The following is a 115,343-nucleotide window of genomic DNA, read 5'->3' as shown; positions in this document are numbered from 1 at the left end:
GTGCATCGGCGAAGATCGCCTGAAGCAGCTGACCAACACCGCCCGCTTCGTCAGCGAAATCGCCAACGTCAACATGCCGGTGAACCAGCCGTATGTCGGTAACGCAGCATTCGCACACAAAGGCGGAATCCACGTCTCCGCTATCCTTCGCGACTCCCGCACGTACGAGCATATCGTGCCGGAGCTCGTCGGCAATAAGCAGCGCGTGCTGGTGTCGGAGCTGGCCGGCCAGAGCAATATCGTGTCCAAGGCGCAGGATATGGGCCTGGACTTCGACTCCACGAGCGAACATTCTCGCAAAGTGATCGAGAAGATCAAAGATCTCGAGCACCAGGGCTATCAGTTCGAAGCGGCCGACGCTTCCCTGGAGCTGCTCCTGCGCGAAGCCGGCGGCGAAATGAAGGAGCTGTTCACCTTTGAATCCTTCAAAATGCTGGTAGAGAAAACCGCCGGCAGAGCCGTCGTTTCCGAGGCGTTCGTCAAGCTGAACGTCGCCGGCAATAACGTCTATACTGCGGCCGAGGGCAACGGTCCGGTCAATGCGCTTGACAATGCGCTGCGGAAGGCGCTTGTGCAGTACTTCCCGGCAATCAAGGAAATGCACCTGTCCGACTATAAGGTCCGCGTGCTCGATGAGAAGGATGCGACCGCGGCCAAGGTTCGCGTACTGATCGAATCCCGCAACATCAACCAGTCCTGGAACACCGTCGGTGTGTCCGAGAACGTCATCGAGGCGAGCTGGGAGGCGCTGGTCGACAGTATGCGCTACGCCCTGCTGGGACAGATCCTTCAGGCATCGGAACCTGAAGCGGCTTCACCGTCGCAAGGGCTGGTCAATCACTAAACTATTCATATCAGCTTAACTGAAGCAGACCGTCCGGGAGCTATCCTGGACGGTCTTTTATGTTCTAAATCAACACAAAAAAAGAAGACCTCCGGCAGTCTACCCGGAGGGTCTTCCATTCACCCTAAACTAGGACTCGATCAGATGCTTGATCTTCTTCTCCAGATCCTTGGATGGCAGAATGCCCAGGATCACATCCTGCACGACGCCGTTTTTGTCGATCAGCACGTTTGTCGGGAACACGGCTCCTTTGTACTGGTCGTAGATCGTTCCTTTCAGGTCCAGCATGACCGGAAAGTTTACGTCGTATTTCTCGACGAAGCTTTTGGCGTTTTTCTTGTTGTCGTATTTGGTGACATTGATGCCGTAAATATTCAGGTTATCCTTGTATTTTTCCGCCAAGGCATGCAGCTCGGGCGCTTCCTGCTGGCACGGATCGCACCAGGAAGCCCAGAAATTTACCAGAATCGCCTTGTCCTGCGCCCCGCCGACACGGTATTCCTTCCCGTCGAGCCCCGTGGCCGTGAAAGCCGGTGCCAGATATCCCGCTTGCGGCTTCGTTTCGGTCGGCATCGGCTTCTCCTGCTGAAAGGCAGCCTGGATTTTGTCGCCTGCACTTTGGTAAACTACAACACCCGCCAGCACCAAAAAGGCGAGCAGAATGTACAAATTACGTTTCATAGATGTCGTCCCTTTTTTTCTTAAAGTGGTATCCCTTATATTTTACCCTCTTTTCACGGGAACTTACAAATGAACTGCAAAATTTTTCCCATCGCCCTATTTGGCTTGTCCCACAGTGCGATCTGATGAACACGTCCCTTGCGATTGTACAGGCATCCCGCTACACTTGACATGATATGAATGCACAAAAAAAGAGCCCCTGCCAAATGCAGAGGCCAAAGTGAGAGGGGAGAATACGGTTGACAGAGCTTCACGTACACGACGAAGAAATATGGCTGGATGCTGCTTGCGCCCACGGATTGGCGGAGCAGCTATTTCTTCATCGGCCTTATGAAGCCTGCGGTGTACTGCGGGGTAATGCTGCAGCGGGCGGCATGCGAATCGAGACGTTGATCCCGATCCGCAACGTAGCGCCTGACCCGCTGCACCGCTTCGCCCTGGATCCCCAGGCGTGGGTCCAGCAGTGTCTGAACCCTTCGGGACTGCTCGGAATCTTTCACACGCATCCACACACCGTTCCCGCTCCGTCCGAGGAGGATTTGCGCCAGCTCCCGCTTTTCGGAGATATGCTCCGTATCTATTTGATCAGCTCCCCCGACCAATCGGGATCTTCCATCCTGACCCAGGCTTACTTCATTGAACGATCAACGGCAGGCGATTTTCATCTCCGCCCGGCCCGGTTACGCATGGCTTAAATAGGCGTACAGGTCGCCCAGCGTCTCAACCTGTCTCCTGCGCGATATGTCCCGCAGGTACATAACCCACAGCTTTGCGGTCATCTTGGCATCCTCCAAAGCGTGATGCCTTCCCTCGATCGGAATATTTTTCGCCATCAGCAGGTCGTCCAGCGCAAAGCTCGCGCGCTGCGGCTCCAGCCAGCGGGCAACCATCATCGTATCGATCACCCGGTGGCTGAGGTTCACCTTCGAGGTTTTCCACAGTGCCGCATTCAAAAAGGATTTGTCATGGGCGCTCGCATGGGCCACCAGCACCCTTCCCCCAACAAAATTCATAAAACCGTGCAGACCGTCCATCAGCGGCGGCGCTTCGTTGATCATCGCCTGCGTAATCCCCGTCAATCCGGTAATGTGGGACGGCACCGGGCGTTTGCATTGAACGAGGCTGTAGAACGACTCATCCTCTTTGATTTCGCCGCCTTTGACCCGAAGCGCCCCGATCGACAAAATTTCATCGCCCTGCTGAACGTTAAATCCCGTCGTCTCCAGATCAAACACGACGGTTTCCAGCTCGCTGAGCGGAGTATGCAGAACCTCCGGCCGCCGTTGTTCTCTCATCAGCGAGCGGATAAACGCCATCTGCTGTGCGGAGGATCCACCCATCACTGAAGCAATCGCCGAGGGCATGCCTCCCTGCCGAAGCAGGCTCCAGAACCCGCTGTTCCCCCGTTCCGGCGTCTTCATGGTCTTCTCCTCTCCGCGAAACGGAGCTGACGCTGCAGCGCCCGGTGAGTCCGCCTGACGACAGTCAGGCTTTCGCGAAGCTCATACATCAGCGGCCTTTTCTTGAGCTCCTTCTGCGGAATGTAGCCGCTGCTCATGAAGATGCCCCTTTCTTCGCGGTGGGGGGCGGTCGACCTCAGCATCAAGGCGGTAAGAAAAGCGCGCTGCACGTTCTCCAGCAGCATGTTGCCCCCGTCCAGCACCATCAGCCTCTCCAGCCGTTTCAGCGTGGATGATTCCTTGACTCCCTGCTGGAGGGCCATATATCGGACGCTGTTGACGATCGGGATGTACACCCCGTATTTCACGTCAAAATCTCCGGCATGTTCCCCAAACCGTTCAGTAACGACCTGGCCGAGCAGATTTAGCGTTGCTTTATGTCTGACCGTATTCCGCAGAATCGCGATCGCCAGCTCCGGTGTTTCATCGAGACATTTTCCGAAAAAAGCCTTCCACGACTCAGAAAGTGTGCGATCACCAGAAATATAGCGCATATCTGTAGCAATAATCAGGTAGCGAACCGGTTCCCAGCTGAAGTCATTGCGCCAGCGGGAGAGCTGCTTTTTCCAACCCTCCAGCGTTTTGCGCCACAGCGGCTCGGAGCACATGACTTTCCCCTTGCATTTTTCATAGCCCAAATATTCAAACAGGTCCGACAGCCGTTGACCGAAGATTTGAAAATAAGCTTCCTTATAAGCATCCGGCTCGTCGCTGATAATAAGGCCGTTATCCTGATCGCTCCACAGAGTCGACTCCCTACGGCCTGCACTGCCGAATACGACGAAGGCGTAGGAGACGGGAGGCAGGCCGTAACCGGCCTCCTCCAGTTCCCGCTCGCAGATATCGACGGCTCTGGCCGCGATCAAATCATGCATTTCATTGACGAGTGCAGACCAGGCCCCGATCGGCATGTCAGCGAACATTTCCTGAAGCTGTTCCTGGCAGTCCAGTCGCCGGCTCCGAAGCTCTTCACGCGAGTTCGCATAAGCGATCGTACCGAGGTCCAGATCACATGATTCCGACTTCAGCGGTTCCATACGGTTCACCCCCTCCATGGTGAATTATATTCATTCATATTTCTTTAGACTTAGGTAAAGGACTCGTTGGTTCCCGCAGACGGCTTAGGAGCCGATGCGGAAGACGCCGATGGTCTGATCTCGGAATCAACGAGCAGCCTCATTTGCTCCGGATAGCCGTAAGTGCCGTGTTCGCTGATGTCCAGACCCATCATTTCTTCCTCTTCGGTAACGCGAATTCCCATCGTTGCTTTCATAATAGCGATGACGATAAAGGAGATCACGAGAACGAATACGAACGCCCCGAGGACACCCAGCACTTGAACGCCCAGCTGCGAGAATCCACCGCCATAGAACAGTCCGGGTTTTCCGACGCCAGTAATCTCAACAAGCTTCGGCGTTGCGAACAACCCTGTGGAAACGGCACCCCAAATCCCGGCAATACCGTGTACGGAAAAAGCGTAAATCGGATCGTCAAGTCCCGCTCTCTCAAACCATTGAGCCGTGAAGAAGGTAATGATACCGGCAACCGCACCGATCACGATCGCTGCCCACGCATCTACGAATGCACAAGAACCTGTGATAGCAACGAGAGCGGCCAAAACGCCGTTCAGCATGCTAGGGATATCGGCTTTGCCGAATATTGCCCAGGAAATCAGCAGAGCGGCAACAGCACCGGCAGCTACAGCCAGGTTGGTGGTCAAGGCCACATATCCGAAAAATCCGTCCATCAGTGGTGTCAGCGCACTGCCGGGGTTAAAACCGAACCAACCGATCCACAGAATAAACACGCCTAGTACCGACAATACCTGATTATGACCCGGAATGCTGTTAGGCTTGCCGTCCTTGTTGTATTTGCCAAGGCGCGGCTTCAGCATGTAAGTGATGACCAGGGCTGCGGTCGCACCTGTCAGATGCACGACGGTCGATCCGGCGTAGTCCTGCATACCCAATTGGCCCAACCAGCCTCCGCCCCATACCCAGTGGGCAACAACCGGATAAATCACGATCATAAAAATGGTTCCAAATACGATATATACGCTTAATTTTGCGCGTTCCGCCATACCGCCGCAGGCAATGGCCAGCGATACGGCCGCAAAGGACAGCTGGAACAAAAACTTAACCGTCAACGACGCATCCGATGCGGATAAGGAATCAAAGGACGCTGCCATGGAATCGCCGGTCAGGAAAAATCCCGTCGTTCCGAATAAACTGTTCCCATTGCCGAACCCAAGACCAAAACCGACTGCCCAGAAAACGACGATGGCAATTCCGAGTGTCAGTACGGTCTTCCCTGCGATATGACCCGCGTTCTTCATCCGTACCGTACCGGCTTCCAAAAGCGCGAAACCCGCCTGCATAAAAAACACGAGCATAGCAGCCATAAATACGAAGAAGGTGTTCAACCCAGCCTGTAGTTGAACGTTGGTCGCCCCGTCATCGGCTGCAAAAACCGTTACGGGAAACGTCAACAATGTAAGCATTAATAACATGATTCCTAACCATTTTCTTTTCATGTACCCCATTCCCCCAATGTCAATATTTCTAACACAAAGTGAAATTCTTAATGACATTATAAGCCGATAGTCCTGAAATTGACAAGATATTTTTTGAAAATACTGAAAAAATGTTTCTGATGTAATATTAACTTACAATGTCAGCTTTATAGGAAAAGCATGACGTTTGACTGTACGGTTCGGATTCATGTATCATAATTTAAGTAATATAATATGGAAACGAGCATTCGTTTAATTTCCTGCGAGGTGATATAGGATGGGGATATGATACTGTATCGGATCGGTGAATTAGCTAAGGCTGGTGGTGTCAGCGAGCGTACAATTGATTATTACACCAAGCTGGGATTGATTTTTCCAGAGAAGCGCACGCTTAAGAATTACCGTTTGTACAGCCATGAAACCTTGGTCCGGCTTAAACGTATTAATGAATTGAAACAAGAGAAATATAGTTTGGATGAGATTAAAGAGATGCTTGAGAAGTGGGATTCGGTTCCGGAAGAGAAGCAGGTGTCCGACAAGCTGTCTCACCTCGAGCTTCATATGCAGCAGCTGCAGCGCGAAGTGAAGGAGCTCGAACCGCTGATTAAGCAAATGAAGCCAAGCCATGCGCGGCTGGTGCTGCTGAATCTCCTCCCGCAAGGTGCGGCGTGCATCGAGGCCATTCGCCTCTTCCTTGAACAGCACGGCCCAACCCTCTAGTTTCCCGCAAAATAAAGCAGGAGGTATGGAAATGTATTTCGACGGAATGTATATACTTATCATTATTGCATTTCTGTTTTCGCTCTGGGCACAGTTTCGAGTTCAGGGTACCTTCAAGAAGTGGTCCACGGTTCAGGCGAACAGCGGCATGACCGGATATGACGCGGCCCGGCACATGCTGGATACCCACGGGCTGCACGACGTGCCGATCGAACCGGTACGCGGAGCCCTCTCCGACCACTACGACCCGATTAACCGCGTCGTCCGCCTGTCGGAACCGGTGTATTACGAGAGCTCCATCTCGGCGATTTCCGTTGCTTGTCACGAAATCGGCCACGCCATTCAGCACAAGGAGCACTACCCGATGCTGGTTCTGCGCCATCGGATTTTCCCGATCGTCAACTTTGCATCCGGGCTTGCTCCGATCCTTCTGATTGCCGGTTTCCTTTTCCAATGGCTTGGACTGATCGGGCTCGGCATTATCTTCTTCTCCGTTGCGGTTGCTTTCCAGCTGATCACGCTGCCGGTCGAATTTAACGCAAGTAACCGGGCCCGCGAGATTATGGTTTCGGAAGGATACATCACGAACGAAGAAGAACGCGGCGTGGCCAAGGTGCTGAATTCCGCAGCCCTGACCTATGTTGCAGCAGCGCTGGTTTCCCTGCTCGAACTGCTCCGGTACATTTTGATCTTTACGAACAGCAACAACCGTGACTAATACAAACAGGTATGTAGATATCCGACTTCAATATAAAAATACCCCGTGTCGTTAACCGACCGGGGTATTTTTATTGTTCTGGTGTAAGCCGAAATATTTAAGCAGAAAGGTGCGGAAAGACTGGGCCACCAGAGGAAGCTTATCGTCCGAACGATGAATCAGCCCGATCGTACGGGTGACTTTCGGCTCCGAAATTTTAACGCGTGCCGGCTGCAGCGGATTGGTCTGGAACAAGGCCAGCTCCGGCAGGATGCTGACACCCATGCCAGCCGCCACCAGTCCGCGGATCGTGTCGGTCTCCTCACCTTCGAAGGCGATCTTCGGCGTAAAGCCCGCTTCGAGGCAAGCATGCCAGACAATCGGCCGTAAAGAATAGCCTTTGCTGAAGAGAACGAACTTCTCATCCTTCAGTTCGACGAGCTTGATGCTCTCCTTCTCGGCCAACGGATGGTTCGGCGGCAGAATCGCATATAGCTCTTCGGTCAGGATCACTTCGCCTTCCACATGTTCATGCTTTTCCGGGAAAGGTGAAATGAAGGCCAAATCGACTTCCGCCGAGATCACATCACGGATCAAGGACGGGAACATCCCCTGCTTGAAACGGAATTTTACGTTCGGATACCGGCGTTTAAATTCGGCCACCACGGAAGGGATCAAATGAATCCCCAGGCTGTGCGGAAATCCGATACGAATTTCTCCCTGCTCCGGATCCAGAAATTCATGAACCTCCATGACCGCCTTATCCAAATCCTTCAGGATGCCCTCCACCCGTTTGCAGAACAGCTGCCCTACGGGGGTTAACTGCAGGTTTCTTCCTTTCTGCATAAATAAGTGGACTCCGAGTTCCTCCTCCAGCTGATGAATCTGCCGGCTCACCGCTGACTGGGCGACATGCAGCTCCTCTGCAGCCTGCGTGACATGCTCCTTCTGTGCTACCTTCAAAAAGTATTGCAACTGTCTTAATTCCACTACTTTCGCTCCATTCTGCTTATACGATACCTGTTCATCCGAGCTTGGCTAGCGGCGCCTTCTCAGCACCCTGGCCATCAGTCCATAAATAAAGAAACCGCCGATCAATCCGCCCATATGGGCCACCCAGTTAATGTTGGATTGTGAAACCCAGGTTACAACGACTCCCACGATCAAAATGCCGTACACGGTTTTCCGGGAAGCGTCGTCCATCCACTGCCGCTGAAGCAAGGCGATATACAGATAGGCGCCGTAAATGCCGTAAATCGCTCCTGAAGCGCCTATGGAGATCAGAATCTCTCCGGTACGGTTGTAATGAGCCACTGTCATCAAATTGCCCAGAATACCGCTTAACAAGTACAGCAGCGCGTATCGCCATGGACCAAGCAGCCTCTCCAGAGGCGGGGCAAACACGAGCAGCGCGAAGCTGTTAAACAGCAAATGGGAAAAACCCGCATGCAAAAACATGGAGCTGACATATCTCCACCACTCATTATATTGATCGATGTTCGTCAGTGCTCCAAACCGGATCAGCGTTTCATTGTTGGTGGAGCCCCCGTTAAAGGCCATAATGAGAAACATCACCAGGTTGATGACAAAGAGCAGCGTCGTGATCGGGTAGTACTTCAAATAACTTTTCAGATTCTCATAACGTACAAATAACATGTTATCCTTCCTTCTATAACCGAGTAAACCGCCGACGAAATTGGACAATGCCTTTTTAAAAAGATTATAATGGACTTTGTCACGAATCACCAATTTTTGATAACCAGGAAGGAGATTTCATATGGCACAAGAACGTACCAATGCAGCTACATTCAAAGGCAATCCGATTACCCTCATTGGCCCGGAACTTCATGTGGGCGACGCCGCTCCGGATTTCAAGGTCAGCAAAAATCTGCTTGAAGAGGCTACTCTTAAGGATTATGCCGGCAAAATCAAATTAATTAGTGTCGTTCCTTCTCTTGATACGGGAGTATGTGACGCCCAAACGCGCCGTTTCAACGAAGAAGCCGCCGGCCTTGGCGACGACGTGATCGTGCTGACCATCAGCGCTGACCTTCCATTCGCCCAGGAACGCTGGTGTGCCGCTGCCGGAATCGACCGTGTCGTGACCCTTTCCGATCACAAGGAGATGTCGTTCGGCGACGCATACGGTGTTCATATCAAGGAATTCCGTCTGGACATGCGCTCCATTTTCGTCGTGGACAAAAACGACAAGATTACATATGTCGAGTACCTGAAGGAAATGGCCGAGCATCCGAACTACGAAAATGCCGTAGCAGCCGTTAAAGAACTGCTGTAATTCGGCTTAAGCCGCCATGTTCCCATAAAAAGCGGGAGAAAGAGCTGATCTTTCTCCCGCTTTTTCCTTACTCATTGTGTTATTTTGTATTTAGCCAGTTTCTTATCCAATATGCCGAACAAGTTTAAAATAATCCGGTAATTATACCCCAGATCCCCCAGCGAGCCCCGGGAGGCGGAATACATATCAACAGCGGTGCGGACTGGACCAACCGATAGCACCGAAATGGTAATATCCACGGTACGGCCAAGCGAGGTTCTCTTCTCCAGCGTGATTTCCCCGACGGAAGACACCTCGTGCAGCACTTTGTAGCCAGGAATTTTTTTAAGTGTCGAGGAGATTTCCTCCCATGCCTTGTCTTTCGATAAATTGTAATAGCGCGTTTTCATTTTAGGATCCTTCGCGCGGTCGCTTGTTCCTTCTTGACTGCGAATGACCCCCACTAGAACTCTCTTTAGCGACAAGACCTTTCCTCCTTTATAGTAAACATCATCAATACTTAACAGTTTATCATTGTTACGGTCAGAACAAAAGAGTAAGTACGGAATGATGCCGGAGATTCAACAAAAAAACACCCCAACCCGGAAATAGAACCGGTTAGGATGTTCTCTATTCTGCACCATAATGGTCGCAATGGGTTCATCGACAAAATAAAAACCCGCCTATGCCGTCCGGTTAAATTGTCTTCTGAACCTGCTCTAGCAGGTGGGTGATCGCATAAGCGGTTTTGAAGTCCCCATGTCATATAGACAGGGCGTTTCAGCTGCGCTTCATATAGATCTCCCTCAGACATTATCATTGGTTCAAAACAACGATTAACCGTGGCGAACATCGCAGGATGTAGTCTTATTATAGACCGAAATCGTCAGCATGTAAACGAAATGGTAAAAATTTAGAAGAAAATATCGCTTGCTGGCTTAGTTTCTTTTACCCGGCCCATCGCCATTTGAAACGCTTTCCTCGTACCATTCATCTCTCTTGTCCGGATCGCCCTGCAAACTTACGGAATCATCCGCGTCGGCGGCTTCCTGCTGCGCCTCTTCTTCCTTCTGTTTGAGCCGCTCCGCTTGCTCCTGCATCTTCATGTAGGTGCCGTAGAAGTTGAAAAACGCCCACAATGCGATGACGCTTCCCCCAAAGAAGAAGATCAGCGCTGGATACTTGGACCCGATAAACAGGACGACCGCACTCCCGAGCACGGTAGCAAGCACCCGGAAAGGCCGGATGATCGTAATCAGAACCGCGTTCTTCAAAATCTGTCCGATGGACATATGGTAATGAACGATCATCGAAAAAAAGTTGAACATCGACAGGAACAGAACGATCAGCAGGATCAGCATCACAATCCCGATCAGCTGCATATTGCGGAACTGGGTCATATAGACCGTATAATCCACCATCATAATAACCAGCAGCAGCACGTAGAAAATACCGCCGACCATACTTTGTTTGTAGTTTTCCTTATACGCTCTGAAATAGGTGCTGAAAATTTTAATATCGGTATCGCCCATCACCCATTTGCGCACCACTGCAAACAGCGCCGCTGTTGCAGGGAACAATGTAAACGGTGCCACGATTCCCATGGCCCAGTTCATCTGCAGCGACTCGTTAGCCCCCGTTACCAGCAGCTTCGTCACCAGAAAAAAGAAGAATGGGATCGAACACAGCATCCACAAGATATTGCTGTAAGCTATCCGGGTAATCCACTCTGTAATTTTGTAAATTCCACCCATTGCACCTTTGAATTCCAAGTAAAAGTCTCCTCCTCCACTAACATGCCTGTACCTTAATAATACCGCATTAGGGACATACATTGCCAGAGCCTAATTTCCGGCATCTGGGTGTTGGTCTATACATGCGGGCGAAAACCGTCATAAGATACACCGTAATCCAAAAGAGTTCAACTTTTTGAAGGAGGTTATGTTCAATGTCTCACGCTGTAGGCGGAGTTGGTTATGGTTACGGTCATGGCCTTTGGGGTTCCACAGGCGCCATTCTGGTGCTGTTCATCCTGCTCGTTATCATCACTCGCGCATTTATCTGGTAATTTGATGATATGAAAAAAGAGGCGAAGTGCATGCGGCACTTCGCCTCTTTGTTATGTTCTTACTTCTCGAATGAGTCTTCGCGTTTCGTAGTACGGCGTCCCTCGCTGCTGCTGGTCCGCGGTTTGCGGTCGCCGCGGTACGAATCACCGCGTCCGCTGTAGCTCTTGCTGTAGCCGCCGCGTCCGTCGCCGCCGCGGTCACGGTTGTACCCTCCGCCGCTTCGGCTGCCGCTGCTGCCGCCGCGGTAGCCGCCGGACGGTTTGCGTCCGCTGCGCAGGTCCGGCTTGCCGCTGTGACGGCGCTTGACGCGGATCGGGTCTTCCGGCGTCAGCTGGATATCCGAATCCTTTTTCTCGCCTGTCAGCATCTTCAATGCCGCAGACAGCAGCTGCACGGAGTCGTACTGCTCCAGCAGTTGGATGGCTAGTCCTTTGTATTCGTTCAATTCACCCTTCTCCACGGTTTCAAGCAATCTTTCCGCCGTCACGCGCTGTTTGCCTTCGATGGCTTCAGCCAGCGTAGGAAGAGGCTTACGCGGAATCCGGTGACGGGTTACGCGTTCGATCAGGTGCAGGTGATCCATTTCGCGCGGAGTAACGAAGGTCCACGCGGTACCTTCTTTGCCGGCACGGCCGGTACGTCCGATCCGGTGCACGTAGCTTTCCGGATCCTGCGGAAGGTCAAAGTTCACGACATGGGTAACGCCGGATACGTCCAGGCCGCGGGCCGCAACGTCTGTAGCTACAAGGACGTCGATGCTTCCGTCACGGAATTTGCGCATTACGGTGTCGCGCTGGTTCTGGGACAGGTCCCCGTGCAGGCCGTCCGCGGAATATCCGCGCTTCTGCAGGGCTTCGGCCAGCTCGTCGACACGGCGCTTCGTGCGTCCGAAAACGATGGCAAGCTCCGGAGATTCCATATCGATCAAGCGGCTGAGCGCTTCAAACTTCTGGCGTTCCGGCACTTCGATATAAGCCTGGTCAATCAGAGGTGCGCTGACTTGTTTCGGAATAACGGAAACATGCTCCGGATTTTTCAAAAATTGCTGAGCCAGCTTCTGAATGTTCGGCGGCATCGTCGCGGAGAACAGCATCGTTTGGCGTTCTTCCGGTACCAGCTTCAGGATCGTTTGGATGTCTTCCATGAAGCCCATATCCAGCATTTCGTCAGCTTCGTCCAAAATGACGGTTTCGACGTCGTCCAGGCGGATCGTTTTGCGGTTAATGTGGTCAAGCAAACGGCCTGGCGTACCGATAATAATTTGAGGCTTCTTCTTCAGCGCACGGATCTGGCGTCCGATGTCTTGACCGCCGTAAATCGGCAGCGAGCCAATTCCTTTGAAACGGGTCAATTTTCCGATTTCCTCTGCGACCTGAATCGCAAGCTCCCGGGTAGGTGTCATAATGAGGGCGACGATTTTATCCGTATCTTTGGAAATTTTATTAATCAGCGGAATACCAAAGGCAGCGGTTTTGCCTGTACCCGTCTGTGCTTGGCCAATCATGTCCCGTCCGCTCATTGCGATCGGAATGGATTGTGCCTGAATCGGTGTCGCTTCCTCAAATCCAAGCTCTGTAATGGCCTGCAATACCTTTGGTTCGAGGCCTAATTCTGCGAAATTTTTCAAATTTTTCATACTCCTTCTATAAAGTGGACATACCACAATCTTGTCTGTATTCTTAAGTAGCGGTAAACATTATATAGGGTAGCCAAACTTCGATCAAATGTTTCATGGCTTCGATTCTCTATAGCGTTTATCCGGGCAAACAAAACAGCCTACAGAATTTAGTAAACGGTAATTATTCTCCTGAAACAATGCAAAATAATACTATTGTACAACCGTACTCAAGAACATCTAATACATTATATCACAAACCAAATTACAAACACCAGTCAAGCTGAAACAACTTTCACTCGTCTTGCAGAAAATTACATAATGAGGTGATGAGCTTGGAGCTCAAAAATATTTGGAAGTATGTGGTTGTGGTCCTTGGTGCGGCTTTTATTGCCTGCGGATTCAATTTATTTCTCGTTCCGCTTCATTTGCTGAGCGGGGGCGTGTCGGGCCTGTCCATGCTCGTGAATTATTTTACACCAATCAGTCTCAGCGTTCTTTATTTCGTGTTTAACATACCGATGCTTGTCGCCGGCTGGTTCCAGCTCGGCAAACGTTTCATTGTCCTGAGCATTCTATCGGTCGTCGCCACAACGTGGCTGATCGCGATAGTTCCCGAAACGTCCCTCGTGTCCGATACGCTGCTCGCTGCGGTATTCGGCGGCGTCCTCGTCGGGATCGGGGCAGGCATCTCTTTCCGCGCCGGCGGCTCCTCCGGCGGGTTCGATATTATCGGGTCCATCGTTACGCGTTACCGCGACTTCCCGATCGGAAACATACTGGTGGCCATGAACGGGGTCGTCATCCTCGCAGCCGGTTACTTACAGAACAATTGGAACCTGGCGCTCGCCTCCATCGTTTCCATCTTCGTCACGGGCAAGGTCGTGGACATGATCCACGTCAGCCATTTCAAGGTCACCGTGTACATCATCACGAACGAGACGGATGCCCTTCTTCAGCAGCTGCTGGAGCGTCCGCGCGGCGTAACCAAGATCAAGACGCAGGGCGCTTTTTCCAATGTGGAAAAGGATATGCTGATGACCGTCACCACCCGGTACGAATTGGCCGAGCTGAAGCGCATCATCAAGCAAACCGACCCCAAGGCGTTCGTCAACATCGTCGAGACCGTCGGGGTCATGGGTTCCTTCCGCAGAAGCTGATTTTTGTATGCGCTGTGTAAAAAAAACACCAAATGTGGTATATTAATAGTGCGCGCTTCCTACAATAGTTCCATGAGATTAGGATAGACCCGAATTTCCCAAAGCACCAAAACGCTTTTCCGATTCGCCTTGCGTTGGATCATCTGACTGTGAAGATTCGAAGGAGGAAAGGGTGATTTTTGTGGAAATGGAAATGGAAACGGTAAAGTTGTCCCAAATCGTCATGAAATGGTTCCCGGATATGATGCCATTCTTGAAGCAAAATGAACTGAATTCCCTCATTGTGCTGCGGGACGGACTTAGCATTCTGGAACAAGAAGATGCCATGGAGATCATCCAGTACAGCATCTGTGAACATCAGAGCTCCGCGCTGCTTCACTGATTTATAGCAAGTAGCAAGTGCTTGAATAACATGCCATTCGCGAATGGCCGCTTTCAGCGGCAGCGCGGGTGGCATTTTTATTTGGCCTGAAGCGGCCACCGGGCACGGGAACTGCAATTTTGTCAAAATGTTGGAAGTCGCTTTTCCCGCAAGTATTTAAGCATCCCGGTGGCAACCCTACGGAAGAGGGAAGCCGTTTGATTCCAAGCTGATTCGTTTAAAAAAAGAGAAGGCGCCCAGATTCCAGCCGCGCAGCCTTCGCCAAATGATTACAAAGCTGTTGCACCAAACAGGAGGTCGTTCCGATATAATTGACATGTAAAGCCATTCAAGGGGAGAGAGTATTATGAATATTATTTGGGCGCTGCTGCTGTTGCTCGGCAGCAGCGCCGGCCATCCACAACAGCAGGACAGCAATCATCCGTTAAGCCAATTGTTTCAGGCAACCGTTCATTCCGCAATGATCGCATCCCAACAAGACGTTCCGGTCAGCGCAGATCACCCGCCCGTCAAGGTAGATCCGCAGGTCACCGCCCCCAAAGTCAAAGGGATTTACGTTACCGCATACAGCGCCGGCGGTTCACGAATGAATCAGCTGCTGGATCTCATCGACAAAACCGATTTGAACGCCATGGTGGTCGACATCAAAGACGATGCAGGATACATAACCTATAAGACGGACAATGCCACGTTGAAGCGGATGGGCAAACCGCAGCCGTTCATTCCGGACATCAACCAGCTGATGCAGCGCCTGAACAAGCATAAGGTGTACCCTATCGCCCGGGTGGTCGTATTCAAAGATACGGTCCTTGCCAAGAAGCGGCCGGATCTGTCGTTCAAAAATCCGGACGGAACCCTCTGGGAGAACGGCAAAGGCGACAGCTTCGTCAACCCGTACAGCAAGGAAGTATGGGATTACAACATCGCGATTGCCAAGGAAGCAGCCAAGCTTGGCTTTAAAGAAATTCAGTTCGATTATGTACGGTTCCCGGAAGGATTCGAGAAGCGGGCAGATACGCTGAAATACGTTAAAAACGATAAATCCCGCGTGGATACGGTCGCAGAGTTCGTCCAGTATGCCCGCAAGCAGCTGGCCCCTCTCGGCATTCGCGTGTCGGTAGACATCTTCGGCTATGCGGCATCCGTTCCGGCGGCAGAAGGGATCGGTCAGGATTTCGGTAAAATCTCCGAAAACGTGGACGTCATCAGTCCGATGGTATATCCGAGCCATTACACGACGGGCTGGTTCGGCGCCCAGGATCCGGACAAGGAGCCTTACAAGACGATCAAGGGCTCTATGGCCGATACGCACAAAAAGCTGGATCCGCTCAAAGACCGCAAGCCGATCATCAGACCCTGGATTCAGGATTTTACCGCAAGCTGGCTCGGCAGCGGCCATTACGAGAAGTACGGCAAGCAGCAGGTACAGGATCAGATTCGCGCCTTAAAAGACGCCGGCGTGGACGAATACTTGCTGTGGAACGCTTCAAACCGTTATTCCCAAGGCGTGGCCTACAAATAAGAGGTACCGTCTAGATCAAACGGCATGATTATATACGCCCTTCCTTATCCCGGCGGCTTTCGCCGGGTTTTATTTATTTGGAAATGCCCCTGTTCAAACCGGTGTGCCATGGTTTACAATAATAGTCTTGTCACCTTTATGTCAGAATTTAAGATATCTGTGAGGCTCATTTTATTATGAAAACAACAATGTCGCTCAAGCAAAAAACGATGCAGTTTCTCGTCATCCTGCTGCCGATTCTGGTCACGCAAATCGCGCTGTCCGCGATTACGTTTTTCGATACCAACATGTCCGGCCGGGCCAGCTCGACCGATCTCGCCGGTGTAGCGATCGGCACAAGCCTGTGGATCCCCCTCCAGACCGGTCTGAGCGGTATCCTGATGGGCATGACTCCGATCGTGTCCCATCTGGTCGGCGGTGGAAGCCGCAATAAAGTAGCTTATCACGTCATACAAGGCCTGTATCTCGCCATATTGCTGGCCCTTGTGATCCTTGGAATCGGCTCGCTGCTGCTTCCCGTTATTTTGGACGGGATGAACCTGGAAGGGGATGTCCAGGACATCGCTTTCCGCTTTTTGAGCTACCTGTCCATCGGCATCGTTCCAATGTTCGGTTATACCGTGCTGCGAAGCTATATCGATGCCCTGGGACAGACCCGGATTTCCATGCTGATCACGCTGATCTCGCTGCCGATTAATGTCGGCTGCAATTACCTGCTGATCTTCGGCAATTGGGGGTTCCCCCGCTTGGGAGGCGCAGGCGCGGGAATCTCATCCGCCATCACTTATTGGTGCGTGTTCCTGATTGCGATTCTGTTCATCCACCGGCTCCATCCGTTCACCGATTACGGCATCTTCCGGAAGCTGTACGGAGTATCGATTTCCGTGTGGAAGGAGCTGCTGAAAATCGGGGTGCCGATCGGCTTCTCCATCTTTTTTGAAACCGGAGTATTCTCCGGCGTTACCCTGCTGATGAGCCGCTTCGATACGGTGACGATCGCGGCCCATCAGGCGGCGATGAATTTTGCGTCCACGCTCTATATGATTCCGCTCAGCATCAGCATGGCGCTCACCATTCTGGTCGGCTACGAAAACGGGGCGGGCCGGCTGCGGGACGCCAGACAATACAGCAGGCTCGGGATTTCCACTGCGGTGGGCCTTTCGCTGATTACCGCCGTGGTTCTGCTCGTAGCCGGACGTTATGTCGCCGGATTTTATTCAGAGGAGAGCCATGTGATCGAACTCATTCAGCATTTTCTGATCTATGCGATTTTCTTCCAAATCTCCGATGCCGTAGCCACCCCCGTTCAGGGCGTACTGCGCGGATATAAAGACGTCAATCCGGCATTCATCATTACGTTTATTTCGTATTGGGTCATCGGACTGCCCGTGGGCTACCTTCTGGCCGAGTTCACCCCGCTTCAGGCCTATGGCTATTGGGTCGGCCTGATTACGGGACTCGCAGTCGGCGCGGCACTTCTGCTCGGACGGCTCGTTAAGGTCCAGCGGCGGTTCGCTGCCCTAAAACGAGCGTAACCGCCCGGGTTCTCCCGAGCAGTTACTGAGACTTGGCTGCGTAAGCGAAAACGGCATACCGCTCCCCCACTTTCGGCTCACTACAAAAAGGCGCTGCAGGGTTAAAACCCCGCTGCGCCTTGTCTGTGTTACCGTTATGTTTATTGTGAAAGCCGTGAAGCGAGCTCATACAGCTCCCGGTTAAATTCCTTCTTCGTGTTGACGACCTTATCGATGTCCGTCAGCACGAGCTCGCCTTTAATGATGCCGCAGGCCTTGTCGGATTCACCCGCGATCAGCATACGCACCGCAAAATCGCCCAGTCGGCTCGCCAGATTCCGGTCCGCCGGAGTCGGCGTTCCGCCCCGCTGGATATGTCCAAGCACCGTTACCCGCGGTTCCAGAGTAGGGCAGCGGTCGGTCAGGGCTTTGGCAACCTCTTCCCCGCTTCCCACACCTTCAGCCACGAGCACGATACTGTGCCGTTTGCCATGAGCAAAGTTCTGCTTCATCCGCTCCGTAATTTCATCCATGTCATGAGGCATTTCCGGCACGAGGATCGTCTCCGCACCCGAAGCGAGGCCCGCATGCAAAGCGATATCTCCGCAGTGTCTTCCCATGACTTCCACAATCGAGGACCGCTCGTGCGAGGACATGGTGTCGCGCAGCTTGTTCACCGCATCAACGACGATGCTGACGGCGGTATCGAATCCAATGGTGTAATCTGTAAACGCGATATCGTTATCGATCGTTCCGGGCAGCGCCATCGTATTGATGCCGAGCTTGCTGAGCTTATTGGCACCCTGGTATGAGCCATCGCCGCCGATGACGACAAGGCCGTCGATTCCGTGCTTGCGGAGGATTTCCGCACCCTTCTGCTGGCCTTCCGGTGTCATAAATTCCTTACAGCGTGCCGATTGGAGAATGGTGCCGCCGCGCTGGATAATATCGCCCACACTGCGCAGATCCATCGAAAAGATGTCGTCGTTCAGCAGGCCGTGATACCCGCGCTGAATGCCGTAAACCTCAAGTCCGTGATACAAGCCGCTGCGTACGACGGCGCGCACGGCTGCGTTCATCCCTTGCGAATCTCCGCCACTGGTTAGTATTGCGATTTTTTTGACTGCCATGTTATTTCCTCCTCTTATCACTCGTACAAATGCTTGCGGATCCACCGGCTGTTGAAGAAGAAGAATAAGCGGGTAAGCGGGCTTCCCTTCATCAAACGTTTGGATACGGAGCGAACTTCCTGCTGCTCGCTGACTTTGGGATCGGATAAATAGATTGCCAGCAGTCCCTCAATGATCATCCGATGGAACGGGGGCACCGGGATGGCTGCAACATCCTTCCGGGCCGATTCCACAATAAAGGCAATCCGGTCCAGCATGACTTCGGGGCTCTCATAGTAATTGCAAAAATTGAGGTCTCCGCCAAGCCGATCCTCTTCCTGATCAATCAGGTAATCCAGCATAATATGCAGACAGCAAACATGTGGAAAATATGACGCATGAATGGAGGCGGCGGCAGTGCTGCTCAAATGGCGGTCGCTTGCGGCCAGAAAGAGCATGAACACACCCAAGGTCGAACCGGTTGCCGCGGCGAACTCGTTCCATTGGAGCTGGGGAGTCCGTTCGCGATGAAGCTCCCACCACGCAAGCAGCGCCGGTTCTCTTAACTCCGGTTTGATGTGCTTGTAAACCTGCAGGTCGGTATACAGGCCCGCTAAATCCCGGATAAAGGGCATCGCGGCAGCGTAGCCGGGCAGCTGGCGTATGCAGCTTTGGCAGGTTGTCACCAACCCATGCAAATAACCTCCGTCATTTTGCTCCTGACGAAGTGCATAGTAATTGACAGGTTCAGCCGCCGGGTCGATCGCATCCAGCATCGATTGGTGAAGCAGGCGGAAATCTTCGGCTTCCATGGATGTGCTGCGGTCACACAGGTTATCCAGATAGTCGCTGATCGTCTGATAGGCCACGATGAGCTTGGTAAGTATAAGCCGCTCCGGCAGCGGAACGGCGGCGTAGACGCCTCCGCCCTCACAGTGAAACTGCTTCGTCTCTATACTCGCCAAGGCTTGCTTTCTCAGCTCGGGATCAGGGATGTTCCCTGCCTTCCTCCGCCATCCGTCCAGTTCTTTTCGCACTTCCGGCAATATATGCTTGTACACCCGGCTCATTAAACTGACAGGATTCCGGGGAACTTGATATCGAGTTTGCCTATTTTCATTCAAGACGGTGCCTCCACATTGTTGTCTACTTGTATCGATCCTAATGTCCTTTATTATAATATGGTCCTGGAATTTGCACAAATAAACCGTGCATGAATCCTCCCTTTTTTTACAACAATATGTGTCCAATTAAAGGAGTGTGCCCGGATCTCCTCGAAAAGGTAAGCTGAAAGATTCCACCGCAGCAGCATATGCTCATCTATAGTATAGCGGGCGGCATCGTGCTGCAGGGTGACTTTTTGCACAAAAATCATAAAAACATCGGGGTATTGATCATGAAATTAGAACAATCGACGCCAGACGTCAATTGGCAAAGGGCATTCACCTTTACCATCTATGGGACCAGCGTCCTGGTCGCCTCCTACTTCCAGCTTTACTTCAGCCACCTGGGCTTCAGCAGCTCGCAGGTCGGCTATCTGTACGCCGTCGGGCCCTTCATCTCCATCTTCTCCAACATGTTTTGGAGCATGGCCAGCGACCGCTACCGGACGACCAAAAAGATGATGCTCCTGCTGTTCGCCGGACAGCTCGGTATGGGGCTACTCCTGTCGGCCACTTCTTCCTTCTATGCGGTATTCGCGTTGATTACGGTCTTCTACTTTTTCTACTACCCGGTATTTCCGCTGTCGGATACGATGTCGATCCAAACCGCCCAGAGGCACGGGAAAAACTTTATCGTCATCCGGGTCTTCGGTTCGATCGGCTATGCCTTCTTCGCCCTGTCCATCGGCTATGTTCTTGGCAACGTCGGTATTTCCCGAACGCTGCTTCTGGCCATCATCATTGCTGGAGCCTGCCTCCTGCTCGCCACAAGGCTCAGGGACGGCGTCAAAACGAACGGTCAGAAGATGGAATGGAGGGGCCTGTGGAACGTGCTTCGGCAAAAAGAAGTGCTATGGTTTTTCGCAGGCGTATTCTGTCTCGCCCTCCCCTACCGGATGAATGAAGCGTTCCTGACCCTGACGCTCAAAAGCATGGGCGCTAGCGAGGGGCTGATCGGCTGGTCTCTGCTCGCGGCAGCCCTCAGCGAAATTCCGGTCTTCTTCCTGCTCAGCCGCTTCGGAGAGCGTTTCAAGGAGCTGCCGCTCCTCGCCCTGGCCGCCCTGATGTTCGCACTGCGCTTCTTCTTGATGTCGATCGCCGATCACCCCGGAACGGTCATCGCGGTCCAGACTTTACACAGCGTAACCTTCGGCATCTACTATGTGACGGCGGTCCGCTACATCACCCGGATCATTCCGGATGAATTCCGGGCGACGGGACTTGCGCTGTTTACGATCGTATGGTCGAGCGCAGCCGGGCTCGTCAGCGGAACGTTTGGTGGCGTGCTGTATGAGCAGACCGGGCGCACAACCTTCTATTTCATCGCCGCAGGGCTGGCTTTGGTCGCCTGCGCCGGTTTTTTGGCGAGACACCTGCTCGGAAATACCAAGGTTCCGGGCGTTTCAATGGACAGCCGCAAGATGTAAACCTTCAAAAAAAGCCCATTTTCTAACCGCGGAGAACGGAAGAAAACGGGCTCTTCTTATTTCAGAAAAATATATGGTAACAAAAAGGCACAGTCCCCGCATGAGAACTGTGCGTAATAAGCAATTGTTAACCAAAACTTATAAGAAATCCGTTACCGGAGTCAATCTTATAATTTGATTACGTTAGCAGCTTGAGGGCCACGGTTGCCTTCAGTAATTTCGAATTCAACTTCTTGACCTTCGTCCAAAGTTTTGAAGCCGTCTCCTTGGATTGCGGAGAAATGTACGAATACGTCCTCGCCGCCTTCAACTTGGATAAAGCCATAGCCTTTTTCTGCGTTAAACCATTTAACTGTACCTTTCAAATGAACAACCTCCTAAAAATACCGCCATCTGTGGCGAATAAATACATTATACTTCATGAACTTTGACAATGCAATCGCTCTTTTTCGTCCGAAGCTTCTTTTTAAGGAATGGCATTTGTAAATCTCATCCAGGCTGAACCATTCCGTTATCGCAAGAAAAACTAGCGCTAATTGCGGCCTGTCTTTAATGAATTATGCGTGGATGACGTTTTTCTTATTTGCTTTTACACAAGCCTCTGCGGTATCATTTTACCAAAAGACCAAACGGAGAATGCGACATGATCAAAAAACATGAAATATACAAAAAAGACAAATGGAACATGATGACTGTCGAGGTCCAGGGCCGCTACATCGTCCTGCGGGAAATTTCCGATCAATGGGGCGAAGAGACCCACACCTTTATGAGCCGTCCGGCCATGATGCAGTGGGTGAACAACCGCTTTCCGAAGGAAGATTACCAGGGCAACGAGGATGAATGGCGTCAAATTATGAATGCGTTTAAAGAGGTATAATTCAGGATGGAATACGGCAGCGTCCTGGTCTTTGTTATTTTGGCCTTCTGTTTAGGCGCAGTCTTGATCATGAAGAAGGATACGATCCCGCCGAAGCTGAAGCGCGGTATGGCCATCTTCGCCCTCATCATGATCCTGGTTGCCTTTTTCCTTATTGTATACAATTTGCTTACCATGGGTTCCAGCCCTAATGGAGGATAAATAATCTTTTTCGGGTAAGGTCATACTAAGGGGTATATTTCTTCAAGACAGACCGTCAGAGGAGGCCCCCTTTCGTGAAATACTCGAAGACCCTGAAGCTTGCCGTCGCCATCAGCATGCTCTCGGTCCTATTTGTTCCTCCTGCGGCTTCTTCACACGGAGCCCGATTCATATTAACCCAACAGTCAAGGAGGATTCCGATGGAACAATTACCGAAACGTTCAGAAGTACCCGCCGAGCACAAATGGAAGATTGAGGACCTGTTCGCCAGCCAGCAGGCTTGGGACGAAACGTATGCCGAGCTTCAGCAGGAAGTGAAAAAGGCCGCCGATTTCCAAGGCAAGCTGGATAATGCGGCAGCGGTGAAGGACTGCTTCGCCCTGGAGGATGAAATCTCGCTGAAGACGGAACGTTTATACGTGTACGCTCACCTGCATCACGACGAAGATACAGCCAACCCTACATACCAGGCCCTTTCGGCCAAAGCCAAAAAAATGAGCGTACAGGTGGGCGAAGCCCTCTCCTTCATCACGCCGGAAATTTTGTCGCTGCCGGACAGCAAGCTCGACGAATTTATTGCCGATCCACAGCTTGCCGAATACAAATTTACGCTGACCGAAATGAAGCGCGAGAAAGCGCATGTCCTGTCAAAAGCGGAAGAAGCGCTGCTGGCCCAGGTCGGCAACCTGTCCCAGGCACCGCAGACGATCTACGGCATGCTAAACAACGCCGATCTGAAATTTCCGAAGATCAAGGACGAGAACGGCAAGGAAGTTGAGCTGACCCACGGCAGCTACATTCAGTTCCTGGAGAACCCGAACCGCGAAGTCCGCGAGCGGGCGTTCAAAGCGGTGTACGAAACGTACGCCAAACAAAAGAACACGATCGCGTCCACGCTGAGCGCCAACGTCAACAAGAACATGTTCTACGCCAATGTGCGCAAATACCCTTCCGTGCTGGAAATGTCCCTCTACGGCGACAATATTCCGAAGGACGTGTATACGAACCTGATCGACACCATCCATGAAAGCCTGCCTCTGCTGCACCGCTACATGAACCTGCGCAAGAAGCTGCTGGGCGTGGATGAACTGCATATGTACGATCTGTTTGCCCCTCTCGTCGACGAGTACAAAATGGACATTACGTATGAAGAGGCGAAAAAGACCGTATCCGAAGGCTTGAAGCCGCTCGGCAAGGACTATCTGGCTTCCCTGCAGGAAGGCTTTGACAACGGATGGATCGACGTTTATGAAAATGAGAACAAGCGCACTGGCGCTTACAGCTGGGGCGCCTACGGCACGCACCCTTATGTGCTGCTGAACCACAAGGAAAACCTGAACAGCATGTTTACCTTGGCGCACGAGATGGGTCATGCGCTGCATTCCTATTATTCGGACAACGCGCTCAAATACCGTGACGCGCAGTATACGATCTTCCTGGCGGAAGTGGCCTCCACCACTAACGAAGCGCTGCTGATGGATTACCTGCTCAAGAAATCGACCGATCCGAAGGAAAAAATGTACCTGCTGACTTATTATGCAGACCAGTTCCGGACAACGGTATTCCGTCAAACGATGTTCGCCGAGTTCGAGAAACTTGTCCACGAACGTGCGGAGCAGGGTGAAGCATTGACGCCTCAGGCGCTGTCGGAGATCTACTACGATCTGAACGTGAAATACCACGGCAAGGACATGGTCGTCGACAAGGATATCGAGATGGAATGGGCTCGCATTCCCCATTTCTACACCAGCTTCTATGTGTACAAATACGCTACGGGCTTCTCCGCGGCGACCAGCTTCTCGAAGCAGATTCTGGAAGAAGGCCAGCCGGCCGTCGATCGTTACCTCGGCTTCCTTAAGAGCGGAGGCAGCGACTTCTCGATCAACATTCTGAAGAAGGCCGGGGTCGACATGTCTTCGCCACAGCCGGTCCGCGAAGCGATGAGCGTTTTCGAGAGCGTCATCGAGCAAATGGAACAGCTGACAAAATAAGTTGAACGGCCAGGCTTATGAAAATCCCTTGCCCGCGGGGGCGGGGGATTTTTCTACTGTCTGCCGGAGAGGGTGTTTTCAAAAGTGAAAATGCAGTGGTCACTCATATTCGGGCTTCTGTTTGCGCTGCTCACCGCGATTTTTGCCGTGATCAACGTCGATCCCGTAAAGGTCAACTTTATGTTTGCCGAGGTGAACATTCCGCTGATTCTGCTCATTCTCGGATGTACGCTGATTGGCGGGATCATCGTCGGATCCTACGGAATTTTCAGGCAGTACAAACTTCAGAAAACAGTCAAACATCTGTCGGCCCAACTGGCTCAGGTCCAGGCCGAAACGGGGTATACCTTCCCGGATCCTGCCGCTAACAAGGCGGGCTCTGACGAAGACGCCGGCGGCTTGAAGCCGTCGTAAATGAGGAATGCAATTCTAACGGAGGAGAACCGTGAACATGTCGATACAACCCAATGAACAATACGTTTTAACCTTTTTGAAAAAACTGCTCGACACGCCGAGCCCCACAGGATTTACGGGACACATTATGAAATTCATCGAGGAGGAAGCTGCTAGCCTGGGCATTCCGCTGACCCGGAATCATAAAGGCGGGGCGATTCTGGAGGTCCAGGGCGAGAATACTTCCCGCACGGTCGCACTGAGCGCCCACGTGGATACCCTCGGGGCGATGGTCAGAGCGGTCAAGCCTTCAGGCACGCTGCGGCTGACGTCCGTCGGCGGCTTCATGATGCACAGCATCGAGAACGAATACTGCGTCATCCATACCCGCAGCGGCAAAACCTATACCGGCACGATCCTCAGCACCCATCCGTCGGTGCACGTCTACAGCGACGCACGCGATTTCAAACGCCAGGAGGACCACATGGAAGTCCGCATCGACGAGCTGGTGGAATCCAAGGAAGACGTCCTGAAGCTGGGCATCGGGGTCGGCGACTTCGTCTCCTTCGATGCGAGAGCGACGATTACGGACAGCGGTTATATCAAGTCCCGTCATATCGACGACAAAGCCAGCGTCGCGGCGCTGTTCGGCCTGCTGGAGTCGATGAAACGGGAAAACTGGAAACCGTCCACCAATGTCAAGCTGCTGATCTCCAATTACGAGGAAGTTGGACACGGCACCGCCTATATTCCTTCGGATATTGATGAGATGATCGCCGTGGACATGGGCTGCATCGGCGACGACCTCAGCTGCAAGGAGACCGACGTCTCAATCTGTGCGAAGGATTCTTCCGGTCCGTACGACTATGAGATGACAAGCCGGCTGATCGAGCTGGCCAAAGCCGAAGGCATCCCTTACGCCGTGGACGTGTATCCACACTACGGCTCGGACGCTTCCGCCGCCCTGTCCGGCGGGAATAACATTCGCGCCGCGCTGATCGGGCCGGGCGTTCACGCTTCCCACGCGATGGAGCGCACCCATAAGCAGGCGGTGCTGAATACGGTCAAGCTGCTTGCAGCTTATATCCGCGGGTAACGCTCCTGCTATTTTCATCAGTCATATGCCGGGCTCTCGCCCGTCAAAGCCAAACCGGCTGTCCATTCGGACAGCCGGTTTGTTCTGTATGGTGCTGAATCACGATATCAGCAGCGTTTATACATTGATTTGCTCACTAATGCGAAATCTCGATCTGCACGCCAGGCTCACGCCTGTATCAGCGTCCTCCGCCGGAAGGTACGGCTGCCTGCACGGGGCCGGATTCCGCGACCGGGCTATTGCCTGATGCTGCCTGCCCGGAGGGCGCCGAAGCGTTTCCTGCTCTCTCAGCCGGGACAGCATCAGCTTGAACACTGGCCCGCGCTTGCGTGGAGATTGGTGCCGTCTCACGAGGGGCCTGCGCCCCGGCCCGTACCGAAGCGGCGTTCTCGCTTGCTCCGGATTGCGCAGTCGCATCGCCGCCCATAGTGGAGCGGGCCGCTTTCGGCGAATAGACCGAAATGTGATCCAGGCGCTTGGTGGCATGCGGCCCGACGAATTTCAGCTCGTAATCGCCCTCTTTATAGGTAAGTACATCATCCGATCCGCTTGTCTTGACGGAGCTTGGTTTGCCTAAGGTTTTCTCGATTTCCTGGAAGCTGATTTTGCTTAGATCGGTGCTCTTATCCGTACCCGATCCGAAATAACGGATGTCGTACACCACTTCGCCCTGCCCGATGCCAAAAGCATAGCTGCCCCGGCCCACTCCCGGCGAGTAAGAATCATAGGCGTAACGGTCGGTCGGCTGCCATGGCCGGTCCGGCTCACCCCAGGCGGCATGCACGTCCTCAATCGTTGTTTTGCCGGATACAAAATCAGCGCCCTTTACTCTGCCTTTCTTGGCTAAAGTGGCGATATCCTTGATTTGCTGCTGGTGTCCGCTTGTTGCACTGCCGGTCCCGGATGTGGCGCCTGGTCCGCCACCCGCAGAACCGGTGCTGTCACCTGTAGTGGAGCCTGTGCCTGCGCCATTGCCTGCATTGTCAGATCCGGAATCGGATTGGCCGCCGGACTCGTTCTGTCCATCCCTATTTTGGGTCTGCCCATTCGATCCGTTACCGTCATCCGAGGGGGTCGTGCCCGAATCCGTATTGGTGCTTTCGGCCGGCGGAGACGCCTGATCCTGTGTGGATTTTCCGTCGGTCAAGGCACATCCGCCCAAGGCGAGCACAAGCACCAGACCGATCACCGTCCAGCGGATAGAAGCCGGTTTAAACGTTTTAATCATGAGTATCCTCCTTCTCAGCTGCCTGCGTGAAGCAGATAGTCTTGCGGTTCCCGGAACATAGGCATCCGTCCGGTATTGTTCCAAAAGCGTCAGAATCGTATGCCCATACTGGGCGATTTGGTTCGGATCCATCCGTCTCAATGCCAGCGCATCGGCGGACAGCTCCTGATCCTCCCGCATCCGGTAGAACCCGTACCACAGCAGCGGATTATACCAATGAAAGGCGAGGAGGATCTGCGCAACCCAGTTCAGCAAAATATCCCATCTTTTCGCATGCGCCAATTCGTGCAAAAAAATATGCTTTTGCTGCGCCTCTTCAAGCTCCGCAATGCCCGGCGGCATGATCATCCGCGGACGCAGCACCCCAAACAGCGTGGGCGAGGAAACGGCGGGCGATATCTTCAGCCCGATGCTTCGCCTCACGCCCATGCTGGCTTTAACCTCTTCAAGCATTTGAACCATTCCCGGGTCTGCCGCTTGGGCATGTCTGCCGAGCAGCCGTGCGTAACGGGTATTCGCGATGGCGAGCCGGATCAGCAGGAGCGCCGCCCCGGTCAGCCAGACCGCCATCAGGATCGAACGGACGGATAACCCGCTATCCTTTTGCACCGGAGCTGAAGTTCCGGATTCATGGCCCCCCGCAAGTTCTCCAGGGAATAAATCGGCCTCGTCCCCCACCTTCACCGGTGGCAGTGCTTGGCCGGAAGAAGGGGGTTCCGGCGGCTGCTGCCCAAACAAAGCGTTTCCCTGCCCTGCCATGGAAAAAAGGTTCCCCATGCTGAATGAACTTTCAGGCCCGGCCGGGATGATCAATCGGAGAATTAACAGCAGCCACAAGGCGTAATGCCACTCGGGTTTCAGCCATCTGCCGAACACCCGCTTCATCAGCAAAATGAGGACCACCATCATACCGGCCAGCAGCGTCGTATGGATCATCCAGTCAAACAAATCGTTCAGCAGGGGGTTCAGGTTTCCCGGCATGCTTATCCCCTCCCTTCCGGTCTGCCCGTCTCATCCAGCAGCTTGCGCAGCTCGGCGATCTCCTCCTGCGACAGCTTCTCCTCTTTGAGAAAATTCACGAGCAGCGGCTTGAAGGATCCGCTGTAAATGCGCTGTAAAAAGCTCTTCGTCTCCGCCCGCTGACATTCTTCCTCCGAGACTAGCGGGAAGTACCGGTATGGACGGCTGTCCGGATCGAATGAAGCGGCTTCCTTCGCGACGAGACGGTTCAGCAGCGTTCTGACCGTCTTTGGGCTCCAGTCCATGCGGCCGGCCAGAACGTCAATGACCTCACCAGCCGTCAGCGGGGAGCTGGCCCACAGCACTTTCATGACCTCCCATTCGGCCTCGGAAATAACGGGAAGTGGTTTCACGGTTTACTCTCCTTTCTAATGATCACATTTGTAGTCATCGTATGCATCCAATATTACACATGTAATCCAGGATGTCAATCCGTTCTTTGCCCGGAAAATGCCGCTTACTGAAACTACGCAGAAAAAGGCGTTCCCATCAACTTTTATGGGAACGCCTAATATACTAACCTTCAGCTCCTTGAGCCGCATCAATCTAAGCCTTGCTCTGTTCAATTTTCTCCGCCAGCTCGTTCAGATACGTCCAGCGGTCCATCAAATGCTCCAGCTCCTGCTCGGCTTCCTGCTGTGCCTGCAGCAGCTCCTGCAATCTCGCTGAATCGCTGAACGCGGCTTCCATCTCTTTCTGTATGCCCTCCAACTTCTGCTCGCAGGCTTCGATCAGGCCGTCGATCTGCTCGTATTCGCGCTGCTCTTTATAGCTGAATTTCAGCTTTTCCCGCGGTGCTTCTTTCGCCTGAGCTGAAGATTGGGCCGCCTCCTGGGAGGCGCCGGCCTTCTTCAGACCGTCCGCGGAGGAGCCGCCTGCGGCAGACGGCGCATTCTTGCTCATCCATTCCGCATATTCCGTGTAAGCCCCCACATGGACGCGAATTGCCCCTTCGCCTTCGAAAGCCATAATCTTCTCTACGGTGCGGTCAAGAAAGAAGCGGTCATGGGACACCACGAAGACTACGCCCGGAAAATCGTCCAAATAATCTTCCAGTACGGACAGCGTTTGAATGTCGAGATCGTTCGTCGGCTCGTCGAGCAGAAGGACGTTCGGGGCTGACATCAGCACCCGGAGCAAATACAGGCGGCGCTTCTCTCCACCGGACAGCTTGGAGATCGGCGTCCACTGCATAGCCGGCGGGAATAAAAAGCGTTCGAGCATCTGGGAAGCGGTGATCTGGCTGCCGTCATCGGTCCGGATCACTTCCGCTCCTTCCTTGATGTACTCGATCACCCGCATATTGCCGTCCATTTCCTGATGCTCCTGGGTAAAGTATCCCAGCTTGACCGTCGGTCCGACCACGATTTCGCCCTCATCGGGCTCCAGCCGGCCGGCAATCAGGTTCAGCAGCGTCGATTTGCCGCTTCCGTTCGGGCCGACGATGCCAACGCGGTCGCCGGGAACGGCAATATAGCTCAGATCGCGGATCAGCGTCCGGTCACCGGCCTTTTTGGCCAAATGCTCGATTTCGAGGATTTTCCGGCCAAGCCGGGTCGATAGCGCGGCCATGTCCACATTCCCGGCACGCTGCGGCCCCTTCTGATCCTTCAGCGCCTCAAAGCGTTCGATGCGCGCCTTCTGCTTTGTCGATCTCGCTTTGGCCCCGCGCCGGATCCAGGCGAGCTCCGTCCGCAGCAGGTTCTGGCGCTTCTGTTCGGAAGCCGCCTCCCGCTCTTCCCGCTGGGCCTTCAGCTCCAGAAAGTCCGAGTAATTGGCCTCATATCGGTACAGCCTGCCCTGGTCCAGCTCCAGCATGACATTCGCAACACGGTCAAGGAAATACCGGTCGTGCGTAATCATCAGCAGCGCGCCGCGGCGCTTCTGGAGGTACTGCTCCAGCCAGGCGACCGAGTCGTTGTCGATATGGTTGGTCGGCTCGTCCAGAATGAGCAGTTCGCACGGCTGGATCAAGGCGGACGCCAGCGCGACACGCTTCCGCTGGCCGCCGGACAGCGTTCCCATCAGGGCATCGAAGCTTGAAATGCCCAGCTTGGACAGGATGGTCTTGGCTTCGCTCTCAAGCTGCCACGCCTGAAGGGCGTCCATTTCCTGATTCAGCTTAAGAAGCTTCTGCTGCAGCGATTCGTCCGAAGGATTCAGCTCGACCCGTTCCATCGTCTCCGTATAGTCACGGACGATCTTCATCTGCGGGTCCTGGCCCTGGAACACCTGCTGAAGCACTGTCATGCCCGGGTCAAAATCGGGATTTTGCGCCAGATAACGGACCCGGACGCTGTTGCCGATGGAAATCTGGCCTTCGTCCGGAGGCTCAAGTCCGGCGATGACCCGCAAGAAGGTGGATTTGCCGGTGCCGTTGACGCCGATGATCCCGATTTTATCCTGATCCGCCATCCCGAAGGACGCGTCCTCAAACAATACTTTCTCTCCGTAGCTTTTGGAGATATGTTCAACTGTCATTATGTTCATAGCTATTTCCCCTACTCATCCAGCGATTTTCTGCTTCCTTATATATTAACACAAATACCGCCCAAAGGCTGGGCGGCATGTATGCTGTGCTTCTGTCAGATGTTGAGAACGGGTTGTCCAGGATGAACTGCGCTTACCCCAGACGCGGGGTAAACGGAGAGCGGGGCTGCTTTAAACGCGTTGTGTGTTTTGCGCTCCCGATGGATCATGGAAAAAGCAGCAGCGCGGCCGCGAGGGCTGCCCCCCCTCCGATGAAGGAGGAGACGATATTGACGGCGTCGTTGTTCATGAACCGCCATCCGCCCATACGGCGGGTCGGGCTTCCGCAGTGCGTCATGACCTCGACCTCTTTGCCGCACACCGGGCACTGGTACATGATCTGCACGGATGCGCCGAGGATGGAATCGGCGAAAGCCCCGGCCAATCCGCCGACTATGCCCAGCACCAAGTCCAATGCCAGCGAATGGGTGGCCGGCCCGGACAGCCGTTCAAACAGCCAGGCGAAGAGGCCGATCAGCGCCCCTCCTCCCGCGGCGGCGGTGCTGCCGAGCAGCGACACCCCTCCCGACGTACCGGGAGGGAGCACGCGCCCGTTCAGGACCGAACGGGGCGGCTTGCGGCTGAGGCTGCCGAGCTCCGTAGCCCAGGTATCGGCCGTTACTGCCGCCATGACGCCGATGAAGGCAAACACCCAGCCCTCATGCGGCCAGAAGGCATTCATCACGCACAGCAGCATGCCGGCGCCCCCGTTGGCCAGCACTTGTCCGGCGTCCCGGTTGCCCGTTTTAGCGTATGATTTTTCCAGCTCAGCCTTCCGGCTTGCCTTCACCTTCGACAGCGCCGAGGAGCTGATAAAAAAGACGAGCAGGGTGCCGAACCACAGCAGATTCCCCGCTCCGAAATAAATCGTCCCCATAACGAAGGCGCAGATCGCTCCCGATATGGTGAGCGACCGCTTCCAGTACGCAGCCCCGGCAACAATGAGCGCGCACAGCGCCCCGATGATCCACATCATGACGGTTTAGCCGATGCGGCAGCTTCCAAGCTGCTCTTCGCCCCAGCCTAGAGCGAACGTATCGCCTTCGGATGCCGGGCCGACGCCAGCCGGCGTACCGGTAAAAATCACGTCGCCTTCGCCCAGTCCGTAACGCGCGCCGATATAATCCACGATTTCCTGGAGGGAGAAAATCATATCCCGCGCATTGCCGCGCTGCACTTCCTCATTATTTTTCAAGACGGTAAAATCCTTCTCCGTCACGCTGCCGGTTCCCGGAAAAGGAATGAAGCCCGTAATGGGAGCGGAATTTTTAAACCCTTTGGCCGCTGTCCACGGGTGGCCCTTCTTCTTGATGACCGACTGCACGTCCCTCAGCGTAAAATCGATGCCAAGCGCCATTTGGTCCACCAGATCATCCACCACGGCTCCAGGCTCATAATCACGCGCAATGCGGATGACGATTTCGCCTTCGTAATGAACCTCCCCCTGATCCTTCGGAAGGGCGAGAACGGCGTCCTCAAGCGGAACGACCGCATGGGACGGCTTCATAAAGATCATCGGCTCGGTCGGAACCTCGTTGCCGAGCTCGGCGGCATGCAGTTTGTAATTTCGGCCAACACAGTATACGTTACGAATCATCTCGATCATCCTTTGCTAAGATGGATTGGGTGTTGCATCGAGCAAGGCGACAATGGTTGCCGAGTTCGAACATTGCCGTTTCCGGCAGGGTTCAGCCGGGAAAGGTTTTCCGCCAAACGTCCGGCCGGTTGGTACAGATCAATATTTCGGGCGACATTGCCGCGATCCTTTTCATGCCTCTGGCGTCATCGATCGTCCAGGCCATGACCGTAATGCCTTCAGAGATCAGCAGCGACGCGAGTCCCGCATCGAGATTAGGGTGACCGATCGACAGGAACGAGCACTGCAGTGCTTTGAGGCGCGATGGCAGATCCTTCGGCCTGCCGTCGAGGATCAGCCCCGTCCTGAACGCCGGGTTGATCTCCTTGACCCGCTGCAGCGCACCGGTATCAAACGAAGTGATCACCACGTCCTGCTCCATATGATAGCGCGATACGCGTTCGAGCACCGCCTGCTCCAGTCCCGGATACATATTGCCGGATGTTTTCAGCTCGATGTTCAAACGGACCCTGCCGCAGCTTAGGCGCAGCACTTCGTCCAGCGAGGGAATGCGTTCTCCTTGAAAATCGCGCCCTTTCCAGCTTCCCGCGTCCAGCCGCTGCAGCTGCTGCCACGTATGGGCCTTGACCTTGCCGCTGCCGCTGGTCGTCCGGTCCAGGCTGAAATCGTGAATGACGACGGGAATGCCGTCGGCGGTCAGCTGCGTGTCGATTTCCATCCACTGGACGTAAGGCTCCGCCATCGCCATCCGAAAAGCCGCCATCGTGTTTTCCGGCGCCTTGCCGGAAAATCCCCGATGGGCCACACACAGGTTGTTCATTCCCTCTCCCCCGCTCTCCTAAGTTATAGTCAACGTGCCGAGCCGGCCCTTACGGTCCCGTCGGCGGATACCCGAACACCCCCGATGGACAGCTGCTGCATTTCCTGCAGCAGCTTCTCCCCTTCTTCAGCGTTCATCGGAACCGGCCGTCCCAGCTCCGTCTTGTACGGGATCAGCTTCATGCCGCATCCGCCCTTCGGACCGCACGACGCCTCAAATACCGCGGTTTTCCAGGTCGCCGGAACGGTCGATTTGGTGAAAATGAAGTTGCCCGTACTGTAAGCAATCCATTTGCCCTTGTACTGCTCCAGCCCCTGCAGCACATGCGGATGCGCTCCGATGATCAGATCGGCTCCCGCATCAATAAAGGCGTGGGCCAGCGCCTTCTGGTTGGCATCCGGCGTGCTCTGCCGCTCGATGCCCCAGTGCGCCATGACGATGACCAGATCGGCGTTGTTGCGGGCTTCGGCAATGGATTTCAGCACCTCGGGAGCCTGCCCGTAAGCACTGGCCACACCGGGTTTATTGGTACCCGCGGCCCAGCTTGATTCCGGGTACACGCGGCTGGCACCGACCAGCGCCACCTTCATGCCTTTGATAGAGAAGTATTCCGGCGCGTAGGCACGGGCTGCGTTCTTCCCTGCACCGACATACTTAATGCCGCTGACACCCAGGTGAGTGATCGTATCCAGCAGCCCTTCCTCCCCCTGGTCGAGGATGTGGTTGTTAGCGAGCGTGACGGCGTCCATGCCTGCGGCTCGCAGCGCATCGAGCGCCTTAGGGGATGATTTAAATACAAACGTTTTGTTTTTGGCCCCGACGCCGCGGGTGGTGACCGGTGTCTCCAGATTTCCCAGCGTCAGGTCGTCCTTCTTGAACAGATCCCCCAAATATGTAAAGGGGTATGAATAGCCCTTGCTTTCAAGCAGCGTTTCCACTTTGCCCGAAAAAATCATGTCGCCCACAAAATGAATGCGAATCGTTTGGCCGGATGGAGCATCCGACGTCCCCCCGGAAGCTGTTTTCTCCGGGATTTGATCCTGCTGCGGTTTGGCTTTGCCGGAATCGGGATCCTTTCCCGTCTCCTGCTTTCCTTCTTGCGCGGCCTGCTCCTTCCCGCTTCCAGCAGGCTGGTCCTGCTGCACGCCGGCAGCCTCCTGATCCGGCGGAGTTCCTGCTTGATCCTGCGGAGTTCCCGCTTGATCCGGCGGAGACGGGTCCCCAGCTTCCTCAGCCGCTTGTTCCGAAGATGTCTCCTGGCCGGAATCTCCCGCCACTTCTCCGCTTCCCGGCACCGTTCCTTTCGGGTCAGCAGGCGGCTGCTCTGCGGTCTGCTGTGCAGACTTGTGGGACTCCTGCGCAGAGCCGCCCGTTTGGGCCTTTTGCGTCAACAAATAATATCCAATAAGTAGTGCAATGACGGCAAGCAGACAGAGATTCACGTATCCCCACTTCCGCCCCTGCCTTTTTCGCCTGGCTTTTTTTCCAGCCTGGTGTTTCTGTGATCTTGGCGGGTACATGATTCACCCCTCATTACGATTTTTCTAAAATGATGCGGCCCTCCCCTGAAAGCCCACTCCATTATATCAGGTTCCCGGGAACAAATAGAACCCCCGGTCCGTGACACGGGGGTTCATCATCATATATAGAGACGCAGTCGTATTCGAGAGTTTTACTCCGCCTGGGCCATTTCCCACTGCCCGATCACCGCGTCGGACAGCGTCTGCATATAGAGCGGATCGCTGTTCAGAGAATCGATGCGCATCAGACGCAGATCCAGCTCCTTCGCTACCTGCTGGGCTTCGATGTCCAGATCGTACAGCACTTCGAGATGGTCGGACACGAAACCGATCGGAGCGACCAGCACGTCCTCGACTTCCTCTTTGCTCAAGTTGCGGAGCGTGTCCAGAATGTCCGGTCCGAGCCATGGCTCGGCGGTACGGCCCGCACTCTGCCAGGCAAACTGCCAGGAAGTGATATCGGCCTTTTCCGCCACCGCGCGGGATGTTTCCAGAAGCTGCTCCGGATACGGATCACCCAGCTCCAAAATTTTCTCAGGCAGGCTGTGCGCACTGAAGAGGACGCGCACTTTGCTGCGGTCCGCACCGGCTTCCTCGAACAAAGCCAGCTTTTCGTTCACACGGCGGGTAAAAGCCTCGATCAGCTGCGGATGCATATGGTAGCTCTGCACAAAGGTCATCTCAACCCCGACCTCGTCAGCTTTCGCTTTGGCCCGCTTCATATAGCTTCCGACGCTCATAGTCGAGTAGTGCGGCGCCAGTACGATCCCGACCGCTTTGCTGATGCCGTCTTTGGCCATCGCCTCCACGCCGTCCTCAATGAACGGGGAAGCATGCTTCAAGCCTTGATAGCAGACGAATTCTACCTCGGGGTGGCGGCTGTCCCGGTTCAGGGTCTCCTGCAGGCTCGCCACCTGCCGGTTCGTGTTCTCACGAAGCGGGAATACGCCGCCCACGATCGCCTCATAGCGGTCGGCCAGCTCTTTGAGCTGCTCCGGCGAAGGGGCATGCCCCCTGCGGATATGCGTGTAATACGCCTCAATGCCTTCCATGCTCTCCGGTGTGCCATAGGACATCACCAGTACGCCTACTTTATTTTTCACGAAACGCTCACCTCTTCTTTATATATCGATTCTTCCATTAAGAAACGGTCTCCTAGCGGAGAAGGGTTGCCGAATATTCATGAATATATTCCGTCAATTCCTTCAGCTTATCCAGCGAAGCTTCGGGGAACAAGCCGTGGCCCAGGTTGAAAATATACCCCGGCTCCTGAACGCCTTGATCGATAATCTCTTTGGCGTACCGCTTGATGACGTCCATCGGCGCGGTCAGCACATAAGGGTCCAGGTTGCCCTGAACGGCGAATTTGCCGCCGATCCGCTTCCGTCCCTCGGCAATCGACACTCTCCAGTCGAGCCCGATCACGTTCGCCTGCAGCTCCTTCAGCGTCGGCAGCAGCTCGCCTGAGCTGACGCCAGGGAAATAGATTTTCGGTACATGTAAATCTGAAAGTTCGGCAAAGATACGGGTAATGGTAGGTAGTACGAATTTCTCGAAATCCTGCGGCGCCAGCGCCCCCACCCAGCTGTCAAACAGCTGGAACGCCTTGCCGCCGTTCTTGATATGTGCTCGCACATAGGTTATGACCATGTCGCCCAGTTTGTTCATCAGCTGATGCCAAACTTCGGGCTGGCTGTACATCATCGTCTTGGTGAGAATATAGCTTTTCGAAGGACGCCCTTCGATCAGATAGCTGGCAATCGTAAACGGAGCTCCGGCAAACGTAATCAGCGGAACGTCCAGCTCTTTGTCCAGGATGCGGATCGTCTCCATGATGTGGCTGAGATCCTTGTCTATGTCGATCGGACGCAGGCGCTCCACATCGGCCGCGGTCCGGATCGGATTGTCGATCACAGGCCCGACATTTTTCACGATATCAAAATCGACTCCCAGGGATGCGACCGGATTCATGATATCCGAATACAGAATGGCCGCGTCCACGCCAAGCTTGCGTACGGGCATCATCGTTATTTCGGCAGCGAGCTCGGGCTGACGGCAAATTTCCAGGAGCGAATATTTCTCTTTGATCTTGCGGTATTCCGGATCATAGCGACCCGCCTGTCTCATATACCAAACAGGAACATGGCTGACTTCCTGCTTGTAGCTGGCGCGGATCAACGTATCGTTATAGGTCACGAATAGGCCTCCATATCTATAAAATTCTCTGCTTCCTATTATGCCCTTTTTAAAAGTAAGTAACAACCGCCGTACCCTGACATCTGATGACAATCGTATGACATCTTTAACATAAGACATTCAGGAAATGTGCTATACTGGTAAAACTGTGTTTTTTTCAATCATTTATATCAGTCAACTTAGAAAGGAAGTGAAAGCACATTGAAACCGTGGAAGGTCAACCTCATTGTGCTTTGGTTCGGCCAATTTCTGGTCAACTCGGGGATGACGATGATCACGCCGTTCCTGTCCCTGTATCTGGCTAAAGATCTCGGGGTGCAGGGCGAGCATGAAATCGGCCTCTGGGCGGGCTTTATTTTTGCGGCCAACTTCATGACCTCATTTATTTTTCAGCCATTATGGGGCAAGCTGTCGGACCGGTACGGCCGGAAAATCATGCTGCTGCGCTCCGGCTTCGGGATGGCCATCGTCATCGTGCTGATGGGCTTTGCCCGGAATCCGTGGGAGCTGCTGCTGCTGCGCCTGCTGAACGGCACCATCTCCGGCTTCAACCCGGCATCCATCTCGCTCGTTTCGAGCACGACCCCGAAGGAACGGATGGGCTTTGCAATGGGGATCATGCAGTCGGGCTCGGTGGCCGGAACGATTCTCGGACCGCTGATCGGCGGCGGCTTGGCCGACCTGATCGGCTTCCGCCCGATCTTTTACATTATCGGCATGCTCATCTTCGCCGCTTCCCTGCTGGCGCTGTTCCTGGTCAAGGAAAACTTCAACCGGGAAAAGGCCGCCCATGCGCCGCAGGTGTCGGTGCTCGAAGGCTTCAAGGAGCTGGCCCGCATCCCGCAGCTTCCTGCGCTGTTCGCGGTAACGTTTCTGCTGCAGTTTGCGATGATGAGCCCCATGTCGCTCCTGCCGCTGTACGTGGAGAAGCTGCACCGCTCCTCGGTTGACATTGCCTTCTGGGCAGGCGTCGTCAGCGCCGTGACGGGATTGTCCAATATGATCACCTCTCCGATCCTCGGGCGCTTCAGCGACAAGGTCGGCGCCCACCGCATTCTGACCTACGCTCTGATCGGCGCAGGACTGTGCCTGATCCCGCAGGCGTTCGTGCAGAGCGTATGGCAGCTGATCGTCGTCCGCTTCCTGATGGGCATCTTCATGGGCGGCCTGCTGCCCAGCGTCAATGCCCTCATCCGCTCTTACACGCCGGGAGGCATGGAAAGCCGGGCATTCGGCTTCAACACAAGCACGCTCGCACTCGGCAATATGCTGGGCGCGCTCGTCGGCGGATTTCTGTCGGGATTTATCGGCATTGAAGGGCTGTTCATCATTTCCGGCAGCCTGCTGCTGCTGAATATGGTCTGGGTGCGGCTGAAGCTGTACAAGCGCAGCAACACGCCGCAGTACCGCTGAACTGCCGCCGTTGGCGGGAAAAAGACGGCTTCAGAGTCACACAAGTGACCCTGCGGCCGTCTTTTTTTCTTGCCGTATGACCGCAAGGAACAAGCCCCCATCGAAAAACGTTCTGAAGGCCTAATCCGGAAAGTAACCTCCCATGATAAATGACAAACTCCTTCTTATATATTCCGTTTCCCCTAACTAAAGCCCCAATTTGAATATATGTAATGTAATCTAACACAAAATAATATCCACTGAACCATTCCCACTCCATTTCCCAACGTAAATCATGCTCCGATTATTTTATGAAATGTATCAAATCACCAACAAAAAGGGCTATTATCTAGCATTTTCTTCGATAATAAACGCTTACACGCCGATCTTTTTAATTTGTCATATAACCTAACACCATATATGATCATCTTAGATTTCATTACATAACCATTACATACACATGAGGAGCTGATCGATTGATGGAGAAAAGAAAATTCGGCAAGTGGTCCCTGATTCATGCATCTGCGCTGACGGCACTGTCCCTCTTCGCCGCACCGGCAGGCAGCGTATTCGCCGACGCGGCAGCGGTAACAAGCAGCTCGGTGACAGCGGCGGCAACCGCAACGACAAGTCCCGCTGTAACGACAACCACACCTGCAACCACAACGACAACCGGCACAACCACCCCGGTTCGCAACACGGCCATCCCGCCGATCACCGATGCCGACAAGGCCTCCAAGCTGCCTAACGTCCTGGTGATCGCCACAGGCGGCACCATCGCCGGGCAGTCCGTCGACCAGACCAGCTTCCAAAATTACAAGGCGGGCAGCATTCCTATCGCGCAAATGGTGAGCGAGCTCCCGGACAAGCAAAAAATCGCCGACGTCGAAACGCTCCAATTCGGCAACTCGGGCTCCTCCGCCTATTCGATGGCCGATCTGTACGACCTGTCCCGGGCCGTGGACGAAGCGCTCAAATCCTACGACGGTGTCGTCGTCACTTCCGGCACCGACACGATGGAGGAAATCGCCTACTTCCTGGATCTGACCGTTCAAAGCGATAAGCCGGTCGTCATTACGGGTTCCATGCGGCCGTGGACGGTCGTCGGCTCCGACGCCAAAGCGAACCTTTATAACGCCATCAAGCTGTCGGCAAGCGGCCGGACCGCCTCGTTCGGCACCGTCCTCATGCTGAATGACACGATCAACCTCGCCCGCGGCGTCACGAAAACGAACGATTACCGCGTCGACACTTTTGAGACGCCGATGCTCGGGGCCGTCGGATATATCGATGAAACGACAATCCGCATCTACCGGGCTCCGGAGCGGGCCCTTCTTGGGCCGGGCAAAGGTAAGCCGGTCTTCGACCTCGCCAAAATCAAAAAGTCCGATCTGGCGAAAACCGAAATCGCCTATTCCTATCAAGACGCGGGCGGCGAAGCCATCGAAGGGTTTACCGCTGCCGGAGCCAAAGGCATCGTTACCGCAGGCACCGGAGCCGGAGGCATTTCATCCGCGATGAGCAAGGCGCGCAGCAAGGCGGTCGAGCAGGGCGTGGTCTTCGTCACCACGACCCGGACCGGTTCCGGCAGCGTCTACGGCGGCGGAAAGGGCATCATTTCCGGGGACAACTTGAGTCCGCAGCAGGCCCGCATCCTGCTGATGCTCTGCCTGTCCTTCAGCAGCGACTTTGAAACGGTCAAGTCGTGGTTCACGACCTACGGGGTCACGGAAATCGAATAAGCTGTCATTCAGGAAATCATTGCACTCACCATCTTTATTTCATTCCAAAAAAAAGCCCGATCCTGGACTGCATCCGGATCGGGCTTTCGTTTGCTGTTTTACTTGACCATGGCCACCGCCAGCCCGTCATAAGCAGGGAGAATGGTTCCGATCAACCGGTCGTCGGTCGCCATCGCTTCGTTAAAGCGGCGGATCGCCTGCACCGAAGGGCCGTTTTTGTCGGGGTTGAGGGTCCGCCCCCGCAGAAAGGTGTTGTCGCCCGCAATCAGCGCGCCCGGATTGGCCAGTTCGATCGCGTACTCCAGGTAATTCGGATAGTTCTCCTTATCCGCATCGATAAAGAAGAAGTCGAACCTCTGCCCCTCCGCCTTCAACTGTGCCAGGCTCTCCAGAGCCGGTCCGACCCGGTATTCCACCTTGCCGCCGAACCCGGCTTCAGTCACATTGGCCCGCGCAACGTCCGCGAATTCCTGCTTCAGTTCGAGCGAGGTAAGCGTTCCTTCCGGTGCAAGCCCCCGGGCGAGACAAATGCCGCTGTATCCGCCCAGCGCCCCGATCTCCAGGACACGGGCCGCTCCCGTCGCCTTGACCAGCAGCGTCAGCAGCCGTCCGTAGCCCGGCGCGATGGCGATTTCGGGCATACCTTTCTCGGCGGTCACCTGCTTGACCCGATTCAGGACCTCGTCATTTTCGATAAAATGGTCTGCATATTGTTCTGGATTCACTTTCCTACTTCCCCTTTTTCCTACCGGACCCGGCAATTTTTACGTAATGAACACAAATGTTTGTGATTGACTTTACATTATCCTATAATGTGAGGATGAACAAAGATCCGCACTCGAACACTGCTGCAGGATCTACCATCATTGTATGAATTTTTACGGTGATCTACAAGAATAATGGAGTTGAACACGCACCATGCCAGAGCTGCAGTTGATTGCAACCGCCCCGATGGGCCTTGAAGCCATCGTCGCGCGCGAGTTGAAGGAATTAGGTTATAACGACGTTCAAGTCGAGAACGGAAGGGTCAATTTTACCGGAGATTACAAAGATATTTGCCGCTGCAACCTGTGGCTCCGGACGTCCGACCGCATCCTCGTCAAAATGGGGGAGTTCCCCGCCAAAACGTTTGACGAATTGTTTGAAGGGACTAAAGCGCTGCCCTGGCAGGACTGGATTCCGGCGAACGGGGAGTTCCCCGTGGAAGGCCGTTCCCACCACTCCCAGCTCAGCAGCGTGCCCGCCTGTCAGGGCATCGTCAAAAAAGCGATCGTTGAAAAGCTGAAGCAAAGCTATCATACCGATTGGTTCCAGGAGAACGGTCCGCGTTATGTCATCGAAGTCAATTTGCTCAAGGACGTGGCGCTGCTGACGCTGGATACGACCGGTCCGGCCCTGCACAAGCGGGGATACCGCAAGCTGGTTACCGAAGCCCCGCTGAAGGAGACAATGGCCGCCGCTTTGCTGCAGATAAGCCGCTGGAATCCGTCGCGGCCGCTGTATGATCCATGCTGCGGCTCCGGCACGATCCTGATCGAAGCGGCCCTCCTCGGCTGGAACATTGCGCCGGGTCTGCGCCGTTCCTTCCCTTCGGAGCACTGGCCGGCCATTCCCGAGGAGCTGTGGAGCGAGGCGCGCGAGGAAGCGTTCGATGCGGTGCAGGACGATCAGCCGCTCCAGCTGACCGGCAGTGATATCGATCCGAAGGCGATCGAAGTCGCCAAAGCAGCCGCCAAGAGTGCAGGCCTCGCTGGCGAGATCGATTTTCAGGTGCTCCCTGCCTCCAAAGCCCATCCGCAAGGGGAATACGGCTGCTTGATTACCAACCCGCCGTACGGGGAGCGGCTCAGCGAGAAGACCGAAGTCGAGAAGCTTGTCCGCACGCTGGGGCATACGGCCAATCAGCTGCCGACGTGGTCCTTCTTTGCCTTAAGCCCGACCAAACAGTTCGAGCATTACTTCGGCCGGAAGGCCGACAAGCGGCGGAAGCTGTTCAACGGCCGCATCGAGTGCCAATATTATCAATTCCTGGGGCCTCTTCCGCCCCGCCGTTCGTAACAAACGCTGCCGCTTTGTCAGGAGCTGTCCACTTTGGACAGCTCCTATATGGTTTTGGGGTATTTCTTATCATGACGTATTTACAACGCTATAGCAGGAGGTTGTCCAATTTGAACTACTCATACAGCATGTCCAGTCACGCTTCAAATGGCGGCTTCGGGCGGTTCATCCGCTCCCGTTACTTCACATACAGCCTATTTTTGCTGTTCATGATATATAAGCTGCTTCTTTTCCATTTTAAACTTCATATCAGCAAAATCGATTTCAACCCGCTGGACTTTTTTATCGGCCTCGGATCCCTGATCCTCATATCGTTCTGGACCTTATGGCTTCCCCGGCGCGGGCAGCGGATCGCGCTTATCGTCGTTAACCTATTGCTTACGGCGCTGATGTACACGGACTTGGTGTACTACCGATATTTTCAGGATCTGGTCACCTTTACGGTGATGATGCAGGCAAGTCAGGTGGACTCCCTCGGGGACAGCATTATGACACTGCTTCATTGGAGCGATCTATGGTTTGCCGCGGATTGGCTGCTGCTGGCCGTCATCGCGATATGGAAGCCGTCAGGATGGCGAAGTCCGGCACGGGGGGCACTGAATTTTACTATCGGAAAATCACCATCCCGGAAGGCCGGATTCGCCCGCCGCTTCTCATCCGGGATCGCCGCCCTGGTGATCGGCTGCGTCGTAACGTTTGCGCCGCTCAAGTTCTACATCGATTACTACGCTGTCGGCCTTTTTACCGGAAATTGGTGGAACCTTTCGCTTTATAACGTAACCGGGCTGCTCGGTTTTCATGTATACGACGCATACCGCTTCGGTAAAGAGCATTTGGGTCCAAAGCCCGTGCTCGCTTCGGGCGAAGTCGACAATGTGCAGGAATGGTTTGATCATAAAGATACAACGCGTTCGGAGAACGACGCCATGTTCGGCAAATACAAGGGCAGCAACGTCATAGTCATCCAGACCGAGGCGTTCATGAATTTCATGATCGGCAAGCAGATCGGCGGACAGGAAATCACGCCGAACTTCAACCGGCTCATGAAGGAAAGCATGTACTTCAGCCATTATTATCATCAAACCGGCCAGGGCAGAACCTCCGATGCGGATTTCTCGTCCCAGACTTCCCTGCATCCGGTTCCGTACGGCTCGGTATTCATCCGCTACGCAAACCATCAGTTCAACTCGCTCCCGGCGATCCTGAAGGAGCACGGCTACACGCCAAATGCGTTCCATGCTTATGACGGCAGCTTCTGGAACCGGAATGCGATGTACGAAACCTTGGGCTACGACCGGTTTTTCAGCAAAAAGGATTACGATATCGACGAGCCTCTCGGCTGGTCGCTCGGGGACAAATCCTTTTTCAAGCAGTCCATGGATCAAATTGAGCGGCTTCCGCAGCCGTTCTACTCGTTTCTGATTACACTCTCCTCCCACCATCCGTTCTCGCTGCCGGACGACGTGCAGGAGCTGAATGTCGGCGAGTTCGACGGAACCGTCTTCGGAGATTACCTGCAGGCGATCCACTATGTGGACGCAGCGCTCGGTCAGTTGGTGGAACGGCTGAAGCAGGACGGCCTTTGGGATCATACCATCCTGTATATCTACGGGGATCATGACAATTCGGTGAAGGACAGAGCCGTCTATGAGAAGTTTCTGGGCAAAAGCCTGACCGATTTGGACATGGAGCAGATCATGAACGAGGTGCCGCTCCTCGTGCATCTGCCGGACGGGGAGGGCGCAGGGGTGTATGACAAACCTGCCGGACAGCTGGACATGGCGCCATCACTCCTGCACCTGCTGGGCATTTCCGCCAAGTCCCAGTACATGATGGGAAATGACCTGTTTGACGGCCAAGACCGGTTCGTGGTCCTGCGCAGCGGAGCTTATACAGACGGCAAACGCTTCTACATTCCCTCCCAAAGCGGCATGTTCGAGGATGGCAGCTGCTATAGTCTGGAGACCGGCAAAACGGTTGATGTCAGCACTTGCCGTGCCGGCTACGACCGGGCGAAAAAGGAGCTGTACACCTCCGATGAAACCTTGCAGTATGACCTGATCCCTAAGCTCAATCAAAATGAAAAACCCGGAACTCCTTAAGGAGTCCGGGTTTTTGCTGCTTATATCGAAGAGAATGCTAGAACAAAAGCTTGTCCGGATCGCTGCCGACGCGGCGGTTCTGATTAAGGCTGTCGATCTTCTTGATTTCGTCGGACGACAGCTCGAAATCAAAGATGTCCGCATTCTCGCGTATCCGGGAAGGTGTAACCGACTTCGGAATCGTGACGATCTTGTTCTGGAGGTTCCAGCGGAGGATAACCTGGGCCGGCGTTTTGCCGTATTTCTGGGCGATGCCCGCCAGGGTCGAATCGTCGGTAAGCTTGCCCTGCATCAGCGGGCTCCACGCTTCGAGCTGGATTCCCTGTGCGCCGCAGAAATCCTGCAGCTCCTGCTGGATCAGCCGCGGGTGCAGCTCCACCTGGTTCACGGCAGGAACCGTCCTGCTGTCCTGCAGCAGGTCCTTTAGATGGTGAACGTGGAAGTTGCTGACGCCGATGGCCCGGATTTGTCCTTCCTCATACAGGCGCTCCATCGCTTTCCACGTATCTTTGAATTTGTCTTTGCCAGGCCAATGAATCAGGTACAAATCGATGACCTCGAGGCCTAGCCGCTTCTGGCTGCCTTCGAAGGCCCGGAGTGTGGAATCATAACCCTGGTCGTCGTTCCACACTTTGGTCGTGACGAAAAGCTCGCCTCTCGGAATGCCGCTCTCGGCAATCGCGCGGCCTACTTCTTCCTCGTTGCCATAAACTTTTGCGGTGTCGATGCTCCGGTAGCCGATCTCCAGCGCCAGCTTTACCGCCTTATACACATCGTCCCCTTGGGCTTTGTAAGTACCCAGTCCAAGCCATGGCATCGTAACTCCGTTATTCAGGATGGTGCAATCGGTAATGTGCTTCATACTCTCACAACCTTCCTTATGAAATAATGAGGAGACTAAAGAAGACAATCCTCATTATAACATAATCAGGGACGGGCCCCAAAAAAGCCCTTTCAATATAGTCGGCACTCCCGCTGTATGGATTTGACCCGAATCCAGAATGATGACATGCAAAAAACCCGCAAAGCGCAGTGCGCTTCACGGGTTCAGACAGGAACCTACGAATTCGATTTCCCTTCTTCGGACGTCAGTGACGCCAAACGGCTCTTTTCCTCGGCCAGCATTTCTTCAGCCAATTCGACGGCTTGACGGTTCTCCGCCAGGCCAGCTTGACGTACGGCTTGTTCCGTATGAGCCAGACGGTTGTGCGCCTGCTCGATCATTTGCCCGGTCGGATGGGACAGAGCCGAGGAAACCGCGTTGTGGAGCTTCTCCACCGCGTTTTGAGCCTGGGATACCGAATTTTGTGATTGCAGACTGGAATCGTAACGTGTTGTCATAAACAGTTGCTCTCCCTTCACTACAAAGTTCCTACCCGTCCTTAGAATGGTATGGAAGGAGCGGAACTATGCAGCAATCCGGGAATCCACCATTTTCCACCAGGTTCCTGCACGCAGGTTCGAAATTGAGCGCCTTAGTGATCGCCGTGATTGCCTTGGGATGGATTGGTGATCACAAAGCCTTCCTGCGGAAAATACAAATAGTCGATTTTGACACCGTCAAGAAGCGGCTCATTCTTGTCCAGAAGCACATCAATTTCCTTATCAGTGCTGACGATTTCATCCGAATCCTTGGGCTTGTCCATATCCAGGCCGTAGTGCGCATGGTCGCCATGGGCGTGAGTCACGAGCACGCGAAGCTTCAGATCGCGGTTTTCTTCCTTCTCGAGTTCTTTTTTAAGCACCTTGGCCGCATTGCGGGTAATTTTGCATTTCATCGGCTACATCTCCTATAGGTAAGGTTATCCAAGCTCTCCAACATAAATTTCTTGAGTTCATTCTATTTGTAACTATTGATTGTACAGTATCGGATATAGGATGGCAAGAAGCCTCAGCGCACCGGACCCTTGGGCGGATGAATCGCGCCGCCGTCCAGCAGACCGGGGTATTTTTTATCCATCCGGGAGACAAACCATCCCGTCATCAGCATCGTGACTCCTATATCGTCAATCGGGATAAACGGCATAACGTCGGGCAGCACCCAATACAGCACCACCGGAACGAGAAACAGCAGCTTGTCCGTAATGGCCACTTGAGGTGACACCAGGTAGCGCCAAATCCGGGAGAACATGTGGGACCAGCGCCGCAGCGAGAGCAGTCTTCTCCATTTCATGCCTTTCCCTCCTCTTCTTGTATATGTGTGGTACGGATCCATCCGGACCCGGACGAGCTCTTACGCGAAAAAAGGAAACGATCGCCGGTCTCTACTTAAACCTAACACAGCGTCCGCTCCCTTAATCATATCATACGTAATCTTGCAGAAAATGTTTCAATATTTTTTTCACAATGACATGAGTTCAGCAAGAATCAAACCGACGTCCAGGCTGATTTGATCGTAATCCTCAAGCGGAAGCGGGTTTTTGCCCAACCCGACCTCGACAGTAAAGCCGGGACGGCGGAAATGCTGGATAAACCAGTCTTTATAGCCGGCGTCGCTGCCTTCCAGCTTCACGGGACGATAGCCGCTGACCTGGCCCAGGCGGCGGGACCATTCCCGGCTCTCCTTGGGCTCATAGTTGCGGTAATTCCAGTAAATCTCCTGCCCCTGGCTGTGCAGAGATACGGCCGCATCGGGCGACGTTTCCAGCGTAAAGGCCGCCAGCGCCGCCGCTTCCGGCTCCGTCAACGGGGCTGTACCCGGGTAATCCCGGGGGGACGGAGACCGTTTGCCCCGCCTTTGCACCTCTTCCTCCCAATGGGCCGGGAACTGATCGCCCAGGTCCACGCCGTGAATATTAGCCTTCCAATGCCGGAAGTCGCGGCGGCAGCCGTTCCACTCCGTCAGCTGCCTGTAATACGGATGTCCGGGATGAATCCCTTCCTGAACCAGCTCCACGCCGTCCGGATTGACCATCGGGACGACCCAGAGTGTGCACTGCTGGTACCACTGCACGGGATCATAGCCGTTCCAGCGCTGCCCGCATTGCAGACTGCAGACGTATTCCTCGATGAAACGCATGACGGACGGCGTCGTAATCCATTCGTTTGCGTGGATGGAAGCGTTCACATGTATATGTTTGCCGCCTTCCCCGATTTTTACATACGGAAGCGGTTTTCCGAGCACGCTCTCTCCAATCGATCCGGTTTCGATCTTAGGATAGAACGCCTCCAACTGCCGGATATCATCCTTCATCTGACGGTAACCGTATTCTCCCTGAAGCTGGACGATACCCGCCCGTTCGGACGGAGGAAGCACCAGGACGCGCCCTTCGGGAAGAACATGCGGCGAGATGCCGGGATTCATCTCCATGATCGCCTCTTCCCGGGTTTGAAAGGCCGCAGCGATGCGGTCCAGCGTATCGCCGGCCTGAACCTCATACCTTCTACGCGGAGAAGAGGGAAGGTACAGAATCTGCCCCGGAATTAAATAGGGCTGGTCGGAAGCCCAAGGGTTGGCATTGATAATATGACTCGCCGATAACCCCCTGCTTGCGGCGATGCGTCTCAGGGTGTCGCCTTTCTTCACAGTATACTGCTGCATGGCATCGTTCCTTTCCGCGGGACTAGGCCGCAGTCATCATCACCATTCGTAACATTGTATGCCCCCGTGAGCTTGGCCCATGCGGTAAAAACGATCCCTATCGCCCTGTTGAAATCGATGATAAGGGCATGTACGTAAAATGTTCCTACGATCACTCTAAGCCAAACCTCAAGGAAGCCAGACTTCATTTAAACGGAGTTTTCACACGATAGGAATGCCGCGACTTTCTTATATCCAAAAAATCCGTAAGTCACCTTGAAGGCGGCTTACGGATTTGAGACCATCCAAAATCCTTATTCATCAAATTTGGAGACCTGCCATACGACCGGCGTCCGCCGGATTTGCTCCCCCAGCCACAGCTTTGCGATCCGTTTAAACATTTCGGTGTCGCCGCTGCAAAAAAACTGATGGACCGGGCTCTCCTCCCGGCTGGCGAGCTGCCCTTGATTATACAGAATGGTGCTGATTTCACGGGCCGTCTCGTTCGCCGAGCTGATCAGCTTGACGCTGCTGCCGATCACTTCCTGGATCGTATCCTTCAAAAAGGGATAATGCGTGCATCCCAAAATCAGACAATCGATGTCGGATTGGCGGATTCCCGCGAGCGACCTTTCCACGATCGCCGTTGTTTCTTCTGAGCGGAACAAGCCCTGCTCCACGAGCGGCACCAGATCCGGACAAGCCTGGCTGACCACCTTGACATAAGGCGACAGCTGCTGCAGCGCGGTGGTATAGGCCCCGCTGCGAATCGTACCGACGGTCCCGATGACACCCACCTGACCGGTTTTGGTTGCGCTGATGGCGGCTCTGGCTCCGGGATGAATCACCCCGATGACCGGAATCGGCACTTTTCCGGAAATATAGTCCAGCGCCGCAGCTGTCGCCGTATTGCAGGCGATCACGATCGTCTTGGGACTGAATTGGATCAGAAAATCGACGATCTGCTCTGTAAATTTTCTCACTTCATCGGACGAACGGGGTCCGTAAGGGGTGCGGGCGGTGTCTCCAAAATATATGATTTTTTCCCGTGGGAGCTGTCTCATGACTTCCTTGGCCACGGTGAGCCCGCCCACACCCGAGTCTAAAATTGCGATTGCCTGCTGCACGAACACACCGCTTCCTTCTCGTTTTCTTCTCTCTGTAGCTACCATATGAAAACCGTCAACAAAACGTACCTCATATCTTAACCCATTTCGTTTTTTCGGACAACCGTGGCATCGCACCCGAAAATATGGAAAAACAGGCCCTGCTCCCGGGTGACACCAGGAGTGGGCCTGCGCTTTACGATCCTGAATCCATGCCTGCTTCCAAATTAGTCCCGCTTCGCTTCGGCGTCGGTCAAATCGAAATCTTCGAACTCATCCGGCTCGCCAGCGGTTTCTTCCGAGAAAGAGGAGATCTGGGCCAGTTCGCCGGCTTCTTCCCCGTCAGCCTTGGACTTGCGCCAGGATTGGATATCGGCAATGACGTTACCTGCGGTATCTTTCACCTTGCCGGCCCATTCCTGGGTTTTGCCGCCAACCGTGCGTGCGCCCTCCGCAATATCCTGACGCAGTTCTTTCCCGGATTTCGGCGCAAGCAGCAGCGCGGTTACCGACCCTACAATACTTCCGACCAATGCGCCCCACAGCAGGCTTTTATTCTTTTCCTTCATATCTCATCTCTCCTTTTCACTTGATGGCACCGTTCCCGGCGGGTAAGCCTCCTGCTTCCAGGAGTGCCATACCGACAGCCCCACATCCAGCCACCGGAACGCTTCCGCGAGCCGAAGCTCATTGTCGCGGTGGGCTTTCTCCAGGCGCTCCATGGCGGAATCGGTGACGAGCTTCGAAATCGAATCCACCCGCTCCAGCGTGCCGGTTAAAGTTTCGCCAGCCAGCCGCAGCGATGAACTGAACGGTTCGATGTCTTCCACCCGCTCATGCAGAAGCGACAGTGTTGAAGATGCCTGAGTCAGCAGCTCCCTGGATTCTGCAGCCAGCTGTGTCATGTCGGCTCCCGCCTTCCCCAGAACGGATTCCGCCCGCAGCAGTACTCTCCTCAGCGTATGTAGAATGATCATTGCCACAACAGCGAACATGATAAATCCGCAAGCGATGAGTATATAGCCCCATTCCGCCATGATGTTTCACTCCCTTCGCCCAGCCGGGCTAATGCCTAGTTGATGGTGTATTATAAGCAGGGCGGGGTTGTCTTGACACAAAATGGGCGCTATTTTTTAAAAAAATTTGCATAAACACAAAAAGACCCGTCCATTCCCATGGACGGGCCAATAACAACCTATGCCGCTGCGGCGGAGAACCGGATTACGCACCCAGCTCCTGCTTCAAATAATCACGCACCTGCACGGAAAACTGTTCGAGAATGTCCGGCAAGACCGGGGTCAGCTTGTGCAGGCTTCTCCGGTCCCATGCGTAATATTCCTGCACCAACGGTTTGCGGAGACTGACGAGCTCAGCCAGCACGGCAAACACTTCATCGTCAAACACGCGCTCCTCATGCGTAATTTCTACGATATCCTCGTAGCTGCTTGCGTCGCGCATAATAAATCCATCAATTAAATAGCTGCCGACATCGGTTACGACCTCGACGGCCAAATGCAGCGCCCGTTCCTGAACGAAACCGGACACAATCCCGCCATCCCAATTCCCGGCAACCTGCTTTAATGCTTCCACGATGTCCGGAATCGCTTCCAGACGCCGCTGAATTTGTTCCTGGTTCACGTAATACACGGCCTTACCTCCATGATGTGGAAATTTATTTGTCCCGTTTTCCGCGGCGCTTCAGCCAGAATAACATGACAAACAAGGCCGCAATAAATACGATGAGCAGGAATAAGGTCTCCATTGGATATTCTAAATCGCTCATGTCCCATTCTTCCTATTCTTTAGAATTCGTAGTCCACACTCACGGATACGTCTTTCACTTCGTTGATGTGGCGGATCACGATCTGGTGCTCAGGATGAACCTGGTAAGCCTGCAAATCTTCCAGCGATGCAAGCTCCGTCACCAGCGCGATATCAAAAGAACGTTCCGAATGGATGACGTCGAGCCCAACCTCAATTGATACGAGCTGCGGAATCTTCCCCTCCATATTGCGGAGGACCGCGGCGGTGCGTTCAATACTTTCCGGTGATCTGTCCTTTAATTTAAAGAAGACGATATGCTTAATCATGTATCATGCTCCTTGTCCCATTCGAAAAGTGTACTGAGAAAAATATACCATATCCTCCCCCTCAGGGAAAGGAAACATGAAGAACCGTCACAGATCCGGACCGTTACCTTTGTCTTTATTTCGCAAAACGGCGATGAGCTGGCGGATTTTATCCGGCAGGGGCAGGCCAAGCCGTCCGTAATTTTCGGTAATCGATATGAGTTCGTTGGACATGTAAAAATAGATCGCCCCCGTCTTGATGACGTCGCTCCCGCTGCCGATCAGCACGTCCATCTGGTGCGCAAGGACGATGACGAGCAGCATCAGCGCTTTCCGGGTAAGACCCCAGAATCCGACCTGGCTGTCTAAGCCGGATCCTTCCTTGATGGAGGCCAGAACCCCTGTTGCATAGTCGATGAGTATGGTGATCAGAAACACCGTAAGCAGCTGATCCCACCCTCCCAATACGACGGTAAGAATTCCGCCGGCGGCCGCACTGATGCCGTTAACAACCAGATGATTCATCTCACAGCCCCTCCTTTCCTACCATCTCTTATATGAGTATGAAAGGAGAGAGGAATCTGCGCAGCCGGATATCTTCCATCACGGGCCTATTTCATAGATTTGCAGGGCGATTGGTCTTACCGTTTGTCGTTCCAGAAGTTGACCGGCGGCGTGCTGTTGGTCAGCGGCTTGAACGTGTAACCTTCGGCTTTCAGCGCTTTGATCAGCTTGTCCAGAATCGACGTGGTCGCCGTCTGGTCATGGAAGAGCACGATCGGGGTAACCCCTCTCTTCTTCATGGCCTTCACATCTCTCAGCACGTTGTTATAAATCGTCTGCGGACTGCTCTTGTAGCGCCAGTCGTCCGAATCAATGTTCCAATCCCACAGATGGTAGCCGTAAGAAGCCGTCAAATCCCGGTAGCTCTGAGTAAAATACGGCTTGCTTCCATAAGGCGGGCGGATCATTTTCGTATAAACGCCAGCAGCGGCGTGCAGCTTGTCGTTATCGGTGTTCATCTCACCCAGCGCAGACGAAGGTGATGCGTAGAAAGTATTCTTCTTGTGGCTCATGCCGTGCAGGCCGGCCCCATGCCCTTCCTTCACGATCCTGCGGACCGCGGACGGATGCGAAGCGATGTTATTTCCCAGCATAAAGAAGGTCGCCTTCACCTGATTGCGGTCCAGCACGTCGAGCAGGCGGGTCGTACCTGCATTCGGGCCGTCGTCGAACGTAATGTAGATCACTTTGCTGCCCTGCTGCGCCGTCGTGCCGTTCCCCGTGGAAGGCTTCTGGACAGCCGTCTTCTTATGTTCCTTGATATACGTGCTGTATTTCAGCGCCAGCTGATGGTCCGTCAAGGAGGCGGAGCTGTTTACCGCACGGTACAGCGACTGGGCGGCGTTGTAGGAAATTTGGTAGCCGAACTTGTCGGTCAGCTTCCGCAGGGAGACGAGCGTTCTTCCGTTTTTCAGAATGGCGTCCTTCCCGGGAACCGTCAGGACAAGCGCCTGCTTTCCGCGCGAAATGGTCAGCTTGCCTGCGGCGTACTTCGCCGACGCATTCATTTGGGAAACCGTAGAGGCGACGGGTACAAACAGTGTACCGTTATGTATAAGCGGCTGGGGCTGGTCGTAAGTGATCAGTTTGTCATTGACCGCGACAAAGACGGAAGCCTTGACAGAGGACGCCGTGCTGCCTGCGGCCGTAGCCAGCCCTCCTTCTGCCGAAAGTACAGTGCTAAAAACAAGCAGGAATGATAAGAGCCATTTCGAGTAGTGCAACTTCTTTTTCAACATAATCTACCAACCTTTTTCTCTCGGATTTGGCTAAGATGTCGTAGATACGCGAATCTAGTAATCTAGCACCCTTGCATTGTACCCTTCCCGGCTGGCGAGTTCAATTTCAATTCGGTAACAGTTTGATGACTGAATTGGAAGCATTTTGGGGTTGAAGTGAAAAAATAGTTCCTATTATTCACTTGACAACGGGATACCGTAAATTCCCGGGTCATTCGGCTGAAAACCGGGACCTTGCAGAAACAGGCGATAGCACTATTGAAAACGTAGCCGAAACTATTGTAGAATTTTAAGAAAAATCATCGGAGGAAATATGCCTAAACAACAAGAACCGCATTCCATTCAGGCGTGGTCTCTGATCAATCGCAAATACTTAGGAAAAGGAATCCGCGTCAAACGCTTCCGCAAGCCATCCCGCTGCCAAATCCGCAACCGCGTGCTGCTGGCCGTCCTGATGGCCAACGATATCAAGCTGTCGCAGCTGGCTGAAGACATTTCGGTTTCTTCCCGGAGCGTGAGCGCCTGGGTATATGAAGGACGGATCCCGGGAAAAAAGAATTTGGACAAGGTATGCCAATACCTGGGCTATCCGCATCACATTCTGTTTAATCATACCGTCACATCCACAAGCCCGATCATCTGTCAGCCATCCTCTTCGCGCTTCATGCGCCGGACGCTGACCCGGTCGCCTGTCAGCAACAAAATACTAACAGGGCTGTGCATGGTTCACGACCTGTCCGTCAGCGACGTCAGCGAATGGATGGACATCCATCCCGGAACGTTCCGGAAATGGCTGCACCAAGGGACGCTGCCGTCAGCCAGCTTTCAGGACCGGGCGGAGCAATTTTTCCGCATCCCGAAATTCATTTTGTTTGCCGACTGCATATTACAGGACGAGGAATCATGACACTTTTGGCTTATTCACCGCATTGATCATACAAGGTACGCCCTGCTCTTACGGAGACATTCCGGACGGCGGGGCTTTTTTCATGCTTCGGGAGACCCGGGCCTCGGTTATATCGCAAAAAAGTTATGTACATCGATAGACGTTTTTCTTTGCCTTCCAGCCGTTTTTTTTCGCCTCAAGCAAGCCGAAAGGCCGAACCGTTCCTTCTCTCAAACCTTTTTCTATATACTTACGAAAAATAACTGAAAACCTGTTGACATGTGTTCCAAGTGAGGTATAATAAGGTCAAAGAAAGTCAAAGTCAGATCAAAAGATCAAACTTGTACTGCATGAACAACCTCTTTAGGAGTTTGACTTTCGGTGCAGCCGTCTTTGTCCTGACGGAAGTTCTGACTTTTATCCCTTTATTCCGGCGGCCTGCTCCCGTAAGGCGCGGGCAGCTGTTTTCCTGATTAGAGGACATCCAGATGAAGTATTCAAAAATTGATTAATCCATTAACTAACGAAAGGGGCATGCCTTCATGCGCTGTCAACATTGTAATCATAACCAGGCAACCGTAGGTCTGAGCCTCACTGTCAACCATAAATCCGAGAAATTGTTTCTTTGCGAAGATTGCTATGCCAAAGTAAACGGCGGCGTGCCGTTTGCGGCCGGCTTTGGTCCTTCCGGCAGCTATTCTTCTCCGCTGGAAGATTTGTTCCGCGGCTTCATGCAATCCGGCCAGCCGGTATCCGGCGCGGCGCAGCAGCCTCCCAGAGCAGCTGCTCAAGAAGGCGGACGGCGCGGCGGCGGGCTGCTGGATCAGCTCGGACGCAATCTGAACGACGCGGCGCGCGGCGGCAAGATCGACAACGTCATCGGCCGCGACGAGGAGATCGACCGCGTCATCGAAATTTTGAACCGCCGGAACAAAAACAATCCGGTGCTGATCGGCGAACCGGGCGTCGGCAAGACGGCCATCGCCGAAGGGCTGGCGCTGCGCATTACGGAGGGCAGCGTACCAGCGAAGCTGCGGAGCAAAGAAGTCTATTCGCTCGACGTCGCCTCCCTCGTAGCGGGAACCGGCATTCGCGGGCAATTCGAAGAAAAAGTCAAACAGCTGATCGCCGAGCTGGAGCAGCGTAAAAATGTTCTGCTGTTCATCGACGAGATCCATCTGCTGGTCGGCGCGGGCTCCGCGGAGGGCTCTATGGACGCCGGCAACATCCTGAAGCCGGTGCTGGCGCGGGGCGAGCTGCAGGTCATCGGCGCCACGACGCTTAAGGAATACCGTCAGATCGAGAAAGACGCTGCGCTGGAGCGCCGCTTCCAGCCGGTGACGGTCGACGAGCCGACCGCCGAGGAAACGATCGAAATTTTGAAAGGGCTGCGTCCGAAATACGAGCAGTTCCACGGCGTACACTATCCGGACGAAACGCTTGAAGCGTGCGTGCGTCTGTCCAGCCGCTATATCCAGGACCGCTTCCTGCCTGATAAAGCGATCGACCTGCTCGACGAATCGGGCGCCAAGCTGAATCTGCGGGCTCCGGTCGGCAGTGCGGACGAGATCCGCGCCCGTCTGGAACAGATTACAACCGAGAAAGACGCAGCCGCCCGCGATGAAAATTACGAGCTCGCCGCCAAGCTGCGCGACGAGGAAGCCGAGCTGCAGCAACGTCTGAACGGGGATGCCGCTGCCGGAGAGGTCCTCGAAGTAACTGTCGAGGATATCCAGAACATCATCGAGCGTAAAACCGGCATCCCGGTCGGCAAGCTGCAGGCGGATGAGCGCGGCAAGATGAAAAATCTGGCCGCCCGCCTCGCAAGCCGCGTCATCGGCCAGGGCGAAGCCGTCGACAAGGTCGCCAAAGCCGTTCGCCGCGGACGCGCCGGACTGCGCAGCGACTCCAAGCCGATTGCGTCCTTCCTGTTCGTCGGTCCGACCGGTGTCGGCAAGACCGAACTGTCCAAGGCGCTGGCCGAAGAACTGTTCGGCAGCACCGATTCGATGATTCGCCTCGACATGAGCGAATACATGGAGCGGCACTCCGTCTCCAAGCTGATCGGTTCGCCACCAGGATACGTCGGTCATGAAGAAGCAGGCCAGCTGACGGAACGCGTACGCCGCAACCCGTACAGCATTATCCTGCTCGATGAGATCGAGAAGGCGCATCCGGACGTCCAGCATATGTTCCTGCAGGTGCTGGACGACGGCCGTCTGACTGACAGCCAAGGGCGTACGGTAAGCTTCAAAGATACGGTGATCATTATGACTTCTAACGCCGGCACGGCCGCCGATAAGAAAATCATGGTTGGTTTCACCGCCAAATCCGAGCAGACCCGCTCGATTCTTGATTCGCTCGGCAGCTATTTCCGGCCTGAATTCCTGAACCGCTTCGACGGCATCGTACCGTTTGCCTCGCTGAAGGAAGAAGACCTCGTAACGATCGTTGACAATATGCTCAGCGAAGTAACGGCCACCCTGTCGGAGCGCGGCATCTCCCTCGACGTGACCGGCGAAGCGAAACGCAAGCTTGCCGAACTCGGTTACGATCCAGCCTTTGGCGCCCGTCCGCTCCGCCGCGTTATTTCGCAGCATGTGGAAGACGGCATCACCGATTTGCTGCTGGACGACGAAGACGTTAAGGAGATTCGTGTCGAGCTGGAAGCAGACCAAGTTCGCGTCGTTCGCGCATAACGTCCGCCGAATAGCCAACTTATCAGCCTTAATTTAAAAAGCTGTCCCTCAACCGCTGCGCGGTATGGGACAGCTTTTTTTAGTATTTCTACAGACAATCAGGCATCGCTCAACACGGTCGGCTCGCCCTTCTCCCTGCACTGTTCCCCAGATGCCCGCTATAAAGCACTAGCCCCTCTTCTCCCCCCTCACCCTCTGAGCACTCCGCGACGCACAGCCATTGCCTTTCGACCGTGAAACATAAGGAAATGTTCAACGAAAAAGCCCTTCACCCCATCACGGCCGGATTCCGCACATAAACGGAGGATGCCGGGCATACTAAGCCGACAACCGCATTCCACAATAAATAGGACGTAAGAAATATATTTTCTGTTTCATAAATTTAACGTTGACGTTAACGTTAGTCAGGATTACAATGGGTAATGTTACCCGGGAATCTTTGTGGGAGGAAGGAAATGGATGAATATAAAATCGACGATGTCGCCCGAGAGTGCGGCTTGACGAAGAGAACGATCCGCTACTACGAAGAGATCGGCGTTTTTCCGACCCCTGAACGGAGCGAAGGAGGCACCCGCCTCTATACCCGCGAGGACATCGAGTACTTGAAGAAGATCGTCAATGCCAAAGAAATTCTCGGTTTCAGCCTGCAGGAGCTGGTTTCGTACTTATCCGTATCGGACGCTTACAAGCTGCACCACCAGACCTACCATGACATGACCAGCCGGGCTCATCGGAGGCAGCAATTGACCCATATGAGCGAGATGCTGGAAGAACAGCTTCAGATGCTGCGCACCAAAGTGGAAAAAATGCGCCTTATGCAGCAGGAGCTGGAACAGACGCAGACGCGGCTGGATGATTTCATCCGCAAATTCGACGAGGAAACCGATTCCCAGGAAAGCTGAAGCCGCTGCACGTGTCTATGCAAGGGCGTCGACAGACGTTTTTTTGTTGTGGAGATTCATGAAAACTTGAAAATACATGATTCATCAAAATGGAGGTAATGTTACTTATGAAAACCAATGCTTCGCAGCCCCTTGAGCTGGAACAGCGCCAAGGAGGGCTGTTGTCCCAGCCGAAGGCGGTATGGGCGATCGCTTTTGCCTGTATCATCTCCTTTATGGGCCTCGGCCTGGTTGACCCGATTCTGCCGGCGATCGCCGAGCAGCTGCACGCATCCAAGAGCCAGGTTTCGCTCCTGTTCACGAGCTACAACCTGGTAACCGGCGTAGCGATGCTGATTACCGGCGTCATTTCCAGCCGGATCGGCATCAAGAAGACGCTGCTGACCGGGATGCTGCTCATCGTCATCTTCGCGGCGCTGGGCGGTCTGTCAAACTCCATCGGCGGCATCGTCGGTTTCCGCGGCGGCTGGGGACTCGGCAACGCCCTCTTCATCGCCACCGCACTGTCCGCGATCGTCGGGCTGTCCACGTCCGGCACGGCCAAAGCGATCATTTTGTATGAGGCCGCGCTCGGTCTCGGGATTTCTGTCGGACCGCTGCTGGGCGGCGAGCTGGGCTCCATCTCCTGGCGCGGACCGTTCTTCGGCGTGGCCGTGCTGATGGCCATCGGATTTATTTTCGTTACGTTTATGCTTCCGAACGTGCCCAAGCCGAAAAAAGCCAGCACGCTGGCCGACCCGTTCAAGGCGCTGTCTTATCCGGCGCTGCTGATCCTTGGAATTACAGCATTCCTGTATAACTTCGGCTTCTTCACCCTGATGGCGTACTCGCCGTACGTCATGGACCTGGATGAGCACGGCCTGGGTTATGTCTTCTTCGGCTGGGGCATTCTGCTTGCCTTTACGTCGGTATTCGTCGCTCCGAAGCTGCAGAAGCGCTTCAGCGTCGTGTCGTCCATTGCAGCGGTGCTTACGCTGTTTACGATCGTGCTGCTCATTATGGGCATCGGTACGTATAATCACTCGCCACAAACCGTTATCGTCTGCGTCATCGTGGCCGGGATCTTCCTGGGCATCAACAACACGCTGATCACCACAGCCGTCATGCAGGCCGCTCCGGTGGAGCGCTCCGTCGCTTCCGCGGCATACAGCTTCGTCCGCTTCCTCGGCGGTGCCGTTTCTCCATGGCTCGCCGGCAAGCTGTCCGAGTGGTACCATGCGGAGACGCCGTTCTACTTTGGTGCCGTCATGGTCTTCCTCGGCGTCGTCGCCCTGCTCGTATCCCGCCGCAAGCTTGCCCATGTTGACCGGGCAGAAGGCCATTAAGGAGGTTCTTATATGTACTCACGTATTCTCGTACCCGTCGACGGATCCCAGCATGCCCGGCATGCGCTGGATTCCGCTGTATCGCTTGTGCAGAGCCTGAATACCGCTCCCGAGCTCGTGGTCCTGCACGTCAACCCGACCGTTTCCATCAATGAACCGCCGGTGGGCGTAGATCTGGAGGAGCACATCCGCCAGGAAGGCGAAAAAATACTCGCCCCGGCCACCGAAGAAGCGAGCCGCACGGGAGTCGCCTTCCGCACGGTCAGCAAAACCGGCGATCCGGCCAAGGTCATCTGCCAGACGGCCAAGGAAGAGTCGGCCGACCTGATCGTGATGGGCAGCCGGGGCATGGGCCTTGTCTCGGAAATGCTGATCGGCTGCGTCAGCCACAGCGTCGTCCAGCATGCGCACTGTCCGGTGATGATCGTCCGCTAACCCTCCTCACAAAGTGGAGTTTTTGCTCCAACATGGATTCAAATCCTTGCTGGGACACCGGACCGTATTAACCTTTATAAAACAAATAAGCCGTCCCCCATTCTTGATGGGGAGACGGCTTTTTGCTGTGCTGCATACGGCGGCTCATCCAAACCGACCGGAGATATACTCCTGGGTCATGGCATTGGCCGGGTTGGTGAAAATAATTTCGGTATCGTTATGCTCCATCAGCGTACCGAGGTAGAAATACGCCGTATAGTCGGAAATCCGTGCGGCCTGCTGCATGTTGTGCGTCACGATGACGATGCTCAGCTCTTTCTTGAGCTCGACGATCAGTTCCTCGACCTTGGAGGTCGAAACCGGATCGAGGGCCGACGCCGGCTCATCGAGGAGCAGAATCCCCGGGTTGACCGACAAGGCGCGCGCAATGCACAGGCGCTGCTGCTGGCCGCCCGAGAGCGACAAGGCGGACTGCTTCAGGCGGTCCTTCACTTCGTCCCACAGCGCCGCTTTGCGCAGGCTGGACTCGACAATCTGGTCGAGCTCTTTTTTATTTTTCACGCCATGGTACTTCGGTCCAAAAGCGATATTTTCGTAAATGGATTTATAAAATGGGTTCGGCTTCTGCCATACCATACCGATTTTTTGCCGCAGCTGAATGACGTCGGTGGAAGGATCGTTGATGTCCTCCCCGCCGATCCAGATCTTCCCCTTGATCACGGCTTGGGAAATCTCGTCGTTCATTCGGTTCAGGGACCGCAGAAACGTCGATTTCCCGCAGCCCGACGGGCCGATGAGCGCGGTAACGCTCTTGTCCGGGAAGGTCAGACTGATGTTCTTCACGGCTTCGTACGCCCCGTAAAACACGCTCAGGTTTTCAGTACGGAATGTAGTCGATGATTGTTGCATGCTCATTTCTCCTATCCCATTCGTTTGGATGCCGTCATGATCTTATAGAGCAGGTTGCCGAACCAGCGGGCAAACAGGTTGAAGACAAGCACGAGGATCACGAGCACCGCCGAAGCGCCTGCGGCAATTTCCGCCGCGTCGGGCGCAATGCCCTCACTGTTGATTTTCCAGATATGCACGGCCAGCGTCTCCGCCGGACGGAACGGATTGATCGGCGACGTAGGGCTCAGCGGGTTCCAGTTGGTAAAATCAAGGCGCGGCGTGGACATCCCTGCGGTGAACAGGAGCGCCGCCGCTTCCCCGAATACACGTCCTGCCGCTAGAACCGTACCGGTCACAATGCTCGGCAGGGCGACGGGAAACAGCACGGACGTGATGATTTTCCATTTTGATAAACCGAGCGCTAGTCCCGCTTCCTTCTGCTCCTTCGGTACGCTGCGGAACGCCTGCTCCGTGATGCGGACCATGAGCGGCAGATTAAAGATCGTCAGCACCAGCGCGCCTGAGAAGAGCGAAAAGCCAAAGCCGAACGTGTTGACGATCAGGAGCAGGCCGAACAAGCCGACGACGATAGACGGAAACGAGGACAGCACCTCGACGACGAGGCGGATTGCTCCGGTGATTTTACCTGGCTTGGCGTACTCGGCCATATAGATGCCGGCACCCAGCCCCAGCGGAATTGTAATAATAAGCGTCAGTACCAGCAGGAACAAGGAGTTAAACAGCTGCGGACCGATGCCGCCGCCCTCCCGGATCGTTTGGGGCACCGATGTCAGGAAGTGCCAGCTGATGTGGCTGAGTCCCCGGTACAGAATAAATCCGAGCAGTCCGAGCAGAACTGCCACGATTAATAAGGAAAACACCACAATAATGGCTGTTGCAATTTTGTCAGCGGCTTTAGCTTTCAAATCCGATTTCTCCTTTCGAGCAGGCGAACGATAACGACGAAGATAAAGGTCATGAACATGAGTGCGAGCGCCATGCTCCACAGCGCGTTACTGTGCGCGGTGCCCATGACGGTGTTGCCCATATCCAGCGTAATGACGCTGGTCAGCGTTGAGGCGGATTCGAACAGCGACCGCGGAATATGCGGCGCATTCCCGATGACCATCTGTACCGCCAGCGCTTCCCCGAAGGCGCGGGCCATGCCGAGGACCACCCCGGTCAGAATAGAAGGAAGCACGGTTGGCAAAATAACTCTGTAGATGGTTTGCCAGCGTGTTGCGCCGAGTGCGTACGAGGACTCCTTGAGGCCCCGCGGCAGCGAGGACAGGGCGTCGGTACCGATACTCGTAATCGTCGGCAGGATCATGACCGACAGCACGATCGAGCCCGCGGCGATCCCGATCCCCTGACCGGGAAACATGTCGCGCAGGGCGGGAACGATGACCGTCAGGCCGACAAATCCGTATACGACGGACGGAATTCCGGCAAGCAGCTCAATGACCGGCTGCAGCAGCTTTTTGCCCCAGCCCGGTACGATTTCCGTCATGAACAGCGATGCGCAGATGCTGAGCGGGCTGGCGATGACCGCCGCCAGAATCGACGTCGCGAATGAGCCGAAAATAAACGGCATGACGCCGAACTGCGGCTCGCCATGGTTGCCGTCCGGATCCCATTTGGAGCCGAACAGAAACTCGCTGAAGCTGACGCCGTCTTTGAAGAAAGTCGCCAGTCCTTTGGAAGCGACAAAATAAACGATGGACAAAATAATGACGATCAGAAGAATCGCGCAAATCGTCGTATAGCTGCGTCCCGCGAAATCTTCCATATGATGTTTTTTAAACCGTCCGGGACGGGGATTGTCAGCGATGCCTACAGGCCTTTCATCTATAGCTTTCATCGTTGTCCTTCTTTCTAAAGTGAAAATAGAGGCAGAAGTTGGTCTCTCCGCCTCTTGTCGTACATATTCAGTGTTTCATGAGAGCTCAAGGAACCTGATGTTATTTCGTGATGTTGCCGTCCTTGTCGCGTTTCACTTCCATTTTGGAAGCCGGAATGTATCCGAGCTCAACCACGTCGCCGTTTTGCACGGCATCCGAAGTCATGTAGTCCAGGAACGCCTTCACTTCCGGAGCAGGCTCACCTTTGGTGTACATGTGCTCGTAAGCCCATACTGGGTATTTACCGGAGGCTACGTTCTCTTCCGTTGCTTCCACACCGTCATATTTCAGAGTTTTCACTTTGTCGTCCAGGTAGGACAGAGCAAGGTATCCGATGGCACCTGGCGTTTCGGAAATGATCTTTTTCACCGTACCGGAAGAATCTTCTTGGATCGAACCTTGCAGGTCTTCGGTCTTCGTTCCGAGTGCATATTTTTCAAACGTTGCGCGGGTACCGGAGCTTGCAGGACGGTTGACGATTACGATCTTTTCATCCTTGCCGCCAACGTCTTTCCAGTTCGTCACTTTACCTGTGAAAATATCAACCAGCTGCTGTTTCGTCAGGCTGTCTACGCCTGCGTCAGGATTCGTTACAGCCGCCATGGCTACAACGGCCACTTGATGGTCAACGAGTTCTTTGGCTTTGTCTGCATCCAGCTTTTCTTCAGCAAATACGTCGGAGTTCCCGATGTTGGCCTGGCCGCCAGAAACTTGAGTCAGGCCGGTGCCGCTGCCGCCGCCTTGGACTTGAACTTGGATTTGGGAATATTGGGACTCGCCCATGAATTTTTGCGCCACTTGCTCGACGAGCGGTTGAAGCGCGGTGGATCCTACAGCCAGCACGGAACCGCTGAGCGTTTCCCCTGCCGCCGGTTTATCTTCAGTCGTGGTTGTTCCCGCAGCACTGCTGCCGTCTGAGGTTGCGTTGTTTTTGCTGCCGCAGGCAGCCAGCATAAGTACCAGGACCAACGTACAAAACATAAGTAACGGTTTTTTGAATTTCATAATCTAATGTTTCCCCCCATTTTGGTTTGCCGTGTAACTCTATGAAGTTTACCGACAAGTTCATTGTAGTTCTCTATCATTTTGTAAAATGATGCGTTTTGTAAAAAGAAAGATAAATATCAGAATATAATCTTTATGAGTCTATAGATTAATTCTATAATGAAGAGGAATCGGACGTGACCGAGGGGGAATCATCGTTGAATTTGTTAAAATTGCAAATCCTTGTTTATATTGAAAAATACAAGAAGGTAACCGACGTAGCCAAAGAGCTGGATATGAAACAGCCGACCGTTACCTTTCATATGAAAAGCTTAGAGGAAGAACTGGGCATCGCCCTCTTCGAGTCCAGGCGGGGCCGCATCCTCTTAACCGACGCCGGCAAGGCGCTGTACCCTTACGCCGTCAAAATGACGGGGCTGGCTGCCGAGGCGCGGAAGGCCGTGCAGGACTACGCCGATTTGGGCAAGGGCATTCTTCATATCGGCGCCGACAGCCTGATGGGGACGATTCACCTGCCCAAACTCGTCAACCGGTTCTGCCGGCAGTATCCCGGCATCCAGATCGAGCTGACCGTGCAGCCCAGCCGGACCGTTCAGGAGCTGCACTACAACCATGAGGTGGACCTTGCCTTTTATTATTCGCAGGACGTTGCGGCTGCGGGCATCAAGGAAGACCTGCTGCTGGAAGATGAGCTTGTCGTCATTTTTGCGCCGGGACACCCTTTCTCCAGCCTGAAATCGCTGAGCGACCAGCTGGTCGCCCAACACTTCTTCATCCAGCATGCCGAAGGCTCTTTTATGCGGGACTTCACCCGGACCTACGCGATCGAGAGCGGAATCCATTTGTGGGAACGCATGATCATCAATTCGCCGGAGTCGGTCAAGCACACGGTAGAGGACGGGGATTTCATCTCCTTCTTCCCCTTGTCCGGCATCGCAAGCGAGCTCGCCGCCGGAAGTCTCCAATACTTGCCCGCCCCCGGTCCCGCAGGCAAATCGGTCAAGGCCTATATGGCCTATCACGCCGATCAGCCCTATTCGCCGCTCAGGGAGCAGTTCAAGCACTTCGTCAAACAGCAAATCACCGAGCAGGATATGAAGCCCTGATTCCACGGAATCAGGGCTTTTTTGGGCTCCGCCCCCTATGATCGCCCCGCATACTAACACTGTTTCGACCTCGTTTTACCCCACGAAAAACGGACAACCCAGGTAAAAAAACACTTTACAATTCTCCCCATCTGTTTTAGCCTATACTCAATAAAGTTTCCTTAGGTAAAAATTTTTATATATGTGCATTAATTTGTCCTAAGGGAAACTTATGTCAAAGTTTTCATAATCCAAAGGAGGTTTATACTATGCTCCCCCGTCACCGCGACCCTTCGGTGTCCGTCGACAGCCTATTCGTCTCCTATCACGGCAAGGATGCCCTTCGCGGCGTCAGTTTTACGCTGCTTCCCGGCAGTATGACCGGTATTATCGGACCCAACGGGGCCGGTAAATCCACGCTGATGAAGTCGCTCCTTGAGCTGATTCCGCGGGACCACGGCGAGGTTCGCATCCTCGGCGGCAGCGTCAAGGAAGCCCGGACCCGCATCGCCTATGTTCCGCAGCGCAGCGAAATTGACATGACGTTCCCGATTACGGTCATCGATACCGTCCTGCTCGGCACCTACCCGAAGCTCGGCCTGCTCAAGAGGCCGCGGCGGCAGCATAAAGAGCTGGCCTACCACTGCCTGGAGAAGGTCGGCATGGAGGATTTCGGCTCCCGGCAGATCGGCGAGCTGTCCGGCGGACAGCAGCAGCGCGTATTTCTCGCCCGGGCGCTCGCCCAGGAGGCGGAGCTGTTCTGCCTGGATGAGCCCTTCGTCGGCGTGGACGCCGCCAGCGAGGAGACGATCGTCGCCATTTTGAAAGAGCTGCGGGATCAGAACCGCACGGTGCTCGTGGTCCATCACGATTTGAGCAAGGCGGAAGCGTATTTCGACGGGCTTGTGCTGCTTAACGGCGAGCTGGTGAAGGCAGGTCCGGCCCGTGAAGTCTGCCGTCCGGACATTCTCAGCCAGGCTTATGCGGCGCAGCTGACCTTTCTCGAAAAGAACGGAGTGGGTGTGTAATGGAATTTCTGAGCGGAATCCTGGAATACGGCTTTTTGCAAAAAGCGCTGCTGACCTCGGTCATGGTCGGAATGATCTGCGGCATTATCGGCTGCTTTATCATTCTGCGCGGCATGGCGCTCATGGGCGACGCGATTTCCCATGCGGTCCTGCCCGGCGTCGCCCTGTCCTACATGCTGGGCATCAACTTCTTTTTCGGCGCCGTGGTCACGGGCGTGCTGACGGCCCTTGGCATCGGATACGTCAGCCAAAACAGCCGGATCAAGAACGACTCGGCTATCGGCATCGTGTTTACGTCCTTTTTTGCCGTCGGCATCATCCTGATTACCTTTGCGAAAAGCTCGACCGACCTGTACCACATCCTGTTCGGCAACGTACTTGCGGTCCGCGCCTCCGACATGTGGATCACGCTGATCATCGGCATCGTGATCGCCGCGGTCGTCTACTTGTTCTACAAAGAGCTGCTGGTCAGCTCGTTCGATCCGGTTATGTCCGCGGCATACGGGCTGCCCGGGCGGCTTATCCATTACCTGCTGATGACCCTGCTCACCCTCGTGACCGTCGCCTCTCTGCAGACCGTCGGGATCATCCTCGTCGTCGCCATGCTGATCACCCCTGCCTCCACCGCTTATCTGCTGACCAACCGGCTGTGGGTGATGATTTATCTGGCCGCCGGCTTCGGCGCGTTATCAGCCGTGGTGGGGCTGTATTTCAGCGTCAAATACAATCTGGCCTCCGGTGCAGCCATCGTGCTCGCGTCAGCTGTCTGGTTCATGCTGGCATTGGCCTTTTCACCAAAACAGGGCGTCCTGTGGCGGCATTTCCGTTCCCGGCGCAAAAAGGCGGCGCTGAAAGGACTTTGACGCCGTCTGCCCGGAAGGCAGCAGGGTTCGCGCCGCAATGATTCTTTTTAAATAGGAGGGAAATCGTATGAAACATAAAAGGAAGGTTTGGCTCGGAGCCGTACTTATGCTGGTCCTGGCACTTTCCGCCGGCTGCTCCGGTCAAACCGGGAATAAAGCCGGCTCTTCCGGGGAGAAGCCGGTCGTGCTGACCACGTATTCGATCCTGTACGATATCGTGAAGCAGGTTGCTGGGGACCGCGTAGAGCTGTATTCGATCGTGCCGGTCGGCACGGACCCCCATGAATATGATCCGCTGCCTGCGGATCTCAAGCATGCCAGCGATGCCGATGTCATTTTCTATAACGGGCTTAATCTGGAGACGGGGAACGGCTGGTTCGCCAAACTGCTGGAGACGTCGGGAAAAGCGGGGGAAGAGGCCCCTGTCTATGCACTGAGCGAAGGCGTGGAGCCGATGTACCTGACCTCCGCCGGCAAGGAATCCGAGCAGGATCCGCATGCCTGGCTGAGCATTGAGAACGGGATCCGTTATGCGGAGAACGCCCTTGCGGCTCTGACGAAAGCGGACCCGGCCAACCGTGAATATTATGAGCAGAATGCCGGGAACTATATCGAGGAATTGAAGAAGCTGCACGATGATGCCGTGACACGCTTTGCCGACATCCCGGAGGAACGCCGGGTTCTCGTTACAAGCGAAGGGGCTTTTAAATATTTTTCCGCGGCTTACGGGCTGAAAGCCCAATACATTTGGGAGATCAATACGGAGAACCAGGGCACCCCTGAGCAGATGAAGCGGATTATCGATATCGTGAAGGCGGAGCAGGTGCCTGCATTGTTTGTGGAGACCAGCGTGGATCCGCGCAGTATGGAGAGCGTCTCCAAGGAGACCGGGGTTCGGATATTCGGCAAGGTGTTCACCGATTCCACCGGCAAGCCCGGGGAAGAAGGAGACAGCTACCTCACCATGATGAAATGGAACCTCGATACAATTCATGCCGGATTGACGAAGTAACGGGTCCCTCCGCCTTTTTCCACACAGCATCTCCCCTTCTCACCGATGGAATGATCCTGTCTCTTCCTATATATAATAGAGTGATGACATCCTTCTTCATCAATCATCAGCCCGGTTCGGGAGGCTATGCCCAGCCGGGTCCACCCCCTCTTTCGCATCCCGGGCGATTCTTGCAATTCCCTGGGCCCTGTGCTTAAATTGCAATAGTGTAATAGTTACTATTAACTTCATTGTCCCGCGTATGGCCCGGCTTAGCACAGGTGTCCAAGCCTTGTGTTTGCTGTGGCCTGATGGCGTTTTTGATAAGGGGTAATCCATGATGCTGAAGAGGGAACGCGGGCGGCCCGCCGGCAGGACAACCTGCGGATGACAGACCGTACGCTGCTGATTCCTATACGCCCTTGAATGGGCTTGGCGATCTGTGTGGAAATTACGAAAGGGGCGTCGATTGATTTTGCATAACCGTTTTTCATGGAGAGCGCTGATAGGTAAACCTTTTATCTTCTTCTCCATAGTCATGATTTTAAAAATGCTTCTGGTCTGGACGGTCGTGTTCAGGGAAAATGCCGGAGGCTTCGGCATGATGCTGCTGACGGGCATACCGCCCGTATGGCTGCTCTTCTGCCTGATCGAAACGCTGGCCTACCGCAAGAAGCTGGTCACCTACCTGATTGTGGACCTGGTTCTGACCATTATTTATTTTGCCGTCATTATGTACTATAAGTATTTCGGAGTTATCGTTACTTATCATGAGCTTCGCCAAGTAAACCAGGTATCGGAGGTCAACAGCAGCGTCTTTTCGCTCATGGATCCGTATTACTTGTTCATTTTCACCGATATCGTCGTGCTGTTCATCCTTATCTGTTCCAGCCGGCGGTTCCGCGCCTTTGGCCGCAGCTTGTCCGTCCGAACGGGTCGCCCGTGGTTTGCTGGGGGAGCCGTCCTGGCACTGATCGCCTGTGCCGCGTGCATTTTTCCGTTCCGGAGCGGGATGAACGAATTCCAGCAGGCCCGGGATATGGGGATTCTCAACTATGAAGCGTATGTCGGCTTTGCCCCTTCCAAGAACATCAAGGTCGACGCCAAGTCGGTCACGCCTGAGGCGGTTGCCCAGGTGAAAGGAACGACCGAGCCGGCTCAGCCGGCATACTGGGGTGCCGCCAAGGGCAAAAACGTCATCGTCATTCAGCTCGAAGCGTTCCAGAATTTCCTCGTCAACCTGAAGATCGACGGCAAGGAAATTACCCCGAACATGAACAAGCTGGTCAAAGATCATATGTATTTCCCGCATTTCTTCCAGCAGGTCGGTCAGGGAAATACGGCGGATGCCGAATTCGTCGTGAACACTTCCCTCTACGTTCCGTCCAACGGGGCTGCTTCCGAGGTGTATGCGGACAAGGCGCTGCCGAGCGCGCCCAAAACGTTCGCCGCGAGCGGCTATCAGACGGCGACGTTCCATACGAACAGCGTCGTGTTCTGGAACCGGGATCAGCTGTATAAAGCGCTTGGTTGGGAAAAATATTACGACGACAAGTTTTTCGGCAAAAATGACCTCGTTTCGTTCGGTTCATCGGACGAGCTGCTATATGCCAAGACGGCCGACGAGCTGGCACGGATGCAGGGAACCGGCAAGCCGTTCTACGTGCAGGTCATTTCCATGTCGGGCCATCACCCGTTCCGCATCCCGGAGCGCAAGTTCAAGATGGAGCTTCCCGACCGTTATAAGGGAACCCTTGTCGGGGATTATATCCAGTCCCAGAACTATGCCGACTACGCCCTCGGCCAGTTCGTGGACGAGCTGAAGAAAAACGGCGTCTGGGACAACAGCGTCATCGTCCTGTACGGTGATCATCAGGGACTTCCGATATATTCACTCAATAACAAAGAGAAAAAGCTGATGAAGGAAATTTACGGACGGGAGTACACCCTCCCTGATATGATGAACATCCCGCTCGTCCTCTCCGTGCCGAACCAAAAAGCCCAGACGCTGGAGCAGGTCGGCGGGCAGTCGGATATTTTCCCGACGCTGGCCAATCTGATCGGCGTCTCGCTGAAGAACCAAGTGCACTTCGGCCAGGATCTGCTCAACCAGAACAGTCCCGTGCTGCCGCAGCGGTATTACCTCCCGTCGGGCTCGTTTATTTCGGCTAAGGGAGCGTTCGTACCGGGCTCCGGTTACGCCGACGGGGTGACCTATCCGCTGAACGGAGGCAAGGTCACCAAACCGCTGGATTCCAAGGAAACGTACGAGCGGGCGCACAAGCTGATCAGCATGTCGGATGCTTACGTGGCGGCGCTGCCGGAGTGGAAGGATCAGGAGAAGGAGCATGCGAACACGGATGCGAATACGGATTCGAATACGGATGCAAACACGGGGGCGACTTCTCCTCCGGCCGGATCCGGAGCAGGGACTTCCCCGGCAGATGATCAAACGAGCAGCACGAAACCAGCCGATGCCAAGACAGATGGGACCAAACCGGCAGATGCCAAAGCTAGCAGCACTCCAACAGATACCCAGGCTGGCAATACACCAGCGGGCAGCAAGCCAGGCAATACCACCCCTGCGAATGATTCGGAAAAGCCGTCCAAGCCGGGCGATGCTGAAGGCAAATAAAACTTACGCTTTAGAAACCAAACAAGACCGGAAGGAATCTTTGCGATTCCCCCGGTCTTTTCATTTGCTGGCAGCACAGGATCATTTTGCCCAATCGTTAAACGAATTGTGAATTTTTCTTTTACCCCCTTTACAAAATGTAAAATCGGAGTAAATTTTATAGTATAAGCTTTCTCTTAACGAGACGTGGCTCAGCTTGGTAGAGCGCTTGCTTCGGGAGCAAGAGGTCGCAGGTTCAAATCCTGTCGTCTCGATCTTTTATACAATCAACGGTTGCGGGGTGGTTGACCGCAGCTTTTTTGTGTTCAAGAACAACAGATGTCTACATATCACAATCATAGCAGTAAAAGAGCATCGGCCTCATTTTCGTGGTAAGCCTCTCTCCCCTTTATTGCTTCGCAAAATGTAATCTCCTCAACGTACGATAACCCTATGTCTTCTACTGTACTAAACTTTCCATATCGGGCTGCAATTTGTTCCGCAAAACATACAGCATAATTGCCCCAACCAGGAACGCGGCGGCATCCGCGATGACGAGCGACCAGACTACCCCGTGGAAGCCGTTCATTCGATTGGCGATATAGAGTACAGGAATCAGCGTAACTCCTTGAATAATGGACATAATAAACGCAGCGGTTCCTTGAGCTGTCGCTTGGAAGATCCCCGTAAACAACGTGGTCATGCCTGTAATGAACAAGGATAAGAACGTCACATGCAGAATATAGCTGCCCATTTCGATTAATTGCGGGTCATTCGTAAATAAACCGATCAAGTGGTCGGAAATCAAATAGACGATGATGCCGAACGCGACGGCTAACGCTACAATCGTTTTGATCGTAAATCCGATCGTTTGCTTCATACGCAATTTATTCGCTGTAAAAGAGAAAGCAATCAATGGCACGACTCCCTCACATAAACCCATCAGAATAAACTCGGGAAACTGCAATAAGCGCGATGAAATTCCGTAAGCTGCAACGGCCTGATCCCCATATTCTACAAGAAAACGATTAAAGATGAGCGACATGGCCCCCAAAAAGATGCTCATAATAAAGACGGGCACTCCAATTTTGATGACATTGCTCAAAATCTCTTTGGACGCCTTAAACCATTTAACGGAGATGGTTAAAAATGAGCTCTTGTATCCCATATGGTAGGCGTAGAAGACGCTCGCGACCAGGTTGGAAACGACCGTAGCTGACGCAACGCCGATCACGTCCCAATGAAAAGCGAAGATGACCAGCACATCGAGAATAATATTCACGACAACACTCAGAATCATCCCCATCATCGACGTCATTGCCGCACCCTCCGAGCGTACGATATTTTCCAGTGTAAAAAATAAGATGACGAATGGTGAACCAATAAGCATCATCGTGACATAGTCCTTCGTGAAGCCGAAGGAGTCGGGCGTTGCCCCCAGGCCATGGACAATGGGATCAATCAGCGGGATACCTACGGCCATCACGATAAGACCAATAACTAAACTGCTGTAAAAAGCGAATGAAGACACATGCTTGACATCATCCAATTTTTTCTCTCCCAGCAAACGGGAAATGAAGGTACCGCCTCCGATGCCAATCAAGTTGCCCAGTGCCATAATGATGGCGAACAACGGCAAGGTTAACGCGAGAGCGGTTAACATCGCCGTATTGTGGAGTGTGCCCAGGAAATAGGCATTCAATATGGAATAGATGACACTCATTGACGTGCCCAGCATCATCGGTACAGCGAAGTGAGCTACGGCTTTGGCGACCGGTGCCTTTTCAAAGTAATAAAGATTTTCTGTATCCATGCGGGTCCCTGCTTTCTTTATTGATTTAGGTCAACCGTCTAACAGTGCAGATGTCATCTTACAGTGTTAGTTTGAACCTTACAGTGTTAGATGATATCATGGTCTTATGAACATGTAAAGCATAAACTTACACTGTTAGGTAAAAGGATGGATTCCCGATGAAAAAACAGCAGCCTCAGATTTCGGAGGATCGGATTTTGGAAGCCTCGTGGGAGCTTCTTGGCGAGGAAGGTATCGAAAAGTTCAGCATGAGACGATTGGCCGACCGGCTGGGGATTCAGGCTCCCTCGATATACTGGTACTTCAAGAGCAAACAAAATCTCTACCAGCGTCTGGCCAACCAGGTATCGAAAATTATTCTGGAGGAGTACCACGCCGAGGGGGACTGGAAGGAGCAGCTGAAGGGGCTAGCGGTAACGGTGCGAAGCGTGCTCGGCCGGTATCCCTGCTCCACGCAGCTTATGATGTTGACGCTGCCCCACGAACCGGACATCATCCGGTTCACCAACCGGATGCTGCTCTGCGTGGAATCGACGCCGCTCGAGCAGGAGCAAAAAATGCAAGTGGTTCTTACGCTGATGAATTATATTTTCAACTTCGTTCTGGACGATTATGAGCACCAGCGCAATGTCTCCGCGATTGTTAAGGAGCACGGAGAAGGAGCGCTTCCAGGTGAGGAGATGATTCGCCTTCTGGACTCCATGAGCGAGACGGATGCCGGACTGTTCCGGAGGATGTTCAAGAACGGGCTGTTCGAGCTGATGGGGACAGACAAGGCGTTCGAGTTCGGACTAAAGCTGATTCTGCTCGGGATCGAGCAGGTGATCCAGGAGCAGGAGAAATAAAATGCAAAAAACCACCCATCCGGTTATCGGATGGGCGGTTCACTAGGGTTACCTTTTACATGACAGAGACGGCTTTCTCAGGAAGAGCTCTCCTGAAGGGAGTTATCTTCTTTATTATGAATCACCCTGCCTCTGTACAGGGTAACGATGGCCGAAACAATAGCCAGGATAACAATCAGACCTCCGATCCAGGCATTGGCCGTAACCTCATAACGGCTGATCACCACGCCGCCGATGGCAGATCCCGCAGCTACGCCGAGATGCAGCGAGGAGGTATTTAGGGAGAGCTGGATGTCCGCCGACTTTGGTGCAAGCCGCACCAAATAGCTTTGAATAGCCGGACTTGGCGCCATGTTAAACGCACACCAGACGATGACGACGGGCAGCAAGCGCAGCATGGAGGCAGCTGCCCAGGGCAGAAGCAGGATCGCCATGGCGTGGAGCAGCAGCGTGACGATCATTGTCCGGGCTGCCCCAAAGCGGTCGGCCGCCCACCCTCCAATCCACCCCCCTGCAATGCCGGCGAGCCCATAAACCAGCAAGACGAAGCTGATTTGACCGGGAGACAGGTTCAACATGGTCTGTAAAAACGGCGTGATATAGGCATAGATCGTAAACTGGCCCGTCATTTGCAGAATGGAGACGAGATGGGCGAACACAATTTTAGAATTTCCCAACGTACGCAGCTGTTCCCGCATCGGAAGCTTAGGCGGAGACGCCGCTTGGGGCAGAAATTTCATGATGCATATCGTCACAATGAACGAAAGTACGCCAATAAAAGCAAAGGTTGCCCGCCAGCCCCAAGCCTCGCCGATCAATGTCCCCAGCGGAACGCCGAGCACGAGGGCGCCGCTGATCCCCATAAAGATCATTCCAATCGCACGCCCTTTTGCTTCAGGGGTCACAATCCCCGAAGCCAGGGTGATCGACAGAACGACAACAATGGAGCAGCTTGCCGCCAGAATAACCCTGGATAGCAGCAGCATCGTAAAATTCGGACTTAACATAGACATGATATTTCCAGCCGTAAACACCAGCATGGCGATGACCAGCAGCCTTCGGCGCTCAACCTTCGTAGTTAAAGCGATCAAGACGGGGGATCCTAAGGCGAAAACCAGAGAATACACCGAAACCAGTTGGCCGGCCACACCGACGGAAACGCGCAGATCCCGGGCGATCATATCCAAAATCCCAGCAATGACCAGTTCAACGGAGCCTACTGTAAAGGCAGCCAGCGCCAGAATGAAAATGCGCTTATCCATTACTCTTCCTCTCCTTTCTTTCAACCTGATTATGAACCAGCCGAAAAAAGCAGAGGTAGTCTAAAAATCGCAAATGATTGCCTGATTCTCTCAAAACGATTCATCGCTGGATCCAACAGGGCTTATAATGGACATAGATAAGGAGGGGAAAACAATTCATGCGGGATTTATCCAACCACGCCAATTCCTTGGTTTCGTATCAGAAGGAATTGTCCCTATTGATGGAAAAACATACGGACGGAGACGGCATTCACGAGACGCTCATTCCTTCCCTTTCCCTGATTCGCAGTTCGAAAACGACGTTCCCTTCGTTTTCGGTCCATGAACCGGAGCTGTGCATCGTCTCCCAAGGTTCGAAGGTGGTCATGCTTGCAGACGAGAGCTTTACGTATGGGCCGTCCAGCTATCTGGTCATCTCCCTGGATTTGCCCGTCTCCGCACAGATTATTGAAGCATCGCCTGATGTGCCTTATTTGTGCTTCAGGCTTAAACTTAACCTAAAAGATGCGTTGGACTTAGTAAACGAGGCGAATCCGGTATCCCGGAAGAAGCTCCGTTCGAAACGGGGGTTATTCGTGGAACAATCGACTGCTCCTCTCTTGGACGCGGCTGTCAGGCTCACACGCCTGCTCGATAACCCGGAGGATATACCGATACTGGCACCGCTCATCGTTCGTGAAATCTTATATCGGATTTTGCAGGGAGAGCAAGGAGACGTATTAAGGCAAATGGCCTTGAGGGGAAGCAGCTCGAACCGAATTGCCGTGGTGGTAGAGCAGCTTAAGCGGGAATACATGGAGCCGCTGCGGATCGATGAGCTGGCGGCAGCTGCCCATATGGCCCCCTCCTCCCTGCACCGTCATTTTAAGGAGGTCACGGCCATGAGCCCGCTGCAGTACCAAAAGCAGCTGCGGCTGCAGGAGGCCCGCCGTCTCTTGTTATCCGAATCTGCCGATGCAGCGGATGTGGCTTTTCGAGTCGGTTACGAAAGTCCGTCCCAATTCAGCCGCGAATACGCCCGGCTTTTCGGCCTTCCGCCGATCAGCGACATCACGCGGCTTCGGGAGCAGTTAGGCCGGGTGCCCTGATCCAAGAGCCCCCGGCTCAAGTCTGTAATCACAATCCTGAAGAGAATAAAAAAAACGCCTATCGGCGTAAATAAACATAAAAATAGGATCATGCATTGCCTTTCAGCAATCACATGATCCTATCAACGATGCGGTCGAGAGGACTCGAACCTCCACGGGGGTTAGCCCACACGGACCTGAACCGTGCGCGTCTGCCAATTCCGCCACGACCGCATATTCAGTTGGTCACGTTCGAAATGTTTTTTTCTTAGCGACAAGATAGATCTTACCATGGATCCATTATCATCGTCAAGCGTTTCGCCAAACTTTTTTTATAAAGATGAAAAGCGGAGTTCCGGGACGAATCTGCCGGGTGATTCCCCGGTGTCCTTCGTTCCAAAACCCCGCCGTTTTTCGTTACCTTCTGACCGTCTTCCCTGCCTCAAGGGTCAGCTCTTCCCCCTTGTGACGGATCTGCAGCGATTCACCCTCCAGAAGTCCATATTCCGTTCCTTCCGCGTCGACAAGCACCTCCAGAAGCCGGCCTTGGTTCATGATCCGGAAGCGATAGCTGTCCCACTGCCCCGGCAGCGCCGGCGCAAATTCCAGCATGCCGTCTACCAAGCGCATGCCCGCAAACCCGTATACGATGGACATCCAGGACCCGGCCATGGCCGCCGTATGCAGCCCGTCCTTGGCATTCCGGTTGATGTCATCCAGATCCATGCGCACCGTCCGGTCGAAATAAGCATACGCTTCTTCGAGTTCGCCGATCTCGGCCGAGACGATGCTGTGAATGCACGGCGACAGTGAGGAATCATGCGTCGTCAAAGGCTCATAGTAGCGGTAGTTCCGGATCTTCTCCTCCATCGTGAACCGTTCGCCGAGCAGGAACAGCGCCAGCACCAGATCGGCCTGCTTCAGCACCTGGTGGCGGTAGATGACGAGCGGATGAAAATGCAGAAGCAGAGGGTACTTGTCGGCCGGCGTGTTCTGAAAATCCCATTTGGCCTTCGTCAGGAACGTATCGTCCTGCGCATAGATGCCGAGTTCTGCATCATACGGCACGAACATGTTCTCCGCGGCCCTGCCCCAAAGCGCGATTTCCTCGTCCGTCAGGCTGATCGCCGCCCGAAGGCGCTGATCTTCCGCCGGATGTGATTCCGCCAGCCAGCCGGCCACCTGCACCGCGTAGCGCAGCTGATCCTGCACCATAAGGTTCGTATAGGCGTTATTGTTGACGATGGCCGTATACTCGTCAGGTCCGGTCACGCCGTCGATGCAGAATTTTCCGTCGCGGGCGGGGTTGAAGTGTCCAAGGTCCAGCCAGAACCTCGACGTCTCAAACAATATTTCGGCGCCCTCATTCAGCAGGAAATCGGAATCTCCGGTGGCGGACACATACTGCTTGATCCCGTAGGCAATGTCCGCGTTGATGTGGGCCTGGGCCGTACCGGCGGGATAATACGACGAGTTCTCTTCCCCGTCGATGGTCCGCCAAGGGAACAAGGCTCCCTTCTGCGACATGACCCGGGCCCGTTCGCGGGCTTTGTCCAGCGTGGCGTAGCGGAAATGCAGCAGCGCCCTGGCAATATCCGGCCGGGTATAGGTGAAGAACGGCAGCATGTACATTTCCGTATCCCAGAAGTAATGGCCTTCATATCCTTCGCCTGTGAGACCCTTGGCGCCGATGTTTGTCGCGCCGTCCCGGCCGACGGACTGCAGCAGCTGAAACGCATTGAAGCGGATGCCCTGCTGCAGTGCAGGGTCGCCGGCGATTTCCACGTCGGCGGTTTTCCAGAACTGTTCGAGAAAAGACAGCTGTTCTTGGGCAAGCACCTCAAACCCCGACTGCCGAGCCATCCGCTGAACCTCTTCTGCACGGACAAGCAGCTCCCCTTCGGCATAATCCTTGGACGTATGGTACGTGACGTATTTGGTGAGGGCTGCGCTCTCCCCCTGCCGGAGTGATACGGTAAATTCGGATGCCGCATACTCGTTCTCCGACCACGCCGAAGTCTGGGAGGGCTGATTCGTCTGCAGATCATGGCTCATGGCCGTCAGGAGCACAAATCCCGAATGCCGGGTACGCTGTCTCATCCAGGACAGCTCTCCGTCACGGCCCGAATCTTCGAGCAGCAAGCTCTGCTCAGCCTTGGCGGCGCCCAGACGGGGATCGCCGTTGTTGTTCTGCGATGCGATCTTACCGTCCAGCGCGGAGGTCAGGCTGATGGCCCCGCTGAAATTAAGGGCGGTGACTTCATAATGGATCGCCGCCAAATGCTTGTGCTGGAGGGCGGCGAACCGGCGGATCCGGATCCGGGCACGCTGGCCGCCGGGTGCTTCCCACTCGATCTCGCGCGTCAGCATCCCCTTTTTCATGTCCAGCTCCCGCCGGTAGTCGTGGACGACGCCGCTGTTCAGATGGAACAGCTGGCCCTCGATCCGCAGCTCCACCCGCTGTGCGTTGGTCACGTTCAGCATCGCGTGATTCCGCTCCGGATACCCGTACGCCCCTTCCGGATACACGATCGGCTCGGAGTCATAGAACCCGTTCAGATAGTTGCCGGTGACGGAGTTGCCCAACATGCCGTAAAAGCCTTCCTCGAAATTGCCGCGCATGCCGATATATCCGTTGCCTATGGCAAATAGGCTTTCGCTGCGCTGGTTGTTTGCCTCGTCATACGTTTCCTCGGACAGACTCCATGCCTCATAAGGGTACAGCGGCTGCGGCCTCACATACGTTTCCATTCTCATCTTCGACTTCAGCTCCTTACGCCGCAAGGGCTTCATTATATGTTCATGTTACCCAGCGGTACCGTTAACCTTTCACCGATCCGCCCATCAGTCCTCTGACGAAGTACTTCTGGAGCAGGAAGAAGATCGCAAGCGGCATCAGCATCGAGATAAAGGCGGCGGACGTCAGCAGGTGCCAGTCGTTGCCGCGGGAGCCGACCAGATCGGCGATTTTCATCGACATGACCTGCACTTCCGGCTGGTTGCCGATAAAGATCAGCGAGACGAGGTAGTCGTTCCATACCCACAGAAACTGGAAGATGCCGATGGAAGCAAGCGCCGGGACCGACAAGGGCAGGATCAGCCGGCTGAAAATCGTGAAGTGGGTAGCCCCGTCCATAAAGGCCGATTCGAACAAGTCTTTTGGCAGCTGGCTGATGAAGTTGTACATAAAGTACGTAACCAGCGGCAGGCCGAACGCCGTATGCGCCAGCCAGATTCCGAGGTAGCTGCCGTTCAGGCCGAGCGAAGTATAATCTTTCAGCACGGGGATGAGCGCCACCTGAATCGGAATGACCAGCATCGCGATAATGACGACGAACAGCGTCTTGCGCCCCGGAAAACGCAGCCAGGCGAAGGCATAGGCGGCGAAGGATGCGATCAGGACCGGAATGACCGTCGCCGGAACCGCAATCGTCAGCGTGTTCCAGAACGCCTGGGATAAGCCGGTTCCCTTCTCCTTCGACTCGCTGCCGTCGGCATTTTTGATCGTATACTCCTTACCTGTGATCACGTTTTTATAGTTATCGAGCGTCAGTTTGGACGAGCCGACCCAGCCCTGATCCTGCACGCTGATTTCGCGTGCGCGGCGGTTTTCCCAGGTCAGCCGCTTTCCGTCCTGCATGACGCCGCTCTTGAGCTGGTCGTCCGTATACGTCTGGCCGTTCACTTCGATCGGCCCGCGCAGGTCAACATCCTTGGACAGCTGAATCGTGTCCTTCGTTTTCCATTCCTGGTGAGGGAATACCTTCCACCATCCGGTCTCCAAAATATCCGCAGCCGGACGGAAGGACGAAATCAGCAGCCCCAGCGTCGGCAGCAGCCATACGAAACAGATGATACCGAGCACGATGTTGACGATCCACTTTTTGCTTCTTCTTTTCTTTTTGCCTGCCATGTCAGAATCCCCCCTGCTTGCGGAACTGGCGCAAATTGATGATGATGACCGGCAGGACGGCGATCAGGAGCACGATGGCCAGCGTTGAGCCGTAGCCGAAGTTCCGGTACATGAAAAACTGCCGGTAGAACTGGGTCGCCACCACTTCCGTGCCGTACTGGCCGCCCGTCATGACCATGACCACATCGAAAATTTTCAGGGTGAACACGATGATCGTCGTCGTGACGGTCAGAATCGTCGTCGAAATAAACGGAATGATGATGCGGAAGAAAATGCGGATTTCGCCGGCTCCGTCGACGCGGGAGGCTTCCAGAATATCGTCCGGCACGCCCTTGATGGCCGCCGAGAAGATGACCATGGCGAAGCCCGTCTGCATCCAGATCAGGATAATGATCAGGAAGAAGTTGTTCCACGGCTGGAGCATGCTGACCCAAGCCTGGGGCTCACCGCCGAGCGCCATGACGATGGCGTTCAGGAGGCCGATCTGCTCGTCTCCCGGCTGGTAATAGTACACAAACTTCCAGATGACGCCGGCTGCCACGAAGGAAATGGCCATTGGCATGAAAATGATCGATTTTGCGATCCGCTCATAACTGCTCCGGTCTGCAAGAATGGCAATCAGCAGCCCAAAGGCGACACACGCCAGTGTTCCGACGAAAACCCACAGCAGGTTGTTGCGCAGCGCGGTCGCGAGCAGCCGGTCGCTGAAAATGGCGATATAGTTGCCCAGACCGACGAACTTATCAGAAGACGCATTGAAAAAGCTCAGGTACAGCGTACGCAGCGCCGGCAGCACAAGCAGCCAGCCCAGCACCAGAACCGCTGGCCCGATAAACACATACGGGAGCACGCTGCGGCTGATCCGGTCGGGAAACTTCTCCACCGCCCAGGTAAACGTATAGTAAATCAAGTAAACGCCCAGAACGCCCCATAGAACGGCCAGCACTGCGGTAAGCAGCGGGTTCAGGGACGAATCCCGGAAAAAGACGAAAATCACGCCGTTGACGGCGATATTGGCGATCAGGACGCCCAGAAAGATGAGCAGTGCCTTGATGCTGAATCCCGGTTTCGTTTGCGTATTCATAGGTATCCTCCTAAACAGACGACTTCATGGGTAGATCAAACGCGGGGAGGAAAAAGAGAGGCCGACGGATCGCTAAACCCGATCAGCCTCTTTGGTTGCCCATCCCTGCCTCTCCGCTGCCAAAAAGCTAAGCGGCTGCGGTTAGTTGTTCCAGCCGGCCTGAATTTGCTTCAGCGCCTCATCCAGCGTCGCGGTGCCGCTGACATAGTCGGTCATGCCCTTCCAGAACGTGCCCGCACCCACTTTGCCCGGCATCAGGTCGGAACCGTCAAAACGGAGGGTCGTCGCATCCTGGACCAGCTTCGCCATGCGGCGGTCGGACTCGGATGTGTACCAGTCGAGCGAAGCGTCGTTCATCGGAGCAATCACGCCGCCGGACTGCACCCACGACTTGATCGATTCGCCGGTCGTGAAGAACTCCATCACCGCGCGGACTTCCGGACGGTCGTTGAACATGGCATAGATGTCTCCGGCCACAAGCACCGGTTTGCCGTATTTCGAATCGATCGGCGGCAGGTAGAACCAGTCGTAGTCCTGGTCGACCTTAGCGGTTTCAGGGAAGAAGCTGGTAATAAAGTTGCCTGTCAGGTTGAACCAGGCTTTCGGAGGATTCTCGAACATCGGCTTCGGCGCATCGCCGAATGCGGTCGTCACGATCGATTTGGTACCGCCATACACATAGTCCTTGTTCATCCAGATTTTGGACATGAGTTCAAACGCGTTCTTCACTTCAGGCGATGTGAAAGGCAGCTCGCCTTTGACCCATTTGTCGTAGTTCTCAGGTGTTGTCGTGCGCAGCATAATGTTTTCGATCCAGTCGGTTCCCGGCCAGCCGGTAGCCGCGCCGCTCTCGATGCCAATCGTCCATGCCGGGTCTCCGTCCTTGGCGATCTGCTCGGTCAGAGCCATCATTTCGTCCCAAGTTTCCGGAACTTTGTAGCCGGCTTCCTCAAATTGCTTTTTCGGATACCAGACCAAGCTCTTCACGTTGCTGCGGTTCCAGATACCGGCCATAATTTTGCCGTCCTTGCCGTCCATCGTCCCCATGTCGAGCCAGCTTTGATTGTAGTTCTTCTTCAGTTTCTCCTGGTCCAGAACTTTGGTCAGATCCACCACTTTGCCGGTCTTGGCGATTGAGGCCAGCAGGCCTGGCTGCGGGAAGTCGGCGATATCCGGCGCGTTGCCGCCGTCCACGCGGACGTTGATAGTCGCCTCGAACTCCTTAGAGCCTTCATATTGAATATCGATGCCCGTTTTATCCTCAAAGTCTTTGATGCTGGACTCGAATTTCTTCTGGTCCGCATCCACAAACGGCCCGAACATCGTCACTTTGGTGCCTTTATATTTGCCCTGAAGCGCCTCCTCCAGCGGCGAACCCGGTGTGGCCGCAGGCTCGGTTGCCGTTGCTGTCGAACCTCCGTTGTTAGACGCCGTACCAGCAGGTTCTGTCGAAGGACCTGCATCCTTGCTGCTTCCGCAGGCGCTCATCACCATTGTAAACGACAGTCCCAGTACCATCAGCAGCGATAGTTTGGGCTTTGATGTTTTTTTCATTTTGGAACATCCCCTTTTCTTCATTTAGAAAACGATTCATGATTCCTGATTCAGGTTACGGATGCCATCACGGGTTCCTAGCTTAGCGGCCGCTCACCCCCTTCACAGAATTGAATTCGACGCCCTCCTGAAACATCCAGTTCATACACCATTGAACATATTCGTCAAATACAACGCTTACATGAATCCGGGAGGAAATCTCCCTCTGAAAAGCTTTTCAGTGTCGTGTAAAAAAAAGAGCTATCGACGTATCTTCACAGCAGACAGACCGCATTTAGCGGAAGTTTTTCTTGCGAGATCCGGAAGCGGATGCTCCGAAGCTTTTACTATCTGATCTCTAAAAAAAGTTCTGCTTATCTCTGGCGGGATGACTCCCTTACGATCAGCTTATGTTTCATCATCTCCTTTGGGACCTTCACACTGCCTGTCGTAAGCAGTTCATGAAGCTTCTCCGCCGCGCGGTATCCGAGCTCGTAAATCGGCTGGGCCACCGTCGTCAGCTTCGGAATGAACATATTCGCCATCCGCAGATTGTCGAACCCGACGACCGACACCTGACCCGGCACGAGAATATTCCGGTCCTTGAGATACGAGATCGTCCCCATGGCGAATTCGTCCGCCACGCAGAATACAGCCGTAATGTCCGGATAGGCGGAAAAAAGCTCGTGCGTCGCATGGTAAGCCTGCTCGAACCGGTGTTCCGCGTACGCCACCTTTTCGATGTTGTGGGTGAGCCCGCCTTCCTTCATGGCCCGGACGAAGCCTTCATACCGCGGCGGCCCCGATACCGAGTTCACATGGTTGAAGCCGATCATACCGATTTCCCGGTGACCCAGCTCAATGAGGAATTTCACGGCCTCATAGGCGGCCTCCTCGTCGTCGACCTCGACGCTCGGAACCTCGAATTCGTCCGAATGCGAGGACAGCAGCACGAACGGGATGCGGCATGCGGTGAGCTTCTCATAGTACTCCGGATACAGGATATCGCTGGCGAAGACGATGCCGTCCACCTGCTTCTCGCGGAAGGCGTCGATGTACGACAGCAGACGGTCCTTGTCGCGGTCGGTGTTGCAGATCATTAAGCTGTATCCGAACTTGACGCAGGCGTCCTGCATCCCCCGGATGATCCCGGCAAAGTACATGTTCTCGATATCCGGGATGAGGAGCCCAAGGGTGAAGGACTTTCTGTAAATCAGTCCCCTGGCAAAGGCATTCGGCTGATACTGGAGCTTCTCGATCGCTTCGAGTACGCGTGAGCGCTTGGCCTCCACCACCGATTCGGGCGAGTTCATGACCCGCGAGACCGTGCTGATGGAGACACCGGCCATCTTGGCAACATCTCTGATTGTTGGTTTCATGTAGGCAACTTCCTTTTTAAGAAAACCTTTTCAAGGCGATTATAGCAAGGGTATTTCGAGTTGGCAATAACTTTTTTAAGCGCTTACATCAACTTTTTATGCCGAAACGTTTTTACTCATTGAAGGTGCCTATAGCTGCATAGGGAAAGGTTCTTCGTCCTCCCAGCAAAAAAAGCCCCATCAGGGCTTTTAGTTACTGCGCCAAACGTTTGCGGTATCCAGCATTCGAACCCATCCGATTCTATACGTCAGGACACCGTTGCTCTGCGAAGCAGGAAGTAAGACAGCAGCGCGTAGATCACCGTCAAAGGAATCATCCACAGGAACAGGTCCATATAATGCACTCCGATCCAGCGGAAGAAGTCCAGCCAGAGTCCGTAGTACGTCATTGCAAAACTGCCGATGCTGGAGAGGACAATCAAGGCGATGAAGAAAACGAACATGCCGGTGCGCCCAAACCGGCGATGAATGCTCGAGATGACAAAGCCCATAAAAAACATGTGGAGCATCACGATAAAATAAATGCCGAGCCTGCCCAGAGGGGATACTTCTTTCAGAAACGGCAGGTGAAAATAATGAAGCTGCACTCCCCAGGCATTCGTGAATTGTTCGATCATGCCCAACGCGAATAGAAGCACGGAAGAAACTGCACTGACCAGCAGCGCCATCGCGGAGGTCCCCACGAAGTAATCGGTCCTTCTTATATTAAGCCCCAGCGCAAACGGGAACGTCTGCGCCTGCACGATCAGGATTGCGACGAACATATACACGTAAATGGTGACGACGCCGCCTGAATTGATCGGCTCTTCCCCCCCAGTCAGAATGCCGATCACCAAATTCACGGCAAAGCTGAACAGCATGACCACCCAAGGTACGTACATCCATACCCACTTATCCCGCCAATGGATTTTCATGACGCCTGCAGTTCGGTTCATTGAAATTCCGCCACCTTTCCGTTTGACTTGCTTTGGGTTAAATGGACGATCAGCTGCTGCATCGATATCGGAATCATTTCCAGCCCCTGCGCTTCTGCCCGGCGCTTTTCCCCGGAATCCAGCCGCTCAAGCAGCGTGACCGACATCATGCCACCGATCGATTCCTGATGAATCGTATTCTTGCCGGCCGTAAACGATTCGACCGCCGCCTTAGGGCCAAGAACCGTATACGCCTTGCCGCGGAGATCTTCCGCTTCCTCGTCGATCAGGAGCCGGCCCTGATCAATCACAAGCACATGCTCCAGCATATTGCTGACTTCGTCGATCAAGTGCGTGGACAGCATAATCGTTCGCGGATTCTCCGCATAGTCCTGCATCAATCGTTCGTAGAACAGGCTGCGAGCAACGGCATCCAGCCCCAGGTAAGGCTCGTCAAAAATCGTCAGCGGCGCCCGGCTCGCCAGCCCGATAATAATGCCGACGGAGGACAGCATCCCTCTCGACAGCTTCTTCATTCTCCGCTTCAGCGGCAGCCGGAAATCCTCGAGCAGCTGTGCGGCAAAATCCCGGTCCCAGTTCGGGTAAATGGAAGCCGCCACCTTCAGCACATCGAGCACGCGGTAGCTGTCCGGGTATCTCTGACTTTCCTTGATGAAACAGAGCTGGCTCAGCACGCGATTGTTCTCATACGGGTTCTCCCCGAACACTTTCAGCTCGCCGCTTGAGGGAAACAGCTGGGCGGTAAGCATATGCATAATCGTCGTTTTGCCGGCACCGTTTCTGCCCAGCAGGCCGTAGATTTTTCCTTCCTCCACCGCAAAGGTGACATCCTTCACTGCGGCGTCCTGACCATATTCCTTGGTAAGCCGGTTGACTTCGACAATCCGGTTCATGACCACTCATCCTCTCTCCGCACCATGTCGGTTAACTGTTCTATCGTGATACCAAGCTTCTTCGCTTCATGGATCATCGTGATGACGTATTGCTCGTAAAACTGTTCCTTCCTCTTCTCGACAAGCTTCTCCTTCGCCCCTGTCGCTACGAACATGCCGATCCCCCTCTTCTTATACAAAATCCCCTGGTCCACCAGCAGATTGACTCCCTTTGCGGCTGTCGCCGGGTTGATTTGATAAAAGGATGCGAACTGGTTTGTGGACGGGACCTGGGATTCTTCCGGCAGCCCGCCTCCAATGATGTCATCTTCGATCTTCTCTGCGATTTGCATAAAGATCGGACGGCCGTCATCGATTATCGGCCCCATATCTTCACCACCTAACTGGTTAATTACTCAAGTAACTAACCTAACTATATGAGATCCCCCTGTTCCTTGTCAACGGGCGAATCCATATTTTACAAAAAAAATAAGACCGCCCTTCCGTCTGGTCTTCCCAGGCCGTTTAGGCGATCTTATTTTCCTTGCTTGGTATTCTTGTTACTTGGTCACTTCGCAGTCCCGGCTCAGGACTTCGCCATCCCCGTGTAGACCAGAATCGCGTCCCGCAGAAACTCCGCCGCTCCCGGCTGCTTCGCATCATAGTAAGCCTTGAAGCGCTCGTCGTCCACATACATTTGGGCCAGCCCGGCATGCGCCTCTTTACTGTAATCGCTCCAATAGTACGTCAGCCACTGCTTGTGGAGATCAGCCGCCTTCTGGGCAAGCTCACCGGCAGGATCCCCGGTTTGATAAGCCTGCCCAAGCGTAAACAGCACCTCATCGGCCAGGCGCGACACCTCTTCATACTGCTCCTTGGTCATGTTTTTCACCTTGGCGTTGGAACGATCGATGGCCGCATCCCCGTACTTCTCGCGGATTTCCTTGCCGTACTTCTGTTCGTTATCGTCAATGAGTTGTTGTTTGAATCCTTCAAATTTTTGCTGATCCGTCATGTTTATTCTCCCTTCCTGATACTGGATCGTCCGTTCCACGTTGGCAATCAGCCGGTCCAGCTGCCTGCGTTTGTCAAGAAGCTTCTCACGATGTTCCTTCAGAGCTTCGCTGCTGTTAAAAGAAGGTGAGGACATCAGCTCCTTAATGCGGTCGAGGCTTACGTCCAGCTCTCTGAAAAATAAAATTTGCTGCAGCCTGTTCACCTCATCTTCCCCATAAATCCGGTACCCTGACGAATTGATCCTAGCCGGCTTAAGAAGACCGATTTCGTCATAGTACCTCAGGGTCCGGGTGCTGACGCCCGCGAGTCGTCCCAGCTTCTGTACGGTGTATTCCATGGGATCACCTCCTGACGGTTTCACTGTACACCTTTACGTAACGTCAATGTCAATGTCAAACCTATTTTGTACACAACAAAAAGGGCTTACCAGGCCGACCCTCAGACGAAAGCCATGCCGCGCAGCCCTTGAAGTAACATTTGACCTATTGCTTTGTTTCATTACTCGGCTGAAGCCGGGTTCCGTCCGCCCCATTTATCCACCCATCGCTCCATTTCCTTTAAGGCGAGCTGAAAATCGGCGCCCTTCTCCGTCAGCGAATATTTGACGGTCACCGGGACCGTGGGGAACACCTCGCGGTTCACAAGTCCCATCCGTTCGAGATGCCGGAGCGTATCCGTCAGCGACTGGGTTTTGATCACGGACGCATTGCGCTGAAGCTGATTAAACCGCTGCGGGCCCTTCAGCAGTTCATCCAGAACGAGGAATGCCCATTTGGTCTTCAGGATTTGCAAAACCTCGCAAATTTTCGAGCCCGACTCTTCGGGATCATATTTCAAAGCATGATCTTCCAAAGTGCTTCACCTCCCTCGTGTTCGAGAAAAATAGTACCGACGTTATCCCGCCTGGCCGGCAGGATGCTGCCCTGAATATATAGCTTCAGCATGCCCGTGTCAATGAGCGGATGGTACGCTTGCCGGATTCCTACGGCCGATCATAAAGCTCGCCCAGTGCCGCAAAGGAAGCCTTCGTATCCCACGGCATCCCGGGATAGGCCGCCCCTGTCCGCCCGTCTTTGAACGTGAGCACGACGCTGTAGCACGCCGTATCCAAGTTAAAGGCCGGCTCTTCGTCATACGGATAGCTTGGCATGGCAAACGTAAACCAAAAGGCTCCATCCACCTCTTCTTCCTGAAAAATATCGAAAAGCTCCCTCATGTACCGGACCTGCACCTGTTCGTCCCTCACGATGCCCTCCCCCAGCCGCTTGGGCGAATGTCCATGATCTACGACGTTCCAGCCATAACCACCCCGGTCCTGCGCCCCTTCGTAGGTGCAGCATCCGAATTCCGTAATGACGACCGGCTTCCCGTGCTTGAAATAGGCGCGCAGCTGCTCACGGTAGCGCTTATCGTTATGCGCATCGCGGTAATGATCAACCGAAACGATGTCAAAGGGACCCCAATTCACATGTTCCCACGTACCGGAAGCATAGGTGACTTGCCCGTGGAAATGCTCCCGGATCACGTTCACAGCTTTGCTGAGAAAAGCGTTCAGACGCTTATGAAAAGATCCCTTTCGAATGGTGTATTTGAGCAGCCGCCAAGGGCTCATCAGCACCCCGATCCGGTCGAAGGACGAAGCTCCTTCCAATATCCCTTTCATGAACAGGCTCAGCTCACAGCCGGCCACAAACACGACGTCCGCACCTTTTCGCCGCAGCGTCTCCGCAGCGATTGCACATTCCCTGTAGTACTCGAGCATCGCTTGTTCTTCCTCATCGATCAGAGCCGGGGAGAACCACACCTCGAGCCCCTGATGGAGAGCGTATTCCGAAGCCGCCACCAGTCTGTCCACATCCCTGCCCGAAATGCGGATACTGTTGCAGTGCAGTTCGCTCTGGATGATCTCCATTTCCTTCCGGACGGTCTCCGGATCAAAAAGTTCTCTCGAGGAGGGCTGATCCGGTCCCCGGGTATACGTTCCGACATCATAGTTGATTCCCCTCCGGCGGGGACCGCTGCTCTTGCGATTTATTGAATCATTGGCCATGCTGCGGGTCATTAGGATTCCTCCTCTGTCTCGTTTTTAATTAATATTTATTTACTATTACTGTTGATATTTTGCGTTAATACGTGAATAATATAAATAAATATTTACTACCTGTCAAATGGATAGGGATGAAGGAGAACACGCCATGAATTCAGACAACTCCAGGCTTGCCGCAGCTTATATTCAGCTGATCCCGCTGCTTCACCGCGGCTTTGACATGCCTTCAGCGCGGCAATTGATGCCTGAGCTGACGCATTTGCAGTACCACGTGCTCGAGGCTTTATATCATCAACCGGATAGTTATTCGATGAGCCTTCTGGCCAAACATCTGCATATATCCAAGCAGCAGCTTACGCCTCTGATCGCCAAGCTCGAAGAGAAGGAGTGTCTCACCAAGCAGCCGGACCCTCAGGATAAGCGTCAGATCGGATTGTCCTTGACCGAGAAGGGCCGGCGAATCGTAAGCAGCCGATGGGAGTCCTTCCACCACGAGCTGAGCCAGCAGCTGGACCGTCTTAACGAGGAGGACCGAAGCGATCTTGGCTTCTGCCTTGAGAAGATGAACCGAATCCTGCGCCGGTTGGATCCAGATACCTCAAAGGCGGATTAGCCCGGCCTGTCCGGCCGGGCTTGATCTGTTACTCGGGCCGGCTTGCGGGAGCGGATTCCGGCTGCCGGTACAGTGGGAGCACGATAAGCAGGCCGATCAGCAGGCACAACCCTGCCAAGCTGTAGATGATTCCGAGCGGTAAGCGGCCGGCGAGCACGCCGGACAGGCTCATCATCAAGAGCATGGCACCCGTCATAAGCGGCGTGCGGATTCCGCTCACCCGTCCGATGTATTCGGGCTCCGTATGCTGCATGACGAGCGTTTGGTTACCGATGAATATCGCCGGCTGCAGCAGGGCAATAACGAACTGGGCAAGCATCGTGAGCCACAGCATATTGGACCATCCAGTAACGGCAATCCCGGCTGCATTGACGATCAAGCCGAGCATCAGCAGCGTCTGGGGAGCCATGCGGCCGGCCAGCGCAAACGCGGCGATCCCGCCGACAATCTCCCCGGCGCCATACGGGATGGACAGCCATTTCAGGTGATCGGCGGGAAGACCGAGCTTGTCGGTCACGATGAAGACGCTCAGCGGCGAAATGAGGCCGATCCCCAGACCGACAGCCGCAAAACAGAGACTGAGCCGACCCAGTACGCGGTTCGAAGTGACATAACGGATGCCGTCCCTCATCTCCCGGAATACCGTGGTTCCTTTTCTTCGACCCCCTTCGGCCTTGGCATCGGCTGGAATCCATCCCAGCACGGTGGCGGACAGCAGAAAAACCGTCCCGGTCAAGCCCATGGAAACCCCGATGCCGAAGGTTTGGTACACCCATGTCCCCAGAACGGGGCCGAGCACCATAAACACGGCAAACATCGTCTGCAGCACGGACATCGCCGGCTGGATCAAGTCCGCTGCGGCCCGTTCTTGAAATAGCCTCATTCCTGATGGCTGCGACAATTGGGACAGCACGGCGGATACCAACGTCGGGAAGAACACGGCTTCCCAGGCACCCGATTTCATGGCCGCGAGGACGATCCAGATGGAAACGGCGGCGAGCGCATCGCACCAGATCAGCGTTCTGCGCGGAGGCCACCGGTCGGCGAACACGCCTCCGATCAAGGCAAATACCAACATCGGAGCGTACTCGGCAACCGAGATCATAGAGACGGCGAAGGCGTCGCCGCCAGTCTTGTTCACCACATAGAGCAGCACTGCGAAGTTCCGGACCCAAATGCCGGTTTGCGTCAGCAGATTGGAAATGAGGACGATGCGAATCCATGGATGATGTAACAGCTTTAACGAAGCGAACATATTTTAGACTCCCTTCCTGGTTTGGATTTCATCATGTGCGTTTCGGATTCCATGATGCAGCCTCCTCCAAGGGGAGAGTCAATGACTCATTTTTTCGGGTTCCCTGCTTGACTCTGACCTTAGGGGAGGCTATACACTAACCGCGAAAGGAGGAAATGACCAGGTGTACACCGTGAAAGAAGTATCGGAGCTGTCGAATGTCACCATCAAGACGCTCCACCACTACCACAAGATCGGCCTCCTGATACCGAGGGAGATTACCGAGGCGGGATATCGGTTATACGGCATGGAAGAACTGGAGCGTCTGCAGCACATTTTGTTCTATAAGGAGCTCGATTTTCCGCTGGAGCAAATCAAGCAGCTGCTGGAGGATCAGCCGGGCAGAGCCGAGATTTTGTCCGGTCAAAGGGAACTCCTCCTAGGCCGGATGAGCCGGCTCGAGCGGCTTGTCCATACGCTGGATGAGTCCATTCAACATACACGGGAGGGAAAAGCGATGAATACGAAGGATATGTTCCAAGGATTTCAGAGCGAAGAGGAATGGAAGGAAGCGTTGGCGGAGCAGAACCGCCATGTTCAGGAGAATTACGGATACGACATGCTGGAAGAAAATCGGGTGGATCCGGTCGAAATGAACGAGCAGGCCGCGGAGGCGGTGCGCTTTATGAACGGAATGGCGCAGGCGCTGAAGGATGGCGTCAAATACGACGACGGGCAGATCCGGCAGCTGATCGCATCGCATCTGGAGGCTTTGAAGAAGCATGGACATGACACCGGACCGGACGCATTTGCCGCGCAGGCGCGTTTTTTCCTGCAGGACGACTTTCACCGGAACATGCTGGAGTCCCAGCAAACCGGCCTGTCCTACTATCTGTGCACCGCAGCCGAGGCGTTTGCGCAGAACGCATAACAGGCGTATCGGAAGCCATCAAGATCCAGTACCATCAGGATCGAAGGACGCAAAAAGACGGATCAGCTGCAGCTGGTCCGTCTTTTTCCCTCTCTCCAGGGTTTATTCATGGGAGGGGGCGATTGGAGAATTCCCGCTTCCCCTTTTGGTGCCGCTGACGCCGGCCAATTGCGTTTTCTTTAACGCTCCGAGCCGGACGAGCGCATCACCTGCACGTCTGCCATGACATGGCTGCCTTTATAAAAAGCATAAATCGTCGTGTTCCCTGCCCGCTTCCCGACCAGATTTCCTTCCGCATCGATATCCGCGATATCAGGGTTCTCGCTGCGGAACTTCGCCTGCTTGGTTACGTCGGTTTCCTTGCCGGTCAAGTAATCCAGTACCGTCACACGGATATCGATCTGCGTGCCGGCAGCCAAAGAATACTCGTCCGAATCCAGTTGAAGCCGACCTTTGACCTTATCGAATTCGTCGCTGTCCTTAGGCAGCACCTGGACCTTGATCCTGGCGCTCAGCCCCTGGAATTCCGCAAGCAGATAGGTTTTCCCCCGCGAGACACCGATGACACGCCCGGAAGGGTCCGCCTCGGCAATGGACGCATCTTCGATGCTGTACACCGCCGCTGTGGACAGATCGCTGTGCGATCCATCCTCGTATACCGCCTCAAGCACGGAAGGAACGGTTTCCCCTTCTTTCAGCTTCAGTTCCTTTCCGGAAAAAGCAATGCTTGTCGGCTTGCGGTCATCCGCTGGCCCCTGCTCCTGAAAAGGGGCAACCTTAATGAGCTGGAACTTCGTCGTTTCCTCGCGCAGTACCGTGCCGGGAACGATGACGCCTCCGTCCGGACCGGCGGCACCGATGCCGTAGCGGGATAAAGCAGCCTCCTTGAACAAATGGCGGTTCAGAAGGTTGCCGTCCCTGTCCACGGTCAGTACATCGTACTGGATTTTCCGGTTCGAAGGACTTCCCGAATAGTGGCCCCCCAGCATAGCGTAGCCGTCGCCTAACGGAATCAAATGGTTAAACACCTCATAGTCCGAGCCCTCCGTCTTGAACGTCTTCTCCCACTGCGGCTCCCCGTTCAGATCCGTCTTCGTCAGAATCGTAATGCGCTGCTGGTCTACCACCCGCTGGCTGCCGATCAAATAACCGTCGTCACCTGCGGGGATGACCGCAAAAGCGCCCCGGTCCGTGTGGGGATCGCTGATCTGCTTAGACCAAACCTCCTGCCCATCCGCATTCAATTTGACGATCAGCAGCGCGTCCGGATCCCCTGCCTCGTATTCCGGAGTATTCACCGCGCCCACCGCGATCAATCCGCCGTCGACCGCCGGAATCAAATCGTCAAAATACTGGCTCTCCGCATAACGGTATTTGTTATACCACAGCTCCTGTCCCTGCCCATCGACCTTAAGCGCGTAAGCGGTCTCGTATCCCATCTTGGAGATGCCCTTGCCGCCGATAACGAAGCTTCCATCCTCCAGCTCCACCGCTGCCTTCGGCGTGCTGAAAATATAAGGATCATCCTGGGTCCGGTCCCACTTCAGACCGCCGTCGGCATCCAGTTTGGCCAGGTACATCTGGCTGTACGGCTCACCGGCCTGATTGGTGGATGTTCCGTACACGAGATACCCGCCGTCCCGGGTTTCAATCGCGGACAGCGCTTCATTGGTGCTCGAACCGCCATAGGCCAACCTTTGCTCCCATTTCACCTCTCCCTCCGGGCTGAGCTTCATGATATACGCTTGTTGCTCATAATCGTCCCACTCTCCGGCAGGCACGACTTCCGTATAGCTGCCCAAAGCCAGGTATCCGCCGTCCGAAGTGGGAAGAACACCTTCACCGGCAGACCAGCTGCCGTATTCCCGGGACCATTCGATATGCGTCTGGCTGTCGCTTTCCGCGCGGACCACCCCCGCCTTTCCCCCTGGCATCATAATCAACAATACCAACATTATGCTTGTAAATCGCAGTAAAAACCTGGACATATGCACACCCCTCACGTCTCGTCTGATTAAATTCCATAATATTTCAATCTGCTCTAATTATGGGTTCAAATCATCCAGGTGGGTATCCCCCTAATCTCTTAAATCCCTGTGTCGTATGAACGGTTTTCCATTCGCCGGTCAAGGTCCTCGGCAACCCTCTGGACCTAGTTCGATGGAATGAGCCCCCATATAGCGCCATTGCATTCGTCATGAAAGTGTGATAATAATTGTATGAACTATTTTACACGATGTAAACAAAATTCTCTGAAGCAGGATTCGTTTACACTTTATATTGGGGAGGCAATCTGGCATGAGATTACAAGGCAAAGTGGCGATCATCACCGGGGCAGCAAACGGAATGGGTGCGGCGGAAGCGAAATTGTTTGCCAAAGAAGGCGCAAAGGTCGTCGCAACCGACTTAAACGAGGCGAAGCTCAATGAAATCGTTGCCGAAATTACCGCAAACGGCGGCGAAGCAGTGGCGCTGAAGCAGAACGTAACCTCGGAAGAGGAATGGAAGGCGATCGTTGCAAGAACGGTTGAGCTCTACGGGAAAGTGGATGTATTGGTGAATAATGCGGGCGTCGCAAGTCCCAAAACGATGGCCGATATGGAGATGGATGAGTGGAACAAGGTCATGGACATCAATCTGAACGGCTGCGTGCTTGGCATGAAATACTGCATCCCTGAAATGAAAAAGGCCGGTGGCGGATCGGTTATTAATATTTCATCCATCGGCGGCATTGTGGGCATGGCAGGGTCTAGCCCTTATACGGCTGCCAAAGGGGCGCTGCGCGCGTTGTCCAAATCCGCTGCCGTCGAGTACGGCAAGGATCGGATCCGCGTCAACTCCGTCCATCCCGGCATCATCGTCACGCCGATGACTGCTCCTTCAATGGCATCCGCTATGCCTTATTATGAGGCGCACACCCAGCTTCCTTACATGGGCGAGCCGGAAGACGTTGCTTATGGCGTCGTATTCCTGGCCAGTGACGAGTCCAGATTTATGACGGGTGCGGAACTCGTCATTGATGGCGGCTGGACAGCGCTGTAATAACGGGAGCATTTTTATCTATCCCGTCTAATAACAGGGGCTGCTTCTCAAATGGTTCGAACCTTTGAGGCAGTCCCTTTTTTTCTCGGCTCTATTCGGTATCCTTTTATCGCAAGATAGATCATCGGCAGGTGACGTCCGGCTGCCTTGAATATACGTCGAATGACGTTTTTTATGCTAGTATAGAGTTACCAAAAGATAGGTGTGATGTGGGTGGAAAGAAAAGATCCAAGGCAAGTGCATTCGATGAAAAAAATACAACGGGCCTATTTGTCGCTGATGCTGAAGGAAAACGAAAAGAGCATCACCATTCAGCGCATCTGTCAGGAAGCTCATGTAACGAGGCCTACGTTTTATAAATTGTATAAAGATATCCTGGAATTGCGCGTCGACCTGCATAATGCGATTTTAAACGATTTAAGGCAGTCCTTGACCATTACCCATCCCAAAAGGATTGACGAGCTGCGTTCCGAAGACCTTCCGGAAAACATGGTCGCCCTGTTTGAGCATATCATTCAGAACCAGCTAGCCTATGAAGTGATGCTCGTGTATAAACCGGACGACTTATTTATTCAGGAAGTGAAAAACATCATCAGGCATTACGTAGAAGACGGCATTCGCGTATCCCAAACGTCCGAAGAGGGGCTCCGTATGGAGATGTCCTTCGTCATTGCCTACACAACGGGCGCTTATTTGGAAAGCATCGTCTGGTGGGTTCGCAGCAACTATAAATATTCCGCCGTCACCATGGCGTCCAAGCTGCTCGAAATCTCCTTCCACGGGCCATACAAAAACCCGATTTTATGGAATAAGTAACACTTACTTCACGATGCCAATCATAAACCCGTCGTACCCCTTGCTCCCTACCGTCTGCAGCGCCGTGGCCGAAATATTCGGATGCCCGCTGAGCATATCGTAGAACGTTCGGACACCCTGCACCCGCGGGTCAGTGCTGTGCCGATCGGCAATTTCCCCGTTGCGGATAACGTTGTCCCCGACAATGACCGTTCCCGGCCGGGAAAAATGCAGCGCCCAGCGGAGATAGTTCGGATTGTTCGGCTTATCCGCATCGATAAAAATGAGGTCAAACGGCTCCACCCCCTCTTTCTCCATTTGGGCCAGCTGTTCAAGCGCGTCCCCGGTGCGTACTTCGATCGTCTGTTCCAGCCCCGCCCGGGCGATGTTCTTCTTGGCGACTTCGGCATGATGCGGACTCAGCTCCAGTGTGATGATCCGCCCGCCTTCACTCAAGCCTCTAGCCATCCATATCGTGCTGTAGGCCCCCAGCGTCCCGATTTCCAGGATCCGTTTGGCCCCTTTGATCTGTACGAGCAGCTGCAAAAACTTCCCCTGATTCGCCGTTACATCGATTTCCGGGAGGTCCGCCTTCCGGTTCGCCACGATCACTTCGTCCAACACCCGGTCATTCGGGCAAAGCCGGTCGACAATATACTCATCTACTTGTTCCCATACAGGATTCATTCCCCGTCACTCCTTATCATTTGGTTTCATCTTTAGGATAGAAGCGCTTCTGGTTCTATTGTAGATCGTCTATAATGATATGAATAATATATCTTTAGCCGTTTTTCATACATTAAAGATATGAATGGATAAGGAGTTGATACATCTTGAACCTGCACGCCCTGCGCTTATTTCATGTGATTGCTTCCACCGGAAGCGTGACCCGGGCATCTGAGCTGCTGAAGATCAGCCAGCCTGCGATTACCGCCCAGATCAAGAAATTCGAGAAGGAGCTGTCCCTGATCCTGCTCGAACCGCAAGGAAGGGGCATCCGGCTGACCGATGCGGGGGACAAAATAGCTGCGCTCGCCAAGAGGCTATTCGCCGTCGAGCAGCAAATCGAGCAGCTGGCGCGGGATTACGGGCAGGGTACGGCCGGCCACATCCGCCTGGCGGCGACCTACCTGCCTGCGCACTTTCTCCTCCCGACCTGGCTGGCAAGGTTCAAGCAGCAGTATGAGCAGGTCGAGATGAGCATCACCACAACCAACTCCAGCGGGGCGCTCCGGCAGCTGCTGAGCGTTGAAGCCGACCTGGCCATCTATGGCGGGCTTCCGGAAGAATATCCGGACACGATTCAGACCGAGGAGCTGTTCCAGGACGAGCTGTGGTTCGTCGTCGCGCCGAATCATAAATTTGCGAACCGCCACCTGTCGCTTGCCGAAATGATGAGCGAGCCGTTTGTCATGCGCGAGGAAGGCAGCTCCACGCGGGAGCGGCTGTTCGCGCTATGCCGCACCTACAACGCCCCGGCCCCCAAGGTAGCGCTGCAGTTTAACGGTCTGCACGAGGCGATCACCGCCGTCATTGCCGGATATGGCGCGAACTTTGTCTCCTCGCTGGTCGTACGCGAATATGTGGCGCGGGGAGAGCTGTGCCGGGTCTATGTAGACGACGTCGGTTTAACGAACGTCATCGCCATCTGCACCCGCAAAGATGAGCCTCTGTCTCCGGCGGCCGCAAATCTGGTCAAGCTGATCCGCAGCAGCCCGGTGTAATGCGGCAAGCACTGTTGGCACGCTGCATTTCCGCTGCATCTTGCCTGAAATCCGGTTCAGCCGTGCGACAGGGCCGGATTAATCTTTTTGCAGCAAATAAATGGACGGATGCAGTCCCTTCAACCGGAGGTCGGCTACCGTGGCCAAACGGAGATCCGCTTTCTCGGCAGCCGCCAGCAGAGGACCCCCCGCATCGGTTAAACAGACGATCTGACCTCCCGATTTGAGCACACGCTTCATTTCTCTAAGCACTCCTTCATACAAAACGGGAATGCATGCTATAGACGAAATTTGCCTTCCAAAAGGAAGATTGGTCACCACTTTGCCGGCATATCCCGAATCCAGCGGCAGGCGCTGCGCATCCCATTCCTTAAGATGCACACCGGAAGTGTGTCCCACGTTGGCACGGGCAGCTGAGACGGCTTCCTCAGAAAGGTCTCCGCCATGAATGCCGGCGTGAGGATACGCACAGCGCTCGGACAGCACGGTTCCTGATCCGCAGCAGGGGTCAACGAAGATATCGTCCTTCTCCGGACGGGACACCCACACGAGCGCGTGGGCAACGGTCGGCCGCAGGGCGGCCGGCGTAAATTCCCGCATCTTTCCCCTATACCTGAACGCCGCATCCGTTATCCTGATGGCAAAGACAGCCTCTTCCTGAACCAGATCGAGCCGAAACTCGAGCTGATGCCCGCCGCTGTGATCTTGTCTAAAATGCCGATAGCGCCGCATGATTCCCAATTCCGCAGCCTCTGACGCATCAAACCTGCTGTAGGTATGGTTTCCCGCTCGGCTGGCATTGACCTTAAAGCTAATCTTTTCGGAAGAATCCGGTCGGATCATGGATAAATCCAAACGGGAGATTTCTTGTTCGATATGGTGTAAATGCAATTTATGAGGACCTACCGGGAACCGGTGGATGAAACGATACAGATTGTCGGCAGTCCGCAGCGTCAGAAAATACTCTACTGGCAAGTCAGAGTCAAAATAAACCTTTCCCCTGGCCTTGTCCCTAATACGTACCCCGGAAATTTTAGCCTGCATTTCATCGGCGAGAATTTCTTCCAGCCCAGGCAGTACAGTAAAAAAGTAGCGTGGCATACATCGATCACCTCGTCATTGATGGTAAGCATAGAATGAAGCCCGCAGAGCGTGGTTTTTGCTCCGGCGGCCGGTTAAATGTGTTTCGAACATCTGCCCCGGAAACAAAAAAACGCGAATGAACCAAAGTCCATTCGCGTCTTCTATGCAAAAAGGCACAGGCTGCCCCTAAGGCTGCCTGCATAAGAACGTGATTAAGGAATTCCGTTTCATGACCATTCACTGCATCCCCGGAAGCTGCATATCAAATATACCCAGCCCCTATCGGGCTTGGATACCTCATGCCTCCGGCGAGCTATTCAGTTTAGTTCACTGAAAGAATGGTCAAGAAAACGGTCATCATCATCGTTCCAGCCTCCATCAATTACGAAATTTTCCCTATTATATTACAGACCGCCGGCTGGGGCAAGAGATCTGCGCGCCAACAAGCCTATCCCCCTTGCGGCCCTCAAGAAATCAGGCTGATGAATCAGCCTTTTGCGACCGGCAGGCTCCATACCTCTTCTTCTCCGTATACCGCCCCGGTTGGCGAAAAGCCTGCCGACTCATACAGACGCTTGGCGATTCTGTTGTCCCCATGGACGGTCAGGCGGATTTCCCGGCAGCGGTCCCACCGGTTTACGATCCAACGGATCATCTCCGTCAAGGCGGCCCGGCCGTACCCTTGGCCCTGGTAGCGTTCATCAATCAAAAAGCCGTTGATCCAGTACATATCCTCCGTGTTCTCTTCACATGCGTGCATTATAAAACCGACCATTCGCGGCCCATCGTATATGGCGAAAGGGATATAGTCGACATTGTCCCCATCGGGTTTAACGTAGACTTTGGCCAGCGATACAGCAACCGGCGGGGTGAAGCCAACCTGTTCCTCCGCAACCCGAAGGGAAATGGCTTCCTCCCAATTTTCCCTTGTCACCTTTTGAAGCTGAATTTTCATACCGATGCCTCCTGCCAGGTGACGGGTTTTTATCGTGAACCCCACCTCTTTTAACCCCCATTATACCGAAACCTTATCACTTGCATAAAGGTCATATAATAAGGGGGTAAGCAAAGAAAGTCATCCCATTTTGAAAGGACGGCGGTAATGATGAAAATCAACCATTTGAATTTAACGGTGACCGATGTGGCGGCGTCACGGGCATTTCTGGAAACTTATTTCGGACTGGAGTGCCGGGCGGCCCGCGGCGACAACTTCGCGGTGCTCTTCGATGATGACGGGTTTGTGCTGACGCTGATGAAGGGCCGTGAGGTGCAGTACCCCAAAACGTTCCACGTCGGCTTTCCCCAGCAGACCGAGGAGCAGGTCGACCGCATCAACCAAAAGCTGCTGGAGGACGGATACGATGTCAAGCCTCCGCAGCATGCGCACGGGTATACGTTCTACGTCGAGGCACCGGGCGGGTTTACGGTCGAGGTCCTCTGCTAAAGCCTGCCCCCGTCCCGATCTATACTGCTAGCCGGCAGGCTGATGCTCCGTCATCGACGGCCCTTTCCTTACTCTGCCAAGGGAAGGGCTGTTTCCTTTTCCTTCGCCCGCTGCTTGTTTAGCACCTTCGCCGCCCCGGGCTTCGCAGCCAGCTGCTGAACCCCCGCCATGGCCAGCGTGACGGCCAGCAGCACCGGGATGAGCAGCGTATAGCTGTCGGCAGCGTCGTGGATCACGCCAAGCAGCATCGGTCCCATCGCGCCAATCACGTATCCCACCGATTGGGTCATGGCCGACCAGGCCGTCGCCTGCTGAGCATCGCCTACCGCTTCGATCGGCATCATCAGATTGACCGGGAACAGCACGCCGGGGCCGATGCCGATCAGAATCGCCGCCAGCCACGGCGTCACGGACATCCAGAGCATCAGGAAGCCGGCGGCCATCGACAGTGCGCCCAGCGCCAGCCAGAAGCGTCGGGAAGGCAGACGCCGGAGCAAGTGCGGAAACAGGAGGCCGACGGGGATCTGCGTCAGGGAGAACAGGACAAGCATGTTGGCCGCATAGGCTTTGGCGTATCCCATATGTTCCACGACCGGCGGCAGCCAAGCCGTGACAGAAAAGAACAGAACAGCGAGCAGGCCAAAGGACAGCGTGAGACCCCATGCTTTGGCGCTGTTCCAGGGAAGTCCGGCCGCCCTTGCCGAGCGCTCCGCACGGGCAGGCCGACGGGTATAACGGAGAACCGACCACCACCATACCGGCAGGGCGACGGCAGCGAGGATAGCCCAAACCGCCAGCGATTCCTGCCACGAATGGGCCCGGACCGATAAAGGCAGGGACAATCCCGATGCGAGCGCGGCTCCGACCGCCATGGAGACGGTATAGAGCGAAATCATGACGGGCACCTTGGCGGGAAAATGCTGCTTAATGAACCCGGACAGCAGCGGTCCTGCCGCAGCAATCCCGAGCCCGGCCAGGACGGTGGTCAGCAGCAGGTACGCCGACGATCCGGTGAACCATCTCAGCACCGTACCGGCGCCGATGACCGCAATCGACCAGCCGATGACGCGCTCCAGCCCGGCACGCTGGCCCAGTTTGACCGCAAAAGCCGGAAATATCCCCATGCACAGCACCGGAATGGACGTAAGCAGACTTGCCGACAACGCGCTCATGCCCAAATCCCGCTGGATGGCTTGCAGCATGGGCGAGATGGAATTCATTGCGGGCCGCAAATTTAAAGAGGCCAAAATGAAGGCGACAGCCATCATGAACAGTGAAGGTTTTCTCATTATTTCTCTCTCCCTCAGATCGATTTGATCACATCTTAATGGGAGATGGATCATTTATCAATTATATTGAAATTATAATAATAATTTGTTATACAAATGATAAACCCGTGTTTTCACGGCACTCTAGGGTTTACTGCCACTTCGGTGCGCCGCGATCTATCGTTCATGAACAGGAGGAATTAACATGGAACTGAGACAACTGGAGTATTTCGTGGCCGTTTGCGAGGAGCTGCATTTTACGAGGGCCGCAGATAAGCTCGGCATCTCCCAGCCGAATTTAAGCCTGCAGATTAAGGCATTGGAGGAGGAGGTCGGTATGCCTCTGTTTGACCGGATCGGCAAACGGATTGCGGTGACCGATGCGGGCTCGGTCCTGCTTAAGCAGGCAAGGGGAATTTTTCAAAATTTGCAGAACGCCAAGCTGGAGATCGGCGAGCTTCGCCATCATCAGGGCGGTACGCTCGGCGTCGGCGTGCTTCCTTCCGAGCTCGATTTCCGCCTGACCCCAATGTTCATCGATTTCCGCAACCGGTATCCGAACGTCCGGCTCAAGATCGTCTCAGCCGTCGATGTGGCAGGCCTCGTCCTTAGTACGGAAATCGATATCGGTATCTCGCTCAAGCCGCTTTACGACAACCGGCTGGTGGTCCGGTCCCTGCCCCGGGAGGAGTACGGCGTGGTGGTATCTGCCGAACACGAGCTGGCCGGCAGGGAGTCGGTCTCCCTGACTGAACTGAACGGCCTGCCGATCATTATGTATCCCAAGGGGTTCTGGGGAAGGGAGCTCGTCGAGCAATACTGCCGGAAGCACGGGTTTAACCTGGACATCGTCGTGGAAACGACGTCCAACCCTTCGCTCTTCCGCTTTGTCAGAGAAAACATGGGAGTTACCGTTCAAACGCCTACGCTCGTCGAAGCCATCGGCGATCCGAAGCTGCGGTTCCTCCCCATCCATGATGATCCGCCCTACAGGGAAATGAGCATCATTTACCGGGCGGATAAATATTTGGGCCATGCTGCGCAGGCTTTTATTCATCTTGCCGAGGAGCGCCTCAAATCATAGTGCGAGTTAGAGGCGTGCAGCATGGCCGGCAATCGGCCCAATTTTGACCCTTGGGAGTTTATATGTATCTTTCCTGGATCACATTATAATGGTGGATTTCATGTCCGGTCAGAATATACGCCCAAGCGGCGGCGGTGGATTCATAACCGTTCACGACACCTCTGCGGGTCCAGGCCTCGTCCGGAATGCTCCGCAGCAGCGTCAGCGTGGAGCGGCGAACGGCGGCGAAATCCTCGAGAAGCTCGGCGATGGAGAAACGGTCGAAGGCTGCGCCTTCCATCAGCACTTCCTCGTCATAGCCGGTCAAAGGCGTGGTGTCCCCCCTGGCGATGCGGAGCAGCCTGTAGCACATGATGCGCTCATTATCCGTAATATGGCCGAGCACCTCTTTCAAGCTCCATTTGCCTGGCGCATAGCGGTAATTCCCCTTTTCTTCCGTCAGTGCAGAATAAAACGCGGTCGTCCGGTTCAGAGACCCGTTCAGAATCTCCTCGAGGTTCCCCTCAGGTACGAGGGAGACATACTTGGCGAAACCTTCGTTGTAGTCTTCCTTCGTCGGGCGCAGAATCATCGGTATCCATCCTTTCGTTTTGTAAAATGTTCAAGCAATGGGCGTGCCGTTGCCGACAGGCACATCAGGGGCCAGCAGCACCACATCGCCCTCTTCCGGAACTCCGCCGAGAACGAGCACTTCCGATTCATATCCGGCAATCCGCCGCACGGGAAAATTAACGACGGCGGCCACCTGGCGGCCGACCAGCTGCTCCGGGGTATACCTTCTCGTAATCTGGGCCGAGGAACGTTTGACTCCAAGCTCCCCGAAATCAATGCTCAGCTTGATCGCCGGCTTGCGCGCCTCCGGAAAAGGCTCCGCCTTGACCACCGTTCCGATGCGGATGTCCAGCTTCATCAAATCTTCGATGGTTGCCACAACTTTTCCTCCTTCTTATGCCATGATTGTATCTCTCCATTATATCCCTGCCTGTCAATGGCACAAGCACTTTCACCAACCTAAAAAAAAGGCTGCACACCGCAGCCCAGATTCCCATAACGTATTTTATCGATATAGCCGCAACTAACAAATTAGCCATATGCCTAACTTTCAAGTGTGCCTTTTCATTGATTGCAAAAATCAATCGTTCATCCTCAAATACGACATTTAATGACGTATTACTTTAGTATGATGAAATAAATAACTGCGAAGGAGTAGATGAACTTGAAGAGACTCGCTGGGAAAATCGCTCTCGTAACCGGAGGAAGCCGGGGAGCAGGACGTGGGATTGCCGTTGAGCTTGGGAAAGCCGGAGCAGTAGTTTATGTATCCGGAAGAAGTTTACGAGGTACGACTACACACGGTTTTCCAGGCAGTATCGATGAAACTGTGGAGGAGATTCGAAGTCATGGCGGAGAGGCGTACGCATGTCGTTGCGATCATACCCGTGATGAGGATACACAAGCTTTGATCGAGAGAATCCGACAGGAACAAGGACGGCTTCATATCCTAGTGAATAACGTCTGGGGACTGCATGACTTGGAAGTGAATTTACAATCCAAACCATTCTGGGAATATCCGCTGAACATGTGGGATGCTATGTTTCAGAATGGAGTACGCCCACAAATAGCGACAAACCATTATGCGATCCCGCTTATGCAAGAAGCTGATTCTGGATTGATCGTACATACCACATTTCAGGATCAGGATAAGTATTTAGGAACTTTCTATTATGACCTCGCCAAGAATACCATTAACCGCTCAGTGCTCGGATTAGCTCAGGATCTCAAAAGCACTGAAATAACCGTGGTAGCGGTCTCCCCTGGCTGGATGAGAACAGAACTGGTATTAAGGAACTTCGGTACAGATGAAGCTCATTGGAAGGAGGTTGAGGCTTTGAAACACACGGAGTCGCCGTATTACGTAGGGCGAGCGGTGTCAGCCCTAGCTGGGGATGATGAAGTGAAACTGAAAAACGGACTGGTACTACAGGTTGGTGATCTTGCCCAGGAGTACGGATTCACCGATATTGATGGACGGTTCATCCCTCCCTTTTTAATATAATCAGTTAATCAGTCTCATTGAAAAAACGAACTCGCTAGAGCTGAGTTAACCGCCTTCTTATCGGGCGGTTAACTTGCTACCTAATACAGCGAGTAGATCGTTTGGTTAGGGCCAGTGTGACTCAAGATGCGATTTTCTTTCCAGGAGGCAAATCCCATGACCGCGGGCTATCCTCCATAGGCTTCCCGGGTCCGGTAAATATGCTGGTCCATCAAAAAGTCCAGCAGCATGCGGTTGAATGCATGGGGCTGGCATAAATGGGTCGGGTACATCGCATCCTCGATCGTCGCCAGCTGCACATGCCGGAACAGGGTGGCCGCCCGCTGCATTTGCTTGACGAACCACTCGCTTTGGCTGCCTGCGACGCACAGTACAGGCATCGGCAGCCGTGCCAAATTGGCGGGCATCTCCATACGCAGCAGCTCCATGCGCTGCTTGATCGACTCTGTCGGCCGCTTGTGGTACAGCTCCTTGCGCAGGATGCTGTAGACCGGTCTCCACCGGTTATACGTCACCCGCAGCGACCGGAGGAAAAACTCCGCAGGCAAATAATAAGACAGCCAACTGCACGCCTCGCAAATATTCAGCAAATGGTTCTTTTTCCCGAAGCATCCCGCGAAGTAGCTGTCTACGAGTACCAGAGCGCTGACCCGGTCCGGATGAAGGGCGGCAAACGTCTGGGCGAGCACGCTTCCGCTGGAACAGCCGACAAGCGTCGCCTGCGAAATATGCAGCTTATTGAGCAGCTCGCACAGATCGCTGCACTGGGTTTCCATAATGTGCCCGACCTCCACGTCAAGCTTCCCCGAATTGCCGTAACCGCGGAGGTCCAGCACGATTACCTTCGCCCGCTTGCTGAAATATTCGACTTGGGGCTCAAACATATGATGGGACGACAAATGCCCGTGAATGAACACGATGGGCGTGCCGCTGCCGTGAATTTCATAATATAACGTGGTTCCGTTTACTTGTATCTGGGGCACTTCATGTTCTCCTCTCTCCCAAATAACCTGTTTTCTCTGTTTGTACAAAATCGCGGGCGCCGCCCGCTTGGGAATCCATGCTTCTCCTTTTTTAAACAACAAAAAAGAAGCACCGGAAAGAGGACACTCTTCCATGCTTCCAAATCCAAGGCTGAATAAGCCTTGCCATCTGCATGAATAACAGCTGCCTCTCTTAATACGCTTGCGTGGTTAGCTGACGGATTCGGGCCAAAGAGTAGCCCTACTCATCACTTTCGAGATTCACCCCATATGGCCGCAGCGAATGCTGCAGACACGACCGGTTCCCCCGCTTTCCGCCCTCCGGCGGAAATTCAGCGAATAGACATATTCCATGTACACGTTTCATCCTTCAAAATGAGCGCACAGAAAAACACAGAGCAGATACCCTGTGTTGATGCGTCAAATCACAGTTTCCTCCGCTCTCAACTACGCTTACGAGGTTAGCTGACGGATTCGGGCCGTGAGAGTAGCCCTACGAAAACAGGCGTTATCCTGCCTCCGATTCACCCCTGCAAGCCGCAAGCCCCAGCATAAAGCTCCGTGGGACGAGGACTGCGATTGGTTCCCCCGCTTTTCATCGGAAAATTCAGCGTTCATCAAGTCGCAAATCTTACTCTATTGGATGATGAAATGAATATACGCCTGGGACGGCGAACTGTAAAGCAGGGAAACGATACGATTCCCTGCTTTATTTGGGGATCTGATGGGAAAACGGGTCCTAATCCGTAGGAATCATTGTTTTACGGCCTTTCCTACCGCTTTCCTTAGCTTTGCTGGATAACTGAAGGCGGGAAACCATTCAAATGGCTGAACCCGCCCATTGGATCGGAAAATAATGCCGGAATAGGGCTGAAGCCGCTAGGATGAAAAAAAGGGGCTTTTTGCCGGAATTTTGGACATTGCGCTGGAAAGATGCTGGTTTTGATCCGAAAAATCCGCCTCGTCTTCTTGCCAAAGATATCCCTTGGACGTATGATGCGGATAGTTTACCAATCGGACACATGTATGGAACCCTACTGGCCGTCACGATCCGGAACAAGACGGCAGGGAGTATCCATGAAATCACGATCAAGGAGGATGTCACGATGAACCGGGCTTTGATCTCTACCATCGAACTGTTTGAAATCGATCTTCCAAGGTACCAGCACCACAACCTGGGCTGGCTGGAAAACTGCCGGATCGGCATTATGAAGCTGCCTTACTCGGGAGAGGAAGGGCTTGCCGAGGGCCTGCTGTGCTCAGGCAAGCAAACTTTCGACCTGGTACAGTGGGGCTGCTGCCTGCGTTATATTTGCGGCCTGACGCTGGAAGAGGCCATCACCGCGACGGCCATGCACATTCTGAAGCAGCCGGACCACAATCAATACCCGCTCGCGCTGATGGCGCTGCTTGATGTCAGATCACGCCTGGAGCAGCATACCGCGCGCACAGCAGCCGAACACATGGGAAGATCCCTTGATGCCGGCCTTCTCGAGCTGAACCTTACGGCTTACGCCGAAGGAGCCGCAGCATCGCTGCGCATCGGGGGAGGAACGTCGCTTGCGACCTCCGGCCTGACGGCTGACCTTGATACGGAAGTCCGGGCGAACGCTCCCGTCAACCGCCTCCCGCTGCTCGGCCCGGAGTTCCCGACGGATACCCGCGCCTTGATCCGCCGCTCCTCGGCATATCTGTCCCTGTTCGGCGCCAGCACAAAGAACCGCCACCCCGGATAATCCCCGAGTGGCGGTTTTTTTGTGCTGCCTGCGCGGGCGGCTACAGCGCCTGCTCCTCGCTGCGAAGCTGCACCAGCGCTTTTCGCTGCCAGGCTTTGCTCCTCCAGCGGACCCAGAGCAGGATGCCCCGCAGCCATTCGTCGGCAATAAACGCCGCCCAGATGCCGTACAGGCCGTATCCCCAATGGATGCCGAGCAGATAAGTCAGCGGCACGCTGAAGAGCCAGGTCACCGTGATGGACACGATCATGGCGGACCGGGCGTCGCCGGCGGCCTGCAGCGACCGTTCCAGGATGACGTTGAAATTGCGCCCCGGCTCCAGCAGAAAGCTCAGCAGCAGCAAGGCCGCTCCCATCGCGATAATGTCCGGGTCGGTCGTGAACAGCTTCATCAGCGGCTGCCGGAACAGCGTCAGCACGGCGACGGCCGCCAGCGTGATCAGCTCGCTGCGGATCAGATTCCGGATCACCTGCTTGTAAGCCTCTTCCCTCTGGCCTGCGCCGACCAGCTGCCCGACGATGATCTGCCCGCCCCGGCCCAGCGAGACGGCCAGAATCATGACGAAGAACATGATGTTCTGCGTGTAAATTTTCGTTGCCAGCACGCTGGCCCCAAGCGACGAAATAAAGGCCGTGGTCACAAACTGGTTGGCGGAGTACGACAAGGACACGGCCGAGGACGGCACCCCGACGCGAAGTACCTTCCCGATATGCTCACGGCTCCACACGAACAGGTCGTTCCAGCGGATGTAGACGCCCGCCGCCTTGCGGAGCAGCACCAGATTGACGGCCAGACCGACGCACTGGGCAAAGGCGGTAGATATCGCCACACCGACGACGCCCAGCTTAGGAAAGCCTCCAGGGCCGTAAATAAACAGGTAATTGCCGAAAATATTCAGCACGTTCATGCCGATCGTGACGACCATCGTCTGCCGGGTTAATCCGTGAGACTGGATCATGGCTGTGACGGCGGTCAACAGGGCCTGAATGACCAGGGCGCCCCCGGCGACGAGCAAATACTTCTCCGCCTGCCCGAACAGCGAAGGATCGAGGTCGAATATCCGCAGCAGCGGCCCGCTGAGCATCATGACGATGACGCTCACGACCAGGCCGAACAGGAAGTTCAGCGCCAGCGAGGACCCGGCCAGCCGGCCGATCTCATGCTGCCTGCGGGCACCCAAATACTGCGAGATGACAACCGCGGAGCCGAGCGCCACGAAATTGAACATCAGCACGGCAAACATGATGATCTGGTTCGCGACGCCGACCGCAGCAACCGCGCCGTCGGACACCTTGCTCAGCATGAACGTGTCCGATGTCCTGAGAAACATTTGAAGGGCCGATTCCACAAATATCGGCCACGTAATCGCAAGCAGCGACAGCTTGCTAACGGGGTTGTCTCCCGCGATGGATCTGGACATTACAGGCTGTAAGCCTCCCGGATCTTGGCGATGCCAAGCTTCGCAGTCTCCAGGGCGGTCAACCCGCCGTAGCTGTCCATAAACAGCTCCAGCGACAGATAGCCCTCATATCCCGCATCCGCCAGCGTTCTGGCGAGCGCTCCGGACGGAGCGATGCCGTCTCCCGGAAATACCCGGTGGGCGTCCTGGATCTCGGAGCGGGACGGCGCCGCCGGATAATCGTTCACATGGACGATGCCGATCCGGTTCCCAGGCAAGCCTTCAAGGTCCCGAAGCTCGCTGCCGCCGGTATACATGTGGAACGGATCGATAAGAATTTTGGCGTCCGCCACCCCGCTGGCTTGAGCGACGTAAATCGCATCCTTCAGGCAGTTCAGCCGGGCCGCTTTTCCCCAAAATTCAAGATAGGGCTCTATGCCGATCCGGCGGGCCAACTCGGCCAGCTTGGCAAAGGAAGCGGCAAATTCGTCCAGCGTGACGTGGGCAACCTGTCCGAAGGGGGGCGCCGCCACCGCGAGACAGCCCAGCTCCGCCAGCATCTCCATTTCCTTCTCCGCTTGATCGAAGCCGCGCTGTCTCGCTTCAGGGTCACGGTCGGCCCAAGCCCAGAAGGCGATGGCGTTCGCCACCTTCAGTCCATGATCTTCGATATACCGTCTAAGCTCCTGCAGCTCGCCGCCCTCTGCAAGGTAAGCTTCAATGTCCCGTACCCACAGCTCGATGCCCTCATAGCCTGCTTCCGCCGCCACGCGGACCTGCTCTTTGACGCCGAGTCCGTAAGGCAGGAGTGTAGATGTATTCAATGACAATTTGAAAGGAAACAAGCTTGATCTCCTTCTTTCCGTAAGTAGTTAAGGGGTAAATGGCACCCTTCTCTGCTCGGCATGGCTCTGCATGCCCAGCTCGATGACACGAATCGCCATCCGGGCCTGCTCGGGCTTTACGTCAAGCTCTGACACACCATGGATAGCTTCCGCCACGTTGCGGTAATAGGCGTCGTAGCATCCCGGAATCGTCTTCAGACGCCCCGTAAACTGCAGGCCGTCCCGGTTTGCCACGAGGCTTCCCCACATCTCCTGCGGCTCTTCGCCCCATCCGGGCGATCCCGGCAGCCTGCCGGCCTTCAGCAGATTTTCCTGAGGATCTTCTCCATACTTGACAAACGAACCCTCCGTCCCGTACAACCGGTATCTTGGAGCCGGATCCCGGGCAAGCAGGGTCGATTTTACCGACACCTTCAGCCCATCCGGATACCCCAGCGATACGTCAAAATAGTCCGGGGCCAGCGTCCGCTCCCGCTGCGTCCGCACCTCTGCCTGCACGCTGTCCGGAAGCCCGAACAGCGTCAGCGCCTGGTCGATCAGGTGGACGCCCAGGTCATAGAACGTCCCGGACCCTTCGGCCCCCGCATCCCGCCAGCGGCTGGGGTCGGCATTCGGGCTGAACCGGTCCCAGCGGAATTCCGCTTCGGTGATCCGGCCGACCAGACCGCGGCGGACAACCTCCTGCAGCGTCAGGTAATCGCCGTCCCACCGGCGGTTATGGAACACGCTGAGCACCAGCCCTTTGTCTTGGGCAAGCGCGATCAGTTCGTCCGCTTCCTCCGTCGTCGGCGTGAACGGCTTCTCTACGACGACATGCTTGCCGGCCAGTAGGGCGTCCTTGACAAACGAATAGTGCGCCGTGCTCGGCGTCGTAATGACGATCAAGTCGATGTCCGGATCCTCATAGGCTTCCCGGACGTCCTGTACAGCCCGGACGGACGGGTAGGCCTGCAAGCACGAATGGCCGCTGCGCTGGACGATCATCGCCAGCTCCAGCTCCGGTACGGCCGTGATAACCGGGCAGTGAAACGTCCTGGCGGCGAATCCGTAACCGACCACCGCTGTCCTCACATTCTCCTTCATTCGCATCACTCTCCTATACAGCCAGGCGAATGTTTAACCTTCGCCGGCCCCGATGTTATACAGAATCCGGTTGACCGGATACAGCGATTCCGACTCCTTGACCGGAACCAAATCCCGGTACATCGGATTGTAATACTTTTTGCGGTACTGGCTGGCGGTGAGTCCCTTCACGGCTTTGAACACCCTGCTGAAGTAATTTTCATCCGAGAATCCGACCGCAAAGGCGACCTCTTTGATGCTGTGCTCCTCGTACAGCAGGAGCTGGCAGGCGCGCTCGATCCGCCTTTGAATAATCGCGTCGCGCGGCGTGCGGCCCATATACTGCACAAAAGACCTGGAGAAATGCTCATGCGACCAGCCGATCCGCCTCGCCAGCATTTCCACCGAAATGGCCTCTCCCAAATGCCTGTCGATATAATCGAGCGCCTTGACGATTTGGGGAGGAATCCGGTTGGCCGGCGTCGTCAGCGGCTCGTCGAAGAGGTGGCCGCTGATTTCCGTCAGCAGCGACCATAGAAGCGAGCTCCCGCGGCTCTGCATCCGGTCCGTGTGGGCATGGGCGATATGCATGATTTGCTTCATCATGCCGACCGGAAGCTCCTCGTCCAGCGGAATAACGCTCGGGCCGCCGGGCGCAAGGAGCGGAAGCGCCGTCTCCGTCCCGGCATCTTCCGGAAATCCGAAATGAATGAACAGATGGCGCGCCGGCTGCTGCGGGTCGTATTCATAGGCGTGGTATTCGCCCGGCCTGGTCACGATAAAGCTCGGTTCCTGCAGGACGTATGCTTCCCCTTCCACCCTGTAGACGCTGCGCGTCCCATCCGGAAAATACAGCAGCTCGTAATCGTGAATCCGCCGCGGGCCGAGGGAGGTGCCGGGCTTCTTGACGATGTCCCCGACGATATGGATCCTCGGGAGGTGCACAAGATGCGAGGCCGCCCGGCTGGATTGGCTTTCCGTTATATTCATGGCAGTTCCCTTCCTCATCCCCCACGAAGTGGAGTCTTAGCTTCGGTTCCTTTTCAGGCCCATTCGATGTTCGTTCTAAGAAGATAAATGATTAAATCAGTCCGAGTCCCTGCAAATTGCGGTAGCTGATCGCCAGGCTCTCCAGCGGATCGCGCCGGCTCTGATCCTGTTCGACGACGAGCCAGCCGGTTCCTACCTCCCGCGCCGTTTGGGCGATGGCCTTGAAATCGAGAATCCCCTCCCCGATTTCGGCGAAAAACTGCTCCTCGCCGGCTTCCACGTCTTTGATATGGAGCAGCGGGCACCGGTTCTGGAGCTTGGCGAGGTACGACACCGGATCTTCACCGCCCCGTTTGACCCAATACGTATCCAGCTCCATCTGAACCAAGGAAGGATCGGTTTCGCGGAGCAAAATATCGAGCGCATATTCGCCGTCGAATTTGGCGAACTCCCAGTCGTGGTTATGGTACAGCAGCTGAACCCCGCGCCGGCGGAACTTCTCGCCCGCTTCGTTCAGTTTGGCGGCCTTCGCCAGCACCTCGTCCCGGGACGCAAAACGCAGCGAGAGCGCCACGAATTTACCGCCGTCCACCTCCTCGAGATAATCCGCGATGTCGTCCGGGTTGAAATCAAACGTATCGAATCCGGCATGAGTTCCGATGACCTTGAGGCCGATCCGGTCCAGCAGCGCCTTCTGCTCCGCCACGGTGATGCCTTCCGGCGGGCGTCCGAGCTCAATGCCCTGATAGCCGATGGCGGCGATTTTCTCCAGCGTGCCTATGTAATCCTTGCTTAATTGTTCGCGAACCGTATATGGCTGTACGGCGACGGGAAATTTGGTCATGATCTATGCATCCTCTCTTGATTTGAAATGGGACAGGTTCTCCGTGCGGTGTTTACAGATCCAGCATGTTGTATTTCAGGCCGAGCGGCAGCGGAGCGGGACGTTCCACCGTGGATTCCAGGTGAATGTGGTGTTCCTGCTGGGACGCTTCGAAGATGCCGAGCGAAATGTCCAGCACATGGCGCGCCAGCTTGCCGCTTGCCCGGTTCGGACGTCCCGACTGGATTGCATAAGCCATGTCGGCTACGCCCATGCCGCGTCCTTCCTCGGCATACGGATGGGAATGCGGGATCTCTTTCGTCTGCCCGTTCGGGAACTGGATGGATACGGCGCCTCCGAAGAAGTTCGGATCCGGAACGTACAGAATGCCTTCCGTGCCGTACACTTCCAGCCGCGGCGAATAGCCGAACGCCTCTTTGGCCGCCTGTAGGGTTGCCACCGCGCCGCTGTGGAAGTCCAGCACCGCCGATACGTTCGTCGGCGCTTCCACCGGCACCGTCTGGCCGAATGCCGGCGATTTCGGATTGTCCACCACGACCTCCTGATTCAGCTGGCGGGCGGATCCCGTTACCCTCTGTACGGGTCCTAGCAGCGCGATCAGCGCCGTCAAATAGTAAGGCCCCATATCCATGATCGGATCGCCGCCCAGCTTCAGGAAGTTGCGGAAGTTCGGATGCATGCCGCCCGCGGCGTTCCCCATGATAATTGTAGCGCTTGCACCGTAAGGCGTGCCGATCCATCCGTCATTAATCAGCTTGACGCAGGTCTGGATGCCCGCGCCGAGGAAGGTGTCCGGCGCACAGCCGACAAGCAGGTTCTTGGACTCGGCCAGAGCCAGAACCTCATCGGCATCCTCGCGGGTGAGGGCAAACGGCTTCTCCGTGTACACATGCTTCCCGGCCTCAAGTGCCCGCAGGTTCAGCGGGGCATGCGCGGCGGGGGCCGTCAAATTGAGAACGATTTCAATTTCCGGATCGGCCAGCAGCTCCTCCACGGTGTACACGTTCGGAACGCCGAACTCTTCCGCTTTTTTCTGCGCGAGCTCCGGAACCATATCCGCTACGGCTTTGACCTCGACGATATGGTCGAGCATGCCGGTCAAATTTTTCAGATATACAGTGCTGATCATGCCGGTACCGATGACGCCAACCTTGACTTTACGCACGAATACATCAACCTCTCTTCGTTTGGTAGTGATCTTGTGCCCTCATTATCACGCATCGCCCGGTCGAACTCAATGGACTGCAGCGCAAATAAACTGGATTTATTTGATATTATCCATCCCTGTCCGCAGCTAGCCGGTTTGTGTTCAGGAGTAAAAAACCTCCCGGCACCAGGGACATACCCAAAGAGCAAAGAGGCATTCTAAAGCGGTTTTATGATCAATCCCTTGGGGCGTTACTCCACCCTTGGCTTTGCCGGGTCGCAATCAGGACGCGGCACTTCACCGAATTGGGACAGCTTCTGCAAATAATAGCATTCTTCCCGGAACATATGGTCCGGCACCAGCCTGTTCAGCCTGCTCAACAGCTCGGCGCTGATGTCCAGCTCCTCGACCTCCAGCAGAAAGTTCATAAACGCCGACATTTCCAGGTCCACGTCGCTGTGGAACTTTTTCACCGCCGGATAGGTCGTCCGAAGCGTACGCAAGTATCCTACAAGCTCAAGCGCCTTCAAATAAAATTCGTTGAAATGCCGCTCAAATTCCTTGCTCCTCTGGATCAGCCTCCGCTCCACCCCGTCGAGATCCGAAGCGATCGATGCCGAGTGAAAAGCCGCGTCAGGCAGCCACAGCAGATCGTGATGCAGCGGGTGATAGCGGGGAACCGGATTTCCTTTTAACAGCTCAGCGAGAATGCGCTCATATTCCTCCAGCTCGTTCACCATATGATTGATAAACGTTGGCGACAACCCGATGACCACTTTGCGCTGCAGCACCCGGTCGAGAAGATCCAGCTTAAACGCCCGCAGTTCATGTACCGCCTGATTCGCCTGTTCGTTCAGCTCCGTCAGCGGCTGTCCCTCAGGGAACGAGCGCGCCTGTCCCAGCAGCCGGTCGAACCATTGGACGAACGAAGCCGCCGTCTGTACGTCCTTGACTTCCTTCGAAGCCAGCGCGTTGTAGATAAAACGGGCATGATCCCCCAAAATCTGCAGCCAAAACCTGTGCTCAAAGAGCGCCTCTTCATTCATTGCAGGCGTATCCCTCCCATCGATAACGATCCGTCACTGGACAATATATGAGATGGAGCACCCAACTTATGCGTTACAAAAAACCACCCCCGCCGCATACAGCGGCAAGCGTGGCTGCAAAAATACCTTGGGACTACGTCCCGGCATTTCATCCATACTTTTCAAAATCACGGATCAATCGGAAATCGCCTGGTGCAGCGCTTCGATATACTCCAGCGCCAGCTTGGACAGCGCCGCATTTTGATGGCAGATCCAACCGACATTAATCGTCTCGTCGCAGTCGAGCGGCACAGGAATAATCTCGTTACCATTCAGGTCGGCGCTGAGAACACCGGTTGAGATCGTGTAACCGTTCAGTCCGATCAGCAGGTTGAACAGCGTGGCGCGGTCGTTGACCCGGATGCTTTTCGGATGCGTCAGTGTGCTCAGAATTTCCTCGGAGAAGTGAAAGGAGTTGTACTCCCCCTGCTCAAACGACAGGTAGGGATAATCCTGCAGCTGGTCGATCGTCACAATAGACTGCTTTGCGAGCGGGTTATGGATGCTGATAAAAATATGAGGCCGGGCCGTAAACAGGCTCGTGAATTTCAAATTGGCGTCTTTCAGCAGCCGGTTGATGACCTTGCTGTTGAATTCATTGAGGTACAGAATGCCGATTTCGCTCCGCTGGCTTTTGACATCCTGGATGATTTCATGGGTCTTCGTTTCCCTCAGCGCCAGTTCGTATTCGTCCTGCCCATACTCGTTGACCAAATGCACGAACGCATTGACGGCAAACGCATAGTGCTGCGTCGATACGGAAAAATGCTGCGGCGACGGCTTGGCGTTCATATAGCGGCTCTCCAGCAGCTCGGCCTGCTCGGTCACCTGCCGGGCATAGCCGAGAAATTCGGCGCCTTCCTTGGACAGGGTAATCCCTTTGTTCGTCCGTTCAAAAATCGTAATGTTCAGCTCTTCCTCCAGATCCTTGATCGCATTCGACAGACTTGGCTGCGAAATAAACAGCCGTTTGGCCGCTTCATTCATGGACCCGCGGTTGGCGACTTCAATGACGTATTTTAACTGTTGTAAGGTCAATGCCACAGCCCTCTCTTTGAAACAACGATATGATCTTCATTTATTTCAAAGTATACCCGGGCACCGGTCCTCTCCACAACTGTTCGGGCATAAATTCCCCATTACTGCCGCCGTGTGCTTCGCAGTGCGGTGTACAGCGACAGCAGGATAAGCACGAGGGCCATCACCGGATGGATGGCGCCCAGCGCAGGTACATGCGCCGTCATGTACTGCATGTCGATCAGAACAAACATGGCCAAACTGAGCCACGCGCTGCCTTTAAAGCATTTTCCCGTAATGGCAAAAATGATCATTAGAAGCGGGGCAAACCCAAAGAAATGAACAAAGTTTTCGTGGAGCCGCCAGTTCACCGGATTCTGGAACACAGCCGACCCTGCGATATACACCTGAATCGTGATGCAGGCGACCATCAACCAAGACATCCCCATAAAGATGCCTCGAGAAATCCTTCTCCCCCCTGAAATTTTATCTTTAGATGGATTAAGATCGATGCTTGTCATGTGGTTTTCCTCCCTTATAATCGGACGTCAACGCGGCGATCCCCGCAAACAACGCAGCCATGATCAGCGGAAGATAGGGCGTCCCAGCCGGCCGGTCATGGATCAGATAACCGAGAGCGGCAATAATGGTTGACAGAAAGATACCGCAGGCAGCGCCGCCGACGGCCGCCAGCAGTATTTTGATCACATGGTGCTGCTTCAGCATAGTCTCCCCTCCACTTGGATTGCACTCAACTGCAATGGATTGCAATGAAGGCAATGAATTGCGATGGTCTGCGGCGCACCCCGTGTTTTGCCGCCTGGAGTTTATTGTAGCAGCGACTTGTTGTGAACCTGTGAAGTTCTCTTGCTGTTGTTATGAAAATAAAATTTGGACTTTTTGCGGTTTTTACCCGGCCCCATGCCGGGGTTGTCGGGGGTTTTCCTTCAGAATGTTGCGAACTTGTTGCGGTTCCTTACGGCTTTGGTGAATTGTCCCCGCATCCGCGGGAACCGGTATATAATGAGGGGGATAAAAGCCGGAAAGGCTGCAACGGCCCGAGGCTCTCGAGATAAAGGAGAATGAACACATGACGCATACTCTGCTGCTTGTCGATGATGAAAAGGAAGTGCTGGCCTTTATGGAGCCGTTTCTCCAGCAGGAGGGATACGAGACGATCACGGCTTTATCCGGGCGGGAAGCGCTCCGGATCGCTGGCGAACGGAAGCCGTCCCTGGTCGTCCTCGACTGGATGATGCCGGGAATGAGCGGCATAGACGTGTGCCGGGAGCTGCGGAAGCTGCCGAAGCTGGGAATCATCATGCTGACCGCCAGAGTGGAAGAAACGGATAAAATCATCGGGCTGGAGGTCGGCGCCGACGATTATTTGACAAAGCCCTTTTCCCTCCGGGAGCTGGTAGCGCGAATACGCTCGGTCCTCCGGAGAATCCATGGGGAAGAGACTCCGGACGACCGGATCGTGCGGGGAGACTTGACGATATCCGAGGCGCAGTGCCGGGTGTGGAAACGCGGGGAGGAGGTTCTGCTGACCCCGACCGAATTCAAAATGCTCGCCACCCTGGCTTCGCGTCCGGGCATTGTATACAGCCGCCTGCAGCTGCTGGCTGCGGTCGATGATGACCTGCTGAACGACGAGCGGACCGCGGACGCCCATATCAGCCGGATCCGCAAAAAGATCGAGGACGATCCGTCCAACCCAGTGTTTATTAACACCGTGTACGGATTCGGATACCGGTTCGGTGACCGCCGTGAACGTTAGCCGGAAACTGTTTTGGGCCATGGCCGCCTTTATCGTGGTCATGAGCCTGACGTTTATGCTGATCACAAACGCGGTCGTGCGCGGGCTGCTGGGCGAGCTGACACCGTCCTCCGACCAAGAGCAAATCAGCCGCCTGTCGCATACGCTCGCCGAATATTATGATCGGCACGGCGGTTCCTGGAACGGTGTTGAGAAGCTGGCCCCCGGCGATTTACTGGAAGAAGTTCAAGACAGCGGCCTCATCTTGTACGACGTGCACGACAGGAAGCTGGCCATCTTCGGCAGCGTGACCGAGCCCATGATCAGGGGGCTCGGGGTAGAATACCGCATCGAGACGAATAGACGGGACGTCGGGTCTTTCCGATACTACGATCCGGAGA

At 54.5% G+C, this 115,343-nt stretch carries 113 protein-coding genes, 2 tRNA genes, 1 other RNA gene and 2 riboswitches (2 of these 118 cut by a window edge); of the genes, 44 read left to right on the top strand and 72 right to left on the bottom strand.

Translation table 11 applies throughout. The annotated features are described in order from the left end of the window. Positions 1-844, top strand: partial view of a citramalate synthase gene (cimA, locus tag ABID47_RS10490; protein ID WP_145024890.1) — the 3' portion only. It extends 776 nt beyond the left edge of the window; 844 of the gene's 1,620 nt are visible here — the last part of the coding sequence; its start codon lies beyond the left edge, outside the window; its stop codon occupies positions 842-844. Positions 845-973: 129 nt separating this feature from the next. On the opposite strand, the gene ABID47_RS10485 is transcribed toward cimA, so the two are convergent. Further along, a complete protein-coding gene (locus tag ABID47_RS10485) occupies positions 974-1,525 on the bottom strand; it encodes a TlpA family protein disulfide reductase (protein WP_354496440.1) in 552 nt (183 codons plus the stop codon). Positions 1,526-1,764: 239 nt separating this feature from the next. On the opposite strand from ABID47_RS10485, the gene ABID47_RS10480 reads away from it, so the two are divergent. After that, on the top strand, positions 1,765-2,220 hold the full coding sequence (locus tag ABID47_RS10480) for a Mov34/MPN/PAD-1 family protein (protein WP_354496438.1): 456 nt from the start codon (positions 1,765-1,767) through the stop codon (positions 2,218-2,220). Here the strand turns inward: ABID47_RS10480 and ABID47_RS10475 are convergent. The 3 genes from ABID47_RS10475 to ABID47_RS10465 are packed head-to-tail and all read right to left on the bottom strand — an operon-like array spanning position 2,206 to position 5,518. Further along, on the bottom strand, positions 2,206-2,946 hold the full coding sequence (locus ABID47_RS10475; RefSeq protein ID WP_354496436.1) for an exonuclease domain-containing protein: 741 nt from the start codon (positions 2,944-2,946) through the stop codon (positions 2,206-2,208). The genes ABID47_RS10480 and ABID47_RS10475 overlap by 15 nt on opposite strands. After that, positions 2,943-4,022 carry a DUF294 nucleotidyltransferase-like domain-containing protein gene (locus tag ABID47_RS10470; RefSeq protein WP_354496434.1) on the bottom strand — a complete coding sequence of 360 codons (1,080 nt, stop codon included), beginning with the start codon at positions 4,020-4,022 and terminating at the stop codon, positions 2,943-2,945. The genes ABID47_RS10475 and ABID47_RS10470 overlap by 4 nt, the downstream gene beginning before the upstream one ends. A gap of 50 nt (positions 4,023-4,072) precedes the next feature. Beyond that, positions 4,073-5,518, bottom strand: a complete 1,446-nt coding sequence (locus tag ABID47_RS10465; protein WP_076170231.1) for an ammonium transporter — start codon at positions 5,516-5,518, stop codon at positions 4,073-4,075. Positions 5,519-5,782: 264 nt separating this feature from the next. Here ABID47_RS10465 and ABID47_RS10460 point away from each other — a divergent pair, with 264 nt between their 5' ends. Next, complete coding sequence (locus ABID47_RS10460) at positions 5,783-6,217, top strand: MerR family transcriptional regulator (protein WP_076170232.1); 435 nt, start codon at positions 5,783-5,785, stop codon at positions 6,215-6,217. 31 nt (positions 6,218-6,248) lie between these two features. After that, positions 6,249-6,935: a zinc metallopeptidase gene (locus ABID47_RS10455; protein ID WP_076170233.1), complete on the top strand. Its 687-nt coding sequence runs from the start codon at positions 6,249-6,251 to the stop codon at positions 6,933-6,935. A 51-nt stretch (positions 6,936-6,986) separates the two neighbouring features. On the opposite strand, the gene ABID47_RS10450 is transcribed toward ABID47_RS10455, so the two are convergent. Continuing rightward, positions 6,987-7,904 carry a LysR family transcriptional regulator gene (locus tag ABID47_RS10450; RefSeq protein WP_076170234.1) on the bottom strand — a complete coding sequence of 306 codons (918 nt, stop codon included), beginning with the start codon at positions 7,902-7,904 and terminating at the stop codon, positions 6,987-6,989. A gap of 48 nt (positions 7,905-7,952) precedes the next feature. Then, complete coding sequence (locus tag ABID47_RS10445) at positions 7,953-8,570, bottom strand: rhomboid family intramembrane serine protease (protein ID WP_354496431.1); 618 nt, start codon at positions 8,568-8,570, stop codon at positions 7,953-7,955. A gap of 121 nt (positions 8,571-8,691) precedes the next feature. Between ABID47_RS10445 and tpx the strand changes: the two genes are divergently transcribed. Then, positions 8,692-9,210, top strand: coding sequence for a thiol peroxidase (tpx, locus tag ABID47_RS10440; RefSeq protein WP_076170236.1), 519 nt, complete (start codon positions 8,692-8,694; stop codon positions 9,208-9,210). Positions 9,211-9,281: 71 nt separating this feature from the next. On the opposite strand, the gene ABID47_RS10435 is transcribed toward tpx, so the two are convergent. The 3 genes from ABID47_RS10435 to ABID47_RS10425 all read right to left on the bottom strand — a co-directional run bounded on the left by ABID47_RS10435 (position 9,282) and on the right by ABID47_RS10425 (position 10,961). Then, positions 9,282-9,674 (bottom strand): DUF1499 domain-containing protein, encoded by a 393-nt coding sequence (locus tag ABID47_RS10435; protein WP_076170237.1) that lies wholly within the window; start codon positions 9,672-9,674, stop codon positions 9,282-9,284. A gap of 187 nt (positions 9,675-9,861) precedes the next feature. Then, positions 9,862-10,053: non-coding RNA, 6S RNA (ssrS, locus tag ABID47_RS10430), on the bottom strand. A gap of 74 nt (positions 10,054-10,127) precedes the next feature. Then, positions 10,128-10,961 carry a YesL family protein gene (locus ABID47_RS10425; RefSeq protein WP_354496428.1) on the bottom strand — a complete coding sequence of 278 codons (834 nt, stop codon included), beginning with the start codon at positions 10,959-10,961 and terminating at the stop codon, positions 10,128-10,130. Between the two features lie 176 nt (positions 10,962-11,137). Here ABID47_RS10425 and ABID47_RS10420 point away from each other — a divergent pair, with 176 nt between their 5' ends. After that, on the top strand, positions 11,138-11,257 hold the full coding sequence (locus ABID47_RS10420) for a YjcZ family sporulation protein (RefSeq protein ID WP_208629305.1): 120 nt from the start codon (positions 11,138-11,140) through the stop codon (positions 11,255-11,257). A gap of 59 nt (positions 11,258-11,316) precedes the next feature. Here the strand turns inward: ABID47_RS10420 and ABID47_RS10415 are convergent, their stop codons facing one another. After that, the gene (locus ABID47_RS10415) at positions 11,317-12,885 is read right to left on the bottom strand and encodes a DEAD/DEAH box helicase (protein ID WP_354496425.1); all 1,569 of its coding nucleotides are present in this window, start codon (positions 12,883-12,885) and stop codon (positions 11,317-11,319) included. A gap of 323 nt (positions 12,886-13,208) precedes the next feature. Between ABID47_RS10415 and ABID47_RS10410 the strand changes: the two genes are divergently transcribed. From ABID47_RS10410 to ABID47_RS10395, 4 genes are all read left to right on the top strand, one after another. Then, positions 13,209-14,033, top strand: coding sequence for a YitT family protein (locus tag ABID47_RS10410; protein WP_435530605.1), 825 nt, complete (start codon positions 13,209-13,211; stop codon positions 14,031-14,033). Between the two features lie 187 nt (positions 14,034-14,220). After that, positions 14,221-14,415 carry a hypothetical protein gene (locus ABID47_RS10405; protein WP_076170738.1) on the top strand — a complete coding sequence of 65 codons (195 nt, stop codon included), beginning with the start codon at positions 14,221-14,223 and terminating at the stop codon, positions 14,413-14,415. 346 nt (positions 14,416-14,761) lie between these two features. After that, a complete protein-coding gene (locus tag ABID47_RS10400; RefSeq protein WP_354496421.1) occupies positions 14,762-15,937 on the top strand; it encodes a putative glycoside hydrolase in 1,176 nt (391 codons plus the stop codon). Between the two features lie 176 nt (positions 15,938-16,113). After that, positions 16,114-17,472: an MATE family efflux transporter gene (locus tag ABID47_RS10395; RefSeq protein WP_354496419.1), complete on the top strand. Its 1,359-nt coding sequence runs from the start codon at positions 16,114-16,116 to the stop codon at positions 17,470-17,472. A 140-nt stretch (positions 17,473-17,612) separates the two neighbouring features. Here the strand turns inward: ABID47_RS10395 and pfkA are convergent, their stop codons facing one another. Further along, positions 17,613-18,581, bottom strand: a complete 969-nt coding sequence (gene pfkA / locus ABID47_RS10390; RefSeq protein ID WP_076170243.1) for a 6-phosphofructokinase — start codon at positions 18,579-18,581, stop codon at positions 17,613-17,615. Positions 18,582-18,598: 17 nt separating this feature from the next. Then, positions 18,599-19,630: a tetraprenyl-beta-curcumene synthase family protein gene (locus ABID47_RS10385; RefSeq protein ID WP_105441578.1), complete on the bottom strand. Its 1,032-nt coding sequence runs from the start codon at positions 19,628-19,630 to the stop codon at positions 18,599-18,601. Between the two features lie 326 nt (positions 19,631-19,956). On the opposite strand from ABID47_RS10385, the gene ABID47_RS10380 reads away from it, so the two are divergent. Continuing rightward, the gene (locus ABID47_RS10380) at positions 19,957-21,150 is read left to right on the top strand and encodes an MFS transporter (RefSeq protein WP_354496417.1); all 1,194 of its coding nucleotides are present in this window, start codon (positions 19,957-19,959) and stop codon (positions 21,148-21,150) included. A gap of 167 nt (positions 21,151-21,317) precedes the next feature. Here ABID47_RS10380 and ABID47_RS10375 read toward each other — a convergent pair whose 3' ends face one another. Beyond that, complete coding sequence (locus ABID47_RS10375; protein WP_068694440.1) at positions 21,318-21,515, bottom strand: cold shock domain-containing protein; 198 nt, start codon at positions 21,513-21,515, stop codon at positions 21,318-21,320. Positions 21,516-21,793: 278 nt separating this feature from the next. Here ABID47_RS10375 and ABID47_RS10370 point away from each other — a divergent pair, with 278 nt between their 5' ends. The 5 genes from ABID47_RS10370 to ABID47_RS10350 all read left to right on the top strand — a co-directional run bounded on the left by ABID47_RS10370 (position 21,794) and on the right by ABID47_RS10350 (position 25,708). Further along, complete coding sequence (locus tag ABID47_RS10370) at positions 21,794-22,027, top strand: hypothetical protein (protein ID WP_076170246.1); 234 nt, start codon at positions 21,794-21,796, stop codon at positions 22,025-22,027. 6 nt (positions 22,028-22,033) lie between these two features. Beyond that, positions 22,034-22,228 (top strand): hypothetical protein, encoded by a 195-nt coding sequence (locus tag ABID47_RS10365; RefSeq protein ID WP_145024914.1) that lies wholly within the window; start codon positions 22,034-22,036, stop codon positions 22,226-22,228. A gap of 200 nt (positions 22,229-22,428) precedes the next feature. Further along, the gene (gene pepF / locus ABID47_RS10360) at positions 22,429-24,219 is read left to right on the top strand and encodes an oligoendopeptidase F (RefSeq protein WP_076170248.1); all 1,791 of its coding nucleotides are present in this window, start codon (positions 22,429-22,431) and stop codon (positions 24,217-24,219) included. A gap of 84 nt (positions 24,220-24,303) precedes the next feature. Then, a complete protein-coding gene (locus tag ABID47_RS10355; protein WP_105441579.1) occupies positions 24,304-24,633 on the top strand; it encodes a LapA family protein in 330 nt (109 codons plus the stop codon). 37 nt (positions 24,634-24,670) lie between these two features. Continuing rightward, positions 24,671-25,708 (top strand): M42 family metallopeptidase, encoded by a 1,038-nt coding sequence (locus ABID47_RS10350; RefSeq protein WP_076170250.1) that lies wholly within the window; start codon positions 24,671-24,673, stop codon positions 25,706-25,708. Positions 25,709-25,886: 178 nt separating this feature from the next. On the opposite strand, the gene ABID47_RS10345 is transcribed toward ABID47_RS10350, so the two are convergent. From ABID47_RS10345 to hemE, 9 genes are all read right to left on the bottom strand, one after another. Then, positions 25,887-27,917: a M56 family metallopeptidase gene (locus ABID47_RS10345; protein WP_354496412.1), complete on the bottom strand. Its 2,031-nt coding sequence runs from the start codon at positions 27,915-27,917 to the stop codon at positions 25,887-25,889. A 2-nt stretch (positions 27,918-27,919) separates the two neighbouring features. Then, positions 27,920-28,309, bottom strand: a complete 390-nt coding sequence (locus ABID47_RS10340; protein WP_354496410.1) for a BlaI/MecI/CopY family transcriptional regulator — start codon at positions 28,307-28,309, stop codon at positions 27,920-27,922. Between the two features lie 193 nt (positions 28,310-28,502). Further along, complete coding sequence (locus ABID47_RS10335; RefSeq protein WP_354496408.1) at positions 28,503-30,446, bottom strand: ABC-F family ATP-binding cassette domain-containing protein; 1,944 nt, start codon at positions 30,444-30,446, stop codon at positions 28,503-28,505. A 205-nt stretch (positions 30,447-30,651) separates the two neighbouring features. After that, a complete protein-coding gene (locus ABID47_RS10330) occupies positions 30,652-31,461 on the bottom strand; it encodes a DUF92 domain-containing protein (protein WP_354496406.1) in 810 nt (269 codons plus the stop codon). Positions 31,462-31,467: 6 nt separating this feature from the next. Next, positions 31,468-32,091: a fumarylacetoacetate hydrolase family protein gene (locus ABID47_RS10325; protein WP_105441584.1), complete on the bottom strand. Its 624-nt coding sequence runs from the start codon at positions 32,089-32,091 to the stop codon at positions 31,468-31,470. Between the two features lie 82 nt (positions 32,092-32,173). Continuing rightward, positions 32,174-32,902 carry a glycerophosphodiester phosphodiesterase gene (locus tag ABID47_RS10320; protein ID WP_354496404.1) on the bottom strand — a complete coding sequence of 243 codons (729 nt, stop codon included), beginning with the start codon at positions 32,900-32,902 and terminating at the stop codon, positions 32,174-32,176. Between the two features lie 29 nt (positions 32,903-32,931). Continuing rightward, entirely contained in the window at positions 32,932-34,422 is a 1,491-nt protein-coding gene (locus ABID47_RS10315; protein ID WP_435530604.1) for a CapA family protein, read from the bottom strand. A gap of 152 nt (positions 34,423-34,574) precedes the next feature. Beyond that, positions 34,575-35,525 (bottom strand): ferrochelatase, encoded by a 951-nt coding sequence (gene hemH, locus ABID47_RS10310; protein WP_105441586.1) that lies wholly within the window; start codon positions 35,523-35,525, stop codon positions 34,575-34,577. A 52-nt stretch (positions 35,526-35,577) separates the two neighbouring features. Further along, complete coding sequence (hemE, locus tag ABID47_RS10305; protein ID WP_354496399.1) at positions 35,578-36,618, bottom strand: uroporphyrinogen decarboxylase; 1,041 nt, start codon at positions 36,616-36,618, stop codon at positions 35,578-35,580. A 201-nt stretch (positions 36,619-36,819) separates the two neighbouring features. On the opposite strand from hemE, the gene ABID47_RS10300 reads away from it, so the two are divergent. Further along, on the top strand, positions 36,820-38,031 hold the full coding sequence (locus tag ABID47_RS10300; RefSeq protein WP_105441588.1) for an MFS transporter: 1,212 nt from the start codon (positions 36,820-36,822) through the stop codon (positions 38,029-38,031). 458 nt (positions 38,032-38,489) lie between these two features. Beyond that, positions 38,490-39,752: an asparaginase gene (locus ABID47_RS10295; protein WP_354496397.1), complete on the top strand. Its 1,263-nt coding sequence runs from the start codon at positions 38,490-38,492 to the stop codon at positions 39,750-39,752. Positions 39,753-39,850: 98 nt separating this feature from the next. Here ABID47_RS10295 and ABID47_RS10290 read toward each other — a convergent pair whose 3' ends face one another. Then, on the bottom strand, positions 39,851-40,477 hold the full coding sequence (locus ABID47_RS10290; RefSeq protein ID WP_435530603.1) for an O-methyltransferase: 627 nt from the start codon (positions 40,475-40,477) through the stop codon (positions 39,851-39,853). Positions 40,478-40,670: 193 nt separating this feature from the next. Between ABID47_RS10290 and ABID47_RS10285 the strand changes: the two genes are divergently transcribed. Next, positions 40,671-41,810 carry a THUMP domain-containing class I SAM-dependent RNA methyltransferase gene (locus tag ABID47_RS10285; RefSeq protein ID WP_354496395.1) on the top strand — a complete coding sequence of 380 codons (1,140 nt, stop codon included), beginning with the start codon at positions 40,671-40,673 and terminating at the stop codon, positions 41,808-41,810. Positions 41,811-41,938: 128 nt separating this feature from the next. Further along, on the top strand, positions 41,939-43,912 hold the full coding sequence (locus ABID47_RS10280; protein WP_354497281.1) for an LTA synthase family protein: 1,974 nt from the start codon (positions 41,939-41,941) through the stop codon (positions 43,910-43,912). 37 nt (positions 43,913-43,949) lie between these two features. Here the strand turns inward: ABID47_RS10280 and ABID47_RS10275 are convergent, their stop codons facing one another. From ABID47_RS10275 to ABID47_RS10220, 12 genes are all read right to left on the bottom strand, one after another. Next, complete coding sequence (locus ABID47_RS10275) at positions 43,950-44,774, bottom strand: aldo/keto reductase (RefSeq protein ID WP_354496393.1); 825 nt, start codon at positions 44,772-44,774, stop codon at positions 43,950-43,952. 197 nt (positions 44,775-44,971) lie between these two features. Continuing rightward, positions 44,972-45,253 (bottom strand): hypothetical protein, encoded by a 282-nt coding sequence (locus ABID47_RS10270; protein WP_076170265.1) that lies wholly within the window; start codon positions 45,251-45,253, stop codon positions 44,972-44,974. A 134-nt stretch (positions 45,254-45,387) separates the two neighbouring features. Further along, positions 45,388-45,690 carry an iron-sulfur cluster assembly accessory protein gene (locus tag ABID47_RS10265; protein ID WP_076170266.1) on the bottom strand — a complete coding sequence of 101 codons (303 nt, stop codon included), beginning with the start codon at positions 45,688-45,690 and terminating at the stop codon, positions 45,388-45,390. A gap of 113 nt (positions 45,691-45,803) precedes the next feature. Then, a complete protein-coding gene (locus ABID47_RS10260) occupies positions 45,804-46,085 on the bottom strand; it encodes a hypothetical protein (protein WP_354496390.1) in 282 nt (93 codons plus the stop codon). 168 nt (positions 46,086-46,253) lie between these two features. Continuing rightward, on the bottom strand, positions 46,254-47,453 hold the full coding sequence (locus ABID47_RS10255) for a M14 family zinc carboxypeptidase (RefSeq protein ID WP_354496388.1): 1,200 nt from the start codon (positions 47,451-47,453) through the stop codon (positions 46,254-46,256). A 293-nt stretch (positions 47,454-47,746) separates the two neighbouring features. Beyond that, a complete protein-coding gene (gene racE / locus ABID47_RS10250) occupies positions 47,747-48,559 on the bottom strand; it encodes a glutamate racemase (protein WP_354496386.1) in 813 nt (270 codons plus the stop codon). Positions 48,560-48,765: 206 nt separating this feature from the next. Then, positions 48,766-49,107: a YtxH domain-containing protein gene (locus ABID47_RS10245; RefSeq protein ID WP_145135734.1), complete on the bottom strand. Its 342-nt coding sequence runs from the start codon at positions 49,105-49,107 to the stop codon at positions 48,766-48,768. A 3-nt stretch (positions 49,108-49,110) separates the two neighbouring features. Continuing rightward, positions 49,111-49,575 (bottom strand): hypothetical protein, encoded by a 465-nt coding sequence (locus ABID47_RS10240; RefSeq protein ID WP_354496384.1) that lies wholly within the window; start codon positions 49,573-49,575, stop codon positions 49,111-49,113. A 184-nt stretch (positions 49,576-49,759) separates the two neighbouring features. Beyond that, positions 49,760-50,185, bottom strand: coding sequence for a DUF86 domain-containing protein (locus ABID47_RS10235; protein WP_354496382.1), 426 nt, complete (start codon positions 50,183-50,185; stop codon positions 49,760-49,762). Positions 50,186-50,340: 155 nt separating this feature from the next. Further along, complete coding sequence (locus tag ABID47_RS10230) at positions 50,341-50,628, bottom strand: Dabb family protein (protein ID WP_076170272.1); 288 nt, start codon at positions 50,626-50,628, stop codon at positions 50,341-50,343. Between the two features lie 87 nt (positions 50,629-50,715). After that, positions 50,716-51,132, bottom strand: coding sequence for a phage holin family protein (locus tag ABID47_RS10225; protein ID WP_076170273.1), 417 nt, complete (start codon positions 51,130-51,132; stop codon positions 50,716-50,718). 116 nt (positions 51,133-51,248) lie between these two features. After that, a complete protein-coding gene (locus ABID47_RS10220; protein ID WP_354496379.1) occupies positions 51,249-52,409 on the bottom strand; it encodes a polysaccharide deacetylase in 1,161 nt (386 codons plus the stop codon). Between the two features lie 313 nt (positions 52,410-52,722). Between ABID47_RS10220 and ABID47_RS10215 the strand changes: the two genes are divergently transcribed. From ABID47_RS10215 to ABID47_RS10195, 5 genes are all read left to right on the top strand, one after another. After that, positions 52,723-53,316: a helix-turn-helix domain-containing protein gene (locus tag ABID47_RS10215; RefSeq protein ID WP_076170275.1), complete on the top strand. Its 594-nt coding sequence runs from the start codon at positions 52,723-52,725 to the stop codon at positions 53,314-53,316. Between the two features lie 521 nt (positions 53,317-53,837). After that, positions 53,838-55,994, top strand: coding sequence for an ATP-dependent Clp protease ATP-binding subunit (locus ABID47_RS10210; RefSeq protein ID WP_354496377.1), 2,157 nt, complete (start codon positions 53,838-53,840; stop codon positions 55,992-55,994). A gap of 455 nt (positions 55,995-56,449) precedes the next feature. Then, positions 56,450-56,896 carry a MerR family transcriptional regulator gene (locus ABID47_RS10205; RefSeq protein WP_076170277.1) on the top strand — a complete coding sequence of 149 codons (447 nt, stop codon included), beginning with the start codon at positions 56,450-56,452 and terminating at the stop codon, positions 56,894-56,896. A gap of 107 nt (positions 56,897-57,003) precedes the next feature. Then, positions 57,004-58,221, top strand: a complete 1,218-nt coding sequence (locus ABID47_RS10200) for an MFS transporter (RefSeq protein ID WP_089546024.1) — start codon at positions 57,004-57,006, stop codon at positions 58,219-58,221. A gap of 12 nt (positions 58,222-58,233) precedes the next feature. Beyond that, complete coding sequence (locus ABID47_RS10195) at positions 58,234-58,656, top strand: universal stress protein (RefSeq protein WP_354496374.1); 423 nt, start codon at positions 58,234-58,236, stop codon at positions 58,654-58,656. Between the two features lie 144 nt (positions 58,657-58,800). Here the strand turns inward: ABID47_RS10195 and pstB are convergent, their stop codons facing one another. The 4 genes from pstB to ABID47_RS10175 all read right to left on the bottom strand — a co-directional run bounded on the left by pstB (position 58,801) and on the right by ABID47_RS10175 (position 62,453). Continuing rightward, complete coding sequence (gene pstB / locus ABID47_RS10190) at positions 58,801-59,565, bottom strand: phosphate ABC transporter ATP-binding protein PstB (protein ID WP_089546020.1); 765 nt, start codon at positions 59,563-59,565, stop codon at positions 58,801-58,803. A gap of 11 nt (positions 59,566-59,576) precedes the next feature. Then, positions 59,577-60,473 carry a phosphate ABC transporter permease PstA gene (pstA, locus tag ABID47_RS10185; protein ID WP_076170281.1) on the bottom strand — a complete coding sequence of 299 codons (897 nt, stop codon included), beginning with the start codon at positions 60,471-60,473 and terminating at the stop codon, positions 59,577-59,579. Then, a complete protein-coding gene (pstC, locus tag ABID47_RS10180) occupies positions 60,470-61,336 on the bottom strand; it encodes a phosphate ABC transporter permease subunit PstC (RefSeq protein ID WP_260869391.1) in 867 nt (288 codons plus the stop codon). Before pstC ends, pstA begins: the two co-directional genes overlap by 4 nt. A gap of 172 nt (positions 61,337-61,508) precedes the next feature. Further along, positions 61,509-62,453, bottom strand: a complete 945-nt coding sequence (locus ABID47_RS10175) for a phosphate ABC transporter substrate-binding protein PstS family protein (RefSeq protein WP_354496371.1) — start codon at positions 62,451-62,453, stop codon at positions 61,509-61,511. 197 nt (positions 62,454-62,650) lie between these two features. Between ABID47_RS10175 and ABID47_RS10170 the strand changes: the two genes are divergently transcribed. The 6 genes from ABID47_RS10170 (at position 62,651) to ABID47_RS10145 (ending at position 69,309) form a co-directional block, all read left to right on the top strand. Further along, entirely contained in the window at positions 62,651-63,559 is a 909-nt protein-coding gene (locus ABID47_RS10170; protein WP_354496369.1) for a LysR family transcriptional regulator, read from the top strand. A 248-nt stretch (positions 63,560-63,807) separates the two neighbouring features. Next, positions 63,808-64,566, top strand: a complete 759-nt coding sequence (locus ABID47_RS10165; RefSeq protein ID WP_089546015.1) for a metal ABC transporter ATP-binding protein — start codon at positions 63,808-63,810, stop codon at positions 64,564-64,566. After that, positions 64,566-65,429, top strand: coding sequence for a metal ABC transporter permease (locus tag ABID47_RS10160; protein WP_145159848.1), 864 nt, complete (start codon positions 64,566-64,568; stop codon positions 65,427-65,429). Before ABID47_RS10165 ends, ABID47_RS10160 begins: the two co-directional genes overlap by 1 nt. Before the next feature lie 67 nt (positions 65,430-65,496). After that, positions 65,497-66,441 carry a metal ABC transporter substrate-binding protein gene (locus ABID47_RS10155; protein WP_354496366.1) on the top strand — a complete coding sequence of 315 codons (945 nt, stop codon included), beginning with the start codon at positions 65,497-65,499 and terminating at the stop codon, positions 66,439-66,441. Between the two features lie 454 nt (positions 66,442-66,895). After that, positions 66,896-69,055, top strand: a complete 2,160-nt coding sequence (locus ABID47_RS10150) for a sulfatase-like hydrolase/transferase (protein ID WP_354496364.1) — start codon at positions 66,896-66,898, stop codon at positions 69,053-69,055. A gap of 180 nt (positions 69,056-69,235) precedes the next feature. Then, positions 69,236-69,309: transfer RNA gene (locus ABID47_RS10145), tRNA-Pro, on the top strand. 185 nt (positions 69,310-69,494) lie between these two features. On the opposite strand, the gene ABID47_RS10140 is transcribed toward ABID47_RS10145, so the two are convergent. After that, complete coding sequence (locus tag ABID47_RS10140; protein ID WP_354496362.1) at positions 69,495-70,847, bottom strand: MATE family efflux transporter; 1,353 nt, start codon at positions 70,845-70,847, stop codon at positions 69,495-69,497. A 158-nt stretch (positions 70,848-71,005) separates the two neighbouring features. On the opposite strand from ABID47_RS10140, the gene ABID47_RS10135 reads away from it, so the two are divergent. Continuing rightward, complete coding sequence (locus ABID47_RS10135; protein WP_116232430.1) at positions 71,006-71,692, top strand: TetR/AcrR family transcriptional regulator; 687 nt, start codon at positions 71,006-71,008, stop codon at positions 71,690-71,692. Between the two features lie 77 nt (positions 71,693-71,769). On the opposite strand, the gene ABID47_RS10130 is transcribed toward ABID47_RS10135, so the two are convergent. Next, positions 71,770-72,954 carry an MFS transporter gene (locus tag ABID47_RS10130; protein WP_354496360.1) on the bottom strand — a complete coding sequence of 395 codons (1,185 nt, stop codon included), beginning with the start codon at positions 72,952-72,954 and terminating at the stop codon, positions 71,770-71,772. Between the two features lie 158 nt (positions 72,955-73,112). Here ABID47_RS10130 and ABID47_RS10125 point away from each other — a divergent pair, with 158 nt between their 5' ends. Continuing rightward, on the top strand, positions 73,113-74,042 hold the full coding sequence (locus ABID47_RS10125) for an AraC family transcriptional regulator (RefSeq protein ID WP_354496358.1): 930 nt from the start codon (positions 73,113-73,115) through the stop codon (positions 74,040-74,042). A gap of 129 nt (positions 74,043-74,171) precedes the next feature. On the opposite strand, the gene ABID47_RS10120 is transcribed toward ABID47_RS10125, so the two are convergent. The 12 genes from ABID47_RS10120 to ABID47_RS10065 form a co-directional block, all read right to left on the bottom strand. Then, a tRNA-Leu gene (locus tag ABID47_RS10120) sits at positions 74,172-74,255 on the bottom strand. A 183-nt stretch (positions 74,256-74,438) separates the two neighbouring features. Further along, complete coding sequence (locus ABID47_RS10115; RefSeq protein ID WP_354496356.1) at positions 74,439-76,778, bottom strand: glycoside hydrolase family 65 protein; 2,340 nt, start codon at positions 76,776-76,778, stop codon at positions 74,439-74,441. Positions 76,779-76,842: 64 nt separating this feature from the next. Then, a complete protein-coding gene (locus ABID47_RS10110; protein ID WP_089546004.1) occupies positions 76,843-77,934 on the bottom strand; it encodes a carbohydrate ABC transporter permease in 1,092 nt (363 codons plus the stop codon). A 1-nt stretch (position 77,935) separates the two neighbouring features. Continuing rightward, on the bottom strand, positions 77,936-79,018 hold the full coding sequence (locus ABID47_RS10105) for a carbohydrate ABC transporter permease (protein WP_076170294.1): 1,083 nt from the start codon (positions 79,016-79,018) through the stop codon (positions 77,936-77,938). A gap of 141 nt (positions 79,019-79,159) precedes the next feature. Then, the gene (locus tag ABID47_RS10100) at positions 79,160-80,572 is read right to left on the bottom strand and encodes an ABC transporter substrate-binding protein (RefSeq protein ID WP_076170295.1); all 1,413 of its coding nucleotides are present in this window, start codon (positions 80,570-80,572) and stop codon (positions 79,160-79,162) included. 353 nt (positions 80,573-80,925) lie between these two features. Next, on the bottom strand, positions 80,926-81,930 hold the full coding sequence (locus tag ABID47_RS10095) for a LacI family DNA-binding transcriptional regulator (RefSeq protein WP_354496353.1): 1,005 nt from the start codon (positions 81,928-81,930) through the stop codon (positions 80,926-80,928). 248 nt (positions 81,931-82,178) lie between these two features. Further along, positions 82,179-82,865, bottom strand: coding sequence for a hypothetical protein (locus tag ABID47_RS10090; RefSeq protein ID WP_354496351.1), 687 nt, complete (start codon positions 82,863-82,865; stop codon positions 82,179-82,181). Further along, positions 82,862-83,758 carry an ABC transporter ATP-binding protein gene (locus ABID47_RS10085; protein WP_354496349.1) on the bottom strand — a complete coding sequence of 299 codons (897 nt, stop codon included), beginning with the start codon at positions 83,756-83,758 and terminating at the stop codon, positions 82,862-82,864. Before ABID47_RS10085 ends, ABID47_RS10090 begins: the two co-directional genes overlap by 4 nt. Beyond that, positions 83,755-84,126, bottom strand: a complete 372-nt coding sequence (locus tag ABID47_RS10080) for a GntR family transcriptional regulator (RefSeq protein WP_152401241.1) — start codon at positions 84,124-84,126, stop codon at positions 83,755-83,757. Before ABID47_RS10080 ends, ABID47_RS10085 begins: the two co-directional genes overlap by 4 nt. 197 nt (positions 84,127-84,323) lie before the next feature. Beyond that, a complete protein-coding gene (locus ABID47_RS10075; RefSeq protein ID WP_354496347.1) occupies positions 84,324-85,091 on the bottom strand; it encodes a MerR family transcriptional regulator in 768 nt (255 codons plus the stop codon). Between the two features lie 161 nt (positions 85,092-85,252). Next, on the bottom strand, positions 85,253-85,606 hold the full coding sequence (locus ABID47_RS10070; RefSeq protein ID WP_354496345.1) for a winged helix-turn-helix transcriptional regulator: 354 nt from the start codon (positions 85,604-85,606) through the stop codon (positions 85,253-85,255). A gap of 130 nt (positions 85,607-85,736) precedes the next feature. Then, positions 85,737-86,816, bottom strand: a complete 1,080-nt coding sequence (locus ABID47_RS10065; RefSeq protein ID WP_354496343.1) for a hypothetical protein — start codon at positions 86,814-86,816, stop codon at positions 85,737-85,739. A 133-nt stretch (positions 86,817-86,949) separates the two neighbouring features. On the opposite strand from ABID47_RS10065, the gene ABID47_RS10060 reads away from it, so the two are divergent. Further along, positions 86,950-87,414: a MarR family winged helix-turn-helix transcriptional regulator gene (locus ABID47_RS10060; protein WP_354496341.1), complete on the top strand. Its 465-nt coding sequence runs from the start codon at positions 86,950-86,952 to the stop codon at positions 87,412-87,414. Positions 87,415-87,442: 28 nt separating this feature from the next. On the opposite strand, the gene ABID47_RS10055 is transcribed toward ABID47_RS10060, so the two are convergent. Beyond that, entirely contained in the window at positions 87,443-88,669 is a 1,227-nt protein-coding gene (locus ABID47_RS10055; protein WP_354496339.1) for an MFS transporter, read from the bottom strand. A 163-nt stretch (positions 88,670-88,832) separates the two neighbouring features. Between ABID47_RS10055 and ABID47_RS10050 the strand changes: the two genes are divergently transcribed. Then, entirely contained in the window at positions 88,833-89,579 is a 747-nt protein-coding gene (locus ABID47_RS10050) for a MerR family transcriptional regulator (RefSeq protein ID WP_354496337.1), read from the top strand. Positions 89,580-89,758: 179 nt separating this feature from the next. Here ABID47_RS10050 and ABID47_RS10045 read toward each other — a convergent pair whose 3' ends face one another. Then, positions 89,759-91,492, bottom strand: coding sequence for an Ig-like domain-containing protein (locus ABID47_RS10045; protein ID WP_354496335.1), 1,734 nt, complete (start codon positions 91,490-91,492; stop codon positions 89,759-89,761). 385 nt (positions 91,493-91,877) lie between these two features. Between ABID47_RS10045 and ABID47_RS10040 the strand changes: the two genes are divergently transcribed. Both ABID47_RS10040 and ABID47_RS10035 read left to right on the top strand, forming a co-directional pair. Then, on the top strand, positions 91,878-92,621 hold the full coding sequence (locus ABID47_RS10040) for an SDR family NAD(P)-dependent oxidoreductase (protein ID WP_145024996.1): 744 nt from the start codon (positions 91,878-91,880) through the stop codon (positions 92,619-92,621). 246 nt (positions 92,622-92,867) lie between these two features. Beyond that, positions 92,868-93,437, top strand: a complete 570-nt coding sequence (locus tag ABID47_RS10035) for a TetR/AcrR family transcriptional regulator (protein ID WP_145024998.1) — start codon at positions 92,868-92,870, stop codon at positions 93,435-93,437. A 3-nt stretch (positions 93,438-93,440) separates the two neighbouring features. Here ABID47_RS10035 and ABID47_RS10030 read toward each other — a convergent pair whose 3' ends face one another. Then, a complete protein-coding gene (locus tag ABID47_RS10030) occupies positions 93,441-94,103 on the bottom strand; it encodes an O-methyltransferase (protein ID WP_145135780.1) in 663 nt (220 codons plus the stop codon). 146 nt (positions 94,104-94,249) lie between these two features. On the opposite strand from ABID47_RS10030, the gene ABID47_RS10025 reads away from it, so the two are divergent. Continuing rightward, positions 94,250-95,140, top strand: coding sequence for a LysR family transcriptional regulator (locus tag ABID47_RS10025; protein WP_354496332.1), 891 nt, complete (start codon positions 94,250-94,252; stop codon positions 95,138-95,140). Positions 95,141-95,218: 78 nt separating this feature from the next. Here the strand turns inward: ABID47_RS10025 and ABID47_RS10020 are convergent, their stop codons facing one another. Further along, positions 95,219-96,241, bottom strand: a complete 1,023-nt coding sequence (locus ABID47_RS10020; RefSeq protein WP_354496330.1) for a methyltransferase domain-containing protein — start codon at positions 96,239-96,241, stop codon at positions 95,219-95,221. A gap of 469 nt (positions 96,242-96,710) precedes the next feature. Continuing rightward, positions 96,711-97,178: a GNAT family N-acetyltransferase gene (locus ABID47_RS10015; RefSeq protein ID WP_354496328.1), complete on the bottom strand. Its 468-nt coding sequence runs from the start codon at positions 97,176-97,178 to the stop codon at positions 96,711-96,713. A gap of 150 nt (positions 97,179-97,328) precedes the next feature. Here ABID47_RS10015 and ABID47_RS10010 point away from each other — a divergent pair, with 150 nt between their 5' ends. Beyond that, positions 97,329-97,667 (top strand): VOC family protein, encoded by a 339-nt coding sequence (locus ABID47_RS10010; protein ID WP_089550074.1) that lies wholly within the window; start codon positions 97,329-97,331, stop codon positions 97,665-97,667. A 68-nt stretch (positions 97,668-97,735) separates the two neighbouring features. Here the strand turns inward: ABID47_RS10010 and ABID47_RS10005 are convergent, their stop codons facing one another. Beyond that, the gene (locus tag ABID47_RS10005) at positions 97,736-98,956 is read right to left on the bottom strand and encodes an MFS transporter (RefSeq protein WP_354496326.1); all 1,221 of its coding nucleotides are present in this window, start codon (positions 98,954-98,956) and stop codon (positions 97,736-97,738) included. A gap of 184 nt (positions 98,957-99,140) precedes the next feature. On the opposite strand from ABID47_RS10005, the gene ABID47_RS10000 reads away from it, so the two are divergent. Further along, on the top strand, positions 99,141-100,019 hold the full coding sequence (locus ABID47_RS10000) for a LysR family transcriptional regulator (RefSeq protein WP_354496324.1): 879 nt from the start codon (positions 99,141-99,143) through the stop codon (positions 100,017-100,019). Positions 100,020-100,077: 58 nt separating this feature from the next. On the opposite strand, the gene ABID47_RS09995 is transcribed toward ABID47_RS10000, so the two are convergent. Continuing rightward, the gene (locus ABID47_RS09995; protein WP_354496322.1) at positions 100,078-100,590 is read right to left on the bottom strand and encodes a DinB family protein; all 513 of its coding nucleotides are present in this window, start codon (positions 100,588-100,590) and stop codon (positions 100,078-100,080) included. Between the two features lie 30 nt (positions 100,591-100,620). Further along, positions 100,621-100,950 carry a chaperone CsaA gene (csaA, locus tag ABID47_RS09990; RefSeq protein WP_076170310.1) on the bottom strand — a complete coding sequence of 110 codons (330 nt, stop codon included), beginning with the start codon at positions 100,948-100,950 and terminating at the stop codon, positions 100,621-100,623. Positions 100,951-101,229: 279 nt separating this feature from the next. Between csaA and ABID47_RS09985 the strand changes: the two genes are divergently transcribed. Beyond that, the gene (locus tag ABID47_RS09985) at positions 101,230-102,075 is read left to right on the top strand and encodes an SDR family NAD(P)-dependent oxidoreductase (protein WP_435530602.1); all 846 of its coding nucleotides are present in this window, start codon (positions 101,230-101,232) and stop codon (positions 102,073-102,075) included. A 167-nt stretch (positions 102,076-102,242) separates the two neighbouring features. On the opposite strand, the gene ABID47_RS09980 is transcribed toward ABID47_RS09985, so the two are convergent. After that, on the bottom strand, positions 102,243-103,058 hold the full coding sequence (locus tag ABID47_RS09980) for an alpha/beta fold hydrolase (RefSeq protein ID WP_167527211.1): 816 nt from the start codon (positions 103,056-103,058) through the stop codon (positions 102,243-102,245). A gap of 183 nt (positions 103,059-103,241) precedes the next feature. Then, positions 103,242-103,406, bottom strand: a riboswitch (cyclic di-AMP (ydaO/yuaA leader). Positions 103,407-103,493: 87 nt separating this feature from the next. After that, positions 103,494-103,681, bottom strand: a riboswitch (cyclic di-AMP (ydaO/yuaA leader). A 261-nt stretch (positions 103,682-103,942) separates the two neighbouring features. On the opposite strand from ABID47_RS09980, the gene ABID47_RS09975 reads away from it, so the two are divergent. After that, positions 103,943-104,794, top strand: coding sequence for a hypothetical protein (locus ABID47_RS09975; protein WP_354496317.1), 852 nt, complete (start codon positions 103,943-103,945; stop codon positions 104,792-104,794). A 40-nt stretch (positions 104,795-104,834) separates the two neighbouring features. Here the strand turns inward: ABID47_RS09975 and ABID47_RS09970 are convergent, their stop codons facing one another. From ABID47_RS09970 to ABID47_RS09925, 10 genes are all read right to left on the bottom strand, one after another. Then, positions 104,835-106,214 (bottom strand): MATE family efflux transporter, encoded by a 1,380-nt coding sequence (locus ABID47_RS09970; protein WP_354496315.1) that lies wholly within the window; start codon positions 106,212-106,214, stop codon positions 104,835-104,837. Further along, entirely contained in the window at positions 106,214-107,038 is an 825-nt protein-coding gene (locus tag ABID47_RS09965; RefSeq protein ID WP_354496313.1) for a sugar phosphate isomerase/epimerase family protein, read from the bottom strand. Before ABID47_RS09965 ends, ABID47_RS09970 begins: the two co-directional genes overlap by 1 nt. A 27-nt stretch (positions 107,039-107,065) precedes the next feature. Then, a complete protein-coding gene (locus tag ABID47_RS09960; RefSeq protein WP_354496311.1) occupies positions 107,066-108,121 on the bottom strand; it encodes an oxidoreductase in 1,056 nt (351 codons plus the stop codon). A gap of 33 nt (positions 108,122-108,154) precedes the next feature. Continuing rightward, the gene (locus tag ABID47_RS09955) at positions 108,155-109,090 is read right to left on the bottom strand and encodes an AraC family transcriptional regulator (protein ID WP_354496309.1); all 936 of its coding nucleotides are present in this window, start codon (positions 109,088-109,090) and stop codon (positions 108,155-108,157) included. 91 nt (positions 109,091-109,181) lie between these two features. Continuing rightward, positions 109,182-109,934, bottom strand: coding sequence for a sugar phosphate isomerase/epimerase family protein (locus ABID47_RS09950; protein ID WP_152401202.1), 753 nt, complete (start codon positions 109,932-109,934; stop codon positions 109,182-109,184). A gap of 52 nt (positions 109,935-109,986) precedes the next feature. Next, entirely contained in the window at positions 109,987-111,099 is a 1,113-nt protein-coding gene (locus tag ABID47_RS09945) for a Gfo/Idh/MocA family protein (RefSeq protein ID WP_354496307.1), read from the bottom strand. Positions 111,100-111,332: 233 nt separating this feature from the next. After that, complete coding sequence (locus ABID47_RS09940; RefSeq protein ID WP_145947115.1) at positions 111,333-112,127, bottom strand: DUF2935 domain-containing protein; 795 nt, start codon at positions 112,125-112,127, stop codon at positions 111,333-111,335. A gap of 174 nt (positions 112,128-112,301) precedes the next feature. Next, the gene (locus tag ABID47_RS09935) at positions 112,302-113,204 is read right to left on the bottom strand and encodes a LysR family transcriptional regulator (protein WP_076170320.1); all 903 of its coding nucleotides are present in this window, start codon (positions 113,202-113,204) and stop codon (positions 112,302-112,304) included. A gap of 101 nt (positions 113,205-113,305) precedes the next feature. Next, positions 113,306-113,632 carry a DUF6220 domain-containing protein gene (locus tag ABID47_RS09930; RefSeq protein ID WP_354496304.1) on the bottom strand — a complete coding sequence of 109 codons (327 nt, stop codon included), beginning with the start codon at positions 113,630-113,632 and terminating at the stop codon, positions 113,306-113,308. A 52-nt stretch (positions 113,633-113,684) separates the two neighbouring features. Next, complete coding sequence (locus ABID47_RS09925; RefSeq protein WP_354496302.1) at positions 113,685-113,909, bottom strand: DUF5957 family protein; 225 nt, start codon at positions 113,907-113,909, stop codon at positions 113,685-113,687. A gap of 364 nt (positions 113,910-114,273) precedes the next feature. Between ABID47_RS09925 and ABID47_RS09920 the strand changes: the two genes are divergently transcribed. Beyond that, positions 114,274-114,963 carry a response regulator transcription factor gene (locus ABID47_RS09920; protein WP_354496300.1) on the top strand — a complete coding sequence of 230 codons (690 nt, stop codon included), beginning with the start codon at positions 114,274-114,276 and terminating at the stop codon, positions 114,961-114,963. Next, a protein-coding gene (locus tag ABID47_RS09915; RefSeq protein ID WP_354496298.1) for a sensor histidine kinase crosses the window boundary here: on the top strand, positions 114,953-115,343 show its beginning. The gene runs 971 nt beyond the window's last position; 391 of the gene's 1,362 nt are visible here — the first part of the coding sequence; it begins with the start codon at positions 114,953-114,955; the stop codon falls past the right edge of the window. Before ABID47_RS09920 ends, ABID47_RS09915 begins: the two co-directional genes overlap by 11 nt.

Origin of the sequence: Paenibacillus favisporus (genome assembly GCF_040545415.1) — a bacterium.
Taxonomy (GTDB): Bacteria; Bacillota; Bacilli; order Paenibacillales; family Paenibacillaceae; genus Paenibacillus_AQ; species Paenibacillus_AQ favisporus.
Note: the sequence above shows the minus strand (reverse complement) of the source record. Positions and strands in the feature narration are given on the sequence as shown.

Excerpts from the sequence above, each read along its gene's own strand:
- ABID47_RS10485 (WP_354496440.1), bottom strand. The coding sequence starts at position 1,525 with ATGAAACGTAATTTGTACATTCTGCTCGCCTTTTTGGTGCTGGCGGGT.
- ABID47_RS10475 (WP_354496436.1), bottom strand. The coding sequence starts at position 2,946 with ATGAAGACGCCGGAACGGGGGAACAGCGGGTTCTGGAGCCTGCTTCGG.
- ABID47_RS10470 (WP_354496434.1), bottom strand. The coding sequence starts at position 4,022 with ATGGAACCGCTGAAGTCGGAATCATGTGATCTGGACCTCGGTACGATC.
- ABID47_RS10465 (WP_076170231.1), bottom strand. The coding sequence starts at position 5,518 with ATGAAAAGAAAATGGTTAGGAATCATGTTATTAATGCTTACATTGTTG.
- ABID47_RS10460 (WP_076170232.1), top strand. The coding sequence starts at position 5,783 with ATGATACTGTATCGGATCGGTGAATTAGCTAAGGCTGGTGGTGTCAGC.
- ABID47_RS10455 (WP_076170233.1), top strand. The coding sequence starts at position 6,249 with ATGTATTTCGACGGAATGTATATACTTATCATTATTGCATTTCTGTTT.
- ABID47_RS10445 (WP_354496431.1), bottom strand. The coding sequence starts at position 8,570 with ATGTTATTTGTACGTTATGAGAATCTGAAAAGTTATTTGAAGTACTAC.
- tpx (WP_076170236.1), top strand. The coding sequence starts at position 8,692 with ATGGCACAAGAACGTACCAATGCAGCTACATTCAAAGGCAATCCGATT.
- ABID47_RS10420 (WP_208629305.1), top strand. The coding sequence starts at position 11,138 with ATGTCTCACGCTGTAGGCGGAGTTGGTTATGGTTACGGTCATGGCCTT.
- ABID47_RS10405 (WP_076170738.1), top strand. The coding sequence starts at position 14,221 with ATGGAAATGGAAACGGTAAAGTTGTCCCAAATCGTCATGAAATGGTTC.
- ABID47_RS10400 (WP_354496421.1), top strand. The coding sequence starts at position 14,762 with ATGAATATTATTTGGGCGCTGCTGCTGTTGCTCGGCAGCAGCGCCGGC.
- ABID47_RS10395 (WP_354496419.1), top strand. The coding sequence starts at position 16,114 with ATGAAAACAACAATGTCGCTCAAGCAAAAAACGATGCAGTTTCTCGTC.
- pfkA (WP_076170243.1), bottom strand. The coding sequence starts at position 18,581 with ATGGCAGTCAAAAAAATCGCAATACTAACCAGTGGCGGAGATTCGCAA.
- ABID47_RS10385 (WP_105441578.1), bottom strand. The coding sequence starts at position 19,630 with ATGAGCCGGGTGTACAAGCATATATTGCCGGAAGTGCGAAAAGAACTG.
- ABID47_RS10380 (WP_354496417.1), top strand. The coding sequence starts at position 19,957 with ATGAAATTAGAACAATCGACGCCAGACGTCAATTGGCAAAGGGCATTC.
- ABID47_RS10370 (WP_076170246.1), top strand. The coding sequence starts at position 21,794 with ATGATCAAAAAACATGAAATATACAAAAAAGACAAATGGAACATGATG.
- ABID47_RS10365 (WP_145024914.1), top strand. The coding sequence starts at position 22,034 with ATGGAATACGGCAGCGTCCTGGTCTTTGTTATTTTGGCCTTCTGTTTA.
- pepF (WP_076170248.1), top strand. The coding sequence starts at position 22,429 with ATGGAACAATTACCGAAACGTTCAGAAGTACCCGCCGAGCACAAATGG.
- ABID47_RS10350 (WP_076170250.1), top strand. The coding sequence starts at position 24,671 with ATGTCGATACAACCCAATGAACAATACGTTTTAACCTTTTTGAAAAAA.
- ABID47_RS10345 (WP_354496412.1), bottom strand. The coding sequence starts at position 27,917 with ATGCCGGGAAACCTGAACCCCCTGCTGAACGATTTGTTTGACTGGATG.
- ABID47_RS10335 (WP_354496408.1), bottom strand. The coding sequence starts at position 30,446 with ATGAACATAATGACAGTTGAACATATCTCCAAAAGCTACGGAGAGAAA.
- ABID47_RS10330 (WP_354496406.1), bottom strand. The coding sequence starts at position 31,461 with ATGATGTGGATCATCGGGGCGCTGTGCGCGCTCATTGTTGCCGGGGCT.
- ABID47_RS10325 (WP_105441584.1), bottom strand. The coding sequence starts at position 32,091 with ATGATCGAGATGATTCGTAACGTATACTGTGTTGGCCGAAATTACAAA.
- ABID47_RS10320 (WP_354496404.1), bottom strand. The coding sequence starts at position 32,902 with ATGAACAACCTGTGTGTGGCCCATCGGGGATTTTCCGGCAAGGCGCCG.
- ABID47_RS10315 (WP_435530604.1), bottom strand. The coding sequence starts at position 34,422 with ATGTACCCGCCAAGATCACAGAAACACCAGGCTGGAAAAAAAGCCAGG.
- ABID47_RS10295 (WP_354496397.1), top strand. The coding sequence starts at position 38,490 with ATGGAGAAAAGAAAATTCGGCAAGTGGTCCCTGATTCATGCATCTGCG.
- ABID47_RS10285 (WP_354496395.1), top strand. The coding sequence starts at position 40,671 with ATGCCAGAGCTGCAGTTGATTGCAACCGCCCCGATGGGCCTTGAAGCC.
- ABID47_RS10280 (WP_354497281.1), top strand. The coding sequence starts at position 41,939 with ATGTCCAGTCACGCTTCAAATGGCGGCTTCGGGCGGTTCATCCGCTCC.
- ABID47_RS10275 (WP_354496393.1), bottom strand. The coding sequence starts at position 44,774 with ATGAAGCACATTACCGATTGCACCATCCTGAATAACGGAGTTACGATG.
- ABID47_RS10270 (WP_076170265.1), bottom strand. The coding sequence starts at position 45,253 with ATGACAACACGTTACGATTCCAGTCTGCAATCACAAAATTCGGTATCC.
- ABID47_RS10265 (WP_076170266.1), bottom strand. The coding sequence starts at position 45,690 with ATGAAATGCAAAATTACCCGCAATGCGGCCAAGGTGCTTAAAAAAGAA.
- ABID47_RS10260 (WP_354496390.1), bottom strand. The coding sequence starts at position 46,085 with ATGAAATGGAGAAGACTGCTCTCGCTGCGGCGCTGGTCCCACATGTTC.
- ABID47_RS10255 (WP_354496388.1), bottom strand. The coding sequence starts at position 47,453 with ATGCAGCAGTATACTGTGAAGAAAGGCGACACCCTGAGACGCATCGCC.
- ABID47_RS10245 (WP_145135734.1), bottom strand. The coding sequence starts at position 49,107 with ATGAAGGAAAAGAATAAAAGCCTGCTGTGGGGCGCATTGGTCGGAAGT.
- ABID47_RS10240 (WP_354496384.1), bottom strand. The coding sequence starts at position 49,575 with ATGGCGGAATGGGGCTATATACTCATCGCTTGCGGATTTATCATGTTC.
- ABID47_RS10230 (WP_076170272.1), bottom strand. The coding sequence starts at position 50,628 with ATGATTAAGCATATCGTCTTCTTTAAATTAAAGGACAGATCACCGGAA.
- ABID47_RS10225 (WP_076170273.1), bottom strand. The coding sequence starts at position 51,132 with ATGAATCATCTGGTTGTTAACGGCATCAGTGCGGCCGCCGGCGGAATT.
- ABID47_RS10220 (WP_354496379.1), bottom strand. The coding sequence starts at position 52,409 with ATGTTGAAAAAGAAGTTGCACTACTCGAAATGGCTCTTATCATTCCTG.
- ABID47_RS10215 (WP_076170275.1), top strand. The coding sequence starts at position 52,723 with ATGCCTAAACAACAAGAACCGCATTCCATTCAGGCGTGGTCTCTGATC.
- ABID47_RS10210 (WP_354496377.1), top strand. The coding sequence starts at position 53,838 with ATGCGCTGTCAACATTGTAATCATAACCAGGCAACCGTAGGTCTGAGC.
- ABID47_RS10205 (WP_076170277.1), top strand. The coding sequence starts at position 56,450 with ATGGATGAATATAAAATCGACGATGTCGCCCGAGAGTGCGGCTTGACG.
- ABID47_RS10200 (WP_089546024.1), top strand. The coding sequence starts at position 57,004 with ATGAAAACCAATGCTTCGCAGCCCCTTGAGCTGGAACAGCGCCAAGGA.
- ABID47_RS10195 (WP_354496374.1), top strand. The coding sequence starts at position 58,234 with ATGTACTCACGTATTCTCGTACCCGTCGACGGATCCCAGCATGCCCGG.
- pstB (WP_089546020.1), bottom strand. The coding sequence starts at position 59,565 with ATGCAACAATCATCGACTACATTCCGTACTGAAAACCTGAGCGTGTTT.
- pstC (WP_260869391.1), bottom strand. The coding sequence starts at position 61,336 with ATGGAAGATTTCGCGGGACGCAGCTATACGACGATTTGCGCGATTCTT.
- ABID47_RS10175 (WP_354496371.1), bottom strand. The coding sequence starts at position 62,453 with ATGAAATTCAAAAAACCGTTACTTATGTTTTGTACGTTGGTCCTGGTA.
- ABID47_RS10165 (WP_089546015.1), top strand. The coding sequence starts at position 63,808 with ATGCTCCCCCGTCACCGCGACCCTTCGGTGTCCGTCGACAGCCTATTC.
- ABID47_RS10160 (WP_145159848.1), top strand. The coding sequence starts at position 64,566 with ATGGAATTTCTGAGCGGAATCCTGGAATACGGCTTTTTGCAAAAAGCG.
- ABID47_RS10155 (WP_354496366.1), top strand. The coding sequence starts at position 65,497 with ATGAAACATAAAAGGAAGGTTTGGCTCGGAGCCGTACTTATGCTGGTC.
- ABID47_RS10140 (WP_354496362.1), bottom strand. The coding sequence starts at position 70,847 with ATGGATACAGAAAATCTTTATTACTTTGAAAAGGCACCGGTCGCCAAA.
- ABID47_RS10135 (WP_116232430.1), top strand. The coding sequence starts at position 71,006 with ATGAAAAAACAGCAGCCTCAGATTTCGGAGGATCGGATTTTGGAAGCC.
- ABID47_RS10130 (WP_354496360.1), bottom strand. The coding sequence starts at position 72,954 with ATGGATAAGCGCATTTTCATTCTGGCGCTGGCTGCCTTTACAGTAGGC.
- ABID47_RS10125 (WP_354496358.1), top strand. The coding sequence starts at position 73,113 with ATGCGGGATTTATCCAACCACGCCAATTCCTTGGTTTCGTATCAGAAG.
- ABID47_RS10115 (WP_354496356.1), bottom strand. The coding sequence starts at position 76,778 with ATGAGAATGGAAACGTATGTGAGGCCGCAGCCGCTGTACCCTTATGAG.
- ABID47_RS10110 (WP_089546004.1), bottom strand. The coding sequence starts at position 77,934 with ATGGCAGGCAAAAAGAAAAGAAGAAGCAAAAAGTGGATCGTCAACATC.
- ABID47_RS10105 (WP_076170294.1), bottom strand. The coding sequence starts at position 79,018 with ATGAATACGCAAACGAAACCGGGATTCAGCATCAAGGCACTGCTCATC.
- ABID47_RS10100 (WP_076170295.1), bottom strand. The coding sequence starts at position 80,572 with ATGAAAAAAACATCAAAGCCCAAACTATCGCTGCTGATGGTACTGGGA.
- ABID47_RS10095 (WP_354496353.1), bottom strand. The coding sequence starts at position 81,930 with ATGAAACCAACAATCAGAGATGTTGCCAAGATGGCCGGTGTCTCCATC.
- ABID47_RS10090 (WP_354496351.1), bottom strand. The coding sequence starts at position 82,865 with ATGAACCGAACTGCAGGCGTCATGAAAATCCATTGGCGGGATAAGTGG.
- ABID47_RS10085 (WP_354496349.1), bottom strand. The coding sequence starts at position 83,758 with ATGAACCGGATTGTCGAAGTCAACCGGCTTACCAAGGAATATGGTCAG.
- ABID47_RS10080 (WP_152401241.1), bottom strand. The coding sequence starts at position 84,126 with ATGGGGCCGATAATCGATGACGGCCGTCCGATCTTTATGCAAATCGCA.
- ABID47_RS10075 (WP_354496347.1), bottom strand. The coding sequence starts at position 85,091 with ATGGAATACACCGTACAGAAGCTGGGACGACTCGCGGGCGTCAGCACC.
- ABID47_RS10065 (WP_354496343.1), bottom strand. The coding sequence starts at position 86,816 with ATGACCCGCAGCATGGCCAATGATTCAATAAATCGCAAGAGCAGCGGT.
- ABID47_RS10060 (WP_354496341.1), top strand. The coding sequence starts at position 86,950 with ATGAATTCAGACAACTCCAGGCTTGCCGCAGCTTATATTCAGCTGATC.
- ABID47_RS10055 (WP_354496339.1), bottom strand. The coding sequence starts at position 88,669 with ATGTTCGCTTCGTTAAAGCTGTTACATCATCCATGGATTCGCATCGTC.
- ABID47_RS10040 (WP_145024996.1), top strand. The coding sequence starts at position 91,878 with ATGAGATTACAAGGCAAAGTGGCGATCATCACCGGGGCAGCAAACGGA.
- ABID47_RS10035 (WP_145024998.1), top strand. The coding sequence starts at position 92,868 with ATGAAAAAAATACAACGGGCCTATTTGTCGCTGATGCTGAAGGAAAAC.
- ABID47_RS10030 (WP_145135780.1), bottom strand. The coding sequence starts at position 94,103 with ATGAATCCTGTATGGGAACAAGTAGATGAGTATATTGTCGACCGGCTT.
- ABID47_RS10020 (WP_354496330.1), bottom strand. The coding sequence starts at position 96,241 with ATGCCACGCTACTTTTTTACTGTACTGCCTGGGCTGGAAGAAATTCTC.
- ABID47_RS10015 (WP_354496328.1), bottom strand. The coding sequence starts at position 97,178 with ATGAAAATTCAGCTTCAAAAGGTGACAAGGGAAAATTGGGAGGAAGCC.
- ABID47_RS10010 (WP_089550074.1), top strand. The coding sequence starts at position 97,329 with ATGAAAATCAACCATTTGAATTTAACGGTGACCGATGTGGCGGCGTCA.
- ABID47_RS10005 (WP_354496326.1), bottom strand. The coding sequence starts at position 98,956 with ATGAGAAAACCTTCACTGTTCATGATGGCTGTCGCCTTCATTTTGGCC.
- ABID47_RS10000 (WP_354496324.1), top strand. The coding sequence starts at position 99,141 with ATGGAACTGAGACAACTGGAGTATTTCGTGGCCGTTTGCGAGGAGCTG.
- ABID47_RS09995 (WP_354496322.1), bottom strand. The coding sequence starts at position 100,590 with ATGATTCTGCGCCCGACGAAGGAAGACTACAACGAAGGTTTCGCCAAG.
- ABID47_RS09985 (WP_435530602.1), top strand. The coding sequence starts at position 101,230 with ATGAACTTGAAGAGACTCGCTGGGAAAATCGCTCTCGTAACCGGAGGA.
- ABID47_RS09975 (WP_354496317.1), top strand. The coding sequence starts at position 103,943 with ATGAAAAAAAGGGGCTTTTTGCCGGAATTTTGGACATTGCGCTGGAAA.
- ABID47_RS09970 (WP_354496315.1), bottom strand. The coding sequence starts at position 106,214 with ATGTCCAGATCCATCGCGGGAGACAACCCCGTTAGCAAGCTGTCGCTG.
- ABID47_RS09960 (WP_354496311.1), bottom strand. The coding sequence starts at position 108,121 with ATGAAGGAGAATGTGAGGACAGCGGTGGTCGGTTACGGATTCGCCGCC.
- ABID47_RS09955 (WP_354496309.1), bottom strand. The coding sequence starts at position 109,090 with ATGAATATAACGGAAAGCCAATCCAGCCGGGCGGCCTCGCATCTTGTG.
- ABID47_RS09950 (WP_152401202.1), bottom strand. The coding sequence starts at position 109,934 with ATGACCAAATTTCCCGTCGCCGTACAGCCATATACGGTTCGCGAACAA.
- ABID47_RS09940 (WP_145947115.1), bottom strand. The coding sequence starts at position 112,127 with ATGAATGAAGAGGCGCTCTTTGAGCACAGGTTTTGGCTGCAGATTTTG.
- ABID47_RS09930 (WP_354496304.1), bottom strand. The coding sequence starts at position 113,632 with ATGGGGATGTCTTGGTTGATGGTCGCCTGCATCACGATTCAGGTGTAT.
- ABID47_RS09925 (WP_354496302.1), bottom strand. The coding sequence starts at position 113,909 with ATGCTGAAGCAGCACCATGTGATCAAAATACTGCTGGCGGCCGTCGGC.
- ABID47_RS09920 (WP_354496300.1), top strand. The coding sequence starts at position 114,274 with ATGACGCATACTCTGCTGCTTGTCGATGATGAAAAGGAAGTGCTGGCC.